The organism is Nocardioides terrae (assembly GCF_900112345.1).
In the GTDB taxonomy this organism is placed as follows: domain Bacteria; phylum Actinomycetota; class Actinomycetes; order Propionibacteriales; family Nocardioidaceae; genus Nocardioides; species Nocardioides terrae.
Map to the genome: position 1 here is coordinate 1 of NZ_FOLB01000001.1, position 114,409 is coordinate 114,409.

106 protein-coding genes, 3 tRNA genes and 1 rRNA gene (1 of these 110 cut by a window edge) are annotated in these 114,409 nt (G+C 71.8%); 35 read left to right on the top strand and 75 right to left on the bottom strand.

The features are described 5' to 3' along the window. The 14 genes from BM236_RS00005 to BM236_RS00070 all read right to left on the bottom strand — a co-directional run. Positions 1–142 (bottom strand): 16S ribosomal RNA (locus BM236_RS00005); the annotation flags it as partial. A gap of 477 nt (positions 143–619) precedes the next feature. Further along, a complete protein-coding gene (gene tyrS, locus BM236_RS00010; protein ID WP_091118842.1) occupies positions 620–1,906 on the bottom strand; it encodes a tyrosine--tRNA ligase in 1,287 nt (428 codons plus the stop codon). A 29-nt stretch (positions 1,907–1,935) separates the two neighbouring features. Beyond that, entirely contained in the window at positions 1,936–2,142 is a 207-nt protein-coding gene (locus BM236_RS00015) for a DUF3099 domain-containing protein (RefSeq protein ID WP_091118843.1), read from the bottom strand. A gap of 47 nt (positions 2,143–2,189) precedes the next feature. After that, positions 2,190–2,263, bottom strand: a tRNA-Ile gene (locus tag BM236_RS00020). Positions 2,264–2,324: 61 nt separating this feature from the next. Next, positions 2,325–2,795, bottom strand: a complete 471-nt coding sequence (locus BM236_RS00025) for an endonuclease domain-containing protein (RefSeq protein ID WP_091118845.1) — start codon at positions 2,793–2,795, stop codon at positions 2,325–2,327. A 238-nt stretch (positions 2,796–3,033) separates the two neighbouring features. Then, positions 3,034–3,106: transfer RNA gene (locus BM236_RS00030), tRNA-Asn, on the bottom strand. A gap of 94 nt (positions 3,107–3,200) precedes the next feature. Beyond that, complete coding sequence (locus tag BM236_RS00035) at positions 3,201–3,668, bottom strand: hypothetical protein (protein ID WP_091118847.1); 468 nt, start codon at positions 3,666–3,668, stop codon at positions 3,201–3,203. Beyond that, a complete protein-coding gene (gene dnaG / locus BM236_RS00040; RefSeq protein ID WP_091118848.1) occupies positions 3,665–5,539 on the bottom strand; it encodes a DNA primase in 1,875 nt (624 codons plus the stop codon). The genes BM236_RS00035 and dnaG overlap by 4 nt, the downstream gene beginning before the upstream one ends. 56 nt (positions 5,540–5,595) lie before the next feature. Then, the gene (locus BM236_RS00045; RefSeq protein WP_091118850.1) at positions 5,596–6,510 is read right to left on the bottom strand and encodes a 2-hydroxyacid dehydrogenase; all 915 of its coding nucleotides are present in this window, start codon (positions 6,508–6,510) and stop codon (positions 5,596–5,598) included. After that, positions 6,507–7,760 carry a deoxyguanosinetriphosphate triphosphohydrolase gene (locus tag BM236_RS00050; RefSeq protein ID WP_091118852.1) on the bottom strand — a complete coding sequence of 418 codons (1,254 nt, stop codon included), beginning with the start codon at positions 7,758–7,760 and terminating at the stop codon, positions 6,507–6,509. The genes BM236_RS00045 and BM236_RS00050 overlap by 4 nt, the downstream gene beginning before the upstream one ends. Before the next feature lie 37 nt (positions 7,761–7,797). Beyond that, positions 7,798–8,652, bottom strand: coding sequence for a VldE C-terminal domain-containing protein (locus BM236_RS00055; protein WP_091118854.1), 855 nt, complete (start codon positions 8,650–8,652; stop codon positions 7,798–7,800). A 160-nt stretch (positions 8,653–8,812) separates the two neighbouring features. Next, positions 8,813–9,934, bottom strand: coding sequence for a tRNA dihydrouridine synthase DusB (gene dusB / locus BM236_RS00060; protein ID WP_091119866.1), 1,122 nt, complete (start codon positions 9,932–9,934; stop codon positions 8,813–8,815). Between the two features lie 40 nt (positions 9,935–9,974). Continuing rightward, positions 9,975–10,700, bottom strand: coding sequence for a hypothetical protein (locus tag BM236_RS00065; RefSeq protein ID WP_091118855.1), 726 nt, complete (start codon positions 10,698–10,700; stop codon positions 9,975–9,977). 1 nt (position 10,701) lies between these two features. Continuing rightward, positions 10,702–12,099 (bottom strand): glycine--tRNA ligase, encoded by a 1,398-nt coding sequence (locus BM236_RS00070; protein WP_091118857.1) that lies wholly within the window; start codon positions 12,097–12,099, stop codon positions 10,702–10,704. Between the two features lie 135 nt (positions 12,100–12,234). Between BM236_RS00070 and BM236_RS00075 the strand changes: the two genes are divergently transcribed. The 4 genes from BM236_RS00075 to BM236_RS00090 are packed head-to-tail and all read left to right on the top strand — an operon-like array spanning position 12,235 to position 15,401. Further along, a complete protein-coding gene (locus BM236_RS00075) occupies positions 12,235–13,203 on the top strand; it encodes a metal ABC transporter substrate-binding protein (protein WP_091118859.1) in 969 nt (322 codons plus the stop codon). Further along, positions 13,194–13,979, top strand: a complete 786-nt coding sequence (locus BM236_RS00080) for a metal ABC transporter ATP-binding protein (RefSeq protein ID WP_091118860.1) — start codon at positions 13,194–13,196, stop codon at positions 13,977–13,979. The genes BM236_RS00075 and BM236_RS00080 overlap by 10 nt, the downstream gene beginning before the upstream one ends. After that, complete coding sequence (locus tag BM236_RS00085) at positions 13,976–15,004, top strand: metal ABC transporter permease (RefSeq protein ID WP_091118862.1); 1,029 nt, start codon at positions 13,976–13,978, stop codon at positions 15,002–15,004. The genes BM236_RS00080 and BM236_RS00085 overlap by 4 nt, the downstream gene beginning before the upstream one ends. Beyond that, positions 14,991–15,401, top strand: a complete 411-nt coding sequence (locus tag BM236_RS00090; protein WP_091118864.1) for a Fur family transcriptional regulator — start codon at positions 14,991–14,993, stop codon at positions 15,399–15,401. Before BM236_RS00085 ends, BM236_RS00090 begins: the two co-directional genes overlap by 14 nt. Positions 15,402–15,409: 8 nt before the next feature. On the opposite strand, the gene BM236_RS00095 is transcribed toward BM236_RS00090, so the two are convergent. The 4 genes from BM236_RS00095 to recO form a co-directional block, all read right to left on the bottom strand. Next, positions 15,410–15,796 (bottom strand): RidA family protein, encoded by a 387-nt coding sequence (locus tag BM236_RS00095; protein WP_091118865.1) that lies wholly within the window; start codon positions 15,794–15,796, stop codon positions 15,410–15,412. 42 nt (positions 15,797–15,838) lie between these two features. Beyond that, entirely contained in the window at positions 15,839–16,633 is a 795-nt protein-coding gene (locus BM236_RS00100) for an isoprenyl transferase (protein ID WP_091118867.1), read from the bottom strand. A gap of 11 nt (positions 16,634–16,644) precedes the next feature. After that, positions 16,645–17,742: a YibE/F family protein gene (locus tag BM236_RS00105; protein WP_245750039.1), complete on the bottom strand. Its 1,098-nt coding sequence runs from the start codon at positions 17,740–17,742 to the stop codon at positions 16,645–16,647. Between the two features lie 166 nt (positions 17,743–17,908). Continuing rightward, positions 17,909–18,637, bottom strand: a complete 729-nt coding sequence (recO, locus tag BM236_RS00110; RefSeq protein WP_091118868.1) for a DNA repair protein RecO — start codon at positions 18,635–18,637, stop codon at positions 17,909–17,911. 17 nt (positions 18,638–18,654) lie between these two features. On the opposite strand from recO, the gene BM236_RS00115 reads away from it, so the two are divergent. Further along, the gene (locus BM236_RS00115; RefSeq protein WP_091118870.1) at positions 18,655–19,482 is read left to right on the top strand and encodes a hypothetical protein; all 828 of its coding nucleotides are present in this window, start codon (positions 18,655–18,657) and stop codon (positions 19,480–19,482) included. 66 nt (positions 19,483–19,548) lie between these two features. On the opposite strand, the gene leuA is transcribed toward BM236_RS00115, so the two are convergent. Further along, positions 19,549–21,297: a 2-isopropylmalate synthase gene (gene leuA / locus BM236_RS00120; RefSeq protein WP_091118871.1), complete on the bottom strand. Its 1,749-nt coding sequence runs from the start codon at positions 21,295–21,297 to the stop codon at positions 19,549–19,551. Positions 21,298–21,555: 258 nt separating this feature from the next. On the opposite strand from leuA, the gene BM236_RS00125 reads away from it, so the two are divergent. From BM236_RS00125 to BM236_RS00135, 3 genes are read left to right on the top strand one after another with little or no spacing between them, the layout of a single operon-like run. Then, on the top strand, positions 21,556–22,368 hold the full coding sequence (locus BM236_RS00125; protein ID WP_091118873.1) for a sigma-70 family RNA polymerase sigma factor: 813 nt from the start codon (positions 21,556–21,558) through the stop codon (positions 22,366–22,368). 60 nt (positions 22,369–22,428) lie between these two features. Continuing rightward, positions 22,429–23,229 carry a septum formation family protein gene (locus tag BM236_RS00130; protein ID WP_091118874.1) on the top strand — a complete coding sequence of 267 codons (801 nt, stop codon included), beginning with the start codon at positions 22,429–22,431 and terminating at the stop codon, positions 23,227–23,229. Then, on the top strand, positions 23,226–24,035 hold the full coding sequence (locus BM236_RS00135) for a septum formation family protein (RefSeq protein ID WP_245750040.1): 810 nt from the start codon (positions 23,226–23,228) through the stop codon (positions 24,033–24,035). Before BM236_RS00130 ends, BM236_RS00135 begins: the two co-directional genes overlap by 4 nt. Positions 24,036–24,039: 4 nt before the next feature. Here the strand turns inward: BM236_RS00135 and era are convergent, their stop codons facing one another. The 5 genes from era to BM236_RS00160 all read right to left on the bottom strand — a co-directional run bounded on the left by era (position 24,040) and on the right by BM236_RS00160 (position 29,111). Further along, on the bottom strand, positions 24,040–24,966 hold the full coding sequence (era, locus tag BM236_RS00140) for a GTPase Era (protein ID WP_217645172.1): 927 nt from the start codon (positions 24,964–24,966) through the stop codon (positions 24,040–24,042). Next, positions 24,963–25,748: a siderophore-interacting protein gene (locus BM236_RS00145; RefSeq protein ID WP_091118879.1), complete on the bottom strand. Its 786-nt coding sequence runs from the start codon at positions 25,746–25,748 to the stop codon at positions 24,963–24,965. The genes era and BM236_RS00145 overlap by 4 nt, the downstream gene beginning before the upstream one ends. Before the next feature lie 67 nt (positions 25,749–25,815). Further along, positions 25,816–26,349, bottom strand: a complete 534-nt coding sequence (locus tag BM236_RS00150; RefSeq protein ID WP_091118881.1) for a pyridoxamine 5'-phosphate oxidase family protein — start codon at positions 26,347–26,349, stop codon at positions 25,816–25,818. A 69-nt stretch (positions 26,350–26,418) separates the two neighbouring features. Next, positions 26,419–27,726, bottom strand: coding sequence for a class I SAM-dependent methyltransferase (locus tag BM236_RS00155; RefSeq protein WP_091118882.1), 1,308 nt, complete (start codon positions 27,724–27,726; stop codon positions 26,419–26,421). Beyond that, positions 27,723–29,111, bottom strand: a complete 1,389-nt coding sequence (locus BM236_RS00160; protein WP_245750041.1) for an FAD-binding oxidoreductase — start codon at positions 29,109–29,111, stop codon at positions 27,723–27,725. Before BM236_RS00160 ends, BM236_RS00155 begins: the two co-directional genes overlap by 4 nt. Positions 29,112–29,234: 123 nt before the next feature. Between BM236_RS00160 and BM236_RS00165 the strand changes: the two genes are divergently transcribed. Both BM236_RS00165 and BM236_RS00170 read left to right on the top strand, forming a co-directional pair. After that, positions 29,235–29,486: a hypothetical protein gene (locus BM236_RS00165; protein ID WP_091118885.1), complete on the top strand. Its 252-nt coding sequence runs from the start codon at positions 29,235–29,237 to the stop codon at positions 29,484–29,486. An 80-nt stretch (positions 29,487–29,566) separates the two neighbouring features. Then, positions 29,567–30,190, top strand: coding sequence for a hypothetical protein (locus BM236_RS00170; RefSeq protein WP_139229979.1), 624 nt, complete (start codon positions 29,567–29,569; stop codon positions 30,188–30,190). 21 nt (positions 30,191–30,211) lie between these two features. Here BM236_RS00170 and BM236_RS00175 read toward each other — a convergent pair whose 3' ends face one another. From BM236_RS00175 to BM236_RS00215, 9 genes are all read right to left on the bottom strand, one after another. After that, positions 30,212–30,820 (bottom strand): hypothetical protein, encoded by a 609-nt coding sequence (locus BM236_RS00175; protein ID WP_091118888.1) that lies wholly within the window; start codon positions 30,818–30,820, stop codon positions 30,212–30,214. A 92-nt stretch (positions 30,821–30,912) separates the two neighbouring features. Next, a complete protein-coding gene (locus BM236_RS00180) occupies positions 30,913–31,269 on the bottom strand; it encodes a TraR/DksA family transcriptional regulator (protein WP_091118889.1) in 357 nt (118 codons plus the stop codon). A gap of 20 nt (positions 31,270–31,289) precedes the next feature. Continuing rightward, positions 31,290–32,504, bottom strand: a complete 1,215-nt coding sequence (locus BM236_RS00185) for a pyridoxal phosphate-dependent aminotransferase (RefSeq protein WP_091118891.1) — start codon at positions 32,502–32,504, stop codon at positions 31,290–31,292. 39 nt (positions 32,505–32,543) lie between these two features. Then, on the bottom strand, positions 32,544–33,383 hold the full coding sequence (locus BM236_RS00190) for a pentapeptide repeat-containing protein (RefSeq protein ID WP_245750042.1): 840 nt from the start codon (positions 33,381–33,383) through the stop codon (positions 32,544–32,546). 8 nt (positions 33,384–33,391) lie between these two features. After that, positions 33,392–33,754 carry a cytidine deaminase gene (locus BM236_RS00195; RefSeq protein WP_091118892.1) on the bottom strand — a complete coding sequence of 121 codons (363 nt, stop codon included), beginning with the start codon at positions 33,752–33,754 and terminating at the stop codon, positions 33,392–33,394. Then, the gene (locus tag BM236_RS00200; protein ID WP_091118894.1) at positions 33,747–35,030 is read right to left on the bottom strand and encodes a hemolysin family protein; all 1,284 of its coding nucleotides are present in this window, start codon (positions 35,028–35,030) and stop codon (positions 33,747–33,749) included. Before BM236_RS00200 ends, BM236_RS00195 begins: the two co-directional genes overlap by 8 nt. Before the next feature lie 4 nt (positions 35,031–35,034). Beyond that, the gene (ybeY, locus tag BM236_RS00205) at positions 35,035–35,535 is read right to left on the bottom strand and encodes an rRNA maturation RNase YbeY (RefSeq protein WP_091118895.1); all 501 of its coding nucleotides are present in this window, start codon (positions 35,533–35,535) and stop codon (positions 35,035–35,037) included. A 2-nt stretch (positions 35,536–35,537) separates the two neighbouring features. Further along, complete coding sequence (locus tag BM236_RS00210; protein WP_245750094.1) at positions 35,538–36,470, bottom strand: PhoH family protein; 933 nt, start codon at positions 36,468–36,470, stop codon at positions 35,538–35,540. A 175-nt stretch (positions 36,471–36,645) separates the two neighbouring features. After that, positions 36,646–36,990, bottom strand: a complete 345-nt coding sequence (locus BM236_RS00215) for an HIT domain-containing protein (protein ID WP_091118898.1) — start codon at positions 36,988–36,990, stop codon at positions 36,646–36,648. A 25-nt stretch (positions 36,991–37,015) separates the two neighbouring features. Here BM236_RS00215 and BM236_RS00220 point away from each other — a divergent pair, with 25 nt between their 5' ends. The 3 genes from BM236_RS00220 to BM236_RS00230 are packed head-to-tail and all read left to right on the top strand — an operon-like array spanning position 37,016 to position 38,909. Next, the gene (locus BM236_RS00220) at positions 37,016–37,561 is read left to right on the top strand and encodes a Gmad2 immunoglobulin-like domain-containing protein (protein WP_139229980.1); all 546 of its coding nucleotides are present in this window, start codon (positions 37,016–37,018) and stop codon (positions 37,559–37,561) included. Positions 37,562–37,601: 40 nt separating this feature from the next. Then, positions 37,602–38,648 (top strand): winged helix DNA-binding domain-containing protein, encoded by a 1,047-nt coding sequence (locus BM236_RS00225; protein ID WP_091118901.1) that lies wholly within the window; start codon positions 37,602–37,604, stop codon positions 38,646–38,648. A gap of 24 nt (positions 38,649–38,672) precedes the next feature. Beyond that, positions 38,673–38,909 (top strand): hypothetical protein, encoded by a 237-nt coding sequence (locus BM236_RS00230; protein WP_091118903.1) that lies wholly within the window; start codon positions 38,673–38,675, stop codon positions 38,907–38,909. Positions 38,910–38,928: 19 nt separating this feature from the next. Here the strand turns inward: BM236_RS00230 and BM236_RS00235 are convergent, their stop codons facing one another. From BM236_RS00235 to hrcA, 3 genes are read right to left on the bottom strand one after another with little or no spacing between them, the layout of a single operon-like run. Next, positions 38,929–39,669 (bottom strand): 16S rRNA (uracil(1498)-N(3))-methyltransferase, encoded by a 741-nt coding sequence (locus BM236_RS00235; protein WP_091118904.1) that lies wholly within the window; start codon positions 39,667–39,669, stop codon positions 38,929–38,931. Between the two features lie 5 nt (positions 39,670–39,674). Further along, positions 39,675–40,838: a molecular chaperone DnaJ gene (gene dnaJ / locus BM236_RS00240; RefSeq protein ID WP_091118906.1), complete on the bottom strand. Its 1,164-nt coding sequence runs from the start codon at positions 40,836–40,838 to the stop codon at positions 39,675–39,677. Positions 40,839–40,860: 22 nt separating this feature from the next. After that, on the bottom strand, positions 40,861–41,886 hold the full coding sequence (hrcA, locus tag BM236_RS00245; protein ID WP_091118908.1) for a heat-inducible transcriptional repressor HrcA: 1,026 nt from the start codon (positions 41,884–41,886) through the stop codon (positions 40,861–40,863). Between the two features lie 76 nt (positions 41,887–41,962). On the opposite strand from hrcA, the gene BM236_RS00250 reads away from it, so the two are divergent. Both BM236_RS00250 and BM236_RS00255 read left to right on the top strand, forming a co-directional pair. Then, on the top strand, positions 41,963–42,727 hold the full coding sequence (locus tag BM236_RS00250) for an MBL fold metallo-hydrolase (RefSeq protein WP_091118909.1): 765 nt from the start codon (positions 41,963–41,965) through the stop codon (positions 42,725–42,727). Positions 42,728–42,773: 46 nt separating this feature from the next. Next, on the top strand, positions 42,774–43,637 hold the full coding sequence (locus tag BM236_RS00255; RefSeq protein WP_091118911.1) for a DUF3097 domain-containing protein: 864 nt from the start codon (positions 42,774–42,776) through the stop codon (positions 43,635–43,637). On the opposite strand, the gene BM236_RS00260 is transcribed toward BM236_RS00255, so the two are convergent. From BM236_RS00260 to BM236_RS00290, 7 genes are all read right to left on the bottom strand, one after another. Further along, positions 43,631–43,834 carry a PspC domain-containing protein gene (locus BM236_RS00260; protein WP_091118913.1) on the bottom strand — a complete coding sequence of 68 codons (204 nt, stop codon included), beginning with the start codon at positions 43,832–43,834 and terminating at the stop codon, positions 43,631–43,633. The genes BM236_RS00255 and BM236_RS00260 overlap by 7 nt on opposite strands. 92 nt (positions 43,835–43,926) lie before the next feature. Further along, the gene (hemW, locus tag BM236_RS00265; protein WP_091118915.1) at positions 43,927–45,162 is read right to left on the bottom strand and encodes a radical SAM family heme chaperone HemW; all 1,236 of its coding nucleotides are present in this window, start codon (positions 45,160–45,162) and stop codon (positions 43,927–43,929) included. 368 nt (positions 45,163–45,530) lie between these two features. Beyond that, positions 45,531–48,986 carry an error-prone DNA polymerase gene (locus BM236_RS00270; protein WP_091118917.1) on the bottom strand — a complete coding sequence of 1,152 codons (3,456 nt, stop codon included), beginning with the start codon at positions 48,984–48,986 and terminating at the stop codon, positions 45,531–45,533. Next, on the bottom strand, positions 48,986–50,542 hold the full coding sequence (locus tag BM236_RS00275) for a DNA polymerase Y family protein (RefSeq protein ID WP_091118918.1): 1,557 nt from the start codon (positions 50,540–50,542) through the stop codon (positions 48,986–48,988). The genes BM236_RS00270 and BM236_RS00275 overlap by 1 nt, the downstream gene beginning before the upstream one ends. Continuing rightward, entirely contained in the window at positions 50,539–51,246 is a 708-nt protein-coding gene (locus tag BM236_RS00280) for a hypothetical protein (protein ID WP_091118920.1), read from the bottom strand. Before BM236_RS00280 ends, BM236_RS00275 begins: the two co-directional genes overlap by 4 nt. A 55-nt stretch (positions 51,247–51,301) precedes the next feature. Further along, positions 51,302–53,158 carry an AMP-dependent synthetase/ligase gene (locus BM236_RS00285; protein WP_091118921.1) on the bottom strand — a complete coding sequence of 619 codons (1,857 nt, stop codon included), beginning with the start codon at positions 53,156–53,158 and terminating at the stop codon, positions 51,302–51,304. Between the two features lie 150 nt (positions 53,159–53,308). Continuing rightward, on the bottom strand, positions 53,309–54,217 hold the full coding sequence (locus tag BM236_RS00290; protein ID WP_091118923.1) for an aminoglycoside phosphotransferase family protein: 909 nt from the start codon (positions 54,215–54,217) through the stop codon (positions 53,309–53,311). Between the two features lie 63 nt (positions 54,218–54,280). On the opposite strand from BM236_RS00290, the gene BM236_RS00295 reads away from it, so the two are divergent. From BM236_RS00295 to BM236_RS00310, 4 genes are all read left to right on the top strand, one after another. Continuing rightward, positions 54,281–54,733 (top strand): hypothetical protein, encoded by a 453-nt coding sequence (locus BM236_RS00295; protein WP_091118924.1) that lies wholly within the window; start codon positions 54,281–54,283, stop codon positions 54,731–54,733. Continuing rightward, a complete protein-coding gene (locus tag BM236_RS00300) occupies positions 54,730–55,044 on the top strand; it encodes a transcriptional regulator (protein ID WP_139229981.1) in 315 nt (104 codons plus the stop codon). Before BM236_RS00295 ends, BM236_RS00300 begins: the two co-directional genes overlap by 4 nt. 84 nt (positions 55,045–55,128) lie before the next feature. Continuing rightward, the gene (locus BM236_RS00305; protein WP_091118926.1) at positions 55,129–55,638 is read left to right on the top strand and encodes a cupin domain-containing protein; all 510 of its coding nucleotides are present in this window, start codon (positions 55,129–55,131) and stop codon (positions 55,636–55,638) included. Then, positions 55,635–56,213, top strand: a complete 579-nt coding sequence (locus tag BM236_RS00310; protein WP_091118929.1) for a GNAT family N-acetyltransferase — start codon at positions 55,635–55,637, stop codon at positions 56,211–56,213. The genes BM236_RS00305 and BM236_RS00310 overlap by 4 nt, the downstream gene beginning before the upstream one ends. Before the next feature lie 267 nt (positions 56,214–56,480). On the opposite strand, the gene BM236_RS18790 is transcribed toward BM236_RS00310, so the two are convergent. From BM236_RS18790 to BM236_RS00325, 4 genes are read right to left on the bottom strand one after another with little or no spacing between them, the layout of a single operon-like run. After that, a complete protein-coding gene (locus BM236_RS18790) occupies positions 56,481–56,627 on the bottom strand; it encodes a hypothetical protein (RefSeq protein ID WP_175507479.1) in 147 nt (48 codons plus the stop codon). Positions 56,628–56,663: 36 nt separating this feature from the next. Then, positions 56,664–57,101, bottom strand: a complete 438-nt coding sequence (locus BM236_RS00315; protein WP_091118930.1) for a DUF309 domain-containing protein — start codon at positions 57,099–57,101, stop codon at positions 56,664–56,666. Positions 57,102–57,111: 10 nt separating this feature from the next. Next, on the bottom strand, positions 57,112–58,986 hold the full coding sequence (gene lepA, locus BM236_RS00320; RefSeq protein WP_091119873.1) for a translation elongation factor 4: 1,875 nt from the start codon (positions 58,984–58,986) through the stop codon (positions 57,112–57,114). Between the two features lie 21 nt (positions 58,987–59,007). Beyond that, positions 59,008–59,955, bottom strand: coding sequence for a hypothetical protein (locus BM236_RS00325; RefSeq protein WP_091118933.1), 948 nt, complete (start codon positions 59,953–59,955; stop codon positions 59,008–59,010). Positions 59,956–60,320: 365 nt separating this feature from the next. Between BM236_RS00325 and BM236_RS00330 the strand changes: the two genes are divergently transcribed. The 3 genes from BM236_RS00330 to rpsT all read left to right on the top strand — a co-directional run bounded on the left by BM236_RS00330 (position 60,321) and on the right by rpsT (position 63,462). Further along, complete coding sequence (locus BM236_RS00330; protein ID WP_091118934.1) at positions 60,321–62,051, top strand: beta-N-acetylhexosaminidase; 1,731 nt, start codon at positions 60,321–60,323, stop codon at positions 62,049–62,051. 43 nt (positions 62,052–62,094) lie between these two features. Next, positions 62,095–63,060: a phosphotransferase family protein gene (locus BM236_RS00335; RefSeq protein ID WP_245750043.1), complete on the top strand. Its 966-nt coding sequence runs from the start codon at positions 62,095–62,097 to the stop codon at positions 63,058–63,060. Between the two features lie 141 nt (positions 63,061–63,201). Then, positions 63,202–63,462 (top strand): 30S ribosomal protein S20, encoded by a 261-nt coding sequence (gene rpsT / locus BM236_RS00340; RefSeq protein WP_091118938.1) that lies wholly within the window; start codon positions 63,202–63,204, stop codon positions 63,460–63,462. Between the two features lie 54 nt (positions 63,463–63,516). On the opposite strand, the gene holA is transcribed toward rpsT, so the two are convergent. From holA to BM236_RS00360, 4 genes are all read right to left on the bottom strand, one after another. Continuing rightward, positions 63,517–64,464 (bottom strand): DNA polymerase III subunit delta, encoded by a 948-nt coding sequence (holA, locus tag BM236_RS00345; protein ID WP_091118940.1) that lies wholly within the window; start codon positions 64,462–64,464, stop codon positions 63,517–63,519. Positions 64,465–64,512: 48 nt separating this feature from the next. Continuing rightward, complete coding sequence (locus BM236_RS00350; RefSeq protein ID WP_091118942.1) at positions 64,513–66,810, bottom strand: ComEC/Rec2 family competence protein; 2,298 nt, start codon at positions 66,808–66,810, stop codon at positions 64,513–64,515. A gap of 2 nt (positions 66,811–66,812) precedes the next feature. After that, positions 66,813–67,751, bottom strand: a complete 939-nt coding sequence (locus tag BM236_RS19165; RefSeq protein WP_091118944.1) for a ComEA family DNA-binding protein — start codon at positions 67,749–67,751, stop codon at positions 66,813–66,815. 106 nt (positions 67,752–67,857) lie between these two features. Beyond that, positions 67,858–68,715, bottom strand: a complete 858-nt coding sequence (locus BM236_RS00360; RefSeq protein ID WP_091118946.1) for a DegV family protein — start codon at positions 68,713–68,715, stop codon at positions 67,858–67,860. A 191-nt stretch (positions 68,716–68,906) separates the two neighbouring features. Between BM236_RS00360 and BM236_RS19470 the strand changes: the two genes are divergently transcribed. After that, positions 68,907–69,029, top strand: coding sequence for a hypothetical protein (locus tag BM236_RS19470; RefSeq protein WP_281247603.1), 123 nt, complete (start codon positions 68,907–68,909; stop codon positions 69,027–69,029). A 32-nt stretch (positions 69,030–69,061) separates the two neighbouring features. On the opposite strand, the gene leuS is transcribed toward BM236_RS19470, so the two are convergent. Continuing rightward, on the bottom strand, positions 69,062–71,566 hold the full coding sequence (leuS, locus tag BM236_RS00365; protein ID WP_091119876.1) for a leucine--tRNA ligase: 2,505 nt from the start codon (positions 71,564–71,566) through the stop codon (positions 69,062–69,064). A 377-nt stretch (positions 71,567–71,943) separates the two neighbouring features. Here leuS and trxA point away from each other — a divergent pair, with 377 nt between their 5' ends. The 3 genes from trxA (at position 71,944) to BM236_RS00380 (ending at position 75,022) form a co-directional block, all read left to right on the top strand. Beyond that, positions 71,944–72,330: a thioredoxin gene (gene trxA, locus BM236_RS00370; protein WP_091118948.1), complete on the top strand. Its 387-nt coding sequence runs from the start codon at positions 71,944–71,946 to the stop codon at positions 72,328–72,330. A 41-nt stretch (positions 72,331–72,371) separates the two neighbouring features. Beyond that, entirely contained in the window at positions 72,372–73,877 is a 1,506-nt protein-coding gene (locus BM236_RS00375; RefSeq protein WP_245750044.1) for an SDR family NAD(P)-dependent oxidoreductase, read from the top strand. A gap of 188 nt (positions 73,878–74,065) precedes the next feature. Then, on the top strand, positions 74,066–75,022 hold the full coding sequence (locus tag BM236_RS00380; protein ID WP_091118952.1) for a hypothetical protein: 957 nt from the start codon (positions 74,066–74,068) through the stop codon (positions 75,020–75,022). A 242-nt stretch (positions 75,023–75,264) separates the two neighbouring features. On the opposite strand, the gene katG is transcribed toward BM236_RS00380, so the two are convergent. The 5 genes from katG to BM236_RS00405 form a co-directional block, all read right to left on the bottom strand. Continuing rightward, positions 75,265–77,523, bottom strand: a complete 2,259-nt coding sequence (gene katG / locus BM236_RS00385; protein WP_091118953.1) for a catalase/peroxidase HPI — start codon at positions 77,521–77,523, stop codon at positions 75,265–75,267. 25 nt (positions 77,524–77,548) lie between these two features. Beyond that, complete coding sequence (locus BM236_RS00390; RefSeq protein ID WP_091118956.1) at positions 77,549–77,977, bottom strand: Fur family transcriptional regulator; 429 nt, start codon at positions 77,975–77,977, stop codon at positions 77,549–77,551. A gap of 64 nt (positions 77,978–78,041) precedes the next feature. Further along, a complete protein-coding gene (locus BM236_RS00395) occupies positions 78,042–79,529 on the bottom strand; it encodes a lytic transglycosylase domain-containing protein (RefSeq protein WP_091118957.1) in 1,488 nt (495 codons plus the stop codon). A 126-nt stretch (positions 79,530–79,655) separates the two neighbouring features. Further along, the gene (locus tag BM236_RS00400) at positions 79,656–80,696 is read right to left on the bottom strand and encodes a succinylglutamate desuccinylase/aspartoacylase family protein (protein ID WP_091118960.1); all 1,041 of its coding nucleotides are present in this window, start codon (positions 80,694–80,696) and stop codon (positions 79,656–79,658) included. Further along, positions 80,686–81,183 (bottom strand): ATP-dependent zinc protease family protein, encoded by a 498-nt coding sequence (locus BM236_RS00405; RefSeq protein WP_091118962.1) that lies wholly within the window; start codon positions 81,181–81,183, stop codon positions 80,686–80,688. The genes BM236_RS00400 and BM236_RS00405 overlap by 11 nt, the downstream gene beginning before the upstream one ends. 26 nt (positions 81,184–81,209) lie before the next feature. Here BM236_RS00405 and rimK point away from each other — a divergent pair, with 26 nt between their 5' ends. Next, positions 81,210–82,403: a 30S ribosomal protein S6--L-glutamate ligase gene (gene rimK / locus BM236_RS00410; RefSeq protein WP_091118964.1), complete on the top strand. Its 1,194-nt coding sequence runs from the start codon at positions 81,210–81,212 to the stop codon at positions 82,401–82,403. Positions 82,404–82,425: 22 nt separating this feature from the next. On the opposite strand, the gene BM236_RS00415 is transcribed toward rimK, so the two are convergent. From BM236_RS00415 to BM236_RS00470, 13 genes are all read right to left on the bottom strand, one after another. After that, a complete protein-coding gene (locus BM236_RS00415) occupies positions 82,426–82,902 on the bottom strand; it encodes a DUF1360 domain-containing protein (RefSeq protein WP_091118966.1) in 477 nt (158 codons plus the stop codon). A 166-nt stretch (positions 82,903–83,068) separates the two neighbouring features. Next, a tRNA-Ala gene (locus BM236_RS00420) sits at positions 83,069–83,141 on the bottom strand. A gap of 64 nt (positions 83,142–83,205) precedes the next feature. Next, positions 83,206–83,811 carry a histidine phosphatase family protein gene (locus tag BM236_RS00425; RefSeq protein ID WP_175507480.1) on the bottom strand — a complete coding sequence of 202 codons (606 nt, stop codon included), beginning with the start codon at positions 83,809–83,811 and terminating at the stop codon, positions 83,206–83,208. Further along, positions 83,808–84,185, bottom strand: coding sequence for a ribosome silencing factor (gene rsfS, locus BM236_RS00430; protein ID WP_091118970.1), 378 nt, complete (start codon positions 84,183–84,185; stop codon positions 83,808–83,810). The genes BM236_RS00425 and rsfS overlap by 4 nt, the downstream gene beginning before the upstream one ends. Then, positions 84,182–84,823 (bottom strand): nicotinate-nucleotide adenylyltransferase, encoded by a 642-nt coding sequence (nadD, locus tag BM236_RS00435; RefSeq protein WP_091118971.1) that lies wholly within the window; start codon positions 84,821–84,823, stop codon positions 84,182–84,184. The genes rsfS and nadD overlap by 4 nt, the downstream gene beginning before the upstream one ends. Before the next feature lie 13 nt (positions 84,824–84,836). Further along, positions 84,837–84,986, bottom strand: a complete 150-nt coding sequence (locus BM236_RS18795) for a hypothetical protein (RefSeq protein ID WP_175507481.1) — start codon at positions 84,984–84,986, stop codon at positions 84,837–84,839. Positions 84,987–85,015: 29 nt separating this feature from the next. Then, complete coding sequence (locus tag BM236_RS00440) at positions 85,016–86,287, bottom strand: glutamate-5-semialdehyde dehydrogenase (RefSeq protein ID WP_091118974.1); 1,272 nt, start codon at positions 86,285–86,287, stop codon at positions 85,016–85,018. Positions 86,288–86,378: 91 nt separating this feature from the next. After that, positions 86,379–87,695 carry a phospholipase D-like domain-containing protein gene (locus tag BM236_RS00445; RefSeq protein ID WP_139229984.1) on the bottom strand — a complete coding sequence of 439 codons (1,317 nt, stop codon included), beginning with the start codon at positions 87,693–87,695 and terminating at the stop codon, positions 86,379–86,381. A 72-nt stretch (positions 87,696–87,767) separates the two neighbouring features. Then, positions 87,768–89,093, bottom strand: a complete 1,326-nt coding sequence (locus BM236_RS00450) for a phospholipase D-like domain-containing protein (RefSeq protein WP_175507482.1) — start codon at positions 89,091–89,093, stop codon at positions 87,768–87,770. Positions 89,094–89,323: 230 nt separating this feature from the next. Beyond that, a complete protein-coding gene (locus BM236_RS00455; RefSeq protein ID WP_091118981.1) occupies positions 89,324–90,304 on the bottom strand; it encodes an electron transfer flavoprotein subunit alpha/FixB family protein in 981 nt (326 codons plus the stop codon). A gap of 30 nt (positions 90,305–90,334) precedes the next feature. After that, positions 90,335–91,117, bottom strand: a complete 783-nt coding sequence (locus BM236_RS00460; RefSeq protein ID WP_245750045.1) for an electron transfer flavoprotein subunit beta/FixA family protein — start codon at positions 91,115–91,117, stop codon at positions 90,335–90,337. Between the two features lie 182 nt (positions 91,118–91,299). Next, a complete protein-coding gene (locus tag BM236_RS00465) occupies positions 91,300–91,701 on the bottom strand; it encodes a hypothetical protein (protein ID WP_245750046.1) in 402 nt (133 codons plus the stop codon). Between the two features lie 5 nt (positions 91,702–91,706). Then, a complete protein-coding gene (locus tag BM236_RS00470) occupies positions 91,707–92,483 on the bottom strand; it encodes an enoyl-CoA hydratase/isomerase family protein (RefSeq protein WP_091118986.1) in 777 nt (258 codons plus the stop codon). Between the two features lie 121 nt (positions 92,484–92,604). On the opposite strand from BM236_RS00470, the gene glgX reads away from it, so the two are divergent. Then, positions 92,605–94,770, top strand: coding sequence for a glycogen debranching protein GlgX (gene glgX / locus BM236_RS00475; RefSeq protein WP_091118989.1), 2,166 nt, complete (start codon positions 92,605–92,607; stop codon positions 94,768–94,770). 9 nt (positions 94,771–94,779) lie between these two features. Here the strand turns inward: glgX and glgP are convergent, their stop codons facing one another. Beyond that, positions 94,780–97,389, bottom strand: coding sequence for an alpha-glucan family phosphorylase (gene glgP / locus BM236_RS00480; RefSeq protein WP_091118991.1), 2,610 nt, complete (start codon positions 97,387–97,389; stop codon positions 94,780–94,782). A gap of 99 nt (positions 97,390–97,488) precedes the next feature. Here glgP and BM236_RS00485 point away from each other — a divergent pair, with 99 nt between their 5' ends. From BM236_RS00485 to BM236_RS00505, 5 genes are read left to right on the top strand one after another with little or no spacing between them, the layout of a single operon-like run. Then, the gene (locus tag BM236_RS00485) at positions 97,489–99,462 is read left to right on the top strand and encodes an alpha-1,4-glucan--maltose-1-phosphate maltosyltransferase (RefSeq protein WP_091118994.1); all 1,974 of its coding nucleotides are present in this window, start codon (positions 97,489–97,491) and stop codon (positions 99,460–99,462) included. Continuing rightward, positions 99,459–101,348, top strand: a complete 1,890-nt coding sequence (treS, locus tag BM236_RS00490) for a maltose alpha-D-glucosyltransferase (protein ID WP_175507483.1) — start codon at positions 99,459–99,461, stop codon at positions 101,346–101,348. Before BM236_RS00485 ends, treS begins: the two co-directional genes overlap by 4 nt. Further along, the gene (locus tag BM236_RS00495; protein ID WP_091118996.1) at positions 101,345–102,817 is read left to right on the top strand and encodes a maltokinase N-terminal cap-like domain-containing protein; all 1,473 of its coding nucleotides are present in this window, start codon (positions 101,345–101,347) and stop codon (positions 102,815–102,817) included. The genes treS and BM236_RS00495 overlap by 4 nt, the downstream gene beginning before the upstream one ends. A 1-nt stretch (position 102,818) precedes the next feature. Beyond that, positions 102,819–105,098: a 1,4-alpha-glucan branching protein GlgB gene (glgB, locus tag BM236_RS00500; RefSeq protein ID WP_091118997.1), complete on the top strand. Its 2,280-nt coding sequence runs from the start codon at positions 102,819–102,821 to the stop codon at positions 105,096–105,098. Next, positions 105,095–106,798: an alpha-amylase family protein gene (locus BM236_RS00505; protein WP_091119884.1), complete on the top strand. Its 1,704-nt coding sequence runs from the start codon at positions 105,095–105,097 to the stop codon at positions 106,796–106,798. The genes glgB and BM236_RS00505 overlap by 4 nt, the downstream gene beginning before the upstream one ends. A 4-nt stretch (positions 106,799–106,802) precedes the next feature. Here the strand turns inward: BM236_RS00505 and BM236_RS00510 are convergent, their stop codons facing one another. Next, complete coding sequence (locus BM236_RS00510) at positions 106,803–107,690, bottom strand: RNA polymerase sigma-70 factor (RefSeq protein WP_091119000.1); 888 nt, start codon at positions 107,688–107,690, stop codon at positions 106,803–106,805. Then, positions 107,687–108,319 (bottom strand): carboxymuconolactone decarboxylase family protein, encoded by a 633-nt coding sequence (locus BM236_RS00515; protein ID WP_091119001.1) that lies wholly within the window; start codon positions 108,317–108,319, stop codon positions 107,687–107,689. Before BM236_RS00515 ends, BM236_RS00510 begins: the two co-directional genes overlap by 4 nt. A 90-nt stretch (positions 108,320–108,409) precedes the next feature. Here BM236_RS00515 and BM236_RS00520 point away from each other — a divergent pair, with 90 nt between their 5' ends. Then, positions 108,410–109,180, top strand: coding sequence for an NUDIX hydrolase (locus tag BM236_RS00520; RefSeq protein ID WP_091119004.1), 771 nt, complete (start codon positions 108,410–108,412; stop codon positions 109,178–109,180). Here the strand turns inward: BM236_RS00520 and BM236_RS00525 are convergent. Next, positions 109,153–110,061, bottom strand: a complete 909-nt coding sequence (locus BM236_RS00525) for a LysR family transcriptional regulator (RefSeq protein WP_091119007.1) — start codon at positions 110,059–110,061, stop codon at positions 109,153–109,155. The genes BM236_RS00520 and BM236_RS00525 overlap by 28 nt on opposite strands. Before the next feature lie 92 nt (positions 110,062–110,153). Here BM236_RS00525 and BM236_RS00530 point away from each other — a divergent pair, with 92 nt between their 5' ends. After that, the gene (locus tag BM236_RS00530) at positions 110,154–113,600 is read left to right on the top strand and encodes a bifunctional proline dehydrogenase/L-glutamate gamma-semialdehyde dehydrogenase (RefSeq protein ID WP_091119009.1); all 3,447 of its coding nucleotides are present in this window, start codon (positions 110,154–110,156) and stop codon (positions 113,598–113,600) included. Here the strand turns inward: BM236_RS00530 and BM236_RS00535 are convergent. Then, positions 113,543–114,409: the 3' portion of an EamA family transporter gene (locus tag BM236_RS00535; RefSeq protein ID WP_091119012.1), read on the bottom strand. Its footprint extends 51 nt past the window's final position; the window shows 867 of its 918 coding nt (coding positions 52–918); its start codon lies beyond the right edge, outside the window; its stop codon occupies positions 113,543–113,545. The genes BM236_RS00530 and BM236_RS00535 overlap by 58 nt on opposite strands.

The window sequence follows — 114,409 nt, forward strand, 5'->3', positions numbered from 1 at the left end:
TATCCCGAAGTGAAGGGCAGATTACTCACGTGTTACTCACCCGTTCGCCGCTCGAGTACCCCGAAGGGCCTTTCCGCTCGACTTGCATGTGTTAAGCACGCCGCCAGCGTTCGTCCTGAGCCAGGATCAAACTCTCCGTTGAAAAACAACACCCCACACCAACCAGGTCGATGCAGAGAAAAAGAGATGCCCTGACAGGAGACACTGACAAAAAATTGCCAGAATCAATTGTCAAAGAAACCATCAACCACCAAAAAGGCAGTCGACGGGGCATAACAAACTAATTCGTCGACTATGACACACTGTTGAGTTCTCAAGAATCACACGCACACCGCGGATCAAGCTCTCGCTCTCCCCTACGGGACTTCGTGTTCCAAACTTTAGCGGATCCGCTTCTTCCCCGCCTAATCGGCGGTGACTCGCTTCTCCGCTATCCGCAGCACACTTCGAGTCGGGCTTCGTGGCCGCTTTCGCGAGCACGTCCACCCGTTGCGAGGAGTGATGAGGAAGTGGCCGCCTCGGGGCCGGCAGCCCGACCTGTCGGTCTTGCTGCCCGCCGCTCCGTTGGCGACTCGGAGAACATTAGACCCCTTGCGGGCGGGACACAAATCGACAGCGCTCAGGCGAACTCGATGCCCGCGAAGCGCTTCTTGCCCCGCCGCAGCACCACCCACGAGCCGCCCAGCAGGTCGGCCTCGGTCAGGACGGCGTCGGCGTCCTCGACGCGGGCGTTGTTGAGGTAGGCCCCACCCTCGCCGATGGCGCGTCGAGCCTCGTTGCGGCTCGTCGCGAGTCCCGAGCTGACGAAAAGCTCGACGACGGACGGGAGCGCGTCGCCACGCGGCTGCGTCGTGACACCGGCCTCTCGCAGGGCGGCCGCCAGCGTCGTCGTACTCAACCCCGACAGGTCTCCCCCGCCGAACAGCGCGGCGGCGGCCTCCTTGGCCTGGCGGGTCTCCTCGTCGCCGTGCACGAGCGTCGTCAGGTGATCGGCGAGCGTCTTCTGCCCCAGGCGCAGGAACGGCTTCTCGGCGTGGTCGCGCTCGACCTGCTCGATCTCCTCGCGGGAGAGGAACGTGAGGACGCGCAGGAGCTCCCCGACCTTCTCGTCCTCGACGTTGAGCCAGAACTGGTGGAACGCGTAGGGCGACATCATCTCCGGATCCAGCCAGAGCGCCCCGCCCTCGGTCTTGCCGTACTTGGTGCCGTCCGCCTTGGTGATCAGTGGCGTCGCGAAGGCGTGCGCCGTCCCGCCGTCGGCGCGTCGGATCAGCTCCACGCCGCCGGTGAGGTTGCCCCACTGGTCCGAGCCACCGAACTGCAGGGTGACGCCGTGCTCGCGAAAGAGGCTGAGGAAGTCCATCGACTGCAGCAGGACGTAGGAGAACTCGGTGTAGCTGATCCCCGTCTCAAGGCGCCGCTTCACGGTCTCGCGGGCGAGCATGCGGTTGACCGGGAAGTGCTTGCCGATGTCGCGCAGGAAGTCGATGACCGACAGCGGCGCCGTCCAGTCGTAGTTGTTGACCATGGTCGCGGCGTTGTCCCCCTCGAAGGAGAGGAACGGCTCGATCTGGCGGCGTACCCGCTCGACCCACTCCTTGACGGTGTCGAGGGAGTTGAGCGTGCGCTCACCCGAGTCCCGCGGGTCGCCGATCATGCCGGTCGCGCCGCCGACCAGGGCGTACGGCGTGTGGCCGGCGCGCTGCAGTCGCATGGCGGTCACGATCTGCAGCAGGTTGCCCATGTGGAGGCTCGGCGCTGTCGGGTCGAACCCGACGTAGAAGCGGACCCCCTCGGCGAACGCTTCGGCGAGCGCTTCACTGTCCGTGGAGTGCGCGATCAGGCCGCGCCACTCGAGGTCGTCCAGCAGGGTCGGGTCGATGGGCACGACGGGCCTTCCGATCATGGGGGTTCTCGCGATGGTGCGGGCCCAGCCTAGTGACCGCCGCCGAGTCGCCCGCCGCCGGATGCGCCGAGGTTGGCGACGACCACCGCGATCGGTGGGATGAGCGCGGCCACGATGCTCATCACGACGGCCGCGGTCGTCGACCAGAGCCGCACGACCGACCAGGCCAGGACGAACAGCGCCAAGCAGAGCGCCATCAGGGCCAGGTAGGTCCGTCGCCGGGTGCTCTCGCGCATGCTGACCCGGTACCCGACGGGCGGGGAGCTGAATGGCTTCGAACGAGTAGGCCGGGTCGGGCTTGAACCGACGACCGAGCCATTATGAGTGGCTTGCTCTAACCGACTGAGCTACCGGCCCGTGATGCGATCGGCAGGCTACACGACCTGACTGCCAAACATTCTCCACGGTCTAGAGTCGCTCAATCGCTTGAGCCGCCTTCGATACGCGGCCGCGCGGACCTGAGATAGTCCACGGCGCGCAGAAGAACATCCGTCCGGTCTCGGAAGAAGCCGAGCCCCAGGTTGCATGGTTGGCAGAGCACACCTCGCACGCACGCACCACACGACCTCGTCCCGGGACAGCATGCGTGGTCGTGGTCGATGTGCGTGCCCGGGCTTTCGCCACAGATCCAGCACATCCCGTCGCGGGCGCTCAGAATCGTCTCGAGCGTCTCTCGCGGGAGGTTGAAACGCCAGACGCGGTTGTTCATCAATCGCTGCCGGTTCGCCGCGACGCGGGCCTTGTGCTCGGCGTACTTGCCCGGATTCCGTGCGAAGTAATCGCGATAGTAGGCGGCGACGCAGGTCTTGCAATGCGAACGACGCCGGTCACCCTTCCGCCCGAAGTCGTCGAGCGGCTTGGTCTCACCGCACCGAGTGCACCGCTTCATGCCCTCGAACGGTGCCGGGAGGCACCGACAAATTGCAGCGGTTCGGAGGAGGCACGTGGATCTAGCGGAGCGAAGTCAGCCGGCCTCCGCGCCGGTCAGCGCGCTGTAGTGGCGGTGAGCGAGCAACGGTTCGGCGTGGCTAAGCGGTCCGCCACGCACCGCCAGGCTCCGCAAGACGCAGAAGGCCAGACCCAAGTCATGGGTCCGGCCTCTCCGGATCTCCTGAGAGATCACTTTGCTCCCCCGGTTGGACTCGAACCAACAACCCTGCGATTAACAGTCGCATGCTCTGCCAGTTGAGCTACAGGGGATCGCGGCAAGCCTTGCTGCGAAGGCGGGTTGAACCTTAGCAGCGCGATCGGCGTGCTCCGAAATCGGGGCGTCCGGGCCTCGAACGCCCGGGCGTCAGGGCTCACCCACGTCGTCCTGGGCCCTCTCGAGCGTGGCCTGCACCAGAGCGGCGACGGCCGGGTCGTCGGGGTCGGCCAGGTCGTCGTACTCGACGACCCAGGTGATCTCGCGGGCTCCGCCGCCTGCGCGCCGGGCGACGACGCGAGCGGTTCCGAACGGCAGCGGCACGGCCCGCTGGACGACCACGCTCGCGGTGACGCGCTCACGCACGAGCTGGAGCAGTCGGGCCGGGGCGTCCACGGCGATCCGGTGCACGGTGCGGTCGTTCTCCGTGACGGTCAGCAGGCTCGACTCGCTGTCCCAGCCCGCGTCGTGCACCTGCTCCCAGGGCAGCCGTCGGCCGGCGACGTACAGCGCCTCACGGGTCGCCGCGACGACATCGTCGCTGCCCATGACGGGAGCGCTGGCCAGCACGCGCTCACCGGACCCGACCGTCGCCGAACGCCTGCGGAAGATGCTCACGACGTCGTGATCCGATCCCGCAGGGCGCGGCGTTGCTGCTCGAGCCGGTTCAGCTCGCCCAGGGCCTCGAGGTAGGCCTCCCCAGCGGGGTCGCTGCGCTGCAGCCGGCTGTGAGCGTCGGCGATCTGGCGCGCGAGGGTGGCCTCGCGCAGGCGCACCACGTGCTCCAGGACGTACGACGGGTCGGGCTCCTTCGCCCGGATCGGCTCCACCGCCAGGGCGCTGACGACCTGCCCCAGGCGGTCGTCAGCGGTCACCGACCGGACCCGGGAGACCCACTGCGGGTCAGCCGCACCCTCCACCGAGCCGCCGGCCGCCGCGACGAGCTCCCAGACCGCCCGGTAGACCGGGTGGGTGAAGTCGGCGGGACCGACCTCGGCCGTGCTGCGACCGATCGCGATCGGGTGCTGCAGGACGAGCTTGAGCGTCTCGCGCTCCACCGCGAACCGCGGGTCGCGCAGGTCGGGGACCCGCTGGACGGGGGCGGCAGGGGCCGGTTCGCCTGGCGTCGCCTGCTGCCGCCCGGGCGTCGCCGGCTGCTGCCGCTGGCCGCGGCTCTGCGCCCGGCGGACCTCGGCCGCGGCCTGCTCCATGTCGACGCCGACCATGCCGGCGAGGTCGCGGGTGAACCCCGCCGCCTTGGACCTGTCGCGCACCGACGAGACCAGGGCGGCGCCCTCACGGAGGGCATCGACCCGGCCGTCGGCCCGGTCCAGGTCGTACTTGCCCACGACGTTGCGCAGCACGAACTCGTAGAGCGGGCGGCGGCTGTCGACCAACGCGCGGACCGCCTCGTCGCCCTGCCGCAACCGCAGGTCGCACGGGTCCATGCCGTCCGGCGCGACGGCGACGTAGGTCGGCGAGTGGAAGTCGTCGTCCGCGGCGAAGACCTTGACGGCCGCCGCCTGGCCGGCCGCGTCGCCGTCGAAGGTGAAGATGATCTCGCCGGTCGACCCCTTGAAGTCGCCCATCAGCCGGCGCAGCACCTTGCCGTGGTCGCTGGTGAAGGCGGTGCCGCACGTCGCGACGGCCGTCGTCACGCCGGAGAGGTAGCAGGCCATCACGTCGGTGTAGCCCTCGACGACGACCGCCCGCTGGCTCAGCTGGAGCCCCTTCCGGGCGAGGTCGATGCCGTAGAGCACCTGGTTCTTCTTGTAGATCGGGGTCTCGGAGGTGTTGATGTACTTCCCCGCGATCCGGTCGCCCTCGAAGAGCTTGCGGGCGCCGAACCCGATCACGTCGCCGTTGGACTCGCGGATCGGCCAGGTCACCCGTCCCTCGAAGCGGGACGAGCCCCAGCTGCCGACGATGCCGGCGACCTTCAGCTCCTCCTCGGAGAAGCCACGGGCGCGCAGGTGCTGGGCGAGCAGCCGCCCGTTGGTCGGCGCGAAGCCGACGCCGAAGTGCCGCGCCGCCTCCTGGTCGAACCCCTTGTCGGCGAGGAAGCGGCGGGCCACGACCGCGTCCGGGGTCATCAGCTGCTCGGCGAAGTACTCCTGGGCCACCTTGTGGGCCTCGACGAGCTTGCCGCGGCCCGGACCCCGCCGCTCCTGGGGTGTGTCGCCGTCGTCGCGCTGCAGCTGTACGCCGACCTTGTCGGCGAGCCGCTCGATCGTCTCGGCGAAGGACAGTCCGTCGATCTTCTGCAGGAAGGCGATGACGTCGCCGCCCTCCTGGCAGCCGAAGCAGTGGAAGAACCCACGCGAGGGGTTCACGTTGAAGCTCGGCGTCTTCTCGTCGTGGAAGGGGCACAACCCCTTCAGGGACCCGCCGCCCGCGTTTCGCAGGGTGACGTACTCGCCGACGATGTCCTCGATCTTGGCCTTCTCACGCACCTCGGTGATGCTCTTCTCGAGGATGCGTCCGGCCACGCCCTGATCCTAGGTGAGGGAGCACGCCGGGCGACGGGCCCTCCACAACCTGACGGTCAGTACTCCCCCGACATCACGTTGGCGAGCGGCTCCCGGGCCGCGAACCGCTCGAGCTGCTTGCGGACCAGCCGGTAGGCCCGCGGCCACATCGCGCTGCTGGCGCCGCCGACGTGCGGGCTGATCAGCAGGTGGGGCGCCGCCCAGAGCGGGTGGTCGGCGGCCAGCGGCTCGGGATCGGTGACGTCGAGCGCCGCCCGGATCCGGCCGCCCTCGAGCGCGGCGACGAGGTCGTCGGTCACGACGACGGCACCGCGCGCGACGTTGACGAGCAGCGCGCCCTCCTTCATCCGGTCGAGGAACGCGGCGTCGACCAAGCCGCGCGTCGCGTCGGTGAGGGGCACGATGACGACGACGACGTCGGCGTCCGGCAGCAGGTCGGGCAGCTCGTCGATCCCGCGGACGCCGTCGCGAGCACGCCGTGCGATCGGCACGACCTCGCACTCGAAGGGCAGCAGCCGTGCCTCGATGGCCGACCCGACGGAGCCGTACCCGAGGATCAGCACCCGCTTGTCGGCCAGCGACTCCTCGAAGCCGCCGCGCCACTCCCGCCGCTCCTGCTGGCGCACGAAGCGAGGCAGGTCGCGCAGCGCGGCCAGGGTGAGCAGGAGCGCGAGCTCGGCGGTCGAGGTGTCGTGGATGCCCTTGCCGTTGCAGAGCGTCACGCCTTCGGGAACCGTGCCGCGGACGTTGTCGACACCTGCCGACAGCGTCTGCACGACCTGCAGCGACCGCATCCGCGGGATGACGTCGCCGACGGCGCTGCCGACGTTGTAGGGCGTGACGTAGAAGGCGACCTCCTCGACGCTGTCCGGGACGTGGTCCCTCGGGTCCACGACCTCGTAGCGCAGCCCGCTCGGCACCTCGCCGAGCTCGGCGGGGTCGAAGGGCAGCCAGACCAGCGGCTCGGTCATCGGGCTCCTCCGGTCAGTCGGCGGTGCCACGAGACCGCCGTGACGTCGGTCAGCGAGGCGACCTGGTCGATGACGACCCGCAGTCGCGCGGCGTCATCGTGCGCCGCGCGCCAGTCGTCGCCGAAGGGGCGGTCGAGAGCGTCCGGCCCGCGGTCGACCAGTACGCCGACCAGCTCGGTCAGCAGCTCGCGCTGCCGCTCCTGCACGCGGCGGCGGTCGTCGGAGCGCATCACGTAGTGCACGGCGATCGCCTTGAGCACGGCGATCTCGCGCAGCGTCGCCGGCGGGACGACGAGGTCGGCGCGGTAGCGCGCGAAGGGGCCCGGCGCGCCCGACGCCGCCTGCACGGCCCCGCAGAATCGGCCGATCAGGTCGCTGGTCAGGTTCTTGAGCGCCGCCAGGCTCCGCCTGCTGCCGTCGTACGACGACCCGGGCCAGCTGCCGACCGCCCGCAGGCCGGTCAGCGTCGCGGCGAGCTCGTCGTCGGAGGCGTCGGGGAGGTACCAGTCCCGCACGATCGCCCAGACCGGCTCGGCGTCGAGGCGGGTCAGGTCGATCCGCCCCGCGACGACGCCGTCCTCGACGTCGTGCACCGAGTAGGCGACGTCGTCGGCGAGGTCCATGATCTGCGCCTCGACGCACCGGCGGTGGCCGGTCTCGGGCGAGCGCAGCCAGTCGAAGATCGGCAGGTCGTCGTCGTAGACGCCGAACTTGGGGCTCCCCGTGAACGGGGCCGGGGCCGCACCGCGGCGCCAGGGGTACTTGGTGCAGGCGTCGAGCGTCGCGCGGGTGAGGTTGAGCCCGACCGAGCGGCCGTCGGCGTCGAACGTCTTCGCCTCGAGACGGGTGAGGATCCGCAGGGTCTGGGCGTTGCCCTCGAAGCCGCCGCACGCCTCGGCCAGCGCGGCCAGGGCCTGCTCGCCGTTGTGGCCGAACGGCGGGTGGCCGAGGTCGTGGGCCAGCGCCGCGGTCTCGGCGATGTCGGGCTGGCTGCCGAGCGCCCGGGACAGGTCCCGGGCGACCTGGGCCACCTCGAGGCTGTGGGTCAGCCGGTTGCGGACGAAGTCGTCGGACTGGGGGCCGACCACCTGCGTCTTCGCCGCCAGCCGCCGCGACGACGCGGCGTGCACGACCCGGGCCCGGTCGCGCTCGAAAGCGGTCCGCTCGGGCGCGTCGACGCGCTTCGGCGGCTCCGCGACGACCCGCTCCCGGGCGGCGTCGTCGTAGAGCCCCTCGTTCACGCGTTCCACACCGGAACCCTAGCGAGCGGCGCGGAGCGCGCGGCGGTCAGTTGGTGCCGATGTGGACGTGGTCCATGTGGTTCGCGGTCGCCGAGCCGTGGTCGCCGTAGTCGCGCCACCCCTCGGAGGAGCGGACGGGCGTCCAGATGCGGTCCCACCAGATGAGGTCGTAGACGTCGAGCTCGGCGGCGTGCTCGTGCGCCCAGTCGGCGATCCGGTCGCCCAGCGCCTTGTCGCCGTAGACCATCACGTCGAGCGCGTTGCCGGTGTTGTGCTCGGAGCGGGCGGCCAGGCCGCCGTACTCGCTCACCTCGGGGAAGGCGTGGCACACCGACCGGTAGACCTTGATCGTCTGCGGCTTCAGGCCGTCCTCGACGCTCGAGTCAGGGCACGGCTGCATCGAGATGCCGGGCGGCTCGGGCAGCGGCTTGTCGTCGGCGAGATGACCGGCGGTCACCCAGCGTGCGGCGCCGTCGACCACGATCTCGACACGGCCGTCGAGCTCGCGACCGGTGACGAGCACCTTGGTGGCCTCCTTGGCCTCGCCGACCTTGTCGGCGTGCTCGCCGGGGCGCTTCCACAGGTCCAGAGCGGCGGTCGTCCACTGCGTCTTGCCGGTGCGGGCCTTGACGGCCTGGCGGCGGTTGAGGGAGCGCGAGACGCTCGTGCCGCGGTCCTCCAGGGCGACGGCGGCCTTCGGGACGGACTTGCTGGCGGCCGTGCCGAGGTCCGCGGCGGCGGCCGTGATCTGGTCGTCGCCGGTGCCGGCGGAGGCCAGCCCGACGGTGACGGCGGCGGCGGTCGCCACGACGGCGACGGGCGCCGCCACGAGGGCGGCTCTGGGCAGCTTCGGTCCGAAGCGGCGGGCGTCGGTGTCCCGCTTGTGGCGTGCGTGTGCCACAGCGCTGATCCTTAGGCTCGGGATTGGGTACGTCGCCTCACCCGGTCCCACGACGGGAGAAACGAGTCCCCACTGAACCACATCGGTGCGAGCGTCTCGACATCGCCGGGGGCAGAACCGCGGGTGTCTCCAGTCACCCCGAGCGGTGAACGACCGGTGCTCAGCCGCCGGAGACGGTGTCCTCGGCGATCTCACAGCCGATGCCGTCGGTGTCGTCGAGCCACCCCTCGGGCAGCACGACCTTCTCGCGGGGGGCGCCCTGCCGGCCGCGGGGCGCACCGAGCTCGGACACCGGGAACGCCTCCTCCGGGTCGAGCTCGTCGAGCAGGGCGTCGAGGTCGGCGAGGCTCCTGACCAGGCCGAGGTCGCGCCGCATGGCGCCGCCGGCCGAGAAGCCCTTGAGGTACCACGTGACGTGCTTGCGGAACTCCTTGCAGCCACGCTCCTCACCCATGTGCCGGCAGAGCAGCTCGGCGTGGCGGCGCATCATGGTGGACACCTCGCCGAGGGTGGGCAGCGTGGCCACCGACTCCCCGGCGAACGCGGCGGCGAGGTCGCGGAAGAGCCAGGGCCGGCCGAGGCAGCCGCGGCCGACGACGACGCCGTCGACACCGGTCTGCTCGACCATGCGCAGGGCGTCGGCGGCCTCCCAGACGTCGCCGTTGCCGAGGACGGGGATCGTCGTCACGCTCGCCTTGAGCGCCGCGATGGCGTCCCAGTCGGCGAGGCCGGAGTAGGCCTGCGAGACGGTCCGGCCGTGCAGGGCGATCGCGGCGATCCCGCTCTCCTCGGCGATCCGGCCGGCGTCGAGGTAGGTCAGGTGGTCGGCGTCGATGCCCTTGCGGGTCTTCATCGTGACCGGCACGCCGTAAGGCTCGGCGGCCGTGACGGCGTGCCGCAGGATCTCGCCGAGCAGGTTGCGCTTCCACGGCAGCGCCCCCCCGCCGCCCTTGCGGGTGACCTTGGGCACCGGGCAGCCGAAGTTGAGGTCGATGTGGGCGACGCCGTATTCGGCGCACAGGATCTCGGCCGCCTTGCCGACGTAGACCGGGTCGGTGCCGTAGAGCTGCACCGACCGCACGGTCTCGAGATCGTCGAACACGAGCATGTCCTTGGTGTGCTGGTCGCCCTCCACGAGGCCGCGGGAGGTGATCATCTCGCAGACGTAGAGGCCCGCGCCCTGCTCGGCGCACAGCCGGCGGTACGCCGCGTTGGTGATGCCCGCCATCGGCGCGAGCACCACCGGCGTGGCGATCTCGAGGTTGCCGAGCCGGAGGGTCATGGCACCCATTGTCCGACGTCGGCGCGTCGAGTCCGAATCGTCAGGACGTCGGCGAGGACGACGCGGTGGAGGTCGGTGAGGACGTGGGCGAGGACGTGGGCGAGGACGTGGGCGAGGACGTCGTGGTCGGTGATGACGCGGATGATGCGTCCGCGGGCCGCCACACGATCGGGTCGAACTCCTGGGTCGGCCGGAAGGCGGCGCCGACGAGCTGGCCGTGGTCGGGGACGAGGAAGACCAGGCACACCGCGGCGTTGGCGCCCGGTCCGAACGACTTGGGCAGCGCGCTCGGGTGGCACGGCTTGAAGGTCTCCTTGAAGACCGCCGCCTCGACGAGGGCGTCGGCGGAGTCCTCGCCGTAGATCGGCACCGGGAAGCCACCGAGGTCGGTGATGCCGACGTTGCTCACGCGGGCTCGCACGAAGTAGGGCGAGTAGGTCCTCGTCGCCTTGTCGACGCGCCAGTCGCGGAAGCTCTTCCGGTAGGTCGTCGGTTCCACGCTGTCCACCGTGACCTGCAGCGTTCCGACCACGTCCTGGCGCGGCTGCCAGGCGATCGTGGCGTTCTCGGCCAAGGTGAGCTCGCTGCCCGGCTCGGTGAGGACGGTGCCCGACGGCGCGCCCGAGGGGTAGGCGGTCGTCGCCGCGGCCGACGGTGTCCGGGTGGTCGTGGCCGCCGGCTCGTCGGCGTCGTCTGAGCAGCCGGTCAGCGCGGCGACCAGCAGCCCGACGACCAGGATCGGGCCCAGCCCTCCGCGGCGTGACACCTCAGCAGCCCAGCAGCCGCTCGGCCAGGTAGGCCGGCACGCGGTCGAGCGAGACGCGCTCCTGCGCCATCGTGTCGCGCTCGCGGATCGTGACGGCCTGGTCGTCGAGGGTGTCGAAGTCGACGGTGATGCAGAACGGCGTACCGATCTCGTCCTGGCGGCGGTAGCGGCGGCCGATCGCGCCCGCATCGTCGAAGTCGACGTTCCAGCTCTTGCGCAGCTCGGCGGCGAGGCCACGCGCCTTCGGCGAGAGGTCCTCGTTGCGCGACAGCGGCAGGACGGCCGCCTTGACCGGCGAGAGTCGCGGGTCGAGCTTGAGCACGACCCGCTTGTCGACGCCGCCCTTGGTGTTGGGCGCCTCGTCCTCGGTGTAGGCGTCGACCAGGAACGTCATCAGCGAGCGCGAGAGGCCCGCGGCCGGCTCGATGACGTAGGGCGTGTAGCGCTCGTTCGCGGCCTGGTCGAAGTAGCTCAGGTCGGTGCCGGAGTGCTTGGAGTGGGTCGAGAGGTCGAAGTCGGTGCGGTTGGCGATGCCCTCGAGCTCGCCCCACTCCGAGCCGGCGAACCGGAAGCGGTACTCGATGTCGACGGTGCGCTTGGAGTAGTGCGACAGCTTCTCCTGCGCGTGCTCGTAGTGGCGCAGGTTGTCGGGGTTGATGCCGAGGTCGGTGTACCAGGCTGTGCGGGTGTCGATCCAGTACTGGTGCCACTCCTCGTCCTCACCCGGCTTGACGAAGAACTCCATCTCCATCTGCTCGAACTCGCGGGTGCGGAAGATGAAGTTGCCCGGCGTGATCTCGTTGCGGAACGACTTGCCGATCTGGGCGATGCCGAAGGGCGGCTTGACCCGCTGGCTGGTGACCACGTTGTTGAAGTTCACGAAGATGCCCTGCGCGGTCTCGGGGCGCAGGTAGTGCAGGCCGGACTCGTCCTCGATGACCCCGAGGTAGGTCTTGAGCAGGCCGGAGAAGTTGCGCGGCTCGGTCCACTGGCCGCGGGTGCCGCAGTTGGAGCAGGCGATCTCGGTCAGAGCGACGTCGTCGGGGTTGTCGATGCCCTTCTTCTCCGCGAACGCCTCCTGGAGGTGGTCGGCGCGGAAGCGGTGGTGGCAGCTCAGGCACTCCACCAGCGGGTCGGTGAACGTCGCGACGTGGCCGGACGCCTCCCAGACCGCGCGGGGCAGGATGACGCTGGAGTCGAGGCCGACGACGTCGTCGCGGCTGGTGACCATCGAGCGCCACCACTGGCGCTTGATGTTGTCCTTGAGCTCCACGCCCAGCGGCCCGTAGTCCCACGCGCTCTTGGTGCCGCCATAGATCTCGCCGCACGGGTAGACGAATCCTCTGCGCTTGGCCAGGGAGACGACGTTGTCGACGGTCGATGCGGGCGGCTTTGCCACGGGGTCCTGCTTCCTTCGGTACGACGGCGTGGTGGGCGCTCAGCCTATCGAGTGCGCCGTCGGTCCACCGCCTCCGGGCCACGCGGTGCAGACCATGTTTGACAACGATTCTCATTGCGAGTGAGAATCATTGTCATGCCGAAGCTCGTGTCCCTCGCCGCCGCCGCCGCCGTCCTCGCCGCCGGGTCGCTGACCGGCTGCGCCGCCTTCTCGGACTCCGCCACGACGAGCGACGACGGGAAGCTGACCGTGGTGGCGGCGTTCTACCCGCTGCAGTTCGTCGCCCAGCGCGTCGCGGGCGACCGGGTCTCCGTCGGCGACCTGACCCGGCCGGGGCAGGAGCCGCACGACCTCGAGCTCTCGCCCAAGCAGACCGGCGACGTGGCGGCCGCCGACCTGGTCGTCTACGAGAAGGGACTGCAGGCCTCGGTCGACGCTGCGGTGGGGCAGTCGGCTGCGAAGACCGTCGACGCTGCCGACGTCGCCGGGCTGGAGCCGATGAGCCACGGCGGCCATGACGACGTCGATCACAGCGGCGCCGGCGAGACCGCCGACGAGGAGGCCGAGGAGGCGCACGACCACGGCGACCTCGACCCTCACTTCTGGCAGGATCCGCTCAAGCTGGCGCGGGTCGCCGACGCGGTGGCGGACCGCCTGGCCTCGCTCGACCCGGCCAACGCGTCGACGTACCGCTCCAACGCCGAAGCACTGGACACCGAGCTGACCAGGCTGGACCAGGAGTTCAGCGCCGGCCTGTCGCACTGCGAGCGGGACACGATCGTGGTCTCGCACAACGCCTTCGGCTACCTGGGGCGCTACGGCCTCTACGTCGAGCCGATCGCGGGCCTCTCCCCCGACGCCGAGCCGACCCCGGCCGACCTGGGCAGGTTGCACCAGCTGATCACGTCCGAGGGCATCACCACGGTGTTCGGTGAGAGGCTGGTCCCCGCGGAGCTCTCGCGGACGCTTGCGAAGGACATGGGCATCACCACGGTCGTGCTCGACCCGATCGAGGGGCTGACCGACGAGACCGCCGACGAGGACTACCTTTCCCTGATGCGTGCCAACCTGAAGGCTCTCGAGGAAGCGAACGGATGCCAGTGACCCCGATCGCGCTCAGCGGTGGCGTCGTCGCCATCGGCGGGCGACCGATCCTGCGTGGGATCAACCTCACCGTCGAGGCGGGCGAGTTCGTCGCGCTGATGGGCGCCAACGGCTCGGGCAAGTCCACCCTGGTGCGGGCGTTGACCGGCCTCCGGCCGCTGGCTGGGGGCCGCCTGGAGCTGTTCGGCACGCCGTTCGACGAGTTCGAGGACTGGCGCCGGATCGGCTTCGTGCCCCAGCGGACCGGTGCCACGTCGGGGGTCCCGGCGAGCGTCTGGGAGATCGTCGCCTCCGGCCGGCTCACGCACCGCCGGCTCTTCCGGCCGATGAGCAGGATCGACCGGGCGGCGATCGACGACGCCCTCGAGGTGGTCGGCCTGGCCGACAAGGCCCGGGACGGTGTCGCGACGTTGTCGGGCGGCCAGCAGCAGCGCGTCCTCATCGCCCGGGCGCTCGCGGGCGAGCCGGAGCTGTTCTTCCTCGACGAGCCGACCGCCGGCGTCGACCTACCCAACCAGTACGCCCTCGCGGACGCCCTCGGCCAGCTGAAGGCACGCGGTTCGACCATCGTGCTCGTCGCCCACGAGCTCGGCCCGCTCGAGCCTCTGGTCGAGCGCGCGGTCGTCATGCGCGACGGCCGCAAGGTGTACGACGGCCGCCCGCTCGCCCACGCCGACGTGCACGCGGCACATCACGAGTCGCCGTACGCCTTGCACGTCGACCACGCGCCACGTGTGGTCGCCCCGCTCGAGAGCGACCAGGCGGACGTCCGATGAGCCCCGCCGAGCTGTTCGCGCAGCCGTTCATCCAGCGCGCCCTCATCGCCGCCTTCTTCACCGGCCTCGCGGCGCCCGCCGTCGGCACCTACCTCGTGCAGCGCCGGCTCTCGCTGATGGGCGACGGCCTCGGCCACGTGGCCGTGACAGGGGTCGCGCTCGGTCTGCTCACCCACACCTCGCCGACCTGGACCGCCGTCGTCGTCGCCGTGTTCGGCGCCGCCGTCATCGAGCTGATCCGTGAGCGCGGCAGCGCGAACGGGGACGTCGCCCTGGCCCTGCTCTTCTACGGCGGCCTCGCCGGCGGCGTCCTGCTCACCGGCATCGGCGGCGAGTCGGCGACCCACCTCCAGGAGTACCTCTTCGGGTCGATCCTGACCATCGACGTCACCGACGTCATCATCACGATGGTGCTCGCTGCGGTCGTCATCGCTCTCGGCGTCGGGCTCGCTCCGCAGCTGTTCGCCGTCTCGCAGGACCAGGAGTTCGCGAAGGTCTCCGGGCTCCGGGTGCGCGGCTACAACCTGCTCGTCGCGGTGCTCGCCGCGGTCAGCGTCACCGTGGCGATGCGCACCGTCGGGCTGCTGCTGGTCAGCGCGCTGATGGTCGTTCCGGTCGCGACCAGCCAACAGGTCGCGCGGTCGTTCCGGACGACGCTCGGGGGAGCGATGGCACTCGGCACCTTCGCCTCCCTGGGCGGCCTGGTCATCTCGATCTTCGCCTCCTACAAGGCCACCGTCGCGCCCGGCGCGACCATCGTCGTGCTCGCGCTGGCCTGCTTCGCGATCACGTGGCCGATCGGCTCGCTGCTGCGCCGCCGCCGTCGGCTCGCGGAGCCCTTCCCGGTCGATCCCGTGGCGCCGGTCCTCCACGAGGAGTGCGAGAACACCCACGACCACCAGCACGGTCCCGACTGCGGCCACCTCGCCGTCGAGCACGGGGACCACGTCGACTACGTCCACGACGGGCACCGGCACGCGGTGCACGTCGACAAGGCGGGAGCGCGCCACTATGACGAACACTGACCAGCCCACCGACCAGGCGGGACTCCGGCCGACCAAGCAGCGACTGGCGGTCGCTTCCGCGCTGGCCGAGACCGAGGGCTTCCAGTCCGCCCAGGAGATCCACGACCTGCTCGGCAGGCGCGGCGACTCCGTCGGCCTGGCCACTGTCTACCGCACCCTGCAGCGGCTGGCCGAGGCCGGCGACGTCGACATGATGCGCACCGAGGACGGCGAGGCGATCTACCGCCGCTGCTCCGACAGCCACCACCATCACCTCGTCTGCCGCACCTGCGGTCGGACGGTCGAGGTCGAAGGGCCTGCCGTCGAGCGGTGGACCAGCGCGATGGCCGCCGAGCACGGCTACGCCGACGTCTCCCACACCCTGGAGATCTTCGGCACCTGTCGCGACTGTCAGTAGCGGCGGGCTCAACCCGCGACCGCTGCGACCGCCTCGACCTCGATGACGACATCGGGGCGGAAGAGGCCGGCCACCTGGACCAGCGAGCTCGCCGGCGGGTGCTCGACGTCGACGAACTCGTCGCGGATCGCGCGGACCAGCGGCAGCTCGTCGGTCGTGGTCACGAAGTAGGTCAGCTTCACCACGTCCGACCAAGCCGCACCGGCCGCGCCGAGCGCCAGGCCCAGGTTGCGGAACGTCTGCCGGGTCTGCGCCTCCCACCCCTCGGACACGACGCCGTCGGCGGTCAGGCCCACCTGGCCCGAGAGGAACACCAGCCGGCGCCCCGGCTCGACGGAGACGGCGTGGCTGTAGCCGAGCGGGGTGGGCAGGGTCGACGGGGCGTGGAACTCCATGCCGTCACCGTAGGGCCGTCGCGGAACGACGGCGACCGGGATTCAGCCGAGCTGGCCGGGCTGGACGCTCTCCTGGGTGCCGCCGTAGCGGCGGTCACGCCGCGCGTAGGTCTCGCAGGCCGCCCAGAGGTGGCGGCGGTCGACGTCGGGCCAGAGCACGTCGGTGAAGACCATCTCCGAGTACGCCGCCTGCCACAGCATGAAGTTGGAGAGCCGCTGCTCGCCCGATGTACGCCAGATGAGGTCGGCGTCGGGAAGCTCGGGCACGTAGAGGTAGCGCGCGAAGACCTTCTCGTCGACCTTGTCCGGGTTGAGCCGGCCGGCGGCGACGTCCTGAGCGATGCGCTTGGCGGCGTCGGCGAGCTCGGCGCGGCCACCGTAGTTGACGCACATGGTGAGGGTGCAGACATCGTTGTCCTTCGTGAGCTCCTCGGCGACCTGGAGCTCCTTGATGACCGACTTCCACAGCCGCGGCGTCCGGCCGGCCCACCGCACGCGTACGCCGAGCTCGTGCATCTCGTCGCGTCGGCGCCGGATCACGTCCCGGTTGAAGCCCATCAGGAACTTCACCTCGTCGGCGGAGCGTGACCAGTTCTCGGTGGAGAACGCGTAGGCGCTGATCGCCTTGACGCCGAGCTCGATCGCACCCTCGACCACGTCGAAGAGCGACGACTCCCCCTCCTCGTGGCCCCTGGTGCGGGGCAGCCCCCGCTGCTTGGCCCAACGGCCGTTGCCGTCCATGATCACCGCGACGTGCTTCGGGACGAGGTCCTTGGGGATGGACGGCGGCGTCGCGCCGGACGGGTGCGGGGCGGGCTGACGGACCTGACGCTTCACGAGGCAGCAGCCTACGGAGCCGGCCGTGGACCGGGGACCACGGCCGTCGCCAGGGCCGTGGTGATGGGCATCGCCAGCACCAGGCCGATGCCGCCTGCCAGCGATCGGACGATCTCGGAAGCGATCTCCTCGGTGCCGAGCAGGTCGAGGAGCGGCCGGTCGTAGAGCTGGACCGCCAGCAACAGCACGAGTGCGCTGCCGACGTAGGCGAACGCCAACGTGTAGATCGTGGACGCCACGTGGTCGCGGCCGATCCGCATCGAGCTGCGGAAGAGCTCGACACGTCCCATCTGCGGCGCGGCGGCACGCAGCTCCCAGGTCGCCGAGGCCTGAGTGATGGTCACGTCGTTGAGTGCGCCCAACCCGGCGATGACGACCGAGGCGATCAGCACCCGCTGCAGGCTGAGTGCGGGGACCTGCGTGACGAGCGTGGCGCCGGCCTCGTCGATCACCCCCGTCAGCCGGGCGCCACCGACGGAGTACCACGCCGCGAGCGCGGTCAGCCCCACTCCCGCGAGGGTGCCGCCGAGGGCGACGCTGGTTCGCAACGAGAGACCGTGGGTGGTGTAGAGGACGACATACATGATCACGACCGCGGCGACGATCGCCACCGGCACGACCGGGTGCCCGCTGAGCACGGCGGGAAGCATGAAGACGCCGACCACGCCGGCGGCGACCACCAGCCCGACGAGGGCCATCAGTCCGCGCAGTCGGGCGACGGCGACCACCACCAGGGCGAACATCGCGGCGAGCAGCCAGAGCGGTCGGTCGCGCTGGATGCCGAAGTAGCTGTAGGCGGCAGGCTGGCCGCCAGCGGCGGGCTGTCGCAGCAGCTGGATGCGAGATCCGGTCGTGAGTCCGAGGTCGGCGACCTCGGGTGGGACGTCGACGGTGACGGCGGTGCCACGCTCAGGACCCTCGTCGAGTCGGCCGTGCAGACGGCCGCACCCGTCGCTGCCACCCACGGCCTGGGTGCACCGCGGCTCGACCTTCGTCACGCTCGCGGTCTCGTACGTCGTCCCCTCGGACGAGAACGCCATCGAGCCCTTCAGCTTGTCGACCCGATCGGCGTCCGGCCACCAGTGTGCGACACCAACGAGCGCCAGCACCGCCACCACGACGAGCAGCGCCGTGAGGAGGGCGCGTGGGAGTCGGCCGACGGCAAGCTCCGGAGCCGGCCCATGGCCATGTCCGTGCCCGTGCCCGTGCGGCGCAGGCGAGCCCGCCCCGCGGCTGCGCACTCGCCGGCCGACGTACTTCTCCCCCACCGTCCGCTCAGCGCTCCACGTACTCCAGCGACCGCAGCCCGCGCTCGAGGTGCCAGGCGAGGTAGGCGGACACCAGGCCGCTCGCCTCCCGCAGGTGGCGTGGCTCGGCCGCCTCGACGACCGGCCAGTCGCCGGCCAGCAGTGCGCCGAGCAGCGCGAGCGTCTCAGGTGCCGGCGACGCCGAGCCGGGCACCCGGCAGGTCGCGCAGAGCATCCCGCCGAGCGAGGGGTTGAACCAGCGGTGCGGGCCCATCAGGCCACAGCGCGCGCAGCCGTCGAACGAGGGCGCGTAGCCGGCCACCGCCAGCGAGCGCAGCAGGTAGGAGTCGAGGACCTGGGACGCTCGGCGCTCCCCCGACGAGAGCACGCGCAGCCCGCCGACCAGGAGCAGGAACTGCTGCAGCGACGGCTCGCGCTCCTCGGCGACGAGCCGGTCGGCGGTCTCCAGCATCACCGTCCCGGCGGTGTAGCGGTCGTAGTCGCCGCCGATGCCCGCGTGGAACGGCGTCAGCGTCTCCGCCTGGGTGATGTGGTCGAGCGAGCGCCCCTCGGAGAGCTGCAGGTCGACGTGCATGAACGGCTCGAGCCGCGACCCGAACCTCGACGTCGTGCGACGCACCCCGCGGGCCACCGCGCGCACCCGCCCGTGCTGGCGGGTCAGCAGGGTGATGATGCGGTCGGCCTCCCCCAGCTTGTGGGTGCGCAGCACGATCGCCTCGTCGCGGTAGAGAGGCACTCGCATATTGTGCGCCCATGACCCCAGGCGCGTGGGACGCCACGCAGCGGACCCGCCTACCGGCCGACCGGACGGCGGACCGGACGGCGCACGAGGAGTGGCGTCGGATCTCCGGGCGGCGCGGCACATTGCTCGACTGGAGCCTGCTGGTCCTCGCTGCTGTGGCCGTCGCCCTCAACGCCTGGTTCATCTTCGGACCCCAGCCGCCGTACGCCGGCTCCCGTGCCGACCGGCACGACTGGCTGGTCGGCGTCGACCTCGCGGTGTGCGTCCTGTTCGCGCTCGCGATCTGCCTGCGCTGGCTGCGCTCCCGGACCGGACGGGCCTACCTCGGCCGGCACTGGTGGGAGATCCCCGCGATCGTGCCCTTCGCGCTGCCGGCCGCGGGCCACCACGACTGGGTGCTGTGGGTCGTGCTCCTGGCGCGGGTCGCCCGCCTCGCGGACCGGGCCGACAACATCTTCGGCGACCGCTTCACCGCCGCCCTCGTCAAGCATTTCGCCGACCCGATCGTCGACGCGATCAAGCGTCCCATCACGGTGGCCGTCCTCGACGAGGTCGTGGCGGTGATGAAGAAGGGCGCCTACGCCGACAACATCAAGCACGCGATCGACCAGAACCGCAACGAGCTGGAGGCGATGGTGCTCGAGCTCGTCAAGGAGGACAGGACGGCCGGCCGGCTGCGGTTCGTGCCGTTCCACGACGACATCGTCCGCTCGACCACCGACACGATCCTGCGCATCCTCGACCGGGCCCTGGCCGACCCGCGCACCACCGAGCTGATCAGCGACGTCATCCGCACCTCGACCGACCAGATCCGGCAGGCCGTCCGCGAGGAGCACTGAGCCCGGCCTTGCGAGTGCCAGCGTGACCCCACGGTCACGCTGGCACTCACAAGGCGAGCAACAAGGTCAGCGAGCGCGGTTGACGGCGCTGATGACGGCCTTGAGCGACGCGGTGACGATGTTGGCGTCGATCCCCACGCCCCAGAAGATCTCCGAGCCGACCGAGCACTCCACGTAGGCCGCCGCGAGCGCGTCGCCGCCGGAGGACAGCGCGTGCTCGGCGTAGTCCAGCACGCGGACGTCCCACTCGTGGCCGCTCTCCTGGCCCGCCGCGTTGATCGCGTCGACGAACGCCGCGATCGGGCCGTTGCCGCTGCCCTCGAGCGTGCGCAGCTCGCCGTCGACGTACACGTTGACGGTGAGGGCGTCCTTCTCCCCCGCCGCCGAGGAGGTGTGCACGGAGTTCAGCTTCAGGGGCGACTCCTGGGCGAGGTACTCGGCCCGGAAGATCTCCCAGATCCGGTCCGCGCCGACCTCGCCGCCCTCGGCGTCGGTGTGCTGCTGGATGACCCGGCTGAACTCGATCTGGGCGCGCCGCGGCAGGTCCAGCTTGTGCTCGGACTTGAGGACGTAGGCCACGCCGCCCTTGCCGGACTGGCTGTTGACCCGGATGACCGCCTCGTAGGTGCGGCCGACGTCCTTCGGGTCGATCGGCAGGTACGGCGCCTCCCACGGCAGCTCGCCGACCGGCACGCCGCGCTCGGCCGCGATGCGGTCGAGGTCCTCCAGGCCCTTCTTGATGGCGTCCTGGTGGGAGCCGGAGAAGGCGGTGTAGACCAGGTCGCCCGCGTAGGGGTGGCGCGGGTGGACCGGCAGGTTGGTGGCGTACTCGACGGTGCGACGGATCTCATCGATGTCGGAGAAGTCGATCATCGGGTCGATGCCCTGGCTGAACAGGTTCATGCCGAGGGTGACCAGGTCGACGTTGCCGGTGCGCTCGCCGTGGCCGAACAGGCAGCCCTCGACGCGGTCGGCGCCGGCCATGAGGGCCAGCTCGGTCGCGGCGACGGCGGTGCCGCGGTCGTTGTGCGGGTGCAGGCTGACGGCCGACACCGAGCGGCGGGTCAGCCCGCGGCCGAAGTACTCGATCTGGTCGGCGTAGGTGTTCGGCGTCGACATCTCGACCGTGGCCGGCAGGTTGAGGATGATCTCGCGGCCCGGCTCGGGCTGCCACACGTCGGAGACGCGCTCGCAGACCTCCAGCGCGTAGTCGGTGTCGGTCTGGGTGAAGATCTCCGGGCTGTACTGGTAGCCGAAGTCCTCGGTCCCGACGATGCCGCCGAGGTGCTGCTCGGCGTACTTCATGACCAGCTCGGTGCCGCGCACGGCGATGCCGATGCACTCCTCGGGCGTCACGCCGAAGACCACCCGGCGGAAGAGCTCGGCGGTCGCGTTGTAGAGGTGGATCGTCGCGCGTGGCGCGCCGGCCAGCGACTCCGCCGTCCGCTCGATCAGGTCCTCGCGGGCCTGGGTGAGCACCGAGATCTGGACGTCGTCGGGGACGCGGTCCTCCTCGATGAGCTGGCGCACGAAGTCGAAGTCGGTCTGGCTCGCGCTCGGGAACCCGACCTCGATCTCCTTGTAGCCCATCCGGACGAGCAGCTCGAACATCTGCAGCTTGCGGGCCGGCGTCATCGGGTCGATGAGGGCCTGGTTGCCGTCGCGCAGGTCGGTGGAGAGCCAGCGCGGCGCGTGGGTGATCTTCCTCGTCGGCCACGTCCGGTCGGGGACGTCGACCGGCACGAAGGGCCGGTAGCGCTGGACCGGCATGCCGGAGGGTCGCTGCTGGTTGGTGGTGTTGCTCAGGTTGGTCATGGCTTCGCTCGGATCTTTCCTCTAGCTGCGGGTGGCCGCCGGGCGCACGAAGAACTCCGCAGCGAGGGGTCCGGCGTTCAGGCCCCGCTGCGGCAGCTAAGGAGGAGGCTGCGCATCATGATGCCGATCACGATAGCAGCACGATCGGGGCCGCGTGGAGGGGACGACGCTTCCGCGGACGTGCTCGGCGCGAGGCCTCCGGCGCTGCTAGTTTCCTAGGCGGGACTGCACCACCACCACTCGGGATGGAGGCTGGAGATGGCAGCTGCCGTGCGAACGATCGCGACCTCGGCGAGTGTGCAGGCCGAACGGGCCGCGCGGGCCGAGACGACCGAGGACCTGCTCGCGCTCGCCGAGCGCACCGACGACGAGGACCGCCGCCAGCGGCTGCTGGACCAGGTCATCCTCCTCAACCGCGGCGTCGCCGAGGCGGTGGCCTCGCGCTACCAGCGGCGCGGGATCCCCCTCGAGGACCTGCAGCAGGCGGCGTACGAAGGGCTCGTCAAGGCGGTCAACCGGTGGGACTCCTCCCACGGCCGACCGCTGCTGACCTACGCGGTGCCCACCATCCGCGGGGAGCTGCAGCGGCACTTCCGCGACCACGGCTGGACGGTGCGACCGCCGCGCCGGGTCCAGGAGCTGCAGTGGCAGGTGAGCGCCTGCGTCTCCGAGCTCACCCAGGACCTCGGCCGTGAGCCGTCCGGCGCCGAGGTGCAGGAGGCGCTCGGCATCACCGGCGACGAGTACGCCGACGCGATGACCGCCGTCGGGTGCTTCCAGCCGACCTCGCTGGACCAGCCGGTCGGTCACGAGGCCGACGCGACGCTCGGCGAGCTCATCCCCGACGGGACCGAGGAGGCCGACGCCGGCGAGCTGGCCGCCGCGGATGCCCGGGCCACCCTGGCGCCCGTCGTGCGGACACTGCCGGTGCGGGACCGCCGGATCATCTACCTCCGCTTCTTCGAGGAGCAGACCCAGGAGCAGATCGGCGAGGAGCTCGGCGTGACGCAGATGCAGGTCTCCCGCCTGCTCACCCGGATCCTGCGCGACCTGCGGTGCGCGATCACCTGACGTCTCCGGCGCACCGCCGATGCGCACGGGAGTTGGCCATCTGATCTAGCATCGAACGCCGTGCGCCCCGCCCTCCTCGTCCTCTCCGTGCTGCTCCCCCTCACGCTGGTGGCGGGCTGTGGCGGCAAGGACGTCCCGGCGGGTGCCGACCCGGCGCAGGTCGACTCCACCGCGGTCCCCGAGGTGGGTGCCTGCCGCAACCTGAAGCGGGCGGACATGGCCGAGCCGACGAACGCCGGCAAGCTCGTCCCCTGCACCGAGCCGCACAACGCCGAGACCTATGCCGCCGGCAAGCTGCCGGCGGAGGCCAAGAAGGCCGACTACCATGACGCCGACCTCGACGCGTGGGCCTACCAGGAGTGCGGCGACGCCCTCAGCGAGCACCTGGGTGCCACCGACAGCGTCGTGATGCGGTCCATCCTGAGCTGGGTGTGGTTCCGGCCCTCGGAGAAGGCGTGGGCCAAGGGCGCTCGCTGGTACCGCTGCGACCTGCTCGGCGGCGGCGACGGCTCCCGGCGCTACCTCGACCTCCCCGCGACGACCGAGGGTCTGATGTCGGCCAAGCCGGACGACCAGTGGATGACGTGCGCGCGCGGGACCGACCCCGACCACGGCGTGAAGCTGCCCTGCTCCAAGCAGCACAGCTGGCGCGCGGTGACCGTGATCAAGGTCGGGGAGCCGGACGACCCCTATCCGGGCGACGCGGCGGTGGCGAAGAAGAGCAAGGACTTCTGCGCCTCCTCGGTGGCGGCCTGGCTCGGCTACCCGAGCGACTACGACTACGCCTACACGTGGTTCCACGAGGCGGAGTGGAAGGCCGGCAACCGGCGTTCGGTGTGCTGGGCGAAGACCAACCAGTGACCCGCCTGCTCAGCGCCCTCGCCGCGGTCCTCCTCGTCGCCGCCGGCTGCACCTCGGCCGACGACGACCCGGCCGCGACCGCGAGGCCGACACCGCCCCCGCGGGCGACGGCCGCCCCGACGCCGAAGAACCGGGTCTGCCACCAGCTCACCTACGCCCAGGCGCTCGCCCCGACGACCACCGACGACCCGGTGCCGTGCCAGGGGCCGCACACGTCCCAGACGTACGCCGTCGGGCGGCTCGAGACCGAGACGGGCGGCCACCTCGTCGCCGTCGACTCGCCGCGGGTCCAGCGCCAGGTGCGGACGACGTGCCCCGAGCGGCTCGCGTCGTTCCTCGACGGGTCGGCGGAGCAGCTGCGCCTGTCGATGCTGCGTGCGGTCTGGTTCACCCCCACCGTCCAGGCCTCCGACGAGGGGGCGGACTGGTTCCGCTGCGACGTGATCGCCGTCGGGGGCGACCAGCAGCTCGCCGCGCTGACCGGCGGGCTCAAGGGCGCGCTGGGGGGATCGGCTGCGGAGGACGGCCCGTGGGCGATGTGCGGTACCGCCGAGCCCGGGACGCCCGGCTTCCGCCGGGTGCCGTGCGGGGAGGACCACAGCTGGCGGGCGCTGCGCACGATCCCTCTCCCGACCGACGCCTACCCGGGCGAGGCGGCGGCGAAGTCGGCCGGCCAGAAGACCTGCCGGGAGGCGGGTCGGGCCGTCGCGAAGGACGCCCTCGACTACAAGTGGGGCTACGAGTGGCCGACCCAGGCCCAGTGGGACGCAGGGCAGACCTACGGGATCTGCTGGGCGCCGGCCTGACCGCTCAGAAGCCCAGCTTGCGCAGCTGGCGCGGGTCGCGCTGCCAGTCCTTCGCGATCTTGACGTGGAGGTCGAGGTAGACGGGCACGCCCAGCAGGTCGGTGATCTGGAGCCGCGCGCGCTTGCCGACGTCCTTCAGTCGTGACCCCTTGTGGCCGATCACGATGCCCTTCTGGGAGTCGCGCTCGACGTACAGGTTGGCGTGGATGTCCATCAACGGCCTGTCCGCGGGCCGGTCCTCGCGCAGCGCCATCTCCTCGACCACGACGGCGATGGAGTGCGGCAGCTCGTCGCGTACGCCGTCCAGCGCCGCCTCGCGGATCAGCTCGGCCACCAGGATGTCGTCGGGACTGTCGGTGAGGTCGCCCTCCGGGTAGAGCGGCGGTCCCTCGGGCAGCAGCCCGAGCAGCAGGTCGGCGAGCAGCCCGACCTGGTCACCGGCCTTCGCCGAGACCGGGACGATCTCGGCCCACTCGATCCCGAGTTCGGAGCCGACCGTGCTGATGTCGAGCAGGTGCTCGGCGATCCGCTCCGGGCCGACCAGATCGGTCTTGGTGGCGACGGCGACCCGCTTGATGCCCTTCTTGAGCTTGTTGGCGTTCTCCGCGATGCGTCGGTCGCCGGGTCCGATCTTCTCGTTGGCCGGGAAGCAGATCGCCACGACGTCGACCTCGGTCCAGGTCGCCTCGACCAGGTCGTTGAGCCGCTCGCCGAGCAGCGTCCGCGGCCGGTGGATGCCGGGGGTGTCGACGAGGATCAGCTGGCCGTCGGCGCGGTGCACGATGCCCCGGACGACGGTGCGGGTGGTCTGCGGCTTGTCGGAGGTGATCGCCACCTTGGTGCCGACCAGGGCGTTGGTGAGCGTCGACTTGCCGGCGTTGGGCCGGCCGACGAACGACACGAAGCCGCTCCGGTAGGGGGAATCGCTCACTGCTGGGCCTCCTGGGCCTGGTCGTAGTCGGCCCAGATCTGCTCGTCGGTGAGCCCGGCGGCCTTGCCGGCCCGGTAGACCGGTCCGGGGTCGACCCTGCGCGGCTGTCGGCCGGTGCTCGCGCGCCAGTAGCCCATCACATCGTAGGCGTGGCTCGGCAGCTGCCGGTCCCGCATCAGGTGCTTGCGGATCGCGCGCATCTGGGCGGACTCACCGGCCATCCAGAAGTAGCCGTCGCCCTCGGGCCAGTCGAGCCCCTCGACGACCGACGCGAGCCGGGACTCCTCGCCGGCGCCCAGCCAGGTGATCTGGGGGTGGCCAGGCAGGTAGCCGCCGAGCTCGTCGGTGGTGGGCACCTCGGCGAGGATCCGGGTCTGCAGGCCGGCGTGGGTCTCGCTGATGCGGGCCATCGCGGGCAGTGCGGTCAGGTCGCCGACGAGCAACAGCCAGCGCGGGTCCTCCGGCAGCTCGAAGGAGCCCTTGGGCTCGGTGATCGTGACGGTCTCCCCCACGATCTCCTCACGGGCGGCCCACTCGGTCACCAAGCCGGTCTCGTGGACCACGATGTCGAGGGTGAGCCGGACGGAGCCCGCGGACGGCAGGACCGAGCGGACGGTGTAGTAGCGCGACTGGAACTGCCCGGGCACGACCAGGCCGACCCACTCGTCCGGGACGCCCGTCGAGACGAACCCCGGAACGTCGAGCACGATCCGAACCAGGTGCGGCGAGAGCACCTCGCGGGTGATCACCCGTGCGTCGTACTGCTCAGCCCTCACGCTCACCCGGCAAGGTTATCCGCGCACCGCCGGGAGACCCGAGCCACCCGGGGGCGCGGCAGCCGGGCGACGGTCAGAACGTCCAGCGGGTCGCTCGGCCCGGCTCGACGCACTCGACCGCGTGGGCGGAGGTCGCGTCGACCCGGTGCACGTGCCACGGGGCGGGACCGGCGGACTGGGCCATGAACGGCGCCTCCAGCCCCTCGCCGGTCCCGACCACCTCGGCGGGCCAGCCGATTTCCCGGTAGCGGGCCGCTACGTGCTCGAGCTCGTCGCCGAGGACCCGCACGGCGCGCCCCTCGACGACGAGGTCGAACTCGCGCACCGAGAGGGCTATCGCGCAGCTCGGGTCGTGGGCGAGGTTGCGGCCACGCCGCGTGCCGGGCCCGGTGACGAGGTAGAAGTGGTCGTCGAGCCAGATCGCGCCGACGGCGTTCATGTGGGGGCGGCCGTCGGGGCCGACGGTCGTCACCCAGGTCGAGTAGCGGCCGGGCTCGCCCTCCTGCGAGCCGGGCCCCTGGTCGAAGCCCGCCTCGAGGCGGGTGCGCACGGCGTCCCAGTCCATCGTCGGGACGCCGTGTGCGCCGGCGAGGTTCTTCGTCTTCATGGCGCTCTCTCCTCCGGGAGTGCGGGTGGTGGTCACCCTCTCCACGAACGGCGAGCGGCCGATCCGACGTCAGGCGCCGAACTCGTGCCGCAGCGGGTAGTCCGAGACGCCGTCGACGGTCCGGGTCGCGAGCACGTGGTGCAGCTGGATCATGTTGCGCTCGAACCCGAGCCGGGAGCCGGCCATGTAGAGACCCCAGACCTTGGCGGTGGGCAGGCCGACCTCGGCGACGCAGGCGTCCCAGTTGTCGACGAGGTTCTTGTTCCAGCCCGTCAGCGTCTTGGCGTAGTGGACCCGGAAGTTCTCGTGGTGCTGCACCTCGAGGCCCTGGTTCTCGACCGCGGTGACGATGGTCCCGGAGCCGATCAGCTCTCCGTCGGGGAAGACGTAGCGGTCGATGAAGGCGCCCGCGGCGCCCTTGACGTTGTTGTGGTCGCGGGTGATGCAGTGGTTGAGCATCCGGCCCTGCGGCTTGAGCCGGTCACGGATGAAGCCGAAGTAGGCAGGGTAGTTGCTCACGCCGATGTGCTCGGTCAGACCGATCGAGCTGACGGCGTCGAAGCCGGTCTCGGGCACGTCGCGGTAGTCGGAGAAGCGCACCTCGGCCAGGTGGTCGAGGCCCTGCCGCTTGATCTCCTCCTGCGCCCAGGTCGCCTGCTCGCGGCTCAGCGTCACGCCGAGCGCCTTGACGCCGTAGTGCTTCGCGGCGTGGCGCACCATGCCGCCCCAGCCGCAGCCGAGGTCGAGCAGCCGCTGGCCCGGCTTGAGGTCGAGCTTGCGGCAGATCAGGTCGTACTTGTTCTCCTGCGCCTCCTCGAGGGTCGCGTCGGCGGTCGGGAAGACGGCACAGGTGTAGGTCATCGACGGGCCGAGCACGTACTCGTAGAACGTGTTGGAGACGTCGTAGTGGTGGTGGATGGACTCGGCGTCACGCTCCTGCGAGTGCCGTCCCCACCGCGCGACGGCGGCGACGTTGCCGCGCAGGGCCTCGGCCTTGTGCCGCCAGGCGGGCAGGTGCTCCTGCGGCGGCGGCTTGGGCGGGTTGAAGCTGCTGATCCCGAGGGTCCGGACCAGGCCCGCGATGTCGGCGATCGACGGACGCGAGAAGTCGGTCCGCTCGAGGATCTGCGCCAGCAGCGGGTAGGGGTCACCGGGGTGGGCGCCGTGCAGCTCGAGGTCGCCGCTGACGTAGGCACGGGCCAGGCCGAGGTCGCCGGGGGCGGTCAGGATGTACTGCAGGCCGCGCTTGTTGAGCACCTCGATGCCGTACGGCGAGTCGGCCGCGCCGGCCTGGCTGCCGTCGAAGGCGGTCAGCCGGATGGGCAGACCCCCCTCGAACAACCCGTTGATCGTGCCTGCGATGTCGGGTGTCGTCACCGCTTCTTCACCGCCTTCTCGTAGAGACTCGTGAGTCTGTGCTGGGGGTCGTACTTCGCCTTGACGGCGGCCAGGTTGGCACCGTCGTAGAGCGCGTCGAAGGTCTTCTGGTCGTAGAAGGCCTCGGAGTAGAGGGACTTGTGGCCGCCGAGCTCGTGGACCCTCGTCTCGATGGCGCGGTTCTTGGGCCCGTTGGGCGCGTCCGGCCCGACGTGGACCGTCCCCCAGAAGCCGACGTTGACGTAGACCTCGCCGGGCCGGAGGGGGTACGTCGGCCACTTCTGGTGCGCCACCAGGGGGCACAGCCAGACCGGCCGCATCCCGACCTCGCGGTCGAACCACTCGAGGAACGCCGGCAGGTTCTCGACGGGGACCTCGACGTCCTGGACGACGCGCTCGCGCAGCGGCCGGCCGGCCCGCCGGTCGAGCCGGTCGGCGATGTCGAAGCGGCGGTCCAGCCCGAGCAGCCGCATGTAGACGTCGCTGCGGCGCAGGCGCTTGGGCCAGAGCCGGCGGAGGGTCGGGTTCTGCGCACCGAACGCCCCCGAGCACCAGAACCAGTCGGTGTCCCAGCGCCACAGGTAGTCGTGGACGGTCAGCAGGTCCGTGGCGCGCTGCTGGATCGAGCGGTAGTAGACCTGCTGGCCGGTGTAGTCGCTGGGCGTCGTGCCGCCCGTCCGGTCGGTCCAGGTCGCCAGCGTCAGGTAGTACTCCCCCGGCGCGAACGCGACGCCGTCCAGGCCGTCGACCCGCGTGCCGTCGTACTCGCCGGCCGCGGTGATCTCCCCGATGGTCTTGGCGAGCAGGTCGGCGTCGTCGAAGCGGACGTGGCGGAGGCTGACGAAGCTGGGGACCTTCTCCAGCCTGATCCTGAGCCGGGTGGCGTAGCCGAGGCTGCCGTAGGAGTTGGGGAAGGTCTCGAAGAGGTCGTCGCCGGGTCGGGTGGTGACGACCTCGCCGGCGCCGGTGAAGACGTCCATCTCGACGACCGACTCGTGCGGCAGCCCGCTGCGGAAGCTGGTGGACTCGATGCCGAGCCCGGTCACCGCCCCGCCGAGCGTGATCGTGCGCAGCTGGGGCACGACGTAGGGGATCAGGCCGTGGGCGAGGGTGGCGTCGACGAGGTCCTCGTAGGTGCACATGCCCTGGACGTCGGCGGTCTGCGCCTCGGCGTCCACCTCGATCACGCCGCTCAGGCCGCTGACGTCGAGCCCGGGGGCGGTCGACGCGGCGCGCGCGCGGAACAGGTTCGTGGTCCTCTTGGCGAGCCGCACGGGTGCGCCGGCGGGGATCTGCGCGTACGACGCGCGCAGCCGCTCCACCGCCTCCTCATGCCGCCGCCAGGCGGTGGACTGGGTCCTGGACGGCGTCCCTCCGGTCGTCACGCGCGTCAACTTACTCCTCATCGTTCGCGTCCACGCTCGGGGTCCGCGGACCGGTGAGGAGCGACTCCGGGCGCTCCCCTATCCTCGACTCGCCCCCACCCCCGCCGAGCGAGGAGCTAGCCCGTGTCCACCGCTGCCGAGCGTGACGCGATCGCGACCCTGGCCGAGAAGGCCTGGCCCCACTTCGAGAGCAACCAGGTGAAATGGCGAAGCAAGCCCGTGACCCAGGCGCGCCTCGCCCTGGCGATCGAGGCGCTGCTGGTGCACATGCGCGCCAAGAAGCCCGACATCGCGACGATGACCGGTCTGACCGCCTACCGCGAGGAGGACGGCATCCACATCACCGTCGAGCTGGGGACGCTCCCGCTGGAGTGAGCCGGTCGTCCGGCGGGTACTACCTGCGGAAGCAGGTCGGCATCTCGGGGCTGGCACGGGGGTGTACCGGGAGGGTGTCGGTGTTCGAGCCGGAGTCCGAGGGACGCGAGCAGTCGTCCGAGGGTCAGTTCGAGGGTCAGTCCGCGGGACGGTTCGCGGGACAAGCAGCCGATGACCAGCGCGTCATCGACGACCTCTCGCTGGGGTCGCTGATCTACGGCTGGCACGACGACCGGCCCTCGGAGCCGGTGCACTTCGACATGGACCAGCACGCCTGGGAGCTGTACCGGCTCCCGGAGGACGCCCACGGCGCCGCGCAGGCCGCCCTCGCCAAGACCTCCCATCGCCAGGTCCACTGGCTGCTCGAGTGGCCCGGCCGTGACTGCGTCCTCCTCCGCCGCCCGCCGAGGGTGGACTTCCCGGCGATCGGTGGCTGGGAGCGGATGCGTCGGCGCCATGAGCTCGAGCAGAGGATGAGGGACTCGGTCGCGACGGTGGCTCGGCTCGACGAGACGCTGGAACGGGTGGAGGTGCTCGAGCCGCTCTACGTCGAGCGCACCCATCTCCCCGACCGCGACTGGGAGCGGACCGTCGCCCTGCTGTCCGACGGCAAGCAGATCGCGACCTGCCCCTGGGACTGGTACGAGTTCATCATCGGCGACTTCGTCGCCAGCTGCACCGAGGCGGTCCGCCGCGAGCAGTGAGCCGCTCCGCGTGGACGCGGGTCAGCGGACCAGCAGAAGGTCGACCTGGAGCTGCTCGACGACGACCTGGGGCTGCTCGTGCTCGTGGCGGACGTCGGAGCACCAGCAGCACCGCCAGCTGCCCGACGCCGCGCGCTCGGCCGCCACGTCGAGGACCTCCCGCGCGAACCGGACCGCCGAGCCCGGCAGGACGACGTCCGGCGTCGTCCGCGAGCGCACCGCCGCGCCCAGCTCGGCGACACAGGCCGCCGCGCTCGCGATCGCGAGGTCGCACTCGTCGCGATCCGCATGGCCACCGCTGGCGACCGCCAGCTCGACCGCCTTGGCCAGCGCGGTCAGCAGGCTGCAGGCATTCGCGAGCGCGTAGGACCGGTCCGGCTCGACGGACCTGCGGCCGATGCCGCCGTCGCACCGCACGAAGAGGACGGCGAACCGACGGGGCCATCGCTCGTCGAAGTACCTCTCGAGGACCTCCATCTCGCTGACCCGCGCCCGCCCGGCGTACAACGAGAGCTGGCTGGCGAGGACGCCCTCGGCGGCGGCCCGGTCCAGCCGGACGCCGCGGTGGCTGCACTCCTCGACGAAGGCCACGACCAGCTGCTGGAACTTCGGGTCGTCCTGCACCGCCATCGGTAGCCTCCTCCCGGATCGCCCGATCCTCGGACGCTAGGACGCCTGCGGGACCGGCGGGAGCGACCGATGTCGACAGTCCCCAATCTGCGCTATGCGCCGGCGCACCGGATGCAGGTCCGTGCGACGGGCCGGGCATCGAGCCGTCCCTCGCCGATGGGGCCGCCGCAGGTCTCGCAGATCCCGTAGGTTCCCGCCTCCACCCGCTCCAGTGCCGCGTCGACCTCCTCGAGGTGTCGCCGGCCCTGCCGGAGGAGCGAGTCGACCTGCGAGCGCTCGAACGCGATGGTCGCGCCCTCGGGATCGTGCTCGTCGTCGGCGTTGGTGTCGCGCGACGCCGCGACCACCGCGTCGAAGTCGTCGCGCAGGCTCGCCAGCCGGCGCAGGGTCTGCTGTCGCTCCTCGTCGAGGCGCCGGCGCGCCTGCTCGGGGTCGGGGATGTCGGTCATCGTCCGGTGCGCCGGTCGGCTCAGCGCAGGGTCGCGAGGTGGCTGGCGATCCGGCCGATCGCCTCTTCGAGCACGTCCACCTCGGGGAGGGTGACCAGCCGGAAGTGGTCGGGCGCGAACCAGTTGAAGCCGGTGCCGTGGGTGACCAGGATCTTCTTCGCCCGCAGCAGGCCGAGGACGAACTCCTCGTCGTCCTCGATCGCGTAGACCTCGGGGTCCAGGCGCGGGAAGCAGTAGAGCGCACCGCTCGGGCGGACCGAGGAGACGCCGGGGATCTCGTTGAGCATCCGGTCGGCCAGCATGCTCTGCTCGTAGAAGCGGCCGCCGGGGACGATGAGCTCCTCGATCGACTGGTAGCCGCCCAGGGCGGTCTGGATGGCGTGCTGGGCGGGGACGTTGGCGCACATGCGCATGTTCGCGATGAGGGTCAGGCCCTCGAGGAAGTCGGTCGCGAGCTCCTTCGGGCCCGAGATCATCACCCAGCCGGCCCGGTAGCCGCACACCCGGTAGGCCTTCGAGAGGCCGCTGAAGGTCAGGCACAGCACGTCGTCGCCGGCGTACGCCGCGGCGTGGTGGTGTGCCGCGCCGTCGAAGAGGATCTTCTCGTAGATCTCGTCGGCGAAGACGACGAGGTCGTGGCGCCTGGCGATGTCGACCAGCCCCTTGACGATGTCCTCGCTGTAGACGGCGCCGGTGGGGTTGTTGGGGTTGATGATGACGATCGCGTGAGTGTTCTCCGTGATCTTCGACTCGATGTCGGCGAGGTCGGGGTTCCACCCGTTCGCCTCGTCGCAGCGGTAGTGCACCGGCGTCCCGCCGGACAGCGTGACCTGGCCCGTCCACAGCGGGTAGTCGGGCGCCGGCACGAGCACCTCGTTGCCGTCGTCGAGGAACGCCTGGAGGACCATCGTGATGAGCTCGGAGACGCCGTTGCCGATGAAGACGTCGTCGACCTCGGTCTGGAGCAGGCCGCGCGACTGGTAGTACTGCGCGACCGCCGTGCGGGCGGAGTAGATGCCGCGCGAGTCGGAGTAGCCCTGGGCCATCGGCAGGTGGTGGACCATGTCGGCGACGATCGCCTCGGGAGCCTCGAAGCCGAAGGGTGCGGGGTTGCCGATGTTGAGCTTGAGGATCTTGTGGCCCTGCGCCTCCAGGCGCTGGGCCTCCTCGAGGATCGGACCCCGGACGTCGTAGCGGACGTTTCGCAGCTTCTTGCTCTGGACGATGTGGCGCACGGGCCCATCCTCCCGCACCCGCGGACCGCTCGGGTGGACCTACCAGTGGGATGGACGCTCGAAGCCGGGCGGCAGCACGGTCGCCCAGTCGCCGCGGGCGCTGCTGACCTGCATCTGCGTCAGGTAGATCGCCCGGCCGAGGTCGGCCCCGGCGAGGTCGGCGTCGCGCAGGTCCACGCCCAGCACGTCGCACCGCCACAACCGGGCGCCGGACAGGTCGGCGCCGATCAGGACCGCGCCGCGCAGCGTGAGCCCGGAGAGGTCGGCACCCGCGAGCGCAACGCCGCTGAGGTCGCTGCCCGGGCGTAGCCGGCCGGGATCAGCCGGCTCGTGGCCGCGGCGGGCGTGCTCGCTAGCGGCGAGCAGCAACGGCCGGGCCCGGTCGTACTCCGCGTCGACGTCGAGCGCGGCGAGCCGGTCCGGGCCGAGGTCGCTGAGCGCGCGGACCTGCTCGAAGCGCTCCACCAGTGCCTCGGCTGCATCAGCGCTGTCGCCGGTGAGCGTGATCGCCTGGTCGAGGTACCAGAGCAGCTCGTGCAGCCGACGCACCACCGGGAACGCCTGGAACATCTGCGTCCGGACGGCGGCGTCCTCGCGCCAGGACCGGCCGTCCGCCAGCCGCGACACCTTCTGGCCGGCGCCGAAGCAGTCGAAGACGGTGCAGCCCTTGAAGCCGAGCGGCCGCAGCTCGGCGTGCACCCGGCACGCATCGGCCTTGTCGAGGTGGACACAGGGCTCGCCGGCCGCCTTGTCGATCGGGAAGTCGGCCGAGCGGGCGAACGCGAGCGCGACGCAGCACAGCCCGAAGCAGCTCGAGCAGTCGGCGCCGAGGTCCTCCCGGGTGCCGAGCTCGATCCGCGTCCGCTGACCCACCGTCACGGACCCGCTCAGCTGGCCGTCGTCGTGGAGATGGTCCCTCGGGCGTCCCCCCCGTGGACGGTCACGCCCGCGCCGGAGAAGTCACGGACGATGGCGAGGTCGGCGTCAGCGACCCCACCGTCGCCGAGCACGACGACCGCCTGGAGCCCGGTCGAGCCGGACGCGACCGCCATCGCGACGCAGACGCCGACGGCGGAGACCTCGAGGGAGGGCAGCGACACGGTGGCCGCCGCATAGGTGCGGCCGTCCTGGTCGCGGACGGCCGCGCCCTGCGCGGCACCGGTCCGCGCCCGGGTGGCGCGGGCCAGGGTCACCAGCTTCTTGTCCTCGGTCGGCAGCTCGGGCGTCCCGGACGGCTCGGTCTCAGTCATCTCGGAGTGGCTCCTTCTCGAGTCGCTCGATCAGCACGGTGCCGATCCGGTTGCGGCGGCCGGCGGTCTCCTCGGCGGTGAACCGCAGGCCGTGGGCCTCGACGACCGATCCGGGGATCGGCACCAGGCCGAGGTGCTTGGCCATCAGGCCGCGCACGGAGTCGACGTCCTCCTCCTCGACGTCGATGCCGACCAGCTCGTCGAGGTCGTCGACCTGGAAGCGGGCCGGCACGCGGACGGAGCCGTCGTCGAACACCTGGGGCGAGACGTCCTCGGTGTCGTACTCGTCGGTGATCTCGCCGACGATCTCCTCGAGGATGTCCTCGATGGTGATGAGACCGGCCGTGCCGCCGTACTCGTCGACGACGATGGCGATGTGCTGGCGCCGGGCCTGCATCTCCTTGAGCAGCTCGTCGACGGGCTTGGACTCGGGCACCCAGTACGGCGGCCGCATCATCTCGTCGACGCGCTGGGTGAACTCCACGTCGGGCGCCTCGAAGTCACGCCGGACGACGTCCTTGAGGTAGGCCACGCCGACCACGTCGTCGAGATTGTCGTCGACGACCGGGATCCGCGAGAAGCCGCTGCGGAGGAAGAGCGACATGGTCTGCCGGAGGTTCTTGTGGCGCTCGATGTAGATCATGTCGCCGCGGGGCACCATCACCGCCCGCGCGGTGGTGTCGCCGAGCTCGAAGACCGAGTGGATCATCCGGCGCTCGTCGCCCTCGATCAGCGAGGACGCCTCGGCCAGGTCCACCATCTCGCGCAGCTCGGTCTCGGTGTTGAACGGTCCCTCGCGGAAGCCCCTGCCGGGCGTGAGCGCGTTGCCGGCCAGGATGAGCAGCCGCGGCAGCGGCCCGAGGACCGTCGTGATGGCCGTGACCGGGCCGGCGGCGAGCAGGGCGACCCGCTCGTTGTGCTGCCGGCCGAGCGTCCGCGGCGCGACGCCGATCGCGACGAAGGAGACCACCAGCATCACGCCGAGCGCGGTCAGCACGGTGGGCCACCACGACCGGTCGTAGAGCTTGGACAGCTCCAGGGCGACGAGGACGGTGGCCGCGATCTCGCAGAGCAGCCGCAGCAGCAGCACCGTGTTGAGGTAGCGGGGCGAGTCCTCGAGGAGGGTCACCAGACGCTTCGACCCCGGCCGGCGCTCCTCGTCAAGCTCCTCGGCGCGCGCGGGCGAGAACGACCCGAGGGCCGCGTCGGCGGCCGAGAAGAGCCCGGCCAGCACGACGAGCACGGCCGCCGTGACCAGCAGCCACAGTTCGCTCATCGGGTCAGTGGGTCGCCTCGCCGACGACACCCGGGGTCGGCGGCTTCGCCTGCGAGCCGAAGGCGGCCAGCAGCTCGGCCTGCAGCTCGAACATCTCCCGGTGCTCGTCGGCCTCGGCGTGGTCGTAGCCGAGCAGGTGCAGGATGCCGTGGGTGGTGAGCAGCTCGACCTCCGCGAGCGCGCCGTGGCCGGCTGCGGCGCCCTGCTTGGCGGCGATGGCGGGAGCGATCATCAGGTCGCCGAGGACGCCCTCCTCCGGCTCCTCGTCGAGCAGGCCGGGTCGCAGCTCGTCCATCGGGAAGGCGAGCACGTCGGTCGGGCCGTCCTTGCCCATCCACTGCTCGTTGAGCTCGGCGATGGTCGCGTCGTCGACGAGCTTGATGCACAGCTCGGCCTGCGGGTGCACACGCAGCCGGTCCATCACGAAGCGGGCCAGCTCCGCGAGGTGCACCTCCACGTCGGCGCCGACGTCCGCGTCGGACTCGTTGAGGATTTCGATGCTCACGGTCAGCGCCTCTCCGGGCCCGGCTGCTGGGCGTCGTAGTCGTCGTAGGCGGCCACGATCTTCCCGACCAGGCGGTGGCGTACGACGTCGTGGCTCGTCAGCCGGTTGAAGCTGATGTCCTCGACCTCGTCGAGGATGCCCTCCACGACCCGCAGGCCGGAGCGGGTGCCGCCCGGCAGGTCGATCTGGGTGACGTCTCCGGTGACGACGATCCGGGAGCCGAAGCCGAGCCGGGTGAGGAACATCTTCATCTGCTCCGGCGTGGTGTTCTGCGCCTCGTCGAGGATGATGAAGGAGTCGTTGAGGGTCCGGCCCCGCATGTAGGCCAGCGGCGCGATCTCGATCGTGCCCGACGCCATCAGCTTCGGGATCAGATCCGGGTCGAGCATGTCGTGCAGCGCGTCGTAGAGCGGCCGCATGTAGGGGTCGATCTTCTCCGTCAGGGTGCCGGGGAGGAAGCCGAGCCGCTCCCCGGACTCGACCGCCGGGCGGGTCAGGATGATCCGGTTGACCTGCTTGGACTGCAGCGCCTGGACCGCCTTGGCGACGGCGAGGTAGGTCTTGCCCGTGCCCGCCGGGCCGATGCCGAACGTGACGGTGTGCTTGTCGATCGCGTCGACGTAGCGCTTCTGGTTCAGGGTCTTGGGGCGGATGCTCCGGCCGCGGTTGCTCAAGATGTTGAGGCTGAGCACGTCGGCGGGCTTCTCGGTCGTCTCGGCCCGGAGCATGCCGATGATCCGCTCCACGGCCTCCGAGGAGAGCCCCTGGCCGGTGCGGATGAGCGTCACCATCTCCTCGAGCGTGCGCTCGATGAGGGCGATCTCGCCGGGCTCGCCGTGCAGGGTGATCCGGTTGCCCCGGACGTGCACGTCGGCGTCGAAGTGGGACTCGATCACCCCCAGGTGCTCGTCGCCCGGCCCGAGGACACTCACCATGTCCACGCTGTTGGGCACCACGACGGTGTGCTTGGTGGTCAGCTGCTGCTGGGGAGTCTCAGTCACGTGAGCTTTCTGGTCGACGGCGGGGGCCCCGCCGGGGCCTCCATGCTACGCGTGTGGAACACGGTCGCCCATCGGCTTTGTTCCGGCTCGGCTCCGGCTCGGCTCGGGCTCAGACCGGGAGCGCCGTGATCCCGCCCGCCAGCAGGTGCAGGTGGGTGTGGAAGATCGTCTGGCCGGCCTCGGCACCGGTGTTGAAGAGCAGGTTGTAGGCCTCGTAGCCCTCCTGCTGGGCGATGCCGGCCGCAGCGGCGACCAGCTCGCCGACGATGGTCGGGTCGGCGGCGGCGGAGGCGGCCGCGTTCGGTTGGTGGTCGCGCGGCGCGATCAGGACGTGCAGCGGCGCCTTGGGCGCGATGTCGCGGAAGGCCACCAGACGGTCGTCGGAGCGGACGACGTCGCCGGGGATCTCACCGGTGACGATCTTGCAAAACAGGCAGTTCGCGTCCGTTGCCACGCGCCGATGATGTCACACTGGTCCCATGCGACACAGCCCCGTGCTCGGAAACAGCACCCTGCTCCGCCGTACCTCGGCCCTCGCCGCGGCCGCCGTGGCCACGCTCGTCCTCGCCGGGTGCGGGAGCGACGAGACCCCGGTCGCCGAGGACCCGGCCGCCGAGACGACCACCGCTGTGCCGACCACCTCCGCGCCGGTCGAACCGACCGACCCCGCGCCGACCCAGACCAGCGCACCGGCCGACACCCCGGCTCCCGATCCTGACGCGCTGATCACCCTCGACACGCCGGCCGACGGCGCGACGGTGTCCGGCTCGTTCGACGCCAGCGGCACCGCGAACTCCCCGGAGGCCAACGTGCCGTGGACGATCCTCGACGGCAGCGGCCAGAAGGTCCTCCACGGGCACTTCACGGCCGAGGGCTGGATGGACAAGCTCTACCCGTACGCCGGCTCGGTGGACGTGTCGACGCTGGCGCCGGGCTCCTACACCTTCGAGGTCCGCGTCGACGACCCGTCCGGCGGCGAGGGCAAGCCGCCGCAGAAGGTGACCCGCTCGATCACCGTGCAGTGATCCTGCAGTGATCCTCCGGTGATCCTGCGATGATCCGCCGGTGAGGCTGTCCGCTCGCCGGCTCAACCGGACGCTGCTGCACCGCCAGCAGCTGCTCTCGCGCGGGACCGGGTCGCCCGCGGAGCTCGTCCGGCGGCTCGTCGGCCTGCAGGCGCAGGAGCCGTGGTCGCCGTACCTCTCCCTCGCCGCCCGCCTCGACGGCTTCGACCCGCACGCGGTCTCGCGGGGGCTCGAGGACCGGAGCCTGGTGCGGCTGCTCACGATGCGCGGAACCGTCCACCTCCTCACGCCCGAGGACGCGGTCGTGCTGCGCCCGTGGGTGCAGCCACGGATGGAGCAGGAGCTGCGGTCGGCGCAGAACCTGCGCTCGGTGCAGGGCATCGACCGAGACCGGTTCGGCGAGGCGCTGCGCGACGCGCTCTCCGACGGTCCGCTCCCCCAGCGCGACCTCGGTCCGGCGCTGGCCGCTGCCTTCCCGGGTGCGGACCCCACACCGCTCGGCGGCGTCGCCCGGCTCGCGGCGCCGCTGGCCCAGCTGCCACCGCGCGGCTGCTGGAAGGCGTCCGGCGGGGTGGTCTACGACTACGTCGACCGGTGGACCGGCCTTCCTCTCGCCGAGCCGGACGTGCCGGCGATCGTGCGCCGCTACCTGGCCGCCTTCGGCCCGGCGACCGCCGCCGACGTCACGGCGTGGTCGGGCGTCACGCGGCTCGGCCCGGTGCTGACCGCGATGGACGACCTGGTCCGGCACGAGGATGGGTCCGGCCGGGTGCTGTTCGACGTCGCCGAGGGCGAGATCGCCGACGAGGACGCGCCCGCGCCCGTCCGTCTGCTCGGCACCTACGACAACCTCTGGCTGTCCCACGCCGCCCGCGACCGGGTCACGACGCCGGAGCAGCGCAAGGCGTGGATGGGGGCCAACGGCGGGACGGGCAATGTGATCATCGTCGACGGGGCGCTCGAGGGCATCTGGCGCGTCCAGGACGGGCGGGTCGACGTCACCACGCTGCTCCGCACGCTGACCCCGGCCGAGCGGACGGGCCTCGACGAGGAGGTCGGGCGCGTGGAGACGCTGCTGGCCCGCTGAGCCGGCATGGGTCACACTGGCGCCATGGCCCTGGCGCAGGACATCCGCGAGCTGCCGGTCGTACCTCGCCTCGTGGCGGTCGGCGCGACGCTCCTGGGCGTGGTCGGAGGGTGCGTCGGCCTGGTCCTCGGCCTGCTCGCCTACCCGCCGACCGCGTGGTTCGCCGTCCTCGAGATCGGCGTCCCGTCGGCGATCCTCGGCGCGCTCCTCGGCCTCGCCGCGGGGGCTGCGGTCACCGTCGCCCGCCGCTCGCATCCCTGAGCCGGCCCGAGCGGAGGCGTCAGGACCAGCGCGACGTCCGTGACAGGAGCGCCGAGACGGCGGCCAGACCCGCGGTCGACGTCCGGAGCACCTCCGCGCCGAGCCGCACGGTCACGGCGCCGGCCTCCTCGAAGGTCGCCAGCTCCTCGGGGGCGAGCCCGCCCTCCGGGCCGACCACGACCAGCACCTCGCCCGACCCGGGCAGGTCGACCGACGACAGCGGTGAGCCCGACTCCTCGTGCAGGACGACCGCGACGTCGGCGGCCGCGACGAGCGCGGCCACGTCGGCGGTGCAGGCGAGCGGCGAGACGGTCGGGAAGAACGCGCGGCGGGCCTGCTTGGCCGCCTCGCGGGCCGTCGCACGCCAGCGGGCCAGCGACTTCTCGGCCCGCTCACCCTTCCAGACGGCGACGGAGCGGGACGCGGCCCACGGGACCACGGTGGAGACACCGATCTCGGTCAGCACCTCGACGGCCAGCTCGCCGCGGTCCCCCTTCGGCAGCGCCTGGACGACGGTGAACGCGGGGGCGGGCGCAGGAGCCGACGACACCTCGGTGACCGTCACGGTGAACACGCGCTTCCCCGTGGACGCCACCTCGCCGACGACCGAGGCGCCGGCCCCGTCGGTGAGCACGACCGACTCCCCCACCCGCAACCGGCGTACGGCGACCGCGTGGTGGGCCTCGTCACCGTCGACGGTCACCGTCGCGCCGACGGAGGCGTCGGCCAGCGACGCGACGAGGTGGACCGGGAGCGACATCGGGCCTAGTGCCCGTTGAACGCGTCGCGCAGGCGGCCGAAGACACCCTTGGACGAGGCCCGCAGCTGGCCGGTGGGGTGCTCCTCGCCGCGCAGCGTCGCGAGCTGGTGGAGCAGCTCCTCCTGGGCGGCGTCGAGGCCGGTCGGGGTGTCGACCAGCACCGTGACGATGAGGTCGCCGCGCCCGCCGCGCAGCCCGGGCACGCCGAAGGCGCGGATGACCTGGTCGGTGCCGGACTGGGTGCCCGGGCGGACCTCGAGCTCGAAGGAGGTGACCAGGTCGGGCGAGGACGTCTCGGAGGCGAGGTCGGCCTCGAGGGTCGGCAGGGTCATCACGGTGCCGAGCGCGGCGGCCGTCATCGGGACGTTGACGCTGCAGTGCAGGTCGTTGCCCTGCCGGGTGAAGAACGGGTGGCGGGCGACCTGGATCTCGACGTAGAGGTCACCGGCCGGGCCGCCGCCGGGACCGGCCTCGCCCTGGCCGGCGAGCTGCACGCGGGTGCCGTCGTCGACACCGGCCGGGATCTTCACCGTCAGGGTGCGGCGGGTGCGCACGCGACCGTCGCCGCTGCACTCGCGGCAGGGGTCCGGGATCGTCTGGCCGAAGCCTCGGCAGGCCGCGCAGGGACGCAGGGTGCGGATCTCGCCGAGGAACGAGCGCTGCACGTGGGCGACCTCGCCCGCGCCGCCGCAGGTCTCGCAGGTGACCGGCCTGGTGCCAGGTGCGGCGCCGTCACCATGGCACGTCTCACAGGTGACCGCGGTGTCGACCTTGAGCTCACGGGCGACGCCGAACGCGGCCTCGGCCAGGTCGACGTCGAGCCGGATCAGGGCGTCCTGCCCTCGACGTACCCGCGGGCGCGGACCGCGGCCCGTTCCCGCGCCGGGCTGGCCGCCGAAGAAGGCGTCCATGATGTCGGTGAAGGAGAAGCCGGCCCCCGCGCCACCGAAGCCCGCACCCGCGAACGGGTCGCCGCCACGGTCGTACGCCGCCCGCTTCTGCGGGTCGGAGAGGATCTCGTAGGCGTGCGAGACCTCCTTGAACCGCTCCTGCGCGACCGGATCCGGGTTGACGTCGGGGTGGTACTCCCGGGCCAGCTTCCGGTAGGCCTTCTTGATGGTGGCGTCGTCGGCGTCGCGGTCGACGCCGAGGAGCTCGTAGGGATCCAACGCTTTCGTCTTCTTCCTTGGGTCAGGCCTCGTCGAGCATGCGCGAGACGTACCGCGCCACTGCTCGGACCGCGGCCATCGTGCCGGGGTAGTCCATTCGGGTCGGGCCGACGACGCCGAGCGTCGCCAGGGCGGCTTCCCCCGGGCCGTAGCCGGTCGTGACGACGCTGGTCGAGGAGAACTGCTCGTAGGGGCCTTCCGCCCCGATGCGCACCGTCACCATGCCGCTCGAGGTCGCCTCGCCGATGAGCTTGAGCAGCACGACGTGCTCCTCGAGCGCCTCGAGCAGCGGTCGGACGGAGGTGTCGAAGCTGTCGCCGTAGCGGGCCAGGTTGGAGGCGCCCGCGACGGCGATCCGCTCGTCGGAGCGGTTGTCGGACATCGCCTCGACCAGGGTCTCGACCACGGCGTCCGCGACGCCGACCGTCGGACCCGGGGCGAGGGACCCGGGCAGTGCCCGCAGCCCGCTCGCCGCGTCGGCGATCACCTCGCCGACGGCGGCCCGGTTGACCCGGCTGCGCAGGTCGGCCAGCGTCTCCTCGTCGACCTCGGCCGCCAGCTCGAGCAGGCGCTGCTCGACCCGACCGGTCGAGAGGATCAGCACGACGAGGAGCCGGCTCGGCGTGAGCGCGACCAGCTCGACGTGGCGGACCGTGGAGCGGGCCAGCGTCGGGTACTGCACGACGGCGACCTGGCGGGTGAGCTGGGAGAGCAGCCGCACCGAGCGCTGGACGACGTCGTCGAGGTCGACGGCCCCGTCGAGGAAGCTCGCGATCGCCCGCTTCTCCGCCTGGCTCATCGGCTTGACCGTGGTCAGGCGGTCGACGAACAGCCGGTAGCCCTTGTCGGTCGGCACCCGGCCGGCACTGGTGTGCGGCTGGGCGATGTAGCCCTCCTCCTCGAGGACGGCCATGTCGTTGCGCACGGTCGCCGGGCTCACGCCCAGGCCGTGCCGCTCGACCAGCGCCCGGGAGCCGACCGGCTCCTCGGTCGAGACGTAGTCCTCCACGATGGCGCGGAGCACCGCGAGCCTGCGGTCGTTCTGCATGCGGCACCTCCTGCGCGACGTCTTGGCACTCACCGGACCGGAGTGCCAATGCTACAAGGGGCCCTAGAGTGCTCGGGTGACCGACACCGGGTTCGAGGAGATCGCCGACCGGGTCTGGGTGGCCCGCTACGCCTGGTGGGACGTCAACGTGACGCTCATCGGCGGGTCGAGCGGCCTCGTCATCGTCGACACCCACTCCTCCTCCGTCGCAGCGCGGCAGGTCGTGGACGACGTACGCCGGCTCGGCGTCGGCCCGGTCACCCACATCGTGAACACCCACGAGCACTTCGACCACACCTTCGGCAACGCCGAGCTGCGGGCGGCGTACGGCGACCTGCCGATCCACGCGACCGACGTGGCCGCGTCCCGAACGGTCGCGGCGGGCGAGCGGGCCAAGGCGACCTACGGCTTGGACCCGGCCGACCCGCGCGGGCCGGAGATCGTCGGCACCCCCGTCGTCGTCGCGGACACGACCTTCTCGAGCGTGGCCGTGATCGACCTGGACGACCGGCTCGTGGAGCTCGCCCACCCCGGTCGCGGGCACACCGGCGGCGACCTGGTGGTCCGCGTGCCCGACGCCGACGTCCTGCTGGCCGGTGACCTGGTCGAGGAGTCGGCGCCGCCGGCCGTCGGACCGGACTCGTTCCTGGCCGAGTGGCCCCAGACGCTGGAGGTGGTGATCCGGATGCTCACCGCGTCGACCGTCGTCGTGCCGGGTCACGGGCGGCCGGTCGGCCGCGACTTCGTCCTCGACCAGCACGCGGAGCTGGCCCTGCTGGTCGCCCAGCAGGAGCAGCCCCCGTCCGGCCCGTCCGGGCGGGCGATACTCCCGCTGGCCTGAGCGTCGCTGCCGTGTGACGGCAGTGACTCCTGGGACAATCGGCGGCATGGCTGACCGCTACGGCTCCGACATCCTCTCCACCGACTGGCGCGCGCCCAAGCGCGGCCGCGCCGTGGAGACCGCGGCCGAGGTCGGCGCCGTGGTCGAGGAGGTCACCACCGACTGGTGCGGCGAGATCGTCGCTGTCGACCGCGACCTCGGCACGCTCACCCTCGAGGACCGGCGCGGCCGTCGACGGGGGTTCCCGCTCGGGCCGGGCTTCCTGCTCGACGGCCGGCCGGTCATCCTCACCGCCCCCGTGCGAGCGGCGGCGCCGACCGGCCCGAAGCGCACCGCCTCCGGGTCGATCGCGGTCCCGAACGCCCCGGCCCGGGTCGCCCGTGCGTCCCGGATCTTCGTCGAGGGTCGCCACGACGCCGAGCTGGTCGAGAAGGTGTGGGGCGACGACCTGCGCATCGAGGGCGTCGTGGTCGAGTACCTCGGCGGCGTGGACGACCTGGCCGACCACCTGGTCGACTTCCGGCCGGGGCCGCAGCGCCGGGTCGGCGTACTCGTCGACCACCTGGTGCGTGGCTCCAAGGAGTCCCGGATCGCCGACGCCATCCGGCGCGGACCGCACGGCTCGTCGGTGCACATCGTGGGGCACCCGTTCATCGACATCTGGCAGGCGGTGAAGCCCGCGCGGCTGGGGCTGCGCGAGTGGCCGACGATCCCCCGCAGCATCGAGTGGAAGAAGGGCGTCTGCCAGCACCTCGGCTGGCCGCACCGCGACCAGGCCGACATCGCCCGCGCCTGGCAGCACATCCTGTCGACGGTGAAGACCTACGACGACCTCGAGCCGGCGCTGCTCGGCCGGGTCGAGGAGCTCATCGACTGGGTCACCGCAGAGGCGCCCGTCGACCCTCAGTAGCGGGACGCGCGGTCCTCGTTGGGCATCACGACCCACAGCACGATGTAGGCGAGGACCTGCGGTCCGGGCAGGATGACCGACAGGACGGCGATCACCCGGACGAGGGTCGGGTCCCAGCCGAAGCGGTAGGCGATCCCGGCGCAGACGCCGGCGATCATGCGGCCGTTGCGGGGGCGGGAGAGGGTCGATGCGCTCATGCCCACGACGGTAGGCCGGTTCGCGGCCGGGATCCATCGGGATCGACCCTGGAGGACCCCTGGGCCCGGCCGTCGGTCGGCCAGGGACGCGGTCAGGGCAGCAGGTCCCGGACCACGCCGTCGGCGAGCAGGCGCCCCTGCCGGGTGAGCACGATCCGCTCACCCTCGACGGTGAGCAGGCCGCGACCGGCCAGGCCGGGGACCGCGGCGCGGCCCTCCTCGTCCAGCACGTCGAGCGTCAGACCGGTGACGAGGCGGAGCTCGAGCAGCACCCGCTCGACGTGCCTGTCCTCGGCGCCCAGGATCTCGCGGGCGTGGGCCGGGCTGACGCCGGCCGCGATCCGGTCGGCGTAGGCGACCGGGTGCTTGACGTTCCACCAGCGCACGCCGCCGACGTGGCTGTGCGCGCCGGGTCCGACGCCCCACCAGTCCGCGCCGGTCCAGTAGAGCAGGTTGTGCCGGCATCGGCTCGCCTCGTCGCGCGCCCAGTTGGAGACCTCGTACCAGCCCAGGCCGGCGCGCCCGAGCCGCTCGTCGGCGAGGAGGTACTTGTCGGCCAGGTCGTCCTCGTCGGGCATGGGCAGCTCGCCGCGCTTGACCCTCCGCGCCAGCGCCGTTCCGTCCTCAACGATCAGGCTGTACGCCGACACGTGGTCCGGCTCGCAGGCCAGGGCCGCATCGACGCTGGTCTCCCAGTCCTGCAGGGACTCGCCGGGCGTGCCGTAGATGAGGTCGAGGCTGACCTGCTCGAAGCCGGCGGCGCGGGCGTTCGCGACCGACCGCGCGACGTTGGCCGGGTCGTGGGTGCGATCGAGGGTGTCGAGCACGTGCGGGACGGCACTCTGCATGCCGAAGGAGAGCCGGTTGACCCCGCCCTCCCGGAGCTCCTGGAGGGACTGCGGCGTGACGCTGTCGGGGTTGGCCTCGGTCGTCACCTCGGCGCCGGCGGCCAGCCCGAACTCGTCGCGGATCGCCTGCACGATCCCGGTCAGGTCGGTGCTCGGGAGCAGGGTTGGGGTGCCGCCGCCGAAGAAGACGGTCTCCACGGGGACGTCCCGGTCGCCCAGCACGCGGCGCGCCTGCCGGACCTCGGCGATCGCCGCCTCGGCGTACGTCTGCCGGCTGGCGCCGGGGTGTCCCCCGTGCTCGACGCTGGGGCCGAGCTCGAGGGCGGTGTAGGTGTTGAAGTCGCAGTAGCCGCAGCGGACCGTGCAGAACGGGACGTGCACGTAGAGGCCGAACGGGCGGGTGCCGAGGCCGGCGAGCGCCGACCCGGGGAGGCTGCCGTCGGCCGGAACGGGGTCGCCGTCGGGCAGCGCGGAGGTCATGGGACCCAGTATCCGGCGGAGCACTCCGTCGGCTGAATCGGCGTCGCGGCGAGGTGGGCTGCGCGTTGGACCGTTATCTGTCGGCTGCGTACCGATCGGGGTCAGAGTGCCGGGTGTTGCGTTAGGCGATCCCTTCGGCCTCGCCAACCACCATTGGTACGCGGAGCCGGCCGCCGGCGTACCGATCGGGACAGGCGTGGCCAATGATGCGCCACACGCCCCCAACGGCTCCACCAGCCACGATTGGTACGCGGAGCCGGCCGCCGGCGTACCGATCGGGACAGGCGTGGCCAATGATGCGCCACACGCCCCCAACAGCTCCACCAGCCACGATTGGTACGCAGACCCGCCGGGCACGCCCGGAGCGGTCAGCGGAAGTCGCGGGACCGGTGCCGGGCGGCGAGCGCGGCGTCGGCGCTCGGGGCGACCTCGCCGAGCCTGGCGAGCCGGTCGGCGGCGAGGTTGGTGACCCCGTCGCTGCGCTCGAGGATGCCGCGGACGAGCATCGCGGAGGACGAGACGGCGATCTTGCGGTGGCGCCGCCAGAGTCCCTCGGTGCAGATGACGTTGAGCATGCCGGTCTCGTCCTCGAGGTTGAGGAACGTGACACCGCCGGCCGTCGCGGGCCGCTGCCGGTGGGTGACCAGCCCGGCGACGGTGACCCGCCGGCCGCCCTCGACCGACGCCAGGTCGCCGATGGAGAGCACGCCGCTTCCGGCCAGCTGGGCGCGCAGGTGGGCGAAGGGGTGGCCGTCCGGAGTCGTCCCCGTCGCCCACAGGTCGGCCAGCGTCAGCTCGACCTCGTCGAGCTCCGGCAGCGGCGGCGCCTCGACGACCGGGGCGGTCCCGGGGAGCTGGTCGGCGGACTCGGTCCAGCCGGCCACCCAGAGCGCCTCGCGTCTCGAGAGGCCCTCCACCGCACCCGCCGTCGCGAGCGCCTCGAGCTGCTCGCGGGTCAGCCGGGCCCGTCGGGAGAGGTCGGCGAGGTCGGCGAACGGCCGCTCGTCGCGCGCGGCGACGATCCGCTCGGCGGTCTCCGTGCCGATCCCCCGGACCGAGTCGAGCCCGAGCCGCACCGCGAAGGCGCCGTCACGGCGGTGTTCCGGCGTCGGGTCGGGCGTGCCGGGCACCCAGGCGGTCTTCTCGGGGTGGTCGCGGAGGCACGCGTCGTGGCCGCCGGTCTCGATGGTCCCGATCCGCTCGCTGGCGCTCGCTACTCGACCAGCGGAAGGGGCGAGCGGCTCGAGGTCGGACATCGCCCCCGAGAGGAGCAGGTCGGGCCGGCGTACGTCCACCCCGTGCCGGCGGGCGTCCTGGACCAGCGACTGCGGGGAGTAGAACCCCATCGGCTGCGCCCGCAGCAGCCCGGCCAGGAAGGCGCCGGGGTAGTGCAGCTTGAACCACGAGCTGGCGTAGACGAGCTTGGCGAAGGACAGCGAGTGTGACTCTGCGAAGCCGAAGCTGGCGAAGGAGAGGATCTGGACGTAGGTCGCATGGGCGACGTCCTCCTCCATCCCCTTGTCGCGCATCCCCTTCAGCAGCTGTGCCTTGAGCGACTCGATCCGCTCGACGCCGCGCTTGGAGCCCATCGCGCGGCGCAGCAGGTCGGCGTCGTCGGCGGAGAAGTCGCCGAGCACCCGGCCCATCTCCATCAGCTGCTCCTGGAAGAGGGGTACGCCGAGGGTCCGCTCGAGCACCGGCTCGAGCAGCTCGTGGGCGTAGTCCACGGGCTCGCGGCCGGTGGCCCGGCGGACGTAGGGGTGCACCGCGCCGCCCTGGATCGGGCCGGGCCGGATCAGCGCGATCTCGATGGCCAGGTCGTAGAAGCAGCGCGGCTGCAGCCGCGGCAGGGTGCCGATCTGCGCGCGTGACTCGACCTGGAAGACGCCGATCGAGTCGGCCCGGCAGAGCATGTCGTAGACGGCCGGCTCCTCCTTGGGGATGGTCGCCAGCTCCCACCGCTCCCCGAGGTGCTCGGCGACGATCCTCATCAGGTGGTCGAGGGCGGCGAGCATGCCGAGCCCGAGCAGGTCGAACTTCACCAGCCCCATGAACTCGCAGGCGTCCTTGTCCCACTGCAGCACGGTCCGCTTCTCCATCCGCGCCCGCTCGATGGGGCAGACCTCACCGATCGGCCGCTCGGTGAGGATCATCCCGCCGGAGTGGATGCCGAGGTGGCGCGGCGCTCCGTGGAACTCCTGCGCCAGGTCGAGCACGCCGTCCGGGACGCCCGCGTCCGGTGGTGCCTCGACGTTGGTCCAGCTCGAGACCTGCTTGGACCAGGCGTCCTGCTGGCCGGGCGAGTAGCCGAGCGCCTTGGCGGCGTCGCGGACGGCCATCTTGGGTCGGTAGCCGATGACGTTGGCGACCTGGGCGGCGTTGTGCCGGCCGTAGGTGTCGTAGACCCACTGGATGACCTCCTCGCGCCGGTCGGAGTCGAAGTCGACGTCGATGTCGGGCTCCTCCTCGCGGTGCTCGGAGATGAACCGCTCGAAGGGCAGCCGGTAGAAGACCGGGTCGATCGCGGTGATGCCCAGCGCGTAGCAGATCGCGCTGGCCGCCGCACTGCCCCGGCCCTGGCAGAGGATGCCCCGGGACCGCGCGAAGGCGACGATGTCGTGGACGATCACGAAGTAGCCGGGGAAGTTCTTGCGGATCACCACCTCGAGCTCGTGGTCGACCCGTTCGCGGGCGCGCTGCACGAACGCGGGGTCGTCCGGGTTGGCCGCGGCGTAGCGCTCGACGAAGCCGTCGGCGACGAGACGCCGCAGCCAGCTGGCCGCGGTCTCCCCCGCCGGGATGCCCCGGCTGGGGAGCTCCGGCTTGGCGGTGCGCAGGTCGAAGGCGCACTCGTCGGCGAGGGTCACGCTCCGGGCGACGGCTCCGGGGAAGCGGGCGAACCGGGCCGCCATCTCGTCGCCGGTGCACAGGTGGGCGGACCCGGCGGGCAGCCAGCCGGCCATCTCGGCCAGGCTGCGCCGGGCGCGGACGGCGGCCATCGCGTCGGCCAGCCGGTGCCGCTCGGGGGTGGCGTAGTGGACGTTGTTGGTGGCGACCGTGGGCAGGCCGGCGTCGGCGGCGAGCTGGGCGAGCAGGTCGTTGTGGGTCGAGTCGAGCGGCAGTCCGTGGTCGGAGAGCTCGACCGCGACGTTGTCGCGGCCGAAGCGGTCGACCAGGCCGGTCAGGGCCTCGGCGGCGGCCCGCGACCCGCCGGCCGGGTCGCGGCGGGCCAGCGCCTGCCGGACGACGCCCTTGCGGCAGCCGGTGAGCACCAGCCAGTCACCGGCGGCCCGCTCGGCGAGCTCGTCGAGGTCGTAGACCGGGCGCCCCTTCTCGTCGCCGCGCAGCTGGGCGTCGGTGATCGCCGCGGCCAGCCGGTGGTAGCCGGCCACGCCGCGGGCGAGCACCAGCAGGTGGCTGCCGCCCGAGTCGGCCCCGGGGTCGGCGACGCCGAGCTGCGCCGTGGTCAGGCCGAGGGAGAGCTCGGCGCCGTAGATCGTCCGCGGAGCCGCCGGGTGCAGCCGGGCCGCCTCGGCGAACAGCGGCGCGCCGTAGAACCCGTCGTGGTCGGTGATCGCCAGTCCGTGCAGCCCCAGCCGGATCGCCTCGATGACCAGCTCGGCCGGGCCGCTGGCCCCGTCGAGGAAGCTGAACGCCGAGTGGCAGTGCAGCTCGGCGTAGGGCGTCCCGGGCCGCTCCGGCGGCGTCACGTCGATGCCCTTGAGTCGCTTCTTGCGGGAGATCGGCGCGTCGTCGCTGCCGGGCTTGGCCGACAGCCTGCGTTCGAGCTCCTTCCACGGGATGGCGGGGTTGTTCCAGCCCATCAGTCGTACGCCGCTTCCGTGACCCAGCCGGCGAGCGTGTCGTCGAAGGTGGCCAGCCAGGCCCGGCCGTCGGTGGCGACCAGCTGGAAGCGGGCCACCCGGCGGCCGCCGCCCGGCTCCCACCACAGCTCCTCGACCGGCCACGGGCCGGCCCACGCGGCGACGGTCAGCCAGCCCTCCCCGGGCTCGCAGTCGCCCGGCCGGAACCGCGCCGGGGGTGCGCTCACCGCGCCACGCCGGCCGACCACCACCGGCCGTCCGGCCGGGTCGACGACGGCGGCGCGGCACGGCTCGGCCAGCACGCGGGCGGGGTAGGGCGGCGGGATGCTGCCCGGCCAGGGCAGCTCGCGCGGCCGCAGCGCCGTCGCGCGGGTGCCCCACGGGACCAGCGCCTGCCGCTCGGCCGGCGACCGGCCGCCCTGCAGGACCGGGGCCACGACCGCCTCCGGGCCGAGCATGCCCTGGACCCGGGCGATGCCCCGCTCCACCCGGCTGTCGGTGCCGCCCCACAGCCCCTCGGCGTGCACCGATTCGGCGACCACCTGCGCGGGCGTCAGCCGGACGCGGGTCACCGGCGACCGGACGTCGCCGGCCCTGAGCGACCCGATCAACTGCCAGTGCAGCCGGTCGACCAGGTCGGCGGAGGTGAACCAGCGCGGGTGCAGCCAGCGCCGCTCCGAGGCGATCTCGCCGTCTCCCCCGTGGTCGGTGGAGACCTGGATGAGCACGTCGGTGCAGACCAGCTGCCGCTCGCCGAGCTGCCTGACGAACGTCTCGGCCGTCCGGCGGGTGCTGAAGCAGACCGCCTCGGCGTCGGCCAGTGGTGGCTCGAAGTCGACGTGGATCGCGAGCTCCGGCGGCGGGGTCCGGGTGTCGAGCGGCCGGGCACCGCTGCCGTGGAGCACGCCGTGCACCCAAGCGGCCCGCTGGCCCAGTCGGCCAGCCACGCTGGCCGCGGGCAGGGCGGCGAGGTCGCCGAGACTGGTGAGCCCGAGCCGCCGGAGGAGGCTGACCGTCTCGGGCTCGTCGAGCGCCTCGACCGGCAGCGGCCGGAGGAATGCGCCGGACTCCCCCGTCGCCACGATCACGCTCTCCTGCACCGGCGCGGTCCGGGCGGCCTGCTCAGCGGTGAACAGCTCGTCGGCGACGCCGACCCGCACGTCGCGGATCCCGATCGCCGTCACGCACTCGGCGAGCACCGCCCCGGCCTCGCTCTCCCCGCCGTAGAACCGGCCCGGTGAGCGCAGCGCGACCAGCCCCGGCCGCAGCGGCGCCACCCCCGGTCGCAGCTCCTCGAGCGCGCCCAGCACCTCCTCGAACGCGCGCGCGTCGCGGTCGGGGTCGGCGTCGAGCACGACCAGCTCCGGGCAGCGGGACTGGGCGTCGCGACGCCGCATCCCCCGGCGTACGCCGAACTCGCGGGCGCTCCGGCTGACCGTCTCGGCCCGGTTGGCGGCGAAGACAGCGGCCGGTAGGTGGGCGGGCAGCGCGAGTGCGCGCAAAGCCGCGACCACCGGCCAGTCGGGGCACCAGACGACGAGCACACGCGGGCTCATCCGACGTCCCGGACGTCCACGACGGGCGCCTCGGCGTGCCGCAGCCTGAGCTCGCCGTCGGGGAACCACAGCTCGGTCCGCCGCGGCGGGGCCGTGCCGCGCTGGACGGCGACGGTCACCTGCCGCGCCCGCAGGTGACCCTCACCACGGCCGGCGCCGGCCCAGCGCGGCGTCTCCACGGCGAGGCGTACGTCGGCGCGCGGCCACGCCCCCAGCGAGACGAGCGCCGCCTCGCGGGTGCGCAGGCGTGCCGCCAGCTTGCTCGCCTGCGCCTCGGTGACCCGACCGGGCGCCCGCACCACGACGACCGTGACCACGTCGACCAGGGCGGCGACCGTCTCGAGCCAGAGGCTCCCGGGGTCGGGGACGAGCACCGTCCGGTCGAGGCGTACGCCGAGCCCGGCGGCCGCCTCGACGCCGAAGTCGGGCATCCCGACCACCGCGCCCCAGCCCCCGACGGCCGAGGGCCCGGCCAGCATCGCGAGGGCGAGCCCGGCGCCGCCGTGCTCGGGCGCGACCGCGTAGGTGCCGCCCGCTCGCAGCTGCACGATCCCGGCCAGCGCCGGGTGGGTGTCGAGCGGTCGCGCGGCCTCGCCGGGGCGACCCTGCAGACGGCTGATCCGCTCCCGCAGGCCGGCGATCTGGGCCCGCTTGTCGGATTGCTCGGCTCGCTCAGCGGGGTTCAGCAGGGTCGGTGATGCCACTCCTCAATGGTCGAACATTTGTTCGAACGACGCAAGTGGAGAGGCCTGTGGAAACTCAAGCGTAGAACGCGGCGAGGCGCTCCTTCTCGTTGGCCTCGACCACGTTGCGCTTCACCTTCATCGACGGGGTCAGCTCCCCGGACTCGATGGTGAGGTCCCGCTCGAGGATCTCCCACTTCTTGATGGTCTCCCACCGGTTGAGCTTGGTGTTGAGCTCCTCGACGTAGCCCTTGACCATCGCACGGGCCTGCTCGGAGACGACGATCTCCTCGTAGGACCTCCCCTCCAGGCCGTTGGCCGCCGCCCACTCGACGATCGCCTCGGGGTCGAGCGAGACCAGCGCGACGGCGAAGTTCCGCTCGGCGCCGAAGACCAGGAACTGGCTGGCGTAGGGGCAGATCGCCTTGAACTTCGCCTCGATCTGGGCCGGCGAGACGTACTTGCCGCCGGAGGTCTTGAAGACGTCCTTGATCCGGCCGGTGATCGTGAGGTAGCCGTCGGCGTCGATCGCGCCCTTGTCACCGGTGTGCAGCCAGCCGTCCTCGGTCAGCACCTGGGCGGTGGCCTCGGGGTTGTTGTGGTAGCCGGCCATCACGTGCGGGCCGCGCAGGAGGACCTCGTCGTTCTCGCCGATCATCACCTCGCTGCCGGGCAGCGCGGGGCCGACGGTGCCGATCTTGTTGAGCTCGGGGTGGTTGACCGTCGCGCCGGCGGCGTTCTCGGTCATGCCGTAGCCCTCGAGGATGAGGATGCCGGCGGCGTTGAACCACTGCGCGATGTCGGGGTTGAGCGCCGCGGAGCCGGAGATGAAGAAGCGCACCCGGCCGCCGAAGCGACTCCGGATCTTGCGGAAGACCAGGATGTCGAAGAGCGTGTGCTGCAGCTGCAGGCCGAGCGGGACGTTCTGCTCGGCGGCCACCAGGGCGTCGTACTTCCGGCCCACCGCGAAGGCCCGGTCGAAGAGCGTCTTCTTCAGACCGCCCTCGGCGTCGACCATCGTGACGATCTTGGCGTGGGCCTTCTCGAAGATGCGCGGGGCGGCGCCCATGAAGGTCGGGCGCACGACACCCAGGTTGTCGACGATCCGGTCGACCCGGCCGTCCACCGCGGTCGGGAAGCCGATCTCGAGCTGGACCGAGAGCAGGACCTTGCCGAAGACGTGGCTCATCGGCAGCCAGAGGAACTGGAGGTCGTCCTCGTGGAGGATGTTCTGCGCCTTGATCGAGGCGCCCTCGTAGACCCACGCGCGGTGCAGCAGGCGCACGCCCTTGGGGCGGCCGGTGGTGCCCGAGGTGTAGACGAGCGTCGCGAGCTGGTCGGGCGCGATGCCCTTGGCGACCTGCTCGATCAGGTCGCCGTGGTCGCCGAGGAAGACCGCGCCGATCTCCTCGAGGTGCTCGAGGCTGATGACCCGATCGCCGTCCGTCCGACCGTCGAAGGTGACGACCTTGACCAGGTCGGGCAGGTCGGCGTCGAGGATCTTGGCCAGCTGGGCGTCGTCCTCGGCGAAGACGATGCGGCACTGGGCGTCGTTGAGGATGTACGCCGTGTCCTCGGCGTTCGTCGACGGGTAGACGGTCGTCGTGGCGGCGCCCGCGCACATCACGGCGAGGTCGGCCAGGATCCACTCGTAGCGCGTGCCCGCGGCGATGCCGATCCGCTGCTCGGGCTCGATGCCGAGGCTGATCAGGCCGGCGGCGAGCTTGGTGACCCGCTCCCCGACCTCGCGCCAGGTCACGGAGTGCCAGTGCTCGCCCTCGTCCTCGCCGTGGCCGTGGTCGTGACCCGCGTCGAGGTGCGGGAAGAGGAAGGCCTCCCCGTCCGGCGAGGCGGCCACCCGCTCGAGGAACTGGACCGCCACGTTGGGTTGCATGTGGTCCAAGAAGCTGGTGTCGGTGCTGAGCGCGGTCATGTCGGAAGTGTTCCTCTTCTTCTCGCGTGGGTCGCAGAGGACCCTAGACGGCCTCCCTACTTGGCGGTAGGTCCCGAGATGTCCACCTTCTCACGTGCCTGCGCGGCGAGTCCCTCGATCCACGGGAGTTCGCTGTGGCGCACCGTCGAGTCAGTCCTGGACCGCCTTGGCGACGGCGATGCTCGCGGTGATCGAGTCCTTGTCCGGCGCCGCGCTCTCCAGCAGCTCGCCCTTGACGTTGACGACCGCGCGCACCACCACCCATGCCCGGGCGCGGTCCTCGTCGAGCCCGGCACCGTCGACCAGGGCGAAGAACCGGTCGCGTACGCCGTCCCGGAGCCGCCCGGCGTAGTCGCCGTAGCGGTTGAGGAGCATCGGCGCGAGCTCGTAGTGCGGGTCCCCGGAGAGCGGCTTCGGGTCGATCGCCCGCCACGCCCTCTCATCCTCGCCCTCGGCCGCGGCCAGGACGTTCGCGAAGTGCAGGTCGGTGTGGACCAGCGTGCCGTCGGTGGCCGGGTCGGTCGCGAAGGAGCGGGCCAGCGACCTGGCCTGCTCGACGAGCCGGTGCGGCACCGGCGCACTGCGGTCCAGGGCGCCGAGCTCCTCGACCCAGCGAGCGGCCTGGGCCGACAGCAGGCGCAGCTGCGGCGGCGCCGCGACGTGCAGGCGCCCGTAGAGGCCGGCGACGATCTCGCACGCCTGCAGGTCCCAGTGCTCGGTCAGGTCCTCATCACCCAGGCGCTCGAGCAGCAGCGCCCAGCGGTGCGGGTCGGCGCGGAGCAGTCGCACCGCTCCGCGCCCGCCCCAGCGCTGCAGGGCCAGCGCCTCGTGCTCGGCCGCCCCGTGCGGCCAGCCGACCTTGAGCACTGCCGCGTCTCCGGCCGAGGTCCGCACGGGCATCACCAGCGCGGTCCGGCCGTGTGTCGCCGGTCCGTCGAGGGTCAGCTCCCACTCCTCGAGCAGGCCGCGTACGACGCCCGGCAGGCCGTCGAGCCACGTCGCCCAGTCCGGTCCGCGGTCGGCGTACGCCAGCAGGGTGCCGGGGAGGGTGAACGTCACGCCCCCATCCCACCAGAGAGCTGATCACTTGCCGATCGGGAAAGCATTCGATAGCTTTCCGATATGGAAAGTGACGAGGTGCGCAGGGCCTTGCGTGACGCGGACCGCGCCGAAGCAGCTCCGTGGACCGACTACCCGCCGACTCCGCGGTGGTACCCGCCGGCAGTCGGCGTGTGGGCCGCGTTGGTCACGCTCGCGTTCGGCGAGATCGACAGCCACCTGCGGGTGGCGGTTGTTCTCGCGCTGGTCGCTGTCGAGATCGGCTTCGTCCGCTGGTATGTGCGCCACCGCGGCGGTGTCATGCCGACCGGGGCGGCGCCGAGGGAGTTCCGCGGAGCGATCGTCGGCTTCGTCGTCGCTGCCGCTCTCATCGTCATCGGGACGTGGGTGTTGGTGACCACCGTCGACGGCTGGGTCGGTGCGGCCGTCGCGCTGGTCACCACCACGGTCGCGATCGGGTGGTACGAGCGGGCGTACGCCGAGGCGGCCAACCGCGCTCGCGAGCGGCTCGGATGAGCGAGACCCCCTCCGCGCTCGACGGGCTGGACCCCGCCCTGACCGCCCCGAAGCGACTGGCGGCGATGGCCCTGCTGAGCCGGTCGGCCGGCGCCGACTTCGCCGCGCTCCGAGCGCACCTCGGCGTGAGCGAGTCGGACCTGTCCAAACAGATGGCGGCACTGGTGGCGGCCGGTTACGTCACCGTGCGCAAGAGCGGCAGGGGCCGCGGCAGCGCGACGACGTACCAGGCCACCCGCGGAGGCAGCAGGGCCTACGCCCGTCACCGCGCCGCGCTCGAGGCGATCCTCGACGGCGCGCCTGCGGACTGACCGCCCTGGCCGTGCGGTGGAGCTGCGCTGCTCCGGACCGAACTCCGTTGACCGGCTCCACCATCGGGTTGGAGGCTGAGCGGCATGTCCTTCCCGCCGTACCAGCCCTATCCCGCCGACCGCTACGACGCGCCGGACGGCGAGGTGTCCGCGACGCTGCGCCGTGCCACCGCCGAGCCCGACCTGGTCTACCCGAACGGCGTGAAGGTCGACTACCTCGCGACGGGTGCGTCCACGGACGGCGACTACGGGCTCTACCGCTGGACCTTCGGGCCGGAGGAGACCGGGCCGGGGCCGCACTTCCACCGGGCCGTCTCGGAGTCGTTCTTCGTGCTCACCGGCCAGGTCCGGATCTACAACGGCGAGGAGTGGATCACCGCCGGCTCGGGCGACTTCGTCCACGTGCCGCCCGGCGGGCTGCACGGCTTCCGCAACGTGCCGGACGAGCCGGCGTCGATGCTGCTCCACTTCACGCCGGGCGCCCCGCGGGAGGGCTACTTCGAGGGACTGCTGGCGCTCCGGGAGCCGGGCTTCGAGCCGACCGAGGAAGAGCTCGCCGAGTTCTACCTCCGCCACGACAACTACTGGCTGTGACGACACCCCTCGAGGTGCGCCCGGCCGTCGTCTTCGACGACGTCGCCGCGGTCGTGGGGCCGCGCAACCCGACGTCGAACGTCTGCTTCTGCCTGAGCTATCGGCTCGGCTCCAAGGACAACACGGCGCTGCGCGGGCCTGCACGAGCGGCCAAGGTGCGCGAGCTCTGTGCGCAGGACCCACCGCCAGGCGTGCTCGCCTACGCCGGCGACGAGCCCGTCGGCTGGGCCGCCCTCCATCCGCGCTCCGGCACGAGCTTCGCCCGGGCGCGGAAGATCCCGCACGTCGACGATCTCGACGTCTGGTCGCTCTGGTGCTTCCGGGTCCGGCCGGGCCACCGCGGACAGGGAATCGCGCACGCGCTCGTCGAGGGCGCCGTCGCGTATGCCCGCGAGCGCGGCGCCCCGGCGATCGAGTCCTACCCGGTCGACAACCGGGGAGAGCGGGTCGACCTCACCATGGCGTACGTCGGCACGCGCGGCCTCTTCGAGCGGGCCGGCTTCACCAAGGCCGCCGACACCGGCTCGGTGCTGGCGGGCTTCCCGCGCATCCTCATGCGGCTCGACCTGCGCTGAGGGCAGCCGTCCGGCAGGCGTGGGTCAGGCGGCGTGGATGCGTCGGATGAGGTCGACGTCGTCCTCGGTGAGGGGACGGGTGCCGGTGTGGTTGACCAGTCGGATCATGCCGGTGGGGGTGGTCCCCAGGTAGGTGGCGGGGCCGAGTTGTTGGACCTGGTAGTTGAGGTGGGTCTTGGCTCGGTGTGAGTGTCGGTCCAGGGGTGCGTCGTTGTGGTCCCCGGTCTGGCCGGGTGGGCCGAGTGGGTCGTAGGGACGGCGTGGGGCTCACCGGCCGTGTCCGAGCTTTCTCGCCAGTGCGTCCTTGAGCGTCGCCGCCACGAGCCGCTCGACGGTCTCGTGGCTCGGCCGGTCGACATGACGGTCGGCGAAGAGCAGAGAGCCGTCGTCGCGTCGGACGCGATCGCGGGGCACGGGCCCGCTCGACGGTGCCCGCCCCGACCTCGGCCATCAACTCGGCCGAGTGCTCCTCGAGCTGCAGGCAGTCCGCTCCCGAGCGCACCGCAGCACGGCCGCCAGGTCGAGGCCGTACGTCGGGCCGTCGTACGCCTCGAGGTGTGCCGCTCCCCGCTCCACCAGCCGCCGCGCACCGACGAGATTGCCGCGCTCGGCATGGGTGAGCCCGACGCACAGCTGCGCCAGCCCCTGCCAGAGCGGGCGCTCGGCGTCGGGGCAGTCCTTCCAGCGGGCCTCGAGCACCTCGTGCGCCGAGAACGGCCGGCCCTCCGCGAGCAGCCGACGCGCCTCCGCGACGGTCTCGAGCGGCGGCAGCGGCTCCTCCGACACCGGCTCGACGCCCTCCGCGCCGTAGGGCAGCGGGCGCCCGAGCGCGTCGCGTGGCCGGGCCTGCCGGGGCCGGCCCGCTCGGTCGCGATCGCGCGCAGTCACGCCGACGACGCTACTTCTTGCCCGGCTTGTCCCCCGACACCTGCGTGGTGGACAGCGCGGCGACGAAGGCCTCCTGGGGCACCTCGACCCGGCCCACCATCTTCATCCGCTTCTTGCCCTCCTTCTGCTTCTCGAGCAGCTTGCGCTTGCGGGTGATGTCACCGCCGTAGCACTTGGCGAGCACGTCCTTGCGGATCGCGCGGATGGTCTCGCGGGCGATCACGCGCGCGCCGATGGCGGCCTGGATCGGCACCTCGAACTGCTGGCGCGGGATGAGGTCCTTGAGCTTGCCGGCCATCATCACGCCGTAGCTGTAGGCGGCGTCGCGGTGGATGATCGCCGAGAACGCGTCGACCGGCTCGCCCTGGAGGAGGATGTCGACCTTGACCAGGTCGGCGGCCTGCTCGCCGGAGCGCTCGTAGTTGAGCGAGGCGTAGCCCTTGGTCTTCGACTTGAGCTGGTCGAAGAAGTCGAAGGCGATCTCGCCCATGGGCAGCGTGTAGCGCATCTCGACGCGGTCCTCGGAGAGGTAGTCCATGCCGAGCAGCGTGCCGCGCTTGGTCTGGCACAGCTCCATGATCGTCCCGATGTAGTCGCTCGGGGAGAGGATCGTGGCGTCCACGACCGGCTCGCGCACCTCGGCGATCTTGCCTTCGGGATATTCGCTCGGGTTGGTCACCGTGAGCTGGGAGCCGTCGTCCATGAGGACCTCGTAGACCACGTTCGGCGCGGTCGAGATGAGGTCGAGGTTGAACTCGCGCTCGAGCCGGTCGCGGGTGATCTCCATGTGGAGCAGGCCGAGGAAGCCGCAACGGAAGCCGAAGCCGAGCGCGCCGGACGTCTCGGGCTCGAAGGTGAGCGAGGCGTCGTTGAGCTGGAGCCGCTCGAGGGCGTCGCGCAGGTCGGGGTACTGGTCGCCGTCGATCGGGTAGAGCCCGGCGTAGACCATCGGGTTGGGGTGCTGGTAGCCGCCGAGCGACTCGGTGGCGCCGTTGTGCTGGCTCGTGACGGTGTCGCCGACCCGGGACTGGCGGACGTCTTTCACGCCGGTGATGAGGTAGCCGACCTCACCGACGCCGAGGTCGCCGGCCTTGACCGGCTCGGGGCTGATCACGCCGACCTCGAGCATCTCGTGGACCGCCCCGGTCGACATCATCCTGATCCGGTCGCGGTGGCTGAGCAGGCCGTCGACGACGCGGACGTAGGTGACCACGCCGCGGTAGGTGTCGTAGACCGAGTCGAAGATCAGCGCGCGGGCGGGTGCGTCGGGGTCGCCGACCGGCGGCGGGGTCTGCTTGACGATCTCGTTGAGCAGGACCTCCACGCCGAGACCGGTCTTGGCGCTGACCTTGAGGACGTCCTCGGGCTCGCAGCCGACGAGGTTGGCCAGCTCGAGGGCGTACTTCTCGACGTTGGCGCTGGGCAGGTCGATCTTGTTGAGCACCGGGATGATGTGCAGGTCGGCGCCCATCGCCAGGTAGAGGTTCGCGAGGGTCTGCGCCTCGATGCCCTGGGCGGCGTCGACCAGCAGGATCGCGGCCTCACAGGCCTCCAGCGAGCGCGACACCTCGTAGGTGAAGTCGACGTGCCCGGGGGTGTCGATCATGTTGAGCACGAAGGTGGTGCCCTTGTCGTCGCCCTCGCTGGCGGTCCACGGCATCCGCACGGCCTGGCTCTTGATCGTGATGCCGCGCTCGCGCTCGATGTCCATCCGGTCGAGGTACTGCGCCCGAGCGGCGCGCTCGTCGACCACCCCGGTGAGCTGGAGCATCCGGTCGGCGAGCGTGGACTTGCCATGGTCGATGTGCGCGATGATGCAAAAGTTGCGGATGATCGCGGGATCGGTCTGGCCCGGCCGAGGAGAGTGGCGCTGCGGTGCGGTCATGATGGCCGCCATTCTCCCTTGTCAGTAGGTGTGGAACCAAAGGGGCAGGTACGTCGACCCGCCCGGGCACGTCACGTCGCGGTCGCGGCCGTCCTCGACCCACTGCGTGAGGATCGGCGCGCCGCCCTGGAACATCCGGTCCGCGCCGCACCGCCGCAGCGCCTCCGCGCGGCCGGTCTCGCCGGCCGCCCGCCACTCCGGCAGGCTCAGCCGCAGGTCCCCGACCACGCGCTGCCAGAGCGCGACGGTCGAGTAGACGCCGACGGTGAGCCCCTGGTCGGCGTACGCCTTGGCGGCGCCGCGGACGACCGCGGCGTTCCGCTCGGTGTCCGACGTCCAGTCGAACCCGTTCACCGGCTCGACGTCGAGCCACACGGCCGGGACGTCCAGCCCGGCCGCCTGCATGGTCCGGATGTTGAAGAGCGCCTGCTGGTAGCCGATGTTGGCCAGCCGGCCGAGGGTGCTGCCCGCCTCGAACGGGCCCTGACCGCCGAACTCGTCGAAGTGCCGCTTCTCCGGATAGCTGATCACCGAGTAGGCGCCGGCCATCAGGTGGCGCTGCTTGACCCAGGCGACCTGCGCGGCGAGGCAGGGGTTGGGGTGGAACCCGGGGCCGTTGGTCAGGCCGAGGACCACGAAGCGAGCCGACGGGAGCGGCATCGGGGCGCCCTGGGAGCGCTTCTGCGGGATGCCCATGCCCTTCGGGCACTGCGGCCAGCTCACGTCGGCGCCCTCGACCGGCCCCTGCGCGACGGGTGTGGGCAGGTCGGGGATGGTGACCGGCGGGTCGGGCAGCACGGCGGAGGGCGCCGTCGACTGCGGTGTCGTGGCAGAGGTCTGGGGAGCGGTCGTGGCCGGAGGCGCCGCTCGCTCGGAGGCCGACGGCGAAACCGACGGGGCAGGGTCCGCGGGCGTCGTACGCCCGCCACAGGCGGTGAGCAGCAGGGCAGCGGCCACCGCCGTCGCCATCGTTCTCACGCTCGCCCTCACGCCACCGTGCCGGTCACCGGTCACCCGCCGGGATCGCCCGATCATCGCACGCCGTTCCGACCGCATTCGTCTGGCCAACACCGAGCGTTGCCCGCCGTGACGACATCCGCTTCCTGTGCTCCGGCACCAGGCAGCTGACCGTCCGGCTCAACGACGTCGAGGGCAGGACGCTGTTCACGCGGACACTGGACCCGGCCGCTCGCTGAGCCCGGCCGGAGGCCGGCGGTGACCTTGTCGTCCCGGCGTGCGCGGGTGTAGACCGATCTTGATCGGGGGGACCAAGCACAGCTACGGGTGGCGGTACGCGATCTCGGCTGCCGCTGCTCGCAGCGGAAGGACCAGCCATGCTCGGGCATCGACGCACCACCAGCGTGATCGTCTCCACCCTCGCCGTCGCGGCGTCGTACGCCGTCGGCCTCTCTCCGGCGCACGCCGGACCTGCCGCGCCTACCGCAGCCGCGGCGCATCACAGCGCCGCCGCGGCCGCGCGGGCCCGGACCACGCCGCAGGTCGTGCCGAGACCCGCCCGCATGCGCGTCGGCAAGGGCCGGTTCACCGTCACCCGGCACACCCGCATCGCCGTCCGGCAGCACGGTGCCGCACGAGCCGTCGCCGTCGACCTGGCCCGCGACCTGCGGCCCGCGACCGGGTTCCGGCTGCCGGTCGTGTCCGGGCACGGGCGGAGCGCCGACATCCGGCTCCGGCTCGGGCACGTCCCCGGGCTGACGCGCAGCCAGCGGGCGGAGGGCTACCGCCTCGACGTCCGCCGGGGCGGCGTACGCCTCACGGCGCCGACGGCGCACGGCCTGTTCGACGGCGTCCAGACGATCCGACAGCTGCTGCCCGCCTCGATCGCGAGCCGCACGCGGACGGTCGGGCCTTGGACGATCCCGGTCGTCCACATCGTCGACCACCCGCGTTACGCGTATCGCGGCTTCATGCTCGACATCGCCCGGCACTTCCAGACGCCCGAGACGGTGATGAGCCTGATCGACGAGGCATCGGCCTACAAGATCAACACGCTGCACCTGCACGTCAGCGACGACCAGGGCTTCCGGATCGTCATCGACGGCTTCCCGAACCTCACCGCGATCGGCAGCCAGGGATCGGTCGGCACCCAGGGCAGGACGATGGACCCGGGCGGGTTCTGGACGCAGCGGGACTACCGGCGCGTCGTCGCCCACGCGGCAGCGCACTTCATGAAGGTGGTGCCCGAGGTCGACTCCCCCGGCCACAACAACGCCATCATCATGTCCGAGTACGGCGACACGGCGAACCCGCTGCTGGACGGGCACCCGCAGGACATCAACTGCAGCCGCAACGACCCCCCGCAGTGGAACTTCACCGGCGACGTCGGCTACAGCGCCATGTGCCCGGAGAGCGAGAACACGCTCACGATCTACGACGCCATCGTCAGCCAGCTGTCGGCGATGTCGTCCAGCCGGTACTACCACCTCGGTGGCGACGAGGTCCCGGCCTCGACGCTGAGCCACGACCGGTACGCCGCGTTCATCAACGAGGAGGCGCCGCTGGTCACCGCTCGGGGCAAGACGGTGATGGGCTGGGCCGAGATCGCCGGCGCCGGCACCACCCTTCCGCCGGGCTCCGTGGCGGAGTACTGGAACCCCGCGTCCGGCACGAGCCCGGACACGATCACCGCGCACGAGGCGGTCGCCAAGGACCTGAAGATCGTGATGGCGCCGGCCACGCACGCCTACCTCGACCAGAAGTACGCCCCCGGCGTGCCTGCCGACCTCGGCCTCTCGTGGGCGTGCAACACCGGCTGCGACGTCGACCAGTTCTACAACTGGGACCCGGGCACCTACGTCACCGGCGTCACCGACCAGGACGTGATCGGCGTCGAGGGGGCGATGTGGGCCGAGACCGTGCACGACCTCAGCGAGGTGCAGTACATGGTGTTCCCCCGGCTGATCGCGCTGGCCGAGGTGGGCTGGACTCCGCAGGCGGCGCGCAGCTACGCCGACTTCCTGCCGCGGCTGGGCGCGCAGGGACCGCGACTGACGCTGGCGGGGACGAGCTTCTACCCGACCCCCCTGGTGCCCTGGGCGGACTAGGACCGGAGTCGGGCCGGTCGCGCGCATGTCGCAGGATGTGCGCGTGACCTCCCCGACCCCGGCCCATCCCACGACGCTCCCGCACGGGGACACCGCGCTCCGGCTCGGCTGGGTCCACCTGCCGCCGCCGCTGCGTCGCGCGGTCGAGCAGAAGGTCGGGACGACCGTCGTCGACTCGTACTCGTGCGACGCCGGCTTCACGCCCGGGCTGGCCTCCGTGCTGCTCGGCGCCGACGGCACCCGTCACTTCATCAAGGCGGCCTCGATGAAGGCGCAGCGCTACGCCGCGACGTCCTACCGCGAGGAGGCCCGCAAGGCGCGCACCCTGCCGCCCGGCCTCCCCGCGCCGCGGCTGCGGTGGACGATCGGCGGCGGTCCGGCCGACGAGTGGATCGTGCTGGGCTTCGAGTACGTCGAGGGCCACCAGCCCGCTCGGCCCTGGTCCGACGCCAACCTGCGGACCGCCTCCGACCTGATGGTGCGCATCGCGGACCAGCTCACGCCCGCACCGGGTCTCGGCCTCGAGACCTTCGCCGAGGCCTTCGAGGCCTGGCCGGCGATGTGGCACACCCTCGCCGTCAGCGACGAGGACTTCGACTTCGCCGAGGAGCTCGAGGGACTCGCCGCGCGGTTCGCCGAGGTCACTGCCGGCGACACGCTCGTCCATGCCGACGTACGCGACGACAACCTGATCGTCCGGCCGGACGGGTCGATGGTCCTCTGCGACTGGAACTGGCCGGTGCGGGGCGCGCGCTGGCTGGACTCGCTCTTCCTGCTCATCGGGCCACGCGGCGACGGCCTCGACGTCGAGGCCCACATCGCCGCCCACCCGCTGCTCGCGGAGGTCGATCCCGAGCACATCGACATCGTGCTGGCGCTGATGACCGGCTACTTCCTGCACGCCGGCGCTCAGCCCCCGGTCTCGAACTCGCCCTGGCTGCGGGAGTTCGCCCGCTGGCAGGGTGAGGTCTGCTGGGCCTGGCTGGCCGAGCGCCGGCGCACGACGTAGGGCCCGGAGATTTGAGGCGGTCCGAGCGGCGCTGGTAACCTTCATGGCTGCGTGTTCGAGGCCCCTCCCCTCTCATCCCACGAGTGGCCGGGAGAGCGCGCCCGAACCCCAACCGCTGACCAGAAGGACACCCAGTTCGACATGGCGAACATCAAGTCGCAGATCAAGCGCAACAAGCAGAACGAGAAGGCCCACGAGCGCAACAAGGCCGTCAAGACCGCTCTGAAGAGCGCGGTCCGGAAGTTCCGCGAGGCCGCCGAGACCGGTGACAAGGAGACCGCCCTCGAGGCCGGCCGCCTCGCCGCCAAGAAGCTCGACAAGGCCGTCTCCAAGGGCGTGATCCACAAGAACCAGGCCGCCAACCGCAAGTCGGCGATCGCCAAGAAGGCCGCGTCGCTCTGACGCTCAGCTCTTCCCGAAGGCCCCGCTCCGGCGGGGCCTTCGTCATTTCCGGCGCTACTTCCGCAGGCCGGTGATCGTCAGCACCAGCCGCTCCAGCGTGTACGCCGGGTCGCTGGCCGCACCCTTGAGGTCGGCGTCGGCCTGGGCGACCGCGCGGATCGCTGCGCCGAGCGAGGCGCCGTCCCAGCCGCGGGCGACCGCGGGCAGCTTCCTGAGCTGGTAGGGGTTGATGTTCTTCCGGTTGCCGCCGACGTAGTTGGCCAGGGTGCGCAGCTGCCCGGCGACACTGCTGAGCAGGTAGACCGGGCTGGTCCCGGAGTCGAGCGCCCAGCGCACACCCTCCATCGCCTCCAGCCGCCGACCGGCGAGGAGTGCGTCGGCGATCTCGAAGTTCTTCACCTCAGCGCGTCCGCCGAAGTACTGCGCCACCTGCGCCTCCCCGATCGTCTCGCCCGGGAAGTCGCTGACCAGCTGGTCCACGGCGGAGGCCAGCATCCGGAGGTCCTCGCCGACCGCCTGCACCAGCGCGGCCGCCGCGTCGCCGTCGATCCGGGCGCCGCGCACCCGGCCCTCAGTCACCACGAACTTCGGGAGGTCCCACGGCTTGACCGGCTCGGACTTGACCTCGACGACCGCCGGCAGCTTGCGCAGCTTGGTCAGCAGGCCGCCGCCCTTCGGGCCGCCGCCGTGGACGAGCACGAGCGCGACGTCCTCGACGGGGGCGGCGGCGTAGCCGAGCAGTCCCTCGGCCGACTCGTCGGGGAGGTTCTCCAGTGACCGGACCACCACGCAGCGCAGGCTGGAGAAGAGCGAGGGTGCGGCGAGCTCGCCGAGGGTGCCCAGCGTGAGGTCGTGGGCGAGCGCGTCGCCGACCTCGGCGTCGCTGTCGTGGGCCTTCACCGCGTTCTTGACCAGCGCGACCGTCCGCTCGCTGAGGAACTCCTCCTTGCCGGTCACCAGGGTGACCCGGCCGAGGACGTCTGCTGCACTGGGTCCGGCCACGCGCGAAAGCCTGCCACAGCCCACCGACAGCCCGTGTCCTGACCTGCGTCATCGGGTCACCACCCGCGGCCGACCGGCGTGGGCGGTCACGGCCACCGTCCCGTCGCGGTCGGTTCGGTAGACCTGCGCACCGCCGCGGGCGAGCGGCTCGAGCGTCTCGCGCGCCGGGTGACCGTAGTCGTTGTCCGCGCCGACCGAGGCGATCGCGACGTCGGGGTCCAGGGACAGCAGCCAGCTCTCGTCCTGGTAGCGGCTCCCGTGGTGAGGGATCTTCAGCACGTCGACCTGCAGGCCGGTCAGCTGGCGCGCCAGCACCACCTGGCCCTCGGGCTCGATGTCACCGGTCAGGAGCAGGCGGAGGCCGTGCGTGACCGCGAGCAGGACGACGCTGGCCTCGTTGGCGGTCGATCCGTCCCCGGGGCCTGTCGTCGGCGAGTCGGGCAGCGGCCACAGCACCTGCAGGGTCACGTCGCCGATCTGCCGCGTCGAGCCGTAGGCCGCCCGGCTCACGCCGAGCCCGGCGCCCGCAGCCGCCCGGTCCACCTCCTCGACCCCGAAGGGCGGATCTGCCAGCCGCGTCGTCTCGACCGCCTCGACCCGCCGACCGGCCAGCACACCCGCGATCCCGTCCACGTGGTCGGCGTGGAAGTGGGTGAGCACGAGCAGGGGCACGGTCCGGATCCCCAGGCCGTCGAGGCAGCGGCGGACCGGCGCCGGGTCCGGTCCGGCGTCGACGACGACCGCCGAGCCCGGCCCGGTCCGGAGGACGAGCGCGTCCCCCTGGCCGACGTCGCAGACGACCAGCACCCAGCCGGCCGGCGGCCAGCCCGGCGTGGGCAGCCGGACGAACGCCCCGACGACCAGGACCAGGCAGCAACCCGCGCCGAGCGCGCGGTGGCGGACCAGTCGCGGACCGAGCACACCGATCGCGACGGTGGCCAGGGTCAGCACGACGAGCGCGCCGGCGCCGGTGCCCCAGCCGACGGCCGCGGCTGGGAGCGCGGCCCCACGGTGGGCGACCAGGACGATCCAGGCGACACACCACGACGCCAGCGTGCCGACCAGGGACCCGGCCGGGCCCCAGACCAGGCCGAGCAGCCCCGCGGCGAGGCCGAGGACGGTCGCGGGCCCGACGGCCGGCTCGGCGAGCAGGTTGGCGCCCACCGCAGCCAGGCTGACCTGACCGGAGATCGCCGCGACGATCGGCGTGCAGGCCAGCTGGGCAGCCGTCGGGACGGCTATCGCCTCGGCGACCCATCGGGGGAGCCAGCGAGCCAGCGCGTCTCGCCACGGCGGCCCGAGCAGGAGGATGCCGGCCGTCGCCAGCACTGACAGCGCGAAGCCCGCCGACGCCGCCAGCGACGGGTCGACCAGCATCAGCCCGAGGACGGCCGCGCCGAGACCGCGGAGCGCCCGCTGCCGCCCGTTGGCGCCCATCGCCAGCAGGCCCACGGCACCCATGGCGGCCGCGCGCACGACGCTCGGCTCGGTCCGGGCCAGGAGGACGAACCCGGCGATGCCGAGGCCGCCGACCACGTAGAGCCAGCGACCGCGCACGCCGCACCAGCGCGCGAGCACGACCAGGAAGCCGACGAGCAGAGTCAGGTTGGTGCCGGACACGGCCAGCAGGTGCGTGAGGCCGGTCGTGCGGAAGTCCTGGGCCAGTGCGTCGGGAACGTCGGCGTCGTCGCCGTCGACCAGCGCGGGGACGAGCGACCGCTGCTCGACCGGTCGGTGTGCCACCGCTCCACGGATCGAGGCTCTGACCGCTGCCGCCCCGCGCCACCACACGCCCGGCGCGCGCACCACCCGGGCCGGTCGTCGGGGCGTGAGGACCGCCGCCTCGTCCGGGTGCCGCGCCGGTCCGAGCCGTCCGTCGACCTGCACCGTCGCTCCGAGCGGAAGCCGGCGCCAGCCGTCGTCGCCGAGGACGAGGACGGGCGCGCGGAGGCCGATGGCGCTCCCCCGGGTCTCGACGCGTCGGACGGTGAGCCGCACCATCACCGTCGTCCCGAACGGTCCGTGCACGACATGGGGGTCCGAGGCGACGGTGCCGGTGACCGTCACGGCGGCGCGACGGTCCGCCAGTGTCGCCACCGGGCTCTGCGCGACCCGCTGGTCGCGGAGCACCCCGACGAGGGCCACGGCCGCGAGGACCACCGCCACCGCCACGACCCCGAGGCGGCGGGCGCCACCGAGACTGAGAGTCAGTCCACCGGCCGCGGCCGTCCCGACGGCCGCGCACACCCCGGCCGCGAGCGCATCCTCGACCGCGAGCGCCGCGAGCAGCCCGCCCGCCCAGGCCGCCGCGCCCAGGACCGGCAGACGGAGGTCGGCGCCGGCCACGGCTAGACCGTCACGCGCGGTGCGATCTTCTCGAGCGTCTTCTCCCCGATCCCCTCGATGTCGAGCAGCTCGTCGACGGCCCCGAAACCGCCGTGCTCGGTGCGGTAGTCGAGGATCGCCTGCGCCGTCACCGGCCCGACCTCGGGCAGCGTCTCGAGCTCGTCGACGGTGGCGGTGTTGAGGTTGACCAGCGCCTCCGGCGCGGTGACGGCCGCGCCCGCCGAACCGGCCGCCGAGGAGCCGGCCGCGCCGGCCGGCGCAGGCCCACCGACCACGACCTGCTCGCCGTCGACGAGCACGCGGGCCCGGTTGAGACCGCTCAGGTCGGCGCCGGGGCGCGCCCCGCCCGCAGCCGCGATCGCATCGACCACCCGCGATCCGGCCGGAAGGTCGAGGACCCCCGGGCGGCGCACCTTGCCGGTCACGTCGACCGTGACCGTCGAGGCGGTGGTCGCCGCCGCCGGGCCCGAAGCAGTGACCGCGGACGGGCTCGTCCCCGGCGACCCGGCAGTCACCGCGACCAGCGGCGCGGCGGCGCCGGCCGGCACCGGCGCGACCTTCGGGTCTCCGCGCATCACCGACCAGCACGTGACGGCCAGCCCCGCCGCGACGAGCAGCGCCAGCACGGTCAGGTGCCACGCACTGAGGCCGACCCGGCCATGCAGCGTCTCGGGAACGAGGGCCGCCACGCGCTCACGGCACCCGGCGAGGGCCGCGGCGCGTCGGCGCGACGCATGTCGCCCCGGCACCGGGACCAGGGGCGGATCCGGGTCGTCGGTGACAGGCGGCAGCAGCTCCAGGACCGGGACCGCCTCCCAGTCGGAGTCCGCCCACGGGTCCGCGGGCGGCCGGGGCGGAGCCACGGCGTCCGGGTCGAGCTCGGCGCGCAGCAGCTCGAGGCGCCGGGCGACGGCCTCGCGGTGGTCGGGTCGGGTGCGCATGTCGACGACGCTAGGAACGCGGGCCGACATCGCACGACGGCCGCCGCACGATCTGTGGAGAACCCCGCCGGCAGCCCGGGCTGTGGACAGGAAGTGGCGCAGACGGCTAGCGCGAGGGCGTGACGCAGACGGCGAGCATCCCCGGCCCCACGTGCGCGGCGAGGGCCGCACTCACCTCGCCCACACGGACGGAACCGACCAGCCGACCGGCGAACCGATCGGTCAGGTTGGCCGCGAGCTCGTCCGCCCGCTCGCGGCTCCGCAGGTGCGCGACGACCACCTCGACGCGGGGCGCGTCGACGGCCTCCATCGCGAGCTCCTCGAGGCGGGCCAGCGCCCGGCCCGACGTACGGACCCGCTCGTGCGCGACCACGTGGCCGCCGTCGATGGTCAGGAGCGGCTTGACGGCGAGGGCGGAGCCGAGGAGGGCGGCAGCGGCACCGATCCGGCCGCCGCGGCGGAGGTACTCGAGGGTGTCGACGTAGAAGTAGGACGCGGTCGCGGCCGCCCGGGTCTCGGCCCGCTCCGCGGCCTCGAAGGCGCTCGCCCCCTCGGCGATGGCGTCGGCGGCTGCCAGCGCGGCGAACCCGACGCACGGCCCGACGGCGCGGCTGTCGACCACCAGGACGGCGATCGGGGCGTCACGCGCCGCCATCTGGGCCGACTCGACGGTGCCGCTGACCTCGCTCGACAGGTGCACCGCGACGACCGCGTCGGCACCCTCGTCAGCGAGCCGTCGGTAGAGCGCGGACAGCGACGCCGGCGAGGGCCTCGACGTGCTCACCGATGCCTTGGCGATGAGCGCGGCGGCGACCTGATCGGGGCTGGTCCCGGGCTGTCCCTCCTCGAGCTCCTCGTCCCCGATCACGACGTGCAACGGCGCCACCACGATGCCGCGCGCGCTAGCGACCGCCGGCGGAAGCATCGCGCTCGAATCCGTGACCACCACGACACGCTGTCCCATGGCGCAGACCCTACCGCCGGGTACGCCTCGGGCAGGACGGAATCCCGCCGTCCGACACGCCGGGTCCGAGTGCTGCGGGCAGGGATCGGGTACGAGGTCTGCGTCAGAGTCGTGCGGGTGCCGCGTCACATCGAGGACCGCCCCCCGCGCGACGCGCCAGGACACCTGGCGACCACCGACGGAGAGACGACATGACTGCCGACATCGAACCCTATGCGAAGGCCAAGACGCAGGAGGACGCCGAGCTCCCCGGGCTCATCCTGATCGTGGCCATGACGGCGATCCTCCTGACCCTGGTGCTCTTCTTCAGCTGATCCCCGGCCCGGCTCGACCGTCGCCCCGAGGTTCAGACGACGATGTTGACGAGCTTCGGCGCCCGCACGATCACCTTCCGCACCGCCCGCCCGTCGATCGCGCGTACGACGGCCTCGTCGGCCAGCGCGAGCGCCTCGAGCTCGGCCTCGCTGATCGACGGCGGCACCTCCAGGCGGCCCTTCACCTTGCCGGCGATCTGCACCACGGCGGTGACGGTCTCCTCGACCAGGAGCGCCTCGTCGACGGCCGGCCAGCCGGCGCGCGCGACGGTCGGGGTGTGGCCGAGCCGCTCCCACATCTCCTCGGCGGTGTAGGGCGCGACCAGCGACAGCAGGATCGCGACGGCCTCGGTGGCCTCGCGCACCGCCGGGTCGGCTGGGCCGCAACCGGAGTCGATGGCCTTGCGGGTGGCGTTGACGAGCTCCATGGTCCGGGCGACGACGACGTTGAAGCGGTAGGTCTCCATGAGGTGCTCGACGTCGTGCAGCGTCTTGTGCGTGACCCGCCGTAGCGCCACGTCGCCCTCCGCGAAGGAGACGCCCGCGGCGGACGCGACGTCGCCGGACAGCCGCCAGGCGCGCTGCAGGAACCGCACCGACCCCTGCGGCGACACGTCGGCCCAGTCGATGTTGTCCTCCGGCGGGGAGGCGAAGACCAGCGTCAGGCGGACCGCGTCGACACCGAAGCTGTCGATCTGCTCGCCCAGGTTGACGCCGTTGCCGAGCGACTTCGACATCTTCTTGCCCTGGTTGATGACGACGCCCTGGCCCATCAGCCGGGTGAAGGGCTCCTCGAAGTCGAGCATGCCCATGTCGTGCAGCACGTAGGTGAAGAAGCGCGCGTAGAGGAGGTGGAGCACGGCGTGCTCCATGCCGCCGACGTACTGGTCGATCGGGCCCCACTCGCGCACGGCCTCGACGTCGAACGGACCGTCGGTGTAGTCCGGCGAGCAGTAGCGCAGGAAGTACCACGACGAGTCGACGAAGGTGTCCATCGTGTCGCTGTCGCGGGTGGCCGGGCCGCCGCAGGACGGGCAGTCCACGTTGACCCAGTCCGCGACGGCCGCCAGCGGCGAGACGCCCTTCGGCTTCAGGTCGGCGCCGCGGACGTTCTCCGGCAGCCGCACGGGCAGCTGGTCCTCGGGGACCGGCACCTCGCCGCACTTCTCGCAGTGGATGATCGGGATCGGCGCGCCCCAGAACCGCTGCCGCGACAGCAGCCAGTCGCGCAGCCGGTAGTTGACCGTGCCGGTCCCCCGGCCGTCGGCCTCCAGCTTCTCGATGATCGTCGAGATGCCCGTCGCCTTGTCGCCGAGGCCCTCCAGCGCCGGGCTGTTGACGTAGGCGCCGTCGCCCGTCGTCGCCACGAACGTCTCCTCGGGGTCCTCGGCGCCGGCCACGTCGATCACGCGCCGCACCGGCAGCCCGAACGCCTGGGCGAAGTCGAGGTCGCGCTGGTCGTGGGCGGGGACGGCCATGATCGCGCCGGTGCCGTAGTCGGCCAGCACGTAGTCGGCCGCCCAGACCGGGATCTGCTCACCGGTGACGGGGTTGGTGGCGGTCACGCCCAGGTCGACGCCGGTCTTGGGCCGGTCGGTCGCGAGCCGGTCGATGTCCGAGGCCTTCCGGACCTCCTCGACGTACGCCGACAGGGCGGCTGCGCGGTCCGGGGCGACGATCTCGCTCGCGAGCGAGGCGTCGGCTGCGACGACCATGAACGTGGCGCCGTACAGGGTGTCGGGCCGGGTGGTGAAGACGGTGACCTTGCGGGTCTCGCCCGATGCGAGCGCGATGTCGAAGTCGACGTGGGCGCCCTCGGAGCGGCCGATCCAGTTCCGCTGGGAGTGGATGACCCGGTCAGGCCAGCTGCCCTCGAGCCCGTCCAGGCCGTCGAGCAGGCGCTGCGAGAAGTCGGTGATCTTGAAGTACCACTGGGTCAGCTCCTTCTTGGTCACCACCGCGCCGCAGCGCTCGCAGGTGCCGTCGGCGAGGACCTGCTCGTTGGCCAGCACCGTCTGGTCGTTCGGGCACCAGTTGACCGGCGAGTTCTTGCGGTAGGCCAGGCCCCGCTCGCGGAACTTCAGGAACAGCCACTGCGTCCAGCGGTAGTACTCCGGGTCGGAGGTGTGCAGGCGACGCGACCAGTCGAAGGAGACGGCGTACTTCCGGAAGGAGTGGAACTGCGTGTCGATGTTGGCGTAGGTGTAGGTCGCCGGGTGCTCGTCGTTGCGGATCGCTGCGTTCTCGGCGGGCAGGCCGAAGGAGTCCCAGCCCATCGGGTTGAGGACGTCGAAGCCGCGGTGCCACCAGTAGCGGGCGATGACGTCGTGCAGCGCCATCACCTCGGCGTGGCCCATGTGCAGGTCGCCCGAGGGGTAGGGGAACATCGTCAGCGCGTAGCGCTTCTCCGCGCCCTGTCGCGAGCCGGCCCGGAACGGGTCGAGCTCCTCCCACACCGGCTGCCACTTGGACTGGAGCGCGTCGGCGTCGTAGACGGCCTCGGCGTCGGCTACGCCCTGGGTCTGGTCCTGCGTCATCTCTCGCATCTCTCGCTCGTCGGATCCGGCTGTGCCCAACCCCTTCGTGACATGAAAAAACCCCTCGCACAAGGAGGGGTTGCCGCGCTGTGCAGGGCCCCCGCAGGGCCCTGGCCCATCAGCGCGGCCGGCCAAGAAGAAGGATCGTGGTCCGCACGACGCCAGGGTACTCCACCACGACGCGCCGAGCCGGACCGCCTGTTGTATCGGCATCCGGTGCCATGCCACACTGTCTCCCGCCGCCGGTCAGGTCGACACGCCGACGGAGCGAAGACCCCCCCATTTCGCTCCGTCGTGTCTCCAGGCCGGCGGCACCTTGCTTCCTCGGCCCGGGCCGGGCCGGGAATGCAGGCCCGGACAGATCCGTTGGAACACCTATGGCCACCACCGAACTGACCGCCACCACGTTCGAGCAGACCGTCGTCGACAACGACATCGTGCTCGTCGACTTCTGGGCGTCCTGGTGCGGTCCGTGCCGCCAGTTCGCGCCCGTCTACGACAAGGCCTCGGAGGCCTACCCGGAGATCGTCTTCGGCAAGGTCGACACCGAGGCGGAGCAGGCCCTGGCCGGCGCCGCCCAGATCACCTCCATCCCGACCCTGATGGCCTTCAAGAAGGGCCACCTCGTCTTCTCCCAGCCCGGCGCGCTCCCCCAGGACGCGCTGACGCAGGTGATCGACGCCGTGGTCGCACTCGACGTCGACGCGGCGCTGGCGGAGGCCGAGCACGCCGGCCACAGCCACGGCCAGCCGGACGAGGGCTGAGGATCACCGCTCCACGGCGCTCAGCGCCTAGGGTGACCGCCGTGGAGAGCAAGACCCCCGGGATCGACCCCGAGAAGCTGGCGATCGCGCTCGAGGTCCTGGGAGAGCTCCACGAGCTCCCGCCGGACCACCCCGACGTCACCGCGGTCAAGCGCGCGACGTCGTACATGTGGAAGCTGCTGAAGAAGTCCCGTCGCGCCGAGATCCGCCTGGCCAAGCAGGACCACGACCAGGCGATCATCGAGCTGACCGCCACCGGGTCGGTGATGCGGATCGACGACGAGACCGCCGGCATCCCGCTCGTCTCCACGGCGAGGGGCGCGTTCGCCGGCGAGCTCATCACCGCGCGCGGGTGCTACATCTGCAAGAACGACTTCACGCTGGTCGACGCGTTCTACCACTGGCTCTGCCCCTCGTGCGCCGCCATGAGCCACGCCAAGCGCGACCAGCGCACCGACCTGACCGGCAAGCGGGCGCTGCTGACCGGCGGCCGGGCCAAGATCGGGATGTACATCGCGCTGCGCCTCCTGCGCGACGGCGCCCACCTGACGATCACCACGCGCTTCCCGAAGGACGCCGCGCGTCGCTTCGCGGCGATGGACGACAGCGCCGACTGGCTGCACCGGCTCAAGATCGTCGGCATCGACCTGCGCGACCCCACCCAGGTCATCGCGCTCACCGACGACGTCGCCGCCGCCGGCCCGCTCGACATCATCGTCAACAACGCCTGCCAGACGGTACGCCGGCTGCCGGGCGCCTACTCGCACCTGATCGACGGCGAGGCGGCCCCGCTGGACTCGCTCCCGAACGGGCTCGAGCTGCCGGAGATGGTCACCTTCGACCGGATCTCCGAGGCGCACCCGGCCGCCATCGCCGGCGCCCTGGACGCCCAGCCCGTCGCCCACCACGACGGTGAGCCGGTGTCGGCGGCGATCGCCGCGCACAACGCCGCGTCGATGACCGCGCTGGCGCTCAGGGCCGGCGGCGCGTCCCTCGAGGCGCACGTGGCCGGGACGGCCGTCGACGCGGGCGGCCTCATCCCCGACGTCCAGACCAACAACTCCTGGACGCAGGTCGTCGACGAGGTCGACCCGCTGGAGCTCCTCGAGGTGCAGTTCTGCAACTCGATCGCGCCCTTCCTCATCGTCTCGCGGCTGCGGCCGGCGATGCGCGCCGCCGTCGCGGCCGGCGCCCGGCGTACGTATGTCGTCAACGTGTCGGCCATGGAGGGCCAGTTCTCCCGGCGCTACAAGGGCGCCGGCCACCCGCACACCAACATGGCCAAGGCGGCGCTCAACATGCTGACGCGCACGTCGGCGGGCGAGATGTTCGAGACCGACCAGATCCTGATGACCGCCGTCGACACCGGCTGGATCACCGACGAGCGGCCCCACCACGAGAAGCTGCGCATCGCCGCCGAGGGCTGGCACGCGCCGCTCGACCTGGTCGACGGCGCCGCGCGCGTCTACGACCCGATCGTGCAGGGTGAGGCCGGGGTCGACCTGTTCGGGTGCTTCCTGAAGGACTACGCGCCGTCTCCCTGGTGAGGTGGTCCCCCGCACCTGCGCCCGTCGCCCGTCGCCCGTCGCCAAAAGGTCACCGTGACCCTTGGCGGGCTCGGTGATCGCTCTGAACGGTCACTTTGCCGTCCACAGGTCTTCGTGACGGTTCGGTTGTCCACAGGGGCCTCGAAGCGCACTGTCCGAGATCCGTACGGCGGGGCGACGCTGCCCCGATGGACGACATCGACCCCCGCCAGACGCTCGTATCGGCCCGAGCCCGACGCCTCGAGGGCTCCGAGCCACCCCACCTCGACGGCAGCCTGGACCGCGTCCGCCGCGGCTACTACCGCCCGGCCGGACCACCCCTCACCCCGTCCCAGCTCTACCGGCTCCGCATCTACGCCACCAGCGAGGCCCGGACCGAGACGCTGGTCTTCTCACACGCCTCCGCGGCGGAGCTCTGGGGCTGCCCGCAGCTGAACGCCGACACGAAGCTGGTGCACACGACCCGGCCGGGCAAGGCACGTCGTACGGCGGCCGGCGTCGCCACCCATCGCGCTCGGATCCCCGACGAGCACGTCGTCCAGCTGCCCGACGGGCTGCTCGTGACGAGCAGGGAGTGGACCGCCGTGCAGGTCGCGGCCGCGCTCGTCCTGCCGAACTCCCTCCTCCCGCTCGACCACCTGATCCGCCTGCTGAACGAGGACCCGGACGGCGATCCTGGCGGCGTCGCCGTGGTCGAGCGACTGGTCGCCCTCATCCCGCCGCGGATGAAGGGCGGCGCCCGGGCCGAGCGCAACCTGCGTCTCGCCGACGCCCGGTCCGGATCGGCCGGCGAGTCGCTGAGCCGGGGTCAGATGGAGATCCTTCAGGTGCCCCGCCCGCAGCTGCAGACTCGGTTCCCGCGCGTCGACCAGCCGGGTGACGACGTGGTCGACTTCGACTGGCCGGAGCTGGAGTCGTTCGGCGAGTTCGACGGGCAGGGGAAGTACTTCGACTCAGCGCTGACCGACGGCCGGACCCCTCAGCAGGTGTTGTGGGACGAGAAGCTGCGCGAGGACCGCATCCGGCGCCACCGGCCACACGTGGCCCGCTGGGGCTGGCACATCGCGATGTCGCGCGAGCGCCTCGGCAAAGTGCTCGCCCTGGCCGGCGTACGCCCGGGCACGCGCGCCAAAGGGTCACCGTGACCCTTCGCCCGGAGGGTGACCCCTACGAAGGGTCACCCGATCCGCAAACGGTCACGGTGACCCTTTGGTGCGGCTCCGCGCCAAAAGGTCACCGTGACCCTTCGCCCGGAAGGTGACCCCTACGAAGGGTCACCCGATCCGCAAACGGTCACGGTGACCCTTTGGGCGGCGGGCAGGCCCCGCCCCGAAAGCCCGAGGGCCGGCCTCCCCATGGGAGACCGGCCCTCGTCACACCATCTGGATCACTTCAGGTCGAAGCGGTCCAGCTCCATGACCTTGACCCACGCGGCGACGAAGTCGTGAACGAACTTCGGGGTCGCGTCGTCGGCGGCGTAGACCTCGGCGATCGCCCGCAGCTGCGAGTTCGAGCCGAAGACGAGGTCGTTGACGGTGGCCGTCCACCTCACCTGGCCGGTGGCGCGGTCGCGGATCTCGTAGACGTTCTCGTCGTTCTCCGAGGCCTTCACCTCGGTGCCCGGGGTGAGCAGGTTGACGAAGAAGTCGTTGCTCAGCGTGCCGGGACGCTCGGTGAGCACGCCGTGCTTGCTGTCGCCGACGTTGGCGCCGAGGGCACGCAGGCCGCCGAGCAGGACGGTCATCTCGGGAGCGCTGAGGTTCAGGAAGTAGGCGCGCTCGAGGAGCAGGGTCTCGACGGGCAGCTTCTCGCCCGGGCGGACGAAGTTGCGGAACCCGTCGCCGCGCGGCTCGAGCACCTCGAAGGCGTCGACGTCGGTCTGCTCCTCGGTGGCGTCGGTCCGCCCCGGGTGGAAGGGGACGGTGATGTCGACGCCGGCGTCCTTGGCCGCCTTCTCGACCGCTGCCGAGCCGCCCAGGACGATCAGGTCGGCGAGCGAGATCTTCTTGCCCTCGACGTTGAACTGACCGCGGATCTGCTCGAGCGTGGCCAGCACGTTGGCGAGCTGCTCGGGCTCGTTGACCGCCCAGCTGCGCTGCGGCTCCAGGCGGATCCGGGCGCCGTTGGCACCGCCGCGCTTGTCGGTGGAGCGGAAGCTGGCGGCCGACGCCCAGGCGGTCTTGACCAGCTGCTGCACGGTCAGGCCCGAGTCGAGCAGCCTCGCCTTGAGGTCGGCGACGTCCTGGTCGGAGACCAGCTCGTGGTCGAGGGCCGGGACCGGGTCCTGCCACAGCTGCGCCTCGGGCACCCACGGGCCGAGGTAGCGGGTGACCGGGCCCATGTCGCGGTGGAGCAGCTTGTACCAGGCCTTCGCGAACGCCTGGGCGAACTCGTCGGGGTTCTCCAGGAAGCGTCGCGAGATCGGCTCGTAGATCGGGTCGAACCGCAGCGCGAGGTCCGACGTGAGCATGGTCGGCTTCCGGTTCGGCGAGTCGGGGCTCGGGCCGGGGATGATCGCCTCGGCGTCCTTGGCGACCCACTGGTTGGCGCCGGCCGGGCTCTTCTCGAGCTCCCATTCGTAGCCGAAGAGGATCTCGAAGAAGCGGTTGTCCCACTGGTTCGGGGTGTCGGTCCAGGTGACCTCCAGGCCGGAGGTGATCGCGTCCGCGCCCTTGCCGGAGCCGTACGCCGACTTCCAGCCCAGGCCCTGCGCCTCGATCGGCGCACCCTCGGGCTCGGGGCCGACCAGGTCGGCGTCACCGGCACCGTGCGTCTTGCCGAACGTGTGACCGCCGGCGATGAGGGCGACCGTCTCCTCGTCGTTCATCGCCATCCGGGCGAAGGTGACGCGGATGTCGCGCGCCGACGCCAGCGGGTCGGGGTTGCCGTTGGGACCCTCGGGGTTGACGTAGATGAGGCCCATCTGGACCGCGCCCAGCGGGTCGGCCAGCTCGCGCTCGCCGCTGTAGCGCTCGTCGCCGAGCCAGGTGTCCTCCGGGCCCCAGAAGATCTCCTCCGGCTCCCAGACGTCCTCGCGACCGAACGCGAAGCCGAAGGTCTCGAAGCCCATGTCCTCCAGCGCGACGTTGCCGGCCAGCACGAGCAGGTCGGCCCAGGAGATCCTCTGGCCGTACTTCTTCTTGACCGGCCAGAGCAGTCGGCGGGCCTTGTCGAGGTTGGCGTTGTCGGGCCAGCTGTTGAGCGGGGCGAAGCGCTGGGCGCCGTCACCGGCACCGCCACGACCGTCGTAGATGCGGTAGGTGCCGGCCGCGTGCCAGCTGAGCCGGATCATCAGGCCGCCGTAGTGCCCGTGGTCGGCGGGCCACCAGTCCTGGGAGTCGCGCAGCACGGCCGCGACGTCCCGCTTGAGCTCCTCGACGTCGACCTTCGCGAACTCGGTCGCGTAGTCGAAGTCGGCGCCCAGCGGGTTCCCGGCCGGCGCGTGGGCGTGGAGGACGGAGAGGTCGAGGTGGTCGGGCCACCAGTCCTTGATGGAGTGCGGACGACCGCCTGTCTTGGGCTCTGGCGACGAGATGCCCGGGTTCTCGCTCTCGCTGCCTCCCTGGCCGACGGCGCTGTCGTGCATGACGGGGCAACCGCCCTCCGCCTTGCGGTCGATGCCCTGCGGGCTCTCGTTCTCGGTCATGTGGCTTCCTTCCAGGTGCGATAACTCAGGAGCATGCGGTGGAGCAGTCGGGGCAGAGGCCCCAGTAGATGACCTCGGCCTCGTCGATCACGAAGCCGTGATCGTTCGCGGCGGTCAAGCACGGTGCGGCGCCGTGGGCGCAGTCGACGTCGGCGATCACACCGCAGGAACGGCAGACCGCGTGGTGGTGGTTGTCACCGACCCGGGACTCGTAGCGCGCCACCGAGCCCGAGGGCTGGATGCGGCGCACGAGGCCCTTCCCGGTCAGGGTGTGCAGCGAGTCGTAGACGGCCTGGTGGGAGACCTCGGGCAGGTCGCGGCGCACGGCGGCGATGATCGAGTCGGTGTCGGCGTGCGGGAGCGTCCGTACCGCCCCCAGGACCGCGACGCGGGGCCGGGTGACCCTGAGTCCTGCGTCTCGCAGGACCTGCTCGAGGTCGGTGGTCGCTGACATCACTGCCACTCTTTCCCCTTTTCTTGAACAAGTCAAGAAAGCCGAGCGGGGTGTCCGCGAGCGATCAGGGAGCGGTTGTCTCCGTGCCCGACTCGGGCGCCGTCGACCCGGTCGACGCCGGGGCCTGCTCCTGACCGGCAGCCGGATCCGGCCCGGCGCCGCTGCCCGGATCGGCACCGGTGGTCGGCGCCGGGTCGGTCGGCTCCCCCGGAGCTGCCGGAGTCGGGCCGTCCGTCGGGTGCGTCGCGGGCTCGAGACCCGGGAAGTCCTCGAGGAGGTCGGCGACGATCTGCTCGACGTTCTTGGTGGCCTCGGCCATCGTCTGGCCGGTCAGCTGCGTCACGCATGCTTGGAGGGCCTTGTCGAAAGGCTCGTCGGGCACCTCGGGATCATGGGCCGCGTTGGGGTAGGCCTCGGTGATCTTGGTGTCACACAGAGCGGCGAGGTCGACGGCCGACGCCGGCGCCGCGGTGATCGTGCCGGGCGCACCGGGCGCACCGGGGTTAGCGGGTGCGACGGTCGGGGCTGCCTGGTCGCTGGGATCCGCGTGCGCCGCCACGGACGTCGCACCGACCAGCTTGTGCCCGTGACGCGTGCCGGCCTTTGTCGTCTTGCGGCCCTTGCCGTCCTTGACCGCCTTGCCGCCCTTCTCGCCGGTCGACCCGGTCTCGGGAGTGAGCACGACGCCCGGGACGACCGCGATGCTGCGGACGGCCACCTGGCCGATCCCGGCGGGCTGGGCGCCGTACTGGCCGGCGAAGGTCAGCACCGTGGCGACGTACGACGTCGAGCGGTTGTAGCGCAGCAGCGCCGCCTGCTGCCCCGGGCCGGACGCGAGGTCCTCCGGGCCCGAGCAGAGGTAGACGCCGGCCGCGAGCGCCGCGTCGTCGATGTCCTGGGGATTGCGCTGGCCGTCGCCGTCGCCGTCGACGCCGACGGTCGACCAGGTGGCGGGGAGGAACTGCATCGGCCCGACCGCGTGGTCGAACCGAGCGTCGCCGTCGAGGACGCCGCCGTCGGTGTCGGGGACGAGGAGCGTGCCGTCCGCGCCGGTCAGGGCGGGTCCGACGATCGCCGGCGTGGCGTGACCGTCCGGGGTCAGCTGGCTGCCCGCGTGGCTGCCGTGGTCGGACTCCACCCGGCCGATGCCCGCGATCAGGCTCCAGTCGAGGTGGCAGGTGGGGTCGGCGGTGTCGATGACGGCGGCGGCACGCTGGTAGGCGGCGAGTGCGACGATCGGGATGGTGGGGGTCGTCACCGCCGCCGGGGCGACCGCCGCGGGCGGAGCCGGCGGTGCGGGCGGCGTGGCCGCGGAACCCCACACGCTGGCAGGCTCCTGCGTGGTCGGCGGGACGACGAGCGGGGTCTCGGGCACGACGGGCGCGGCGGTGGGCGACGGGCTCGGCACGCTCCGTGAGGGAGTGCTCGGGCCGGCGACAGTCGACACGTCGGCGGCGGGCGTGCGGACCGCCTGGACGGTCCAGGCCGCCGACAGGGCCGCAAGGGGCACCAGCGCGATGGCCTTCGGCACGGGGCCGATCCGCGGCGTCATCGAGAACCTCTTCCCTGCATCGCGTCGCCCCGATCGGTGGAGGAGGCGACACCCGATGATCACTCACCGTCCACGCGCAGGTGCGTGAACCGGTGAACCCTTACCCAAACGTAGGTGAAGGACTGGTCAGACACCACCCCACCTACGGGCGGTCAGCGGCCGCTCATCGGCGATGTGGCCAGACTGCTCCTCGTCGATGGCGGCGATGTGGATCACCGCGTCGCCGATGTTCACCAGCGGCGCGCGGTTGAGGCCGACGACGATGCCGGCCCGGTCGGCGTGGACCAGCCGCACCCGCCGGCCCAGGGTGTCGCTGATGCCGCCCAGCCGTCGGCCCTCCTCCACCAGGTCGCCAAGGTGTACGTCGAGCTGCAGGACGCCGCTCCCCCGCGCCCTGACCCAGCCGCTCGCCCGCGAGACGAGGGTGACCGGCAGGGCGTCGGACTCGTCCTCCGGGCCGGGCAGGTCCAACTCCTCGACCAGCATGTCGAGCGCGCTCAGCACGCGCAGGACGCCGGCGACGCCGGTCTCGATCGGCTCGTCGTCGAAGCGCAGCGCCTCGCCGGCCTCGTAGAGCAGCACGCGCGCCCCGGCTCCACGGGCGGCCTGGCGCAGCGAGCCGTCGCGGAGCGCCGCATGCATGGCGACCGGCGCGCCGAAGGCGAGGGCGAGCCGCCGCGTCTCGGGGTCGTCGAGGTCCGCGCGGACCTGGGGCAGGTTGGCGCGCCGGTCGGCGGCCGTGTGCAGGTCGATGCCGAGCTCGCACTTGGCGACGACCTCGGTCATGAAGAGGTGCGCGATGCGGGAGGCGAGCGAGCCGCGGGCCGAGCCCGGGAAGGACCGGTTGAGGTCGCGCCGGTCGGGCAGGTAGCGGTCGCCGGTCATGAACCCCAGCACGTTGACCACCGGCACCGCGACCAGCGTCCCGCGCAGCGTCTTGGCCGACACCTGCTGCAGCACTCGGCGGATCACCTCGACGCCGACCACCTCGTCGCCGTGGATGGCCGCGTTGACCCAGACCACCGGCCCAGGCTCGCGACCGTGCACGACCTGCACCGGGATGCCGACGTCGCCCCCGGTCACCAGGCGGGTCAGCGGCAGTTCCACGGAGCGGCTGGCCCCCGCGCGCACCCGCACGCCGCCGATCGCGAAGGACTCACGCGCCATCGACACGCCTCCGGTTGGACCGCCGGACGGCCTTCCCGGGATGGCCGCCGCGATAGGAGGTCGAGACGTCGACGAGGTAGCCCTGCTCGAGCACCTCGCGGCCGACCAGCATCCGGAAGCCCATCTCGTCGCGGCGGGTCAGGGTCACCTCGGCAGGCACCACCCGGTCGAGCAGCCGCAGCTCGAGCAGCACCACCACGCGCTCCTCGGAGTGCCCCGACGAGCTGCGGACGGTACGCCGGTCGTGGACCGGGACCTCGACGACGACCGCGTCCTCGGCGCTGCGCTGCCACGGGTGCACCTCGAAGCGCACGCACTGCTCAGCGCCGCGATCGAACTCCTCCAGGGCGAACGCGTGCAGGGACGACGTACGCGCCCCGGTGTCGATCTTGGCCTTCATCCACTCGACGCCCAGGCCGGGCAGGCCGACCCACTCGCGCCACCCGACCACGCCCGTGGTGGGGGTGGTTGGATGTGGGCCGGACACGTCCCCTATCCAAGCAGGATCCCCTCGTGAAGCTGGCCATCCTCTCGCGCGCGCCGCGGGCCTACAGCACCCAGCGCCTGCGTGCCGCGGCGATCGACCGGGGGCACAACGTCAAGGTGCTCGACACGCTCCGCTTCGCGATCGACCTGTCCACCGACGAGCCCGACCTGCAGTTCCGCGGACGCCGGCTGTCGCTCTACGACGCGGTCATCCCGCGCATCGGCAACTCCGTGACCTACTACGGCACCGCGGTGGTGCGGCAGTTCGAGCAGATGGACGTCTACACGCCCAACACCGCGAACGGGATCGCGAACTCGCGCGACAAGCTGCGGGCGATGCAGATCCTCTCGCGGCACGGCATCGCGATGCCCGCAACGACCTTCGTGCGCAACCGCGCCGACGTGATCCCCGCCATCGAGCGGGTCGGCGGCGCGCCGGTCGTGATCAAGCTCCTCGAGGGGACCCAGGGCATCGGCGTGATCCTGGCGCCGTCGATCAAGGTCGCCGAGGCGATCATCGAGACGCTGCAGTCGACCCGGCAGAACGTCCTGATCCAGCGGTTCGTCCAGGAGTCACGGGGCCGCGACGTGCGTGCGCTCGTGGTCGGCGACCGCGTCGTCGCCGCCATGCGCCGGACCGCGAAGGGCGACGAGTTCCGGTCCAACGTGCACCGCGGCGGCTCGGTCGAGAAGGTCGACGTCGACGCCGAGTTCGAGCGCACCGCCGTCCGGGCGGCGCACATCATGGGGCTGAAGGTCGCCGGCGTGGACATGCTCGAGGGTGACGACGGCCCGCTGGTCATGGAGGTCAACTCCTCCCCCGGCCTGGAGGGCATCGAGACGGCCACCAAGCTCGACATCGCCGGCGCGATCGTCGACTACATCGACAACCAGGTCGCCTTCCCCCAGATCGACGTCCGCGAGCGCCTCGCGGTCTCGACCGGGTACGGCGTCGCCGAGCTCGTCGTCCACGGCGACGCCGACCTCGTCGGCACCACGCTCGGCGACTCCGGGCTGCGCGAGCGCGACATCACCGTGCTGACCGTCCATCGCGGGACGCAGGTCATCCCGAACCCGTCGGTGCGCCAGGTCCTCGAGGCCGAGGACCGGCTGCTGTGCTGGGGCAAGCTCGAGGAGATGCGCTCGATGATCCCCGAGCGGCCCAAGCGTCGGCCGCGGGTCAAGAAGCTGCCCAAGCACCCCATCCCGGCCGAGGAGTGACGCGGGCGGCCCGACGCGGCGCTCAGTCCTCGCGGATGCGACCGTAGGCCTGCTGCAGGAAGTCCGACCCGCCGACGATGCCGAAGACGGCCGCCCACGCGCGCGCCACCCGCGGCGAGAGGGCGAGCGTGGCGACGTACCCGGTCGTGATCCACGGGGTCACACAGAACGGGCAGGACAACATCTCACCGAGCAGGTGGCGGGCCGGCGGGCCGTCCACCGGCTTCTCGTTGACCTCGGCCGATCCCGCCTCGCCCTCGAACTCCGTGAACGGCGCGCGCAGCGGCGTGGTCACACCGTCCTTGGTGAGCAGGCGCGCGAACTTGTGGACCGCGACCGCTCCGAGGACGAGGTCCTGGACGGCGTACGACGACGGCAGCTCGCGGCCCTTGGCCCGGCCGAGCAGCGCGGCACCCGCGGTGAACGAGCCGAACACCGACATGGCGGCGAGGTAACCGGCGATCCGGTGGCGGTCGTGGGGGTTGTCGGTCGCGCTCATGAGTGGCTCCTCGGGTCCGGGTCGGGGCCCTCCTGGGTACCCGATCCCGCGCGCGGCATCTCCGGGTCCGGCGACCCCTGCGCGGCGACGTCGGAGCGGCTCCCGGCCGGAGATGCAGATCGGCGGCCTTCCCGCGTCTCCGCAGGCAGACCGCCGACTCCTTCGGTGGAGCTGAGGGGACTCGAACCCCTGACCCTCTGCATGCCATGCAGATGCGCTACCAGCTGCGCCACAGCCCCGTGGTGTTGTCCCGGATCGATCGCCCCGGGCAACGACGAGAACACTAGCGGACCGCCGAAGCGATCACGAAATCGGGGTCACCGCGTTGTAGGCGACCAGCCGCCACGCGGATTTCGACGAGCCGGCCGGCACGTCGGTGAGCTCGACCCACGCGCAGTTGTCCAGCGCGCCGAGCGTCGAGACCACCTCGAGGGGCCAGCCGAGGAACCCGATGGTGGCCATGCGGATGGCGTGCCCGTGGAAGGCGAGGATGCCGGTCGCGCCGTCGGCGAGAGCCGCCGCGGCCTCCTCGACCGGCGCGCACACTCGGGCGGCCAGATCGGCGTTCGACTCGCCACCGTGGTCGGCGTAGTCCCACGGGCCCGGACCGAAGCGCTCCCGCGCCTCGTCGTGGGTGAGGCCTTGGTAGTCGCCGACGTCGATCTCCCGCAGCCGGTCGTCCAGCACGGGCACCAGGCCGGTCTCCGCGGCGACGTAGCCGGCCGTCTCACGCGCCCTGGAGAGGTCGGACGCCCACAGCAGCGACGGCCTCAGCGCGGCGAGGTGCGCCGCGGCGGCGGCCGCCTGCTGACGGCCCCGTGGTGCCAGTGGCACGTCCTCGTGCCCCTGGAATCGGCGGTCCTGGTTCCACTCCGTCACGCCGTGACGGAGCAGGATCAGGCGCCTCACCGCTCGTGCGAGACGACGTCCGCCGGAAGCTCGATCGTCGGGCAGTCCCGCCAGAGCCGCTCGAGGGCGTAGAACTGGCGCTCCTCCTCGTGCTGCACGTGCACCACGATGTCGCCGAAGTCGAGCAGGACCCACCGCCCGTCGCGCTCGCCCTCGCGGCGGATCGGCTTGGCGCCGAGGCCGCGCAGCTTCTCCTCGACCTCGTCGACGATCGAGCGCACCTGGCGGTCGTTCGGCGCCGAGGCGAGCAGGAAGGCGTCGGTGATCGCGAGCTGCTCGCTCACGTCGAAGGCGATGATCCGCTGGGCGAGCTTGTCCGACGCCGCACGGGCGGCGGCGGCGATGAGGTCACGGGCGTGGTCGGTGGCGGTCATGGGAGTGCTTCCGAGTTCGGGGCTTCGAGGTGCTGCGGGTAGAGGCCGTGCTTGCCGATGTACTGGACGACACCGTCCGGCACGAGGTACCAGATCGGCTCCCCCCGCCGGTGCCGGTCACGACAGTCGGTCGAGGAGATCGCCAGGGCCGGAATCTCCAGCATCGTGACCCGCTCCGCAGGGATCTCGTCGAAGAGGTCGGTGTCCATCGTGTACCCGGGCCGGGTGCACCCGATGAACTGGGCCAGCTCGAAGAGCTGCCCGGCGTCACGCCAGGTGAAGATCTCGGTCAGCGCGTCGGCGCCGGTGATGAAGAAGAGCTCATCGTCGGGACGGGCCGCCTTGATGTCGCGCAGCGTGTCGATCGTGTACGTCGGCCCGCCGCGGTCGACGTCGACGCGACTCACCGTGAAGCGCGGGTTGGCGGCGGTCGCGATGACCGTCATCAGGTAGCGGTGCTCGGGCGGCGAGACGTCACGATCGGCCTTCTGCCACGGGGCTCCGGTCGGCACGAAGATGACCTCGTCGAGGCCGAAGACGCCCTGCACCTCCGAGGCGGCGACCAGGTGGCCGTGGTGGATCGGGTCGAAGGTTCCACCCATGACGCCGACGCGGCGCCGGCGGGGCTGGTCGGGCATCGGCGCTCGAGGCTCAGGAGTGCTCGCGGCCGCCGGCGAAGGCGAGCAGGATGCCCAGCAGGGCCAGCAGGATCACCAGCGCGATCGCGCCGACCACCCAGTGGTTGACCTTCTCCGACTCCTCGGCAGCCGCGGCGGCGTGCAGGACCAGGGTGTTGACCATGGCGCACACCCTACCGGTAGCTCACCGGCTCACCTGACGTGGCCGTCCCCGGTGACGACGAACTTCGTCGAGGTCAGCTCGGGCAGGCCCATCGGACCGCGCGCGTGCAGCTTCTGGGTGCTGATCCCGATCTCCGCGCCGAAGCCGAACTCGCCGCCGTCGGTGAAGCGGGTCGAGGCGTTGACCATGACGGCGGCCGAGTCGACGGCCGCGGTGAAGCGTCGCGCCGCGGCGAGGTCCTCGGTCACGATCGCCTCGGTGTGACCGCTCGACCAGCGCCTGATGTGGCCGATCGCCGCCTCGAGGTCGGGTACGACGGCCGCGGCGATGTCGAGCGAGAGGTACTCCGTCGCCCAGTCCTCGTCGGTGGCCGGCACCACGCCGTCGTAGGCCCCGAAGGCGTCGTCTCCGTGGACCGTGACGGAGGCCGCCTGCAGCTCCTTGACGACGCGCGGCAGGAAGTCGGCGGCGACGTCGGCGTGCACGAGCAGCGACTCGGCGCTGTTGCAGACGCTGGTGCGCGACGTCTTGGCGTTGAGGACGATCGCGAGCGCCTTGTCGAGGTCGGCCGCCGCGTCGACGTAGACGTGCACGTTGCCGACGCCGGTCTCGATGACCGGGACCGTCGACTCCTCCACGACGCTGCGGATCAGGCCCGCTCCCCCGCGCGGGATGAGCACGTCGACCAGGCCGCGGGCACGCATGAGCGCCTTCACCGACTCGTGGGTGTCGCCCGGCACGAGCTGGACCGCGTCGGCCGGGAGGCCGGCCGACGCGACGGCGTCGCGGAGCACCGCGGTGATGGCGGCGTTGGACGACCTGGCGCTGGAGGAACCCCGGAGGAGTGCCGCGTTGCCGGACTTCAGGCACAGGCCGGCGGCGTCGGCGGTGACGTTGGGACGGGCCTCGTAGATCATGCCGACCACGCCGAACGGCACCCGCACCTGCCGCAGCTCCAGTCCGTTGGCCAGCGTCGACCCGCGCACCACCTCCCCGACCGGGTCGGGCAGGGCCGCGACGTCGCGCAGGCCCTGCGCCATGCCGGCCAGCCGGTCGTCGGTCAGCCGGAGCCGGTCGACGATATTGGCCGGCGTGCCCGCCGCCTCGGCCCGGGCGACGTCCTCGGCGTTGGCGGCGAGGATCTCGGCCGACCGCGCGGTCAGCGCCTCCGCCATCGCCTCCAGGGCCGCGTCCTTGGCGGCACGGGTCGCCACGGCCAGCTCATAGCTGGCCTCGCGCGCCCGAAGCGCAACGCTCCGGATCTCGTCGACGGCCTCGGGCAGGGCGGCGGTCTCGGTCATGCCTCAAATCCTAGGCCGTGGTTGCCGCAGGCTCACCCGCGTATCAGCCCGCGTATCAGCCCGCGTATCAGCCCGCGTATCAGCCCGCGTATCAGCGTGGGCCGTAGGTCGGCTGGAGCCCGGGACGGTGGGTCGCCCGGCCCCTCCAGAGCTTGTTGAACTCACGCAGGTAGGCCCGGTAGTAGCCGGGGTCGGTGAACCGCACGACGATCTCCTCGTTGGCGAAGGAGATGCCGGTCCAGTTCTCCGACCCGGTCCACACCGACTTCGTCGGCTGCCGGTCGAAGGAGCCGTCGACGGTCATCAGCTTGAAGTGGGAGTAGAACCGCGGCCCGTAGCCGCCGATCCCGTCCTCCAGGGCCGGGTCGCGCTCCGCGAACAGCCAGTCGGCCATCCGCAGCGGGATGCCCGCGCGCTCGATGATGCCCTTGACCTGGGGGCTGAAGACGCTGCCGATGACCATGACGTCGCAGCCGCCGTGCTTGAGCCGGGCCATCTCGTTGGCCAGGGTGACGCCCCGCGGGCCGTACATGGCGTACTCCATCACGCGGACCACCGTGCGACCGTCGGGTGTGCCGTAGCCGTGCTGGGTCTTGCAGCCCACCGCCCGCATCCGGCGCACGACGGCGTCCTGCGACGCCGCGCGAGCGGCGGTCTGCTGGGCGGCGCTGGTCGAGGTCCGCTGCAGCCACACCGAGTAGGGGCTGGCCACGTGGTTCTGCGCGACGGTGACGACGCGGCTGCCGCGCTGCCGCTGGAACTTCATCTGGTTGAAGAAGCCGACCCAGGTCGCGAACACCTTCGGGTCGTAGGCGATCGCCCAGGAGTCGTTCCATTGGCGGTAGACCGCCTTGGACGTCAGGTTGCCGGAGCTGCCCAGGATCAGGTCGCGGGTGCCTCCGCTGCGCGTGAAGCTGAACACCTTGGCGTGCTGGTTGCCGCCGTCGCCGGGGGCGCGGCACCGGCCGGGGCAGGTCACCACGAAGTTGTTCTTGCGCGGGTTGTGCCCGAGCCGTCGCTGCAGCGAGTAGACCAGACCGGAGGCGGTGTGCTGGTTGACGATGACCTGCACGCGCGCGCCGCGGCCGCGCGCGCGGCGCAGCGCGGCGATGATCTCGCCCCTGTCCAGGGAGTACGTCGTCAGGCGGATCGTCTCGCCGCGAGGCGTGTGGTTGATCGCCCGCACGACCCGGTTGAGGATCGCCCGCGACCGCTTGCGCCCCGGCTCGTTGAAGATCGGCCGCAGCGGCGGCTTCCAGCCCGGCAGCGGAGGCAGCAGCACGGGTGCCGCCGCCTCGGCCGCGTCCGACGCGGCCGGCCCCCCGGCCGGCGTCCCGACGACGTCGACCGTCGTCGCGGCCAGCGTGGCCGCCACCGTCATCACGCCGGCGACCAGTGCCCGTCGCATCCTGTCCCCCATGTCCTGCTGTCCAGCCTGTTCGTCGTGCCTGGTGCTGCCTTGTCCTGCCGGGTCGTTCGCTCAGTCGCGGTCGGCCACGCGATGGTTGCCGGCGGCCCACTGCTGCGGGGTCACCAGCGGCTGGATGCCCATCTTGTGGGTCGCCTTGCCGTCCCACATGGAGTTCCACTTGTCGACGTAGGCACGGTAGTCCGAGGCGTCGTTGAGCGTCAGGACGACCTCCTCGTTGGTGAAGGAGAGCGAGTCCCAGTTCTCCGAGCCGGTCCAGACGCTCTTGGTCGGGTGGCCGGCGTAGGTGCCGTTGATCGCGAAGAACTTCAGGTGCGAGTAGAAGCGCGGGCCCCAGCCGGAGATGCCGTCCTCCTGGGCTGCGTCGCGGTCGGCGAACTCCCAGTCGCCGCTGCGCAGCGGGATCTTCGCGCGCTCCATCATCTTGTAGGTGTGGCCGCCCGGCACGCTCATGATGATCCTGATGTCACAGCCCTGCTGCTTCTTCTTCACGAGCGCCTTGGCGAGCCCCTCGCCCCGGGCACCGAACATGCCGTAGATGGCGATCCGGATCACCGTGTGACCCTTCGCGCCGAACGGCGGGGTCGAGACGCAGGAGACCTGCTGGATGCGGCGCCAGGCCGGGTCGGCCTTGGGGCGGTAGCGGCCGAGGGTGGTCTGCGACGTTGTCGCCTGGCCGCCCTGCGAGGCGAGCGCGCGCTGGAAGTCGTAGGTGTAGGGGCCCGAGGTGTAGCTCAGCCGGCGCGCGGTGGTGCGCTTCTGGTGGGCCATCTGGTCGAACATGACGCCCCAGGCGTCGTAGAGCGCCTTGTCGCCGGCGACGCCGTAGCTGTCGTTCCACTGGCGGTAGACGCCCTTGGACGTGAGGTTGCCCGAGCCGGTGATGACGAGGTAGCTCGCGGCACCGGTCTGGCTGAACGTGTAGACCTTGGAGTGCATGTTGCCGCTGCTGCCCTTCTTGCGGCAGCGGCCGTTGCACGCCACGACGAAGTTGCGCTTGTTGGGGTTCTTGCCGAGCTTGCGCTGCAGGGCCGCCACGCCGCCGGACATCACCGACTTGTTGACGATGACCTGCTCGTGCACGCCGCGCTTGTGCGCCATGTTGAGCGCGTGGAGGATGTCGCCGCGGTCGAACGAGTAGACGGCGATCCGGATCAGCGAACCACGGCGGGTGTGGTTGATCGCCTTCACCAGCCGGTTGACGATGGCCTCCTGCGCGGCCGGCCTACCCAGCGGGTCGTTGAAGACCGGGCCGAGCTTCGGGTGCCAGCTGGAGGACGGCGGCGTCGCGGCGGCGGCCGCGAGCGGCCGCGGTCCTGAGACCTCGACGGCTTGGGGCGCGAGCACCACCATCACCCCGAGAGCGAGCCCGAACACCACTGCGATGGGAGACCGTCGCACCCTTGCACCCCACATTTCCGTCACGCCCGTACGCCGGGCAGAACACAGCTTTTCGATCGTAGGTCCTGCCTCCGACACCCCGCCGAGGCGCGCCGTCGGCCCACACAGTCACATGCCGTGTGGCCGCCCGTCAAAGCAAAGAGCCCCTCCGACGCGACGAGCCCCGGGCCGACATCGGCCCGGGGCTCGTGGGGAGCTGGATCGGATCAGCCCTTGCGCTGCTTGATCGCCTCGGTCAGGGCCGGGAGGACCGTGTGGAGGTCGCCGACGACGCCGAAGTCGACCAGCTCGAAGATGGGCGCCTCCTCGTCCTTGTTGACGGCCACGATCGTCTTGGAGGTCTGCATGCCGGCGCGGTGCTGGATCGCACCGGAGATGCCGTTGGCGACGTAGAGCTGCGGCGAGACCGTCTTGCCGGTCTGGCCGACCTGGAAGCTGTGCGGCTTCCAGCCGGAGTCGACGGCGGCGCGCGACGCGCCGACGGCCGCACCGAGCTCGTCGGCCAGCGCCTCGACGGCGGAGAAGTCGCCGCCGGTGCCGCGTCCGCCCGAGACGATGATCGCGGCCTCGGTCAGCTCGGGGCGGCCGGTGGCCTGCCGCGGCTGGGTCGCCACGATCTGGGCGGTCTTCGCGGCGTCGGAGACCGTCACCGCGAACTCCTCGACCGTGCCGGCGCCGTCGGCCTGCTCGGGAGCGGCCGAGTTCGGCTTGACCGTGATGATCGGCGTGCCCTTGGTGACCTTGCCGGTCAGCGTGTAGTTACCGGCGAAGACCGACTGGGTGGCCACGGCTCCCCCATCGTCGGCCGCGGCGATGTCCACCGCGTCGGTGATCAGCCCGGAGTCGAGCTTGACCGCGAGCCGGGCGGCGATCTCCTTCGTCTCGGCACCCGACGGGATCAGGATCGCGGCCAGGCCCCCAGAGTCGGCGGAGACCTTCTCGGCGAGCTGCTGCAGCGCCTCGGCCTTCGGGGCGACCAGGTAGCCCTTGATCTGCGCGTCGTCGATGACGTAGACCTTCTCGGCGCCGTACTTCTTGACCGACTCGGCCACGCCTGCGGCGTCACCGGAGCCGCCGATGAAGACGGCCGACGGGGTGCCGAGCCGCTTGGCGAGCGTGAGCAGCTCGAAGGTGGGCTTCTTGACGACGCCGTTCTGGAAGTCGACCAGGACGAGAACTTCAGACATGTCTATCTCCTCTTGTGCGTCCGGCCGGGCTCAGATGAACTTCTTCGAGGCGAGGAAGTCGCCGAGCGCCTGTGCGCCCGAGCCGTCCTCGTCCTTGACGATCTCACCGGCGGTGCGCGGCGGGCGTGCGGTGGCGTCCTCGACGGCGGTGTACGCCGCCTCGAGACCGACCTGGCCGGCGTCGACGCCGATGTCGGAGAGCGACAGCGTCTCGAGCGGCTTCTTCTTCGCCGCCATGATGCCCTTGAAGGACGGGTAGCGGGCCTCGCCGGACTGGTCGGTCACGGAGAGGACCAGCGGCATCGTGGCGCCGACCACCTCGGTCGCGGCGTCGGTGTCGCGCTTGATCCGGACCTGGTCGCCCTGGGTCTCCACGACCGAGGCGAGCGTGACCTGCGGCAGGTTGAGCCGCTCGGCGAGCATGACCGGGACGACCGAGCCGGAGGCGTCGGTCGAGGCCATGCCGGTGATCACCAGGTCGACCGGCTTCTCGGCGCCGAGCTTCTCGATCGCCTTGGCGAGGACCAGCGAGGTGCCGAGGTAGTCGGAGCCGGCGATGGCGTCGTCGACGACGTGGACGCCCTTGTCGGCACCCATCTGCAGCGCCTTGCGGACGGCGTCGAGGGCCTTCTCGGGGCCGACCGTCAGCGCGGTCACCTCGATCTCGTCGTCGGGACGCTTCTCCTTCAGCTGCAGCGCCTGCTCGACGGCGTACTCGTCGAGCTCGGAGAGCAGGCCGTCGATCTCGACGCGGTCGACGGTGAAGTCCTGCTCGAACCGCCGGTCCGCGGTCGCGTCGGGGACGTACTTCACGAGGACAACAATGTTCATGGTGGTGCGGCCGGAACGGCCCCTCCTGTGCAATGAGGTCTGTGCCCCTCGGGGCAGCGGGACGTGCGTGTGCCGGTGGGCCGGCAGCGCGCACTTGGCAGTCAGGTTACCGCCGGGTCATTTGCCGCGGTAACCGCAGATCACGTTGAGAATGTCACAGCGCATCAGCGCGTCGGGTCCGGTTCCGACGGGCGGATGACCCGCTCGAGGACCCGGCCGCCGATCAGCCAGACCAGGGCGCCGATGCCCCAGTTGAAGAGCGCGTTCTTGGTCTGGGCGTTCTCCGAGGTCCACTGCTTGATGCCGTCGTTGCGGTCGAAGACCCCGAGGTCGAGGCGGTCGGCGAGATCGAGGACGAACGTGACGAGGGCGTTGCCGGTGTTGGCGTCGAAAGCGATGAAGAGCGCCCCGAGGGCGAGCACCAGGGCCGCCAGCGAGCAGAGCACCCAGACCACCTGGGCGAGACCGCTGCGGAAGCGGCGGACCGCGCGGCCGCGCCGCCGCGTGCGGGTCGGTGTCTCCACGGAGCCCTGGGTCGGGTCGGTCGGCTCGGCAGGGTCGGCCACGGGACTCACCGACCCGTGAAGGCGGCCTTGCCGGGGCCGTTCTCGACGAAGGACGCCATACCGGTGCGAGCGTCCTCGGTCCCGAAGACCGCGGCGAACCTGACCTGCTCGATCTCCAGGCCCGTGGCCAGGTCGACGCCGAGCCCCTGGTCGATCGCCTCCTTCGCGGCGCGGATGGCGTACGACGCCGCGCCGGTGAACTGCCGGGCCCAGGCGACCGCCTCGGTGTAGACGTCGGCCGACGGCACGACCCGGTCGACCAGGCCGATGGCGAGCGCCTCGTCGGCCTTCACGAAGCGGCCGGTGAAGATGAGGTCCTTGGCCTTGCTCGGGCCGACCAGCCGGGCGAGCCGCTGCGTGCCGCCGGCTCCGGGGATGAGGCCGAGCAGCACCTCGGGCTGACCGAGCGTGGCGTCCTCCGCGGCGATCCGCAGGTCGGCGGCCAGGGCCAGCTCGCAGCCGCCGCCGAGCGCATAGCCGGTCACCGCGGCGACGACCGGCTTCGGGATGCGGGCCACGGCGGTGACGGCGGCCTGGACGGAGTCGCGACGGGCGACCATGTCGGCGAACGAGAGGTCGGCCATCTCCTTGACGTCGTTGCCGGCGGCGAAGAGCCGCTCGCCGCCGTACAGCACGACGGCCTTGACGTCGTCGCGGCCGGCGGCCTCCTCGGCGACCGTGCGCAGCTCGGCCTGGACCTGGAAGCTGATCGCGTTCATCTTCGGCCGGTCCAGCCGGATCGTGCCGACGCCGTCCTCGACCTCGAGGCGGACGAACTCCATCCCTGACCACCCTTTCCCGGGCCCTCTCCTGGGCCCCACGTCGTCGCCCCCGCTCCCCGAGCGGGTGGCCTGCCCGACCCTAGCGCCAACGTCGAAGGACCCGTTCCGCCATGATGGGGGGATGGTTCGGTGGACCCGGTTGGGAGAGACGGCGAGTGTGTGGCCGGGGCGCAACTGGCCCCTCGGTGCGACGTGGACGCGTGCCAGCACCAACTTCGCCGTCTACGCGCCGAACGCCACGGCGATGTGGCTGTGCCTCTTCGACGAGGACCCCGACGGGCAGGAGCGGGAGACGCGCCACGAGCTGACGGAGGCCTCCCTCGGCATCTGGCACGGCGAGCTTCCCGACATCGCACCCGGCACCCGCTACGGCTACCGAGCCGACGGGGCGTGGGACCCGGCGAACGGCCACCGCTTCAACGTCGACAAGCTGCTCCTCGACCCCTACTCGCTCGCCACCGCCGGCACGATCCGGCACGACCGTGCGCTCTTCGGCTACGACTGGGACCACCCCGAGGAACGCAGCACGGAGGACTCGGCGCCGGTCACGGCCCGCTCGGTGGTCGTCGACCCCTCCTTCGACTGGGAGGGCGACGCGCCGATGAAGACCCGCTGGCGCGACACCGTGATCTACGAGCTGCACGTCAAGGGCTTCACCCAGCTGCACGACCGGGTCCCCGAGCACCTGCGCGGGACGTACGCCGGCCTCGGCAGCCCGGCCGTCGTCGACTACCTGCGCGACCTGGGGGTCACGGCAGTCGAGCTGCTGCCGGTCCACCAGTTCTTCTCCGAGCCCAGCATCCTCGAGCGCGGCCTGAGCAACTACTGGGGCTACAACTCGATCGCCTACTTCGCCCCCGACGGGGGCTACTCCTCGTCCGGGGACCGCGGCCAGCAGGTCAGCGAGTTCAAGGAGATGGTCAAGTCCCTCCACCGCGGCGGGATCGAGGTGATCCTCGACGTCGTCTACAACCACACCGCCGAGGCCGGACCGGCCGGTCCCACACTCTCCTTCCGCGGGCTCGACGACAAGGGGTTCTACAAGCGGGTGCCCCCGCCCGACGGTCCGCAGGGGTGGCAGTTCGACGACACCTACTGGGACGTCACCGGCTGCGGCAACACGGTGAACTCCTGGGACAACCTCGCGCTGCGGCTCATCCTCGACTCGCTGCGCTACTGGGTCACCGAGATGCACGTCGACGGCTTCCGCTTCGACCTGATGCCGGCGCTGGCCCGCACCGGCACCGAGGTCGACTTCCACTGCGCCCTGCTGATCGCGATCGGCCAGGACCCCGTCCTGCGGCACGTGAAGCTGATCGCCGAGCCGTGGGACGTCTCGATGGACGGCTACCTCGTCGGCCGGATGCCCCCGCCCTGGGTGGAGTGGAACGACCAGTACCGCGACACCCTGCGCGACTTCTGGCTCCGGGGCACGGGCGGTGTGCGCAACGTCGCGACCCGCCTGGCCGGCTCGTCCGACCTCTACGCCGACGACGGCCGGTCGGCGTACAACTCGGTCAACTTCATCACCTCCCACGACGGCTTCACGTTGCGCGACCTGGTCTCCTACGAGCGCAAGCACAACGAGGCGAACGGCGAGGACAACCGCGACGGGTCCGACAACAACCGGTCGTGCAACCACGGGGTCGAGGGCGAGACCGACGACGCCCGGATCATCGCCCTGCGGAGGCGGCAGGCCGCCAACCTGATGGTGACGCTGTGCCTGTCCAACGGCGTGCCGATGATCACCGCGGGCGACGAGCGCGGCCGGACGCAGCGCGGCAACAACAACGCCTACTGCCAGGATAACGAGATCTCCTGGCTCGACTGGCGCCCCGACGACGCGTGGCTCGACGTCTACGAGACGACCAAGGCGGCGCTGCGGCTGCGGCGCGAGCACACGGCGCTGCGCCAGCGGCACTGGTTCGAGGGCTCCCCTACCATCCCGGGCGGCCCCAAGGACCTCGCCTGGCTGCACCCGAGCGGCCGGGAGATGACCGAGGCCGACTGGGGCGACGCCTCGCTCTCGGGCGTCGGGACCTTCATGTCCGGCGCCCCTCTGCGCGAGCCCGGACCTAGCGGCGAGCAGCTCATCGACAACTCGTTCCTGCTCTGGTTCAACGCCGCGGACCGGCCGATGGAGATCGCCCTGCCGGCCAACGAGTGGGTGCAGGCCGGCGAGGTGGTGCTCTCCACCGACGAGACGCTCCCCGCGGGCACCGGCGTGAAGGCCGGCCAGGAGCTCGTCATCGGCCCCCGGACCGTGGTCGTCGTCAGCAGCACCTGACCGGCGCGGTCAGGCCGTCGAGACGACCCCGAGCTCGGCGTACGACGCCAGGTGGCCGTTGCGGGGCACGACCCGCACCGTGTAGCCGAAGGGACCGGCCTGCTCGAGCGCGACCTGGGCGCCGAAGCTGTGCCGGCCGGCCTCGTAGGACTCGGTGAGGTCGAGCACCGTGCAAGTGCTGTCGCGCAGCAGGTCATCGGCGTCCGCGCGGCCGTAGAGCAGCTGGACGTCGACGTCGTCGGGCGAGAGCTCGCCGAGCGCGACGAACGCGCGGACCGACAGCAGGTCGCCGACCTGCGGGGCGTCGCCGACGCCGCTGCCCTCGACGTGCTCGACCCGGACCTGCGACCACGCGCCCTTGACGCGCTGCTTCCAGGCGGCGAGGTCGCGGGCGCCGGCGTAGTCGCTGTTGAGCGAGCGGGCGTTCCCGGCGGCCGGGCTGTAGAGCTGGCGGACGTAGTCGCGGACCATGCGGGTCGCCAGCACCTTCGGCCCCAGCGACTTCAGCGTGTGGCGGAGCATCTCCAGCCAGCGGGTCGGCACGCCGTCCTCGTCGACGTCGTAGAACCGCGGCGCGATCTCGTTCTCGATCAGGTCGTAGAGGGCCGAGGCCTCCAGGTCGTCGCGGCGGTCGGGGTCGTCCAGGCCGTCGGCGGACGGGATGGCCCAGCCGTTCTGGCCGTCGTACCACTCGTCCCACCAGCCGTCGAGGATGGAGAGGTTGAGCCCACCGTTCAGCGCCGACTTCATGCCCGACGTCCCGCACGCCTCGTAGGGGCGAAGCGGGTTGTTGAGCCAGACGTCGCAGCCCGGGTAGAGCGGCTGCGCCATCGCGATGTCGTAGTTGGGCAGGAAGACGATGCGGTGCCGGACCTCGGGGTCGTCGGCGAACCGCACCATCTCCTGGATCAGCCGCTTGCCGCCGTCGTCGGCGGGGTGCGACTTGCCGGCGATGACCAGCTGCACCGGACGCTCGGGGTCGAGCAGCAGCCGCTTGAGACGGGCCGGGTCGCGCAGCATCAGCGTCAGGCGCTTGTACGACGGCACGCGCCGGGCGAAGCCGATGGTGAGGACGTCCGGGGAGAGCGCCTCGTCGACCCATCCGAGCTCGGCCTTCGCCGCGCCGCGGTTCTCCCACGACTCGCACAGGCGGCGGCGGGCGTCCAGGACGAGGCGCTCGCGGAGCCGGCGCTTGACCGCCCACACCTGGTCGCCCGGCACCTTGTCGACGATCGCCCAGAACGTGTCCGGGTCGTCGAAGTCGACACCCTGCTCCGCGGCCAGGCCGAACATCTCGCGGGCGACCCATGTCGGGGCGTGCACGCCGTTGGTGATCGACCCGATCGGGACCTCGGCCTCGTCGAAGGCCGGCCACAGCCCGTTGAACATGCCGCGGGAGACCTGGCCGTGCAGCAGCGAGACACCATTCGCGCGCTGGGCGAGCCGGAAGCCCATGACGGCCATGTTGAAGACCGAGGGGTCTCCCCCGGCGTAGTCCTCGGCGCCCAGCGCGAGCACCCGCTCCACCGGGACGCCCGGCGTCGCGCCCGACCCCTCGGCGAAGTACTGCTCGACGAGGGTCCGCGGGAACCGGTCGATGCCGGCCGGGACGGGGGTGTGGGTGGTGAAGACGGTCGAGGCGCGGCCGACCTCCAGCGCGGTCTCGAAGTCGAGGCGCGGGCCGCCCTCGGCGACGGTGAGCTCGCGGATGCGTTCCAGGCCGAGGAAGCCGGCGTGGCCCTCGTTGGTGTGGAACACCTCGGGCGCGGGCGCCCCGGTGATGCGGGAGTAGGCGCGCAGCGCGCGGACGCCGCCGACGCCCAGCAGCAGCTCCTGGCGCAGCCGGTGCTCGCTGTTGCCGCCGTAGAGCCGGTCGGTCACGTCGACGTAGTGGTCGGGGTTGCCCTCGATGTCGGTGTCGAGCATGAGCAGGGGCACGCGGCCGACGCTGGCCACCCAGATGCGCGCGACCAGGTCCGGTCCGCCGGGCAGCGCGATCGAGATGGTCGCGGGGGTGCCGTCGGCCTCGCGCAGCGCCGAGATCGGCAGCCCGTCCGGGTCGAGGACGGGGTAGGTCTCCTGCTGCCAGCCGTCGCGGGACAGCGACTGCCGGAAGTAGCCGTGCTTGTAGAACAGGCCGACGCCGATGATGGGCACGCCGAGGTCGCTGGCGGCCTTGAGGTGGTCGCCGGCGAGGATGCCGAGCCCACCGGAGTACTGCGGCAGGACCGCGGTGATGCCGAACTCGGGCGAGAAGTAGCCCACCGCGCGCGGCGCGACCCCGCCCGTCGAACCTCCGGAGGCGTCGGCGACGTCCGCGAAGGCACGCTGGTACCAGCGGTCCTCGGTGAGGTAGCTCTGCAGGTCCGCCTCGGCCGCACGGAGCCGGCCGAGGAAGTCCTCGTCGGCGGCGAGCTCCTCCAGGCGCGACCGGCTCACGCCGCCGAGGAGCCGGACCGGGTCGTGGCCGGTCGACTCCCACAGCTGCGCGTCGACGGCGGCGAAGACGTCCTGCGTCGGCGGGTGCCACGACCAGCGCAGGTTGCCGGCGAGGGCGTCGAGCGCGCGCAGGGGCTCGGGCAGGACGGGACGGACGGTGAACCGACGGATCGCACGCATGGGCCCGACGCTAACGCAAGGACCTTGGATCGATCCAACACTTCGGGCGAATCACCGGGCGGAAGCATGCGTAGGGGCCCGGCTGGATAGTTTGATGCCATGGTCGGACGCATCCCCGTGCTGGACGTGCACCCCCTCGTCGATCTCGGGCGGCAGCCCGCGAAGGCGACCGTCGGCGAGCCCTTCCCCGTCCGAGCGACCGTGTTCCGGGAGGGGCACGACCTCCTCGGGGCCGATGTGGTCCTCCTCGACCCGACGGGCGTACGCCGACCACCGGTGCGGATGACGGAGACCGGGCCGAGGAGCGACCGCTACGAGGCCTGGGTGACCCCCGACGTCGAGGGGCTGTGGACCTTCGAGGTCCAGTCGTGGTCGGACCCGCTCGGCACCTGGCTGCACGACGCCCCGATCAAGATCGACGCGGGCGTCGACGTGGAGCTGATGTTCACCGAGGGCCGGCTCCTGCTCGAGCGGGTGCTGGCCGACGAGACGCTGAGCCGGGCCGACGCCGCCACCGTCCGGGCGGCCGTGGACGCCGCCTCGGACGCCACCCGGCCCTCGGCCGCCCGCATCGCCGTCCTCACCGCACCGGACCTGGTCCGCGTCCTGCGCGCGCACCCGCTGCGCGAGCTCGTCACGACGGAGGGCCCCTACCCGGCGTACGCGGACAGGCGGCGGGCACTGTTCGGGAGCTGGTACGAGTTCTTCCCGCGCTCCGAGGGCGCCGCGCCCGACGAGAAGGGCGTCCTGCGCAGCGGCACCTTCGCGACCGCCGCGAAGCGGCTCGACGCGGTGGCCGCGATGGGCTTCGACGTGATCTACCTCCCGCCGGTCCACCCGATCGGCGAGGTCAACCGCAAGGGCCCCAACAACTCCCTCACGCCCGGCCCCGACGACGTCGGCAGCCCGTGGGCGATCGGCTCCAAGGACGGCGGCCACGACGCCATCCACCCCGACCTCGGCACCTTCGCCGACTTCGACGCCTTCGTCGCGCGCGCCGGCGAGCTCGGCCTGGAGGTGGCGATCGACCTGGCCCTGCAGGCCGCCCCCGACCACCCGTGGGTCAAGGCGCACCAGGAGTGGTTCACCACCCGCGCCGACGGCACGATCGCCTACGCGGAGAACCCGCCGAAGAAGTACCAGGACATCTACCCGATCAACTTCGACAACGACCCCACGGGCATCGCGCAGGAGGTGCTCCGGGTGCTGCGGCTGTGGATGTCGCACGGCGTCCGGATCTTCCGCGTCGACAACCCGCACACCAAGCCCGTGGCGTTCTGGGAGTGGCTGCTCCGCGAGGTGCGCAGCACCGACCCCGACGTGCTGTTCCTGTCCGAGGCGTTCACCCGCCCGGCGATGATGCACGCGCTCGGGGCCGTAGGCTTCCACCAGTCCTACACCTACTTCACCTGGCGGGTGGAGAAGTCCGAGATCGAGGACTACCTGCTCGAGGTGTCGTCGGAGTCCGACCACCTGCTGCGGCCCAACTTCTTCGTCAACACCCCCGACATCCTGCACGCGTCCCTGCAGTACGGTGGCCCCGCGGCGTTCAAGATCCGCGCCACCCTGGCCGCGATGGGCTCCCCCTCCTGGGGCGTGTACGCCGGCTACGAGCTGTTCGAGCACGTCGCGGTCCGCCCGGGCAGCGAGGAGTACCTCGACTCCGAGAAGTACCAGCTGCGGCCGCGCGACTGGGACGCCGCCGAGCGCGAGGGGCGGACCCTGGCGCCGTACCTCACCCGGCTCAACGAGATCCGCCGCGCGCATCCCGCCCTGCAGCTGCTGCGCAACCTGACCGTCCACCGGGCCGACGACGACCACACCCTCGTCTTCGCCAAGCAGCACGAGGGAGACACCATCAACGACACCGTCATCGTCGTTCTCAACCTGGACCCGCACGGCATGCGCGAGACGATGGTCCACCTCGACCTCGCCGAGCTGGGCCTGCCGGAGAGCTTCGTGGTCCACGACGAGATCAGCGGCCAGGACTGGATGTGGGGACGCGACAACTACGTCCGGCTCGACCCGGGCTGGGAGTCGGCCCACGTGCTCACCGTGAGGAGCGTGGCATGACCGAGCAGCTCGAGGGCCATGCCCCGGCCGAGACTCCGGCCGAGACTCCGGCCGAGACCCCGGCCGAGACTCCGACCGAGCCCTCGACCGAGCCCCCGCCCGCCGCCCCGGCCGATGCGCCGATCGGCGGCATCGCCAGCGAGGAGCCGTTCCCCGACTCCACCGGCGTCGACGAGCAGGGCGAGCCGGAGTGGTTCAAGGCGGCCGTGTTCTACGAGGTGCTGGTGCGGTCCTTCAAGGACTCCAACGGAGACGGCACCGGCGACTTCAAGGGCCTGACCGAGAAGCTCGACTACCTCGCCTGGCTGGGCGTGGACTGCCTCTGGCTGCCGCCGTTCTTCCCGAGCCCGCTGCGCGACGGCGGTTACGACGTGGCCGACTTCACCGGGGTGCTGCCCGAGGTCGGGACCATCGAGGACTTCAAGCAGTTCCTGGTGGCCGCCCACGAGCGCGGCATCCGGGTGATCATCGACTTCGTCGTCAACCACACCAGCGACCAGCACCCGTGGTTCCAGGCCAGCCGCAACGACCCCGAAGGGCCGTACGGCGACTACTACGTCTGGTCCGACAGCGACGAGCTCTACCAGGACGCCCGGATCATCTTCGTCGACACCGAACCCTCGAACTGGACCTGGGACCCGGTGCGCCAGCAGTACTTCTGGCACCGGTTCTTCTCCCACCAGCCCGACCTGAACTACGAGAACCCGAAGGTGCACGAGGACATCCTCGACGCGATGCGGTTCTGGCTCGACCTCGGCCTCGACGGCTTCCGGCTCGACGCCGTGCCCTACCTCTACGAGGAGGAGGGCACCAATGGCGAGAACCTGCCGCAGACCCACGAGTTCCTCCGCAAGGTGCGCCGGATCGTCGACGCGGAGTACCCCGGCACCGTGCTGCTCGCCGAGGCGAACCAGTGGCCGGCCGACGTGGTCGACTACTTCGGGGACTTCGAGTCCGGCGGCGACGAGTGCCACATGTGCTTCCACTTCCCGGTGATGCCGCGCATCTTCATGGCGGTCCGCCGCGAGACGCGCTTCCCGATCAGCGAGATCCTCGAGGACACCCCGCCCATCCCGAGCGGCTGCCAGTGGGGCATCTTCCTGCGCAACCACGACGAGCTGACGCTCGAGATGGTCACCGACGACGACCGCGACTACATGTGGGCGGAGTACGCCAAGGATCCGCGGATGAAGGCCAACATCGGCATCCGCCGGCGGCTGGCCCCGCTGCTCGACAACGACATCGACCAGATGGAGCTCTTCACCGCCCTGCTCCTCTCCCTCCCGGGCTCGCCGGTGCTCTACTACGGCGACGAGATCGGCATGGGCGACAACATCTGGCTCGGCGACCGCGATGGCGTCCGCACGCCGATGCAGTGGTCGGGTGACCGCAACGCCGGGTTCTCGGTCGCCAACCCGGGCAAGCTCGACCGGCCGGTCGTTCAGGACCCCGTCTACGGCTACCAGGCGGTCAACGTCGAGGCCCAGCTGGAGGATCCCTCGAGCCTGCTGCAGTGGACCCGCCGGCTGATCCACGCCCGCAAGCAGCACTCCGCCTTCGGCCTGGGCAGCTTCACCGACCTGGGCGGTTCGAACCCCTCGGTGCTGTCCTACTCCCGCGAGCACCTCAAGGAGGACGGGTCGAGTGACGTCATCCTCTGCGTCAACAACCTCTCCCGCTTCCCGCAGCCGGTGCAGCTGGACCTGCGCCGCTTCGAGGGGATGGTGCCCATCGAGCTGATCGGCGGGGTGCCGTTCCCGGCGATCGGCGAGCTGCCCTACCTGCTCACCCTCGGTGGGTACGGGTTCTACTGGTTCCGGCTGACCAGGCCGGGCAACGCATCGATCGAGCCGGAGACCGGTCCGACCGGGGAGGAGCTGCTGTGAACACGCCGAGGAGCGGGTCACCCTCGTCCGCCGACCACCTGGACCGGAAGGTCTTCGCCGACTACCTCGTCCGCACCCGCTGGTTCGGCGGCAAGGGGCGCTCCTTCGAGGTCACCGACATCCGGGTGCTCGCGGAGCTCCCCGGCCGGCTCGACGACAGCCCGCACGTCCTCGACCACCTCGTCGAGGTGACCTACGCCGCCGCGGGCGACGAGGCCGGCCGCTCCCCCGACGTCGAGCTCTACCAGGTGCCGCTCGCGCTCTACGAGCACCCGCAGGGCCGGCTCGACCACGCCTTCATCGGGTGGTGGGAGGACCCCACCCTGGGCTGGGTGCATGCGTACGACGCCGTGCACGACCGCGAGGCGATGGCCTGCCTGCTGCGCTCCTTCGACGCCGCCGCAGCCGGCGAGCTCCCTGAGGGCCCGCTCGCGTTCCGCCGGCTCCCGGGCCACGACCTCGACACGACCGCCCACTCGACTCTCTTCTCGGGCGAGCAGTCCAACTCGTCGGTCGCCTTCGGCGAGGACTCGCTGATGAAGCTGTTCCGCAAGGTCACTCCGGGCGTGAACCCCGACATCGAGATCCACCGGGCGCTCACCGAGGTCGGCTCCGACCACGTCGCCGCTCTCTACGGCTGGCTGGAGGTCGAGACCGCCGCCAACGCCGACGGCATCGCACAGCCGGTGATGCAGCTGGCGATGCTGCAGCAGTTCTTCCGCACCGCGACCGACGGCTGGGACCTGGCCCTCGCCAGCGTCCGCGGCCTCCTCGGCAGTCCCGAGCTCCACGCCACCGACTCCGGCGGCGACTTCGCCCCCGAGGCGACCCGACTGGGCGAGGCGGTCGCCGACGTGCACCGGCTGCTGGCCGAGCACTTCCCGACCGAGACGCGCGGGCCCGAGGCCACCGTGGCGCTCGCGGCGACCATGAGCGAGCGCCTCGACCGGGCCCTGGCCGTCGTACCCGACCTGGCGGCGCACGCCGACCGGCTGCGCGGGATCTTCGGCCGGGTGGCCGAGCTCGGCGGCCTCCAGGTGCAGCGCATCCACGGCGACCTCCACCTCGGCCAGACCCTGCGCACGTCGAAGGGCTGGAAGATCGTCGACTTCGAGGGCGAGCCGGCCAAGCAGCTGGCCGAGCGGACGCTGCCCGACTCGCCGTGGCGCGACGTCGCGGGCATGCTGCGCTCCTTCGACTACGCCCCGCGCTCGGTGGAGCACAGCCAGGCGAGCGGCGAGAGCGACGCCGAGCTCGCCGAGCTGCGGCGGATGCGCGCCGGCGAATGGGCCAACCGCAACCGCAACCACTTCATCGTCGCCTACGGCGGCGACCTGACCGTCGAGCAGCGGGTGCTGCTCGACGCCTACGTCGCCGACAAGGCCGTGTACGAGACCGTCTACGAAGCGCGCAACCGGCCGGGCTGGCTCAGCATCCCGCTCGAGGCCATCGCGCAGATCGGAGCGTGACATGACCGAGAGCACCCCCGGGCCGGTCATCGCCCGCCCCGTCGACATCCACGAGCTCGGCGCACTCGTCGACGGCCGGCACGCCAGCCCGCACTCCGTCCTCGGCCCCCACCCGCACGACGAAGGCGTCACGGTCCGCGTCCTCAAGCCGCTCGCAGCCAGCGTCGTGGTCCGCTACCGCGACGGCGAGGCGTGGGCGGACGCCGAGCTGACCCACGAGCACGAGGGCGTCTGGGTCGGGGTGCTCCCCGTGACCGACGTCCCCGACTACCGCCTCGTCGTCGCCTACCAGTCCGACGGCGGCGTCCACACCATCGAGGTCGACGACCCCTACCGCTTCCTGCCGAGCGTCGGCGAGGTCGACCAGCACCTGATCCGCGAGGGCCGCCACGAGCAGCTCTGGAAGGTGCTCGGCGCCCGCGTGCACCGCTACGAGTCCCCCGGCGGCCCCGACGTGGTCGGGACCTCCTTCGCGGTCTGGGCCCCGCGCGCGCACGGCGTGCGGCTCGAGGGCGACTTCAACAGCTGGGACGGCCGCGAGCACCCGATGCGGCAGCTCGGCGAGTCCGGCGTGTGGGAGCTCTTCGTGCCGGAGGTCGGCAGCGGCACCCGCTACAAGTTCATCATCCTCGGCGCCGACGAGCACTGGCGCGAGAAGGCCGACCCGATGGCGAGCTGGGCGGAGGTGCCGCCCCACACGTCCTCGACGGTCTTCGAGTCCGGCTACACCTGGCAGGACGACGACTGGATGGAGGCCCGCCGCACGCAGCAGCCGGTGACGCGGCCGATGTCGGTCTACGAGGTCCACCTCGGCTCCTGGCGTCGCGACCGGACCTACGCCCAGCTGGCCGACGAGCTGGTCGGCTACGTCAGCGACCTCGGATTCACCCATGTCGAGCTGATGCCGGTCATGCAGCACCCCTTCGGCGGGTCGTGGGGCTACCACGTGACGTCGTACTTCGCCCCCGACTCCCGGCTGGGCACCCCCGACGACTTCCGTTACCTCGTCGACCGGCTGCACCAGGCCGGCATCGGCGTCATCCTCGACTGGGTGCCCGGGCACTTCGCGACCGACGAGTGGGCACTGGCCCGGTTCGACGGCGCCCCGCTCTACGAGCACCCCGACCCACGCCGCGGCTGGCACCAGGAGTGGGGCTCGCACATCTTCGACTTCGGCCGGCCCGAGGTGCGCAACTTCCTCTACGCCAACGCGATCTACTGGCTCGAGGAGTTCCACGCCGACGGGCTGCGCGTCGACGGCGTCGCGTCGATGCTCTACCTCGACTACGCGCGCAACGAGGGCGAGTGGGTCCCCAACGTCCACGGCGGCCGGGAGAACCTCGAGGCGGTGCAGTTCCTCCAGGAGATGAACGCCACCACCTACAAGCGGGTGCCCGGCATCGTCACGATCGCCGAGGAGTCCACCTCCTGGCCGGGCGTCACGCGGGCGACCGACGCCGGGGGCCTCGGCTTCGGCTTCAAGTGGAACATGGGCTGGATGCACGACACGCTCGACTACCTCGCCCGCGACCCCGTGCACCGCTCCTGGCACCACCACGACATGACGTTCGCGCTGACCTACGCCTGGTCGGAGAACTACGTCCTGCCGCTCTCCCACGACGAGGTGGTCCACGGCAAGGGCTCGCTGCTGCGCAAGATGCCCGGCGACCGCTGGCGCCAGCTCGCCAACCTGCGCGCCTACCTCGCGTTCATGTGGGCCCACCCCGGCAAGCAACTGCTCTTCATGGGCTGCGAGTTCGGCCAGGAGTCGGAGTGGGCCGAGTCGCGCGAGCTGGACTGGTGGCTGCTCGACCACCCGGAGCACCGCGGCGTCCACGCGCTCGTGCGCGACCTCAACCGGACCTACCAGCAGACCCCGGCCCTGTGGGAGCAGGACGACTCGCCGGCCGGCTTCCAGTGGATCGACGCCGACGACACCGAGCACAACGTCTACGCGTTCGTGCGCCGCGCCGCCGCGGCCGAGAGCGGGGCCGAGAGCGCGGCCGAAGGCGGGGCCGAGAGTGCCGAGGGTGCCGCGGGTGAGCAGCTCGTCTGCATCTCCAACTTCGCCGCGGTCCCCTACGACGGCTACCGCGTCGGCCTCCCGTCGGAGGGGATCTGGGAGGAGGTCGTCAACACCGACGCCGACGTCTACTCGGGCTCGGGCGTCGGCAACCTCGGCACGGTCACGGCCGTCTCCGGCGAGCACAAGGGCTGGCCGGCGTACGCCGACCTGCGCGTGCCGCCGCTGGGCACGCTGTGGCTGCGGCGCCGGCCATGACCAGGTTCGGCCCGCACGCCAGCCACATCAGCACCGGTGACCTCTGGTGGAAGAACGCCGTCATCTACTGCGTGGACGTGGAGGCGTTCTACGACTCCGACGGCGACGGCGTCGGCGACCTCGCCGGGCTGACCGACCGGATCGACTACCTGGCCGAGCTGGGGGTCACCTGCCTGTGGCTGATGCCCTTCTACCCGACGCCGGGCCGGGACGACGGCTACGACGTGACCGACATGTTCGGCGTCGACCCCCGCTTCGGCACCCACGGTGACCTCGTCGAGCTCGTCCGGGCCGCCGGCGACCGGGGCATCCGGGTGATCGCCGACCTGGTCGTCAACCACACCTCCGACCAGCATCCCTGGTTCCAGCAGGCGCGCAGCAGCAAGGACAGCCCCTACCGCGACTACTACGTCTGGCGCTCCGACCCTCCACCGGACACCAAGGGCCAGGTCGTCTTCCCCGACACCGAGGACAGCATCTGGGCCCACGACGAGCAGAGCGGCGAGTGGTACCTCCACCACTTCCACAGCTACCAACCGGACCTCAACTTCGCCAACCCCGCGGTGCGCGACCAGATCGCGAAGTCCATCGGGTTCTGGCTCCAGGTCGGGCTCTCCGGCTTCCGGGTCGACGCCGTCCCGTTCCTGGTCGCCGACCTCGACACCGAGGCCGACGACGTACCCGGAGACCCGCACGACTACCTCAAGCAGCTGCGCGCGTTCCTCGGCCGACGCCGGGGCGACGCGATCCTGCTCGGCGAGGTGAACCTGCCGCACAAGGACCAGCAGGCCTACTTCGGAGGCCCGTCCGGCGGCGACGAGCTCACGATGATGTTCGACTTCATCGGCATGGAGGCGCTCTACCTCTCCCTGGCCCGGCAGGACGCCCGGCCGGTCGCCAAGGCCCTCCGGGAACGGCCGAAGATCCACCCGGACTGCCACTGGGCGACCTTCGTCCGCAACCACGACGAGCTCACCCTCGACAAGCTCACCGACGAGGAGCGGCAGGAGGTCTTCGCGGCGTTCGGGCCGGAACCGGAGATGCAGATCTACGGGCGCGGCCTCAAGCGGCGGCTGCCCAGCATGCTCGACGGCGACCCCCGGCGCATCCGGATGGTCTACAGCCTGCTCTTCAGCCTGCCCGGCACCCCGACGCTCTACTACGGCGAGGAGATCGGGATGGGCGAGGACCTCGCCGCCGAGGGGCGGCGGGCGGTGCGCACCCCGATGCAGTGGGAGAACGCGCGCAACGGCGGGTTCTCCACGGCCCCCGAGGGCGACCTCGTCCAGCGGCTCGTGTCCGGCGGCTTCGGCCCCGAGCACGTCAACGTGGCCGACCAGACCCGTGACCCGGACTCGCTGTGGCACTTCATGCGGGAGCTGATCCAGACCTACCGCGAGTGCCCGGAGCTCGGCTGGGGCGACTTCACGGTGCTGCGCCAGCCCGACCCGCGGGTGCTCGTCCACCGGTGTCGCTGGGACGGCGCCTCGGTCGTCGCCGTGCACAACCTCTCCTCCGAGCCGCTGACGGTGCGCTTCTCGCTGGCACCCGACGACCTGGAGGGCGAGGAGCCGGCCTGGCTGGAGGACCCGTTCGCGCACCGCTCGGTCGAGACCGCCGAGGACGGGGCGGTCGAGCTTCCCCTCGCCGGCTATGGCCACCACTGGCTGCGCGTGCGGCACGACGGCCAGCGCCGCTGAGGCCTCACCGCGCCAGCGGTGTCTCCGCCTCGAGGAAGGCGAGCTTGTGCGGGTTGCGCACGAGGTACATCGCCGTCACCAGGCCGCCCTCGACCTTGACCGTCGCGATCGTGTCGAGCTCCCCGCCGGTGTCGATCCGCAGCGCCGGAGCGCCGTTGACGAGCACCTCGTGGACGGTGACGGGCATCGGCGCCTTGGCGGCCACACCGACGAACCAGCGCAGCACCTTGTCGGCGCCGACGATCGGCCGCAGCGCGGCCTGCTTGACCCCGCCTCCGTCGCTCAGCATGACGACGTCGGGCGCCAGCACGTCGAGCAGCCGCTGCATGTCGCCGGTCTCGGTGGCCTCCTTGAACGTCGCGAGCACGCGCCGGGCCTCCGCCTCGGAGACCTCGACCCGCGGGCGGCGGGCTTCCACGTGCGACCTGGCCCGGTGCGCGATCTGGCGGACCGCGGCTGCGCTCTTGTCGACCGCTGCCGCGATCTCGTCGTAGCCGACGTCGAAGACCTCGCGCAGCACGAACACCGCCCGTTCGGTGGGCGTCAGCGTCTCCAGGACGAGCAGCATCGCCGTCGAGACGCTCTCGGCGAGCTCGACGTCCTCAGCGACGTCGGGACTGGTCAGCAGCGGCTCCGGCAGCCACGGGCCGACGTACGTCTCCCGCTGGCGGCCGAGGGTGCGCAGGCGGTTGAGCGCGAGCCTGGTCGTGATGCGGACCAGGTAGGCGCGGGGGTCGCGCACCGGCTCCTGGTCGACGTCGGCCCACCGCAGCCAGGTCTCCTGCAGGACGTCCTCGGCGTCCGCCGCCGACCCGAGCATCTCGTAGGCGATGGTGAAGAGGAGGTTCCGATGCGCGACGAAGGCGTCGGTGGCCGGGTCCACGGCGCTCATGCCTGCGAGCGTACGACGGTCAGCGGCGGCGTCGTGTCAGGCTCCCCCGCCTGCCCCGCCGACGTGGCGAGCGGCAGCTCGCAGACGTCGCTGTAGCCCTGGCTCTGCAGGCCGACCGCGGAGTTGAACCGGGACCGCATGTTCTCCACCGCGATCATCTGGGTCAGCTCGACGACCGCCGCCGTGCCGAGCTGGTCGAGCAGCTTGTCGACCATCCAGTCGGTCACGGTGGGCGGCGTGGCGGTCATCGCCTCCGCGTACTCCAGGACGTCCCGCTCGAGCGGCTCGAACACGTCGGAGTCGCGCCAGACGGGGACCTGGCTGATCTTGGCGAGGTCGAGCCCGTCGTTGCGCGCGGCGAAGTAGCCGTAGTCGAGGCACCAGCTGCAGCCGATGGCCCCCGCGCCGGCCAGTTGGGCCAGGGACTTCAGCGTCGGGTCGAGCGCGTTCCACTTCGCCACCTTGCCCTCGAAGCCCATCACGGCCTTGAGCAGCGGCTTGTGGTGGAAGTAGACGTAGGCGCCGTCGGGGACCTCTCCGAACGCGCGCTTCGCGTAGAGCCTCATCACGGCGCCGTAGAGGCCGGTGATCGGGGCTTTCGGGATGCGGAACCTGCTCGTGCTGGGCATCTGCGTCCTCTCCTCCTGTGGTCGCTTCCGAGCACGAGACACCACCCGTCGCCGGTCTGTGACAGGCCGCCCCGCACTAGGCTGGGCGGCGTGAGCGAGAACCACTCCGGGACGACCGTGCTGACCGTCGCGGAGGGTGTCGCTCGGATCAGCTGGGGAGCCGAGGACCGGACCGAGGTCGTCAGCCACCAGGTCGCCGCCGCGCTCGCCACCCATCACCGCGTCGAAGCGCTGGTCGACCCCGACGACGAGCGCGCGCAGCGCACCGCGACCTGGTCCGGGCTGCGCCGCGAGGGGGTCATGCGGGGGGTCACCGTCGACGGCACGCCCGTCGACCGCATCGTCTATGCCCGCGTCGTCACCGACACGCCGGCCCACGAGCCGGAGGGCTTCCGCGCGCTGCTCAACTCCTTCCTCCCCCGCAAGCGCGCGATCGGGCAGTTCCTCATCCGCGACCCCGCGGACCGGGTGCTGCTCTGCCAGCTCACCTACAAGCCGGACTGGGACCTCCCCGGCGGCGTGATCGAGGTCGGCGAGTCGCCGGCCCAGGGCGCCAGCCGCGAGGTCCGCGAGGAGCTCGCCGTCGAGCTGCCGGCCGGTCGGCTCCTGCTCACCGACTGGCTGCCGCCGTGGAGCGGCTGGGACGACGCCCTCACCCTCGTCTACGACGGCGGCGTCCACGATCCCTCGGCGATCGACGCCATGGTCCGCGAGGAGCGCGAGATCAGGTCGGTGGAGTTCTGCACGCTCGAGCAGGTGCGCGAGCGCTGCGCGGACTTCACCGCCCGGCGGGTCGAGGCCGCGCTCGCCAGTGCGCACGGGACGGGCGTGACCTACACGGAGTCCGGCCGGACGGTCTGATCCATCGACCCCACCGCGTCGACGAGCGCGGCGCGGACGGCGCGCACCGCGGGCCGCGAGGCCAGCGACAGCGGGGAGGCGGTGAAGACCGAGCGCACCGCCGCCTCGGGGAGGTCGACCAGCCGCACCGGCGGCACTCCCCCGCGCCAGAGCAGGTCGGGCAGCAGCGCCACCGCGTGCCCGGAGGAGACCAGCGCGACGTGGGCCTGCAGGTCGGCGGTCTCGAACCGTACGTCGGGCTCGAACCCGGCCCGCCGGCACAGCTGCTCGGCGAAGTGCCGCGACGCAGCACCGCGCGGCTCCATCACCCACGGCAGCTGGGCGGCGTCGGCGAGCGACCCGACGTCCGGCGCGCCGGCCGCCAATCTGATGGCGTCCTCGGTCAGCGGCTGCCGGTCGAGCTGCGGGTGCCAGGGCGCGGCGTGCCCGGGGTACTGCTCGGCGACGACCAGGTCGAAGTCGCGTGCGAAGGTCTCCCGCAGGGCGGTCTCGGGCTCGCGCTGCACGACGAAGACCCGGATCCGCGGCACCCGCTCCTGGACCAGGCGCAGGGTCGTCGGCAGCAGCGCCAGCGCCGCGGACTGGAACATGCCCATCCGGACGGTCCCGCTCGCCTCGTCGGCAGCGGCCAGCAGGTCGGACTCGGCCAGCTCCAGCCGCTCGAAGAGCGCGTCGGCGTGGCCGACGAGCAGCTCCGCCTCGGGGGTGAGCTGGACGCCGCGCCCGACCTTGCGGAGCAGCTCGACGCCCACCTCGCGCTCCAGCTGGCTGAGCTGCTGGGAGACCGAGGACGGGCTCTGGTGCAGCGCCGCGGCGACAGCCGCGATCGTCCCGCGGATGTGCACCTCCCGGAGCAGTCGCAGCCGGCGTACGTCGAGCACGTGACCCTCCTTCGATCCGTCAGCAGATCTTATGCATATGGGTCAGCAGACAGCGCTTTTCCTGAACGGTCGGCGGGCGGAGACTGAACCCCATGCCGACGTACTACGACGACCCGGCCGGCGTCAGCGAGCTGGTCGACCTCCTCCCCGACGTGGAGAGCACGGTCCGCCGCTGGCTCGACACGTCCGCGGCGATCACGCCCGACCGGGCCGCCCGCCGGCTGGCCGACGTGCTCGACGACCCGGCCGGCCTGCCGTTCACCGTCGGCTTCATCGACGGCGTGATCCGCCCCGAGGACAAGCACGTGGCGGCCCGCAACCTGGCCAGGCTCGCCTCCGACGTCCCTCGCTTCCTGCCGCTGCACCTGCGGGCCGCGGTCAGGCTCGGCGGCGCGCTCGGGCCGCTCGCGCCGGGGCTGGTCATCCCGGCCTCGCGCGCGGCTCTGCGCCGGATGGTCGGCCACCTGCTCGTCGACGCCGAGCCGCGCCGCCTCGGCCGCTCGATCGCGCGGCTGCGCAGCAGCGGGAACCGGCTCAACCTCAACCTGCTCGGCGAGGCCGTGCTCGGGCGGGACGAGGCCACCCGCCGGCTGAAGGGCACCCTCGCCCTGCTGACCCGTGACGACGTCGACTACGTCTCGATCAAGGTGTCGGCCACCGTCGCGCCGCACTCCCCCTGGGCGTTCGAGACGGCCACCCAGCAGATCGTCGACTCGCTGCGGCCGCTCTACCGGCAGGCTGCGGCCCGCGGCACCTTCGTCAACCTCGACATGGAGGAGTACCGCGACCTCGCGCTGACCGTCGCCGTCTTCACCCGCCTCCTCGACGAGCCGGAGTTCCGCGACCTGGAGGCGGGCCTGGTCCTGCAGGCCTACCTCCCCGACGCGCTCGTCACGATGATGCGGCTGCAGGACTGGGCCGCGGACCGGACCCGGCGTGGCGGCGCGTCGATCAAGGTGCGCCTCGTGAAGGGCGCGAACCTTCCGATGGAGCAGGTCGAGGCGTCGCTCCGGGACTGGCCGCTCGCCACCTGGCACACCAAGCAGGACACCGACACCCACTACAAGCGGGTCCTCGACTACGCCCTGCACCCCGACCGGGTCGGCAACGTGCGCCTCGGCGTCGCGGGCCACAACCTCTTCGACATCGCCTTCGCCTGGCTGCTGGCCGGGCAGCGGGGCGTCCGCGACAGCATCGACTTCGAGATGCTCCTCGGCATGGCGCAGAGCCAGGCCGAGGCCGTCAAGCGCGACGTCGGCGAGCTCCTGCTCTATACCCCCGTCGTCAGCGTCGCGGAGTTCGACGTGGCGATCGCCTACCTCATCCGCCGCCTGGAGGAGGGCGCGAGCCACGACAACTTCATGTCGGCGGTCTTCCACCTCGTCGACGACCGACAGCTCTTCGAGCGCGAGCGAGCACGCTTCGAGGCCAGCCTGCGCGCGCTCGACCGCACCGTCCCGCCGCCCCACCGCGACCAGGACCGGACCGCGCAGGCCGCCCAGGGTGCACCGGCCAGCAGCGGTGACTTCCACAACAGCGCCGACACCGACCCGGCCGTCCCGGCCAACCTCGCCTGGGCGGCCGCGATCCTGGGTCGCGTGCCGGTCACCACGATCGGCGTCGACCGCGTGCGAGCGAGCCGGGTCACCGCGCCGGAGGCGCTCGAGCGGACCGTCGCGACCGCGTCGGCGGCCGGTCCCGGCTGGGCCGCGCTCGGCGGCAAGGGCCGCGCGTCGGTGCTGCACAGCGTGGCGGCCCGCCTCGAGGAGCGCCGGGCCGACCTCATCGAGGTGATGGCGTCGGAGTGCGGCAAGACGATCGACCAGGCCGACCCCGAGGTCTCCGAGGCGATCGACTTCGCGAGCTATTACGCCCACCTCGCCGAGCAGCTCGACGAGGTCGACGGCGCCCTCGCCCAGCCGGTGGACCTCACCGTCGTCACCCCGCCGTGGAACTTCCCCGTCGCCATCCCGGCCGGCTCCACGTTGGCCGCCCTGGCGTCCGGCTCGGCGGTCATCCTCAAGCCGGCCCCGCAGGCCGAGCGCTGCGGCGCCGTTCTCGCCGAGGCGCTCTGGGAGGCCGGCGTCCCGCAGGACGTCCTCAGCCTCGCGGTCGTCGACGAGGGCGACCTCGGCCGCGCCCTGCTCGCCGACCGACGGGTCGGACGGGTCGTCCTGACCGGCGCCTTCGAGACCGCTGAGCTCTTCCGCAGCTTCCGGCAGGACCTGCCGCTGCTCGCCGAGACCAGCGGCAAGAACGCCATCGTCGTCACGCCGAGCGCCGATCTCGACCTCGCCGCGCGCGACGTCGCACAGTCGGCCTTCGGCCACGCGGGCCAGAAGTGCTCCGCGGCGTCGCTGGTCATCCTGGTCGGCTCCGTCGCGACCTCGCGTCGCTTCCGCCACCAGCTGCTCGACGCGGTCCGCTCGCTGCACGTCGGCTGGCCCGAGGATCCCTCGACGCAGGTCGGGCCGCTCATCGAGCCGGCGTCGGGCAAGCTGCTCGACGCCCTCACCAGCCTCGACGCGGGCGAGCGCTGGCTTGTCGAGCCGCGCCGCCTCGACGACGCCGGCAGGCTGTGGTCGCCCGGCGTGAAGGAGGGCGTCAGCCCCGGCAGCCGCTCCCACCTGACCGAGTTCTTCGGCCCGGTGCTGAGCGTGATGACCGCGGCCACGCTGGACGACGCCGTGACGCTGCAGAACGAGGTCGCCTTCGGCCTCACCGCCGGGCTGCACTCCCTCGACCCGAGCGAGGTGCGGCACTGGCTCGACACCGTCGAGGCCGGCAACCTCTACGTCAACCGGGGCATCACGGGCGCGATCGTGCGCCGCCAGCCCTTCGGCGGCTGGAAGCGCTCCGCCGTCGGCACGGGCACGAAGGCCGGCGGTCCGAGCTACCTGCTCGGCCTCACCGACTGGGTCTCCTCCCCCGCCACCGCGACCACGACGCCACGGAGCGCCTCCCAGCGCCTGCTCGACGCCGCCCGCGCCGCCGGGCTGGAGGGCTCCGACCGGCTCGAGCGGGCCTTCCGCAGCGACGCGGCCGCGCTCGCGCAGGAGTACGCCGTCGTGCGCGACGTCAGCGGCGTCGCCGCCGAGCGCAACGCCCTGCGCTACCTCCCCGTGCCGGTCACGCTGCGCCACGAGGCGGCTCCGGCCGTCGACCTGCTGCGGGTCGTCGGCGCCGGACTGGCGGCGGGTGCCCCGCTGACCGTCTCCACGGCCGTCGACCTACCTGCGACCGTGGCCGAGGCGCTCGCCGGGGCAGGGGTTCCGCTCGTCAACGAGGACGCCACCGCCTGGGCGAAGCGCCTCGCCGGGCTGCGGGACAGCCGGGTCCGCGTCGTCGGCGGCAGCGCCGAGGCGGCGTACGCCGCGACGGGCGGTCGCCCCGACGTGGCGATCCACGCCCACCCGGTCACCGAGTCCGGCCGCCTCGAGCTGCTGCCGTTCCTGCGCGAGCAGGCGATCAGCATCACCGCTCACCGGTTCGGCAACCCCACGACGCTGCCCGACGAGGTGCTGCCGCTCACCGAGTGACGGCGGAGGCGGACCACCCCGTTGGCGACCAGCGCACCGACCACGAGCAGCGCGCCGCCGACGAGCTCCGCGGACGACGGCGTCTCGCCGAGGGCGAGCCACGCCGAGACGACCCCGATCGGCGGGACCAGGAGGACCCACGGCACCACGGCCGGCGCGGGGTTGCGCGACAGCAGCCCGTGGAAGATCCCGTAGGCGGTGATCGTCGCGAACGCGGCGGTGTAGAGGGTGGAGAGGGCGGCCTCCCAGCCGAACGCGCCCAGGCCGTCGCGGACGCCGGACGGGCCGTCGACGACGAGCGACAGAGCGAGCGCCGGGACCGGCACGACGAGCGCCGACCAGACCGTCAGCGAGAGGCCGCCGCTCGCCTTCGACGCCCGGCTGATGACGTTGCCGACCGCCCAGGAGAGCGCGGCGGCGAGACACAGGAGCAGCGCACCGAGCGGGACGTGGCCGCCACGGCCGAGCCCGACCACCGCCAGGCCGACCACGCCGAGCCCGACGCCGGCGACCTGGAGGGTCGTCGGCACCTCGCGGAGCACACCGGCCGCGATCACGATCGTGAGAACGACCTGCGCCTGCAGCACCAGTGACGCGAGACCGGCCGGCATCCCGGCCGCCATGCTCACGTAGAGGAAGCCGAACTGGCCGAGCGACATGAAGGTGCCCACGCCCACCACCGTCCGCCATGGGAGGGCCGGGCGCGGCACGAACCAGATCGCCAGCCCGAGGACGGTGACGAAGCGGATCGTCAGGAAGAGCAGCGGCGGAATGCCCTCCATCCCGCGGTCGATGACGACGAAGTTCAC

Bases quoted from the DNA above. Each gene is read 5' to 3' on its own strand.
- BM236_RS00255 (WP_091118911.1), top strand. From the start codon at position 42,774: ATGGCTGACCGCTACGGCTCCGACATCCTCTCCACCGACTGGCGCGCG.
- BM236_RS00200 (WP_091118894.1), bottom strand. From the start codon at position 35,030: ATGAGCGAACTGTGGCTGCTGGTCACGGCGGCCGTGCTCGTCGTGCTG.
- BM236_RS00400 (WP_091118960.1), bottom strand. From the start codon at position 80,696: ATGGCGCGTGAGTCCTTCGCGATCGGCGGCGTGCGGGTGCGCGCGGGG.
- BM236_RS00305 (WP_091118926.1), top strand. From the start codon at position 55,129: ATGTCCTTCCCGCCGTACCAGCCCTATCCCGCCGACCGCTACGACGCG.
- BM236_RS00415 (WP_091118966.1), bottom strand. From the start codon at position 82,902: ATGAGCGCGACCGACAACCCCCACGACCGCCACCGGATCGCCGGTTAC.
- BM236_RS00085 (WP_091118862.1), top strand. From the start codon at position 13,976: ATGAGCCCCGCCGAGCTGTTCGCGCAGCCGTTCATCCAGCGCGCCCTC.
- BM236_RS00150 (WP_091118881.1), bottom strand. From the start codon at position 26,349: ATGAAGACGAAGAACCTCGCCGGCGCACACGGCGTCCCGACGATGGAC.
- BM236_RS00380 (WP_091118952.1), top strand. From the start codon at position 74,066: ATGGACGACATCGACCCCCGCCAGACGCTCGTATCGGCCCGAGCCCGA.
- BM236_RS00530 (WP_091119009.1), top strand. From the start codon at position 110,154: ATGCCGACGTACTACGACGACCCGGCCGGCGTCAGCGAGCTGGTCGAC.
- BM236_RS00210 (WP_245750094.1), bottom strand. From the start codon at position 36,470: ATGGTGAGTGTCCTCGGGCCGGGCGACGAGCACCTGGGGGTGATCGAG.
- BM236_RS19165 (WP_091118944.1), bottom strand. From the start codon at position 67,751: ATGCGCACCCGACCCGACCACCGCGAGGCCGTCGCCCGGCGCCTCGAG.
- dusB (WP_091119866.1), bottom strand. From the start codon at position 9,934: ATGACCCTCCGGCTCGGCAACCTCGAGATCGCCACGCCGGTGGTGCTC.
- BM236_RS00235 (WP_091118904.1), bottom strand. From the start codon at position 39,669: ATGTCGCTCCCGGTCCACCTCGTCGCGTCGCTGGCCGACGCCTCCGTC.
- BM236_RS19470 (WP_281247603.1), top strand. From the start codon at position 68,907: ATGACTGCCGACATCGAACCCTATGCGAAGGCCAAGACGCAGGAGGAC.
- BM236_RS00115 (WP_091118870.1), top strand. From the start codon at position 18,655: ATGACCCCAGGCGCGTGGGACGCCACGCAGCGGACCCGCCTACCGGCC.
- BM236_RS00505 (WP_091119884.1), top strand. From the start codon at position 105,095: ATGACCAGGTTCGGCCCGCACGCCAGCCACATCAGCACCGGTGACCTC.
- leuS (WP_091119876.1), bottom strand. From the start codon at position 71,566: ATGACGCAGGACCAGACCCAGGGCGTAGCCGACGCCGAGGCCGTCTAC.
- BM236_RS00075 (WP_091118859.1), top strand. From the start codon at position 12,235: ATGCCGAAGCTCGTGTCCCTCGCCGCCGCCGCCGCCGTCCTCGCCGCC.
- rpsT (WP_091118938.1), top strand. From the start codon at position 63,202: ATGGCGAACATCAAGTCGCAGATCAAGCGCAACAAGCAGAACGAGAAG.
- nadD (WP_091118971.1), bottom strand. From the start codon at position 84,823: ATGCCCGACCAGCCCCGCCGGCGCCGCGTCGGCGTCATGGGTGGAACC.
- BM236_RS00220 (WP_139229980.1), top strand. From the start codon at position 37,016: ATGCGACACAGCCCCGTGCTCGGAAACAGCACCCTGCTCCGCCGTACC.
- BM236_RS00485 (WP_091118994.1), top strand. From the start codon at position 97,489: ATGGTCGGACGCATCCCCGTGCTGGACGTGCACCCCCTCGTCGATCTC.
- glgB (WP_091118997.1), top strand. From the start codon at position 102,819: ATGACCGAGAGCACCCCCGGGCCGGTCATCGCCCGCCCCGTCGACATC.
- trxA (WP_091118948.1), top strand. From the start codon at position 71,944: ATGGCCACCACCGAACTGACCGCCACCACGTTCGAGCAGACCGTCGTC.
- katG (WP_091118953.1), bottom strand. From the start codon at position 77,523: ATGACCGAGAACGAGAGCCCGCAGGGCATCGACCGCAAGGCGGAGGGC.
- glgX (WP_091118989.1), top strand. From the start codon at position 92,605: ATGGTTCGGTGGACCCGGTTGGGAGAGACGGCGAGTGTGTGGCCGGGG.
- BM236_RS00510 (WP_091119000.1), bottom strand. From the start codon at position 107,690: ATGAGCGCCGTGGACCCGGCCACCGACGCCTTCGTCGCGCATCGGAAC.
- BM236_RS00230 (WP_091118903.1), top strand. From the start codon at position 38,673: ATGGCCCTGGCGCAGGACATCCGCGAGCTGCCGGTCGTACCTCGCCTC.
- BM236_RS00270 (WP_091118917.1), bottom strand. From the start codon at position 48,986: ATGGGCTGGAACAACCCCGCCATCCCGTGGAAGGAGCTCGAACGCAGG.
- BM236_RS00025 (WP_091118845.1), bottom strand. From the start codon at position 2,795: ATGAAGCGGTGCACTCGGTGCGGTGAGACCAAGCCGCTCGACGACTTC.
- BM236_RS00180 (WP_091118889.1), bottom strand. From the start codon at position 31,269: ATGACCGACATCCCCGACCCCGAGCAGGCGCGCCGGCGCCTCGACGAG.
- hrcA (WP_091118908.1), bottom strand. From the start codon at position 41,886: ATGCAGAACGACCGCAGGCTCGCGGTGCTCCGCGCCATCGTGGAGGAC.
- BM236_RS00175 (WP_091118888.1), bottom strand. From the start codon at position 30,820: ATGGCGGTGCAGGACGACCCGAAGTTCCAGCAGCTGGTCGTGGCCTTC.
- BM236_RS00300 (WP_139229981.1), top strand. From the start codon at position 54,730: ATGAGCGAGACCCCCTCCGCGCTCGACGGGCTGGACCCCGCCCTGACC.
- BM236_RS00045 (WP_091118850.1), bottom strand. From the start codon at position 6,510: ATGACCGAGCCGCTGGTCTGGCTGCCCTTCGACCCCGCCGAGCTCGGC.
- BM236_RS00360 (WP_091118946.1), bottom strand. From the start codon at position 68,715: ATGGGACAGCGTGTCGTGGTGGTCACGGATTCGAGCGCGATGCTTCCG.
- glgP (WP_091118991.1), bottom strand. From the start codon at position 97,389: ATGCGTGCGATCCGTCGGTTCACCGTCCGTCCCGTCCTGCCCGAGCCC.
- BM236_RS00325 (WP_091118933.1), bottom strand. From the start codon at position 59,955: ATGGCGACGGCGGTGGCCGCTGCCCTGCTGCTCACCGCCTGTGGCGGG.
- BM236_RS00080 (WP_091118860.1), top strand. From the start codon at position 13,194: ATGCCAGTGACCCCGATCGCGCTCAGCGGTGGCGTCGTCGCCATCGGC.
- BM236_RS00015 (WP_091118843.1), bottom strand. From the start codon at position 2,142: ATGCGCGAGAGCACCCGGCGACGGACCTACCTGGCCCTGATGGCGCTC.
- lepA (WP_091119873.1), bottom strand. From the start codon at position 58,986: ATGACCGCACCGCAGCGCCACTCTCCTCGGCCGGGCCAGACCGATCCC.
- BM236_RS00195 (WP_091118892.1), bottom strand. From the start codon at position 33,754: ATGACTGAGACCGAGCCGTCCGGGACGCCCGAGCTGCCGACCGAGGAC.
- hemW (WP_091118915.1), bottom strand. From the start codon at position 45,162: ATGACCTCCGCGCTGCCCGACGGCGACCCCGTTCCGGCCGACGGCAGC.
- BM236_RS00125 (WP_091118873.1), top strand. From the start codon at position 21,556: ATGGCAGCTGCCGTGCGAACGATCGCGACCTCGGCGAGTGTGCAGGCC.
- BM236_RS00470 (WP_091118986.1), bottom strand. From the start codon at position 92,483: ATGGAGTTCGTCCGCCTCGAGGTCGAGGACGGCGTCGGCACGATCCGG.
- BM236_RS00295 (WP_091118924.1), top strand. From the start codon at position 54,281: ATGGAAAGTGACGAGGTGCGCAGGGCCTTGCGTGACGCGGACCGCGCC.
- BM236_RS00090 (WP_091118864.1), top strand. From the start codon at position 14,991: ATGACGAACACTGACCAGCCCACCGACCAGGCGGGACTCCGGCCGACC.
- BM236_RS18795 (WP_175507481.1), bottom strand. From the start codon at position 84,986: ATGGTCAACACCCTGGTCCTGCACGCCGCCGCGGCTGCCGAGGAGTCG.
- BM236_RS00275 (WP_091118918.1), bottom strand. From the start codon at position 50,542: ATGAGCCCGCGTGTGCTCGTCGTCTGGTGCCCCGACTGGCCGGTGGTC.
- BM236_RS00390 (WP_091118956.1), bottom strand. From the start codon at position 77,977: ATGTCAGCGACCACCGACCTCGAGCAGGTCCTGCGAGACGCAGGACTC.
- leuA (WP_091118871.1), bottom strand. From the start codon at position 21,297: ATGACCAACCTGAGCAACACCACCAACCAGCAGCGACCCTCCGGCATG.
- rsfS (WP_091118970.1), bottom strand. From the start codon at position 84,185: ATGACCGCCACCGACCACGCCCGTGACCTCATCGCCGCCGCCGCCCGT.
- treS (WP_175507483.1), top strand. From the start codon at position 99,459: ATGACCGAGCAGCTCGAGGGCCATGCCCCGGCCGAGACTCCGGCCGAG.
- BM236_RS00395 (WP_091118957.1), bottom strand. From the start codon at position 79,529: ATGACGCCGCGGATCGGCCCCGTGCCGAAGGCCATCGCGCTGGTGCCC.
- BM236_RS00440 (WP_091118974.1), bottom strand. From the start codon at position 86,287: ATGACCGAGACCGCCGCCCTGCCCGAGGCCGTCGACGAGATCCGGAGC.
- BM236_RS00330 (WP_091118934.1), top strand. From the start codon at position 60,321: ATGCTCGGGCATCGACGCACCACCAGCGTGATCGTCTCCACCCTCGCC.
- BM236_RS00095 (WP_091118865.1), bottom strand. From the start codon at position 15,796: ATGGAGTTCCACGCCCCGTCGACCCTGCCCACCCCGCTCGGCTACAGC.
- BM236_RS00515 (WP_091119001.1), bottom strand. From the start codon at position 108,319: ATGCCCAGCACGAGCAGGTTCCGCATCCCGAAAGCCCCGATCACCGGC.
- BM236_RS00445 (WP_139229984.1), bottom strand. From the start codon at position 87,695: ATGCGACGGGCACTGGTCGCCGGCGTGATGACGGTGGCGGCCACGCTG.
- BM236_RS00260 (WP_091118913.1), bottom strand. From the start codon at position 43,834: ATGAGCGCATCGACCCTCTCCCGCCCCCGCAACGGCCGCATGATCGCC.
- tyrS (WP_091118842.1), bottom strand. From the start codon at position 1,906: ATGATCGGAAGGCCCGTCGTGCCCATCGACCCGACCCTGCTGGACGAC.
- BM236_RS00285 (WP_091118921.1), bottom strand. From the start codon at position 53,158: ATGACCGCGCTCAGCACCGACACCAGCTTCTTGGACCACATGCAACCC.
- BM236_RS00455 (WP_091118981.1), bottom strand. From the start codon at position 90,304: ATGTCTGAAGTTCTCGTCCTGGTCGACTTCCAGAACGGCGTCGTCAAG.